The following is a 113,577-nucleotide window of genomic DNA, read 5'->3' as shown; positions in this document are numbered from 1 at the left end:
ATGCCCGCCGCCTCGTCCCGCGTCATCCGCGCGTCGACCCCGAAGCTCGTCACGAACGTCCGCTCGCCGCCCCCGTCGACCAGCGCCACACAGAACCCCGTGTCACCGTCGGTACGTACCGGAAGCAGCGCCTCGACACCCTCCGCGGAGAGCGAGGCCCGCACCAGTTCCCCGTAGGGGCCGGTGCCGTGCAGCCCCGCGTACACGGCCCGCGCGCCGAGGCGCCGCGCCGCCGTCAGGGTGTTGAAGCCGCCGCCCGCGTACAGCGCGGTGCGGGTACCGATGACGTCGCCGCCGCGCTCCGGCAACGTAGGCACGTCGATGACCAGGTCGGCGATGACGTTCCCTGCGAGCACGACACGGGAGTCGGCGGTCATCGGGTGGCCTCCTCAAGGGCGACGGAATCAGTGTCGGGGGAGTCGAGGGTCACTGGAGTGCGGCGCCCGAGCAGCGCGTACACCGCACCGCCCACGACGATGGCGACGAGCCAGCCGAGACCGTTCTCGCCGAACCACGAGTCGGCGAGCGGCCCCTTGAACCACACGTCCTCCGCGCTCGTCGACGCCGTCGTGAACAGCAGCCCGGCCACGATCGCCGCCACCCACGCGAGGACGGCGGGCAGATGGAAACCGCCGCGGTACCAGTACCGGCTGCCGCGCCCGGTGTCCATCACCGCCGCCGGGTCGTACTGACGGCCGCGCAGCATGTCGACGGCGATCACACCGATCCACGCCGAGATCGGCACGGCGAGCAGCGTCAGGAACGTGCTGAACGGGCCGTAGAAGTCGTCCGCGATCAGCATGAAGTAGACGCCGCCGAGGAACATCAGGACGACGTCCACGATGACCGCCCAGGCGCGCGGCACCCGCAGGCCGAGCGTGATCATGGTCAGCCCTGCCGAGTACGTGGACAGGTGGTTGGACATGAGCAGTCCGCCGAACGCCGCGATCAGATACGGCACGGCCATCCAGGACGGCAGCATCGCGTTGATCGCGGCGACCGGGTCCGCCGACGTGGCGAGCGACGGGTCGCCCGCCGTGAGCAGCGAGCCGAGCGAGATCAGCAGCACCAGCGGGATGCCCGCGCCGAACGCGGAGGCCCGTACGAGCCGTCCGCCCGGGATCGCGCGCGGCAGGTAACGGGCGTAGTCGGCGCCGGCGTTGGCCCAGCCGATGCCGGTGCCCGCCGCGATGAAGCCGATCCCCGCGACGACACCGCTGACCGGTCCGGCCGGGGTGTCCAGGACCTTCGACCAGTCGACCGTCGCGACGAGGAAGCCCATCACGATCAGGTTCAGGACGCCGAAGAGGACCGTCGCCCACTTGTTGATCCACATGATCGTGGCGTGCCCGAGCCCGCTGATCAGCAGGGTGCAGACGATGAAGACGAGCAGGCAGACCAGCGTCAGCACGGTGCCCTTGCCGACACCGAAGAGCGTGTTGAGCAGGGCGAGCAGCGCGTACGCCGCCGTGGTCGTGGTGATCGTCTCCCAGCCGACCCGGCTGAGCCAGGACACCAGCGTCGGCCCGTGGTTGCCGCGCTGCCCGAACACCGCACGGGACAGCGTCAGGGCGGGCGCGCCGCCCTTCTTGCCCGCCAGGCTGAGCGCGCCGACCAGCGCGAACGAGCCCACCGCGCCGACGACCGCGACGAGCACGGCCTGCCAGATGTTCAGGCCGCGGAAGGCGACCAGCGTCGCACCGAGCGGCAGCCCGAGGATCGAGATGTTGGCGGCGAACCACGTCCAGAACATCTGGCTCGCGTGGCCGTGCCGCTCACTGTCGGGGACCGGTTCGATCCCTCGGGTCTCCACGGTGCCGACGCGGTCGTTCTTCGTTGAAGCGGCCATGGCGGAACCTCCTTGCTCTAGCTCGGTACAGATGAAGGTGAGGACGGGGAAGGGTGCTCAGGCGGCGGTGCGGAACGTGAGCAACTGCCTTGTCAGCGGCTCCAGTTCGAGCCCGTTGACCTCGCGCAGGATGCGTACGGCGTCGGCGGGCAGAGCGCCCAGGCCGCGGATGGAACCGGCGATGGCGCCCGCGATGGCGCCGATCGTGTCGCTGTCGCCGCCGAGGTTCGCCGCGAGGAGCGCCGACCGCCACGGGTCGCCGCCGGTCAGCGCGAGGACCGCGAAGGCCGCGGGGACGGACTCCTGGCTGGCCACGCTGGTGCCGATGAGCGCGTTGATACGGTCCAGGGCCGCGGCCTCGTCGAGGCCCGCGACCAGTTCGCGCGCCCAGCCGATGCGTGCCGGGATGCTGGCGCCCGCGATCCAGTGGCCGCGCCGCGCGCCGGCCTCGGACGCGGCGATCGCCGCGTCGAAGACGTCGTCGAGCGAGCCGCCCGCGACACCGGTGGAGACGGCGGCGGCGACGGCTGCCGCGCCCGCGATGCCGATGTTCGTGTCATGCGTGACCTGGCAGGACTCGACGACCCGGTCGAGGAAGGTCTCGGTGTCGTCGGAGGTGCGGGCGGCGGCGCAGGGGAAGGCGATGCCGACCGGGGTGACGCGCATGGCGGACCCGTTCGTGGTGCCGTACTTGCCGGCCTCCTTCGGATCGGTGCCCCGGGCCACGGCGTCGAGCGCCGCCTTCGTCGACGGGCCGAGCAGGTCGAAGGAGCCCTTGGCCTTCATCTCCCGCTCCCAGGACAGGAGTTCCTCGGCGAAGCGCAGCGGGTCGACATGTCCGCCGCCCTCCACGATCAGCCGGGCCACGATGACCGCCTGGTCGGTGTCGTCGGTGACGGACCCGGCGGGCATCCCGGCGGCGACGGGGTTGTCGGGCCGCGCGGGCTCGAAGCCGCTCAGCGTGCCGTAGACGCGGACGACCTCCTCGCGCGACATGACCTGCGTCGGCATGCCGAGGGCGTCGCCGAGCGCGAGTCCGTAGAAGGCGCCGGCCGCACGGTCGAAGAGGTCGGATTCAGGGGTGACGCTCACAGGTGGCCTCCTCGGCCGGTACGTACGTGCAATTGGAAACGGGACGGGTCCAGCAGGCTCGTCACCTGCTCGACCACGCCCCCGTCCGCGTCGCGGAACACCTGGGCGACGCGGAGGAAGGACTCGCCGGGGGCGCGTCGCAGGGTCGCGGCATGGGCCGCGTCGAGTCCGGCGACGGCGATGTGCGCCTCGCCGGACTCGCGGACCCGGCCGGCCGCGGCGAGCGTCCGGTTCAGGGAGCCGCCGTCGAGGCCGCGCTCGACCAGGTCGGCCAGCGGCCCGACAGCGGGCACCCGGCTGAACTCCAGCGAGACACCGTGCCCGTCGGGCAGTCGGCGGACGCGGTCGAGCGCGATGAACTCGGGGCTTTCCAGGCCGAGTTCGGCGGCGAGCGCCGCATCCTGTATCCGCTCGAACCGCAGGGTCCCGGTCGTCAGCTCGGTGCCCTGCTCGGCGAGCGCGCGGGTCCAGCCAAGACGCTGGTCGAGCGGGGCGCCGTCGAAGGTGACGATCGAGCCGATCCCGGCGTGTGTCTCGATGAGCCCCTGCTCGCCGAGGACGCCGAGGGCCTGCCGTACGGTCGTCCGGCTGACCCCGAACCGCTCCCGCAGCGCGTGCTCGCCGGGCAGCCTGCTGCCGTCGGCGTGCACGCCCGTGCGGATCTCCTCCGCCAGTACATGGGCGACGCGATGATGCTTATGAACCTGTCCAGGCATGTCTAGACCGTAGACACGAAGAAGCCGACCTGTCTACACCTGTCCAGTGTCGACTTGGTCGGCTTCTTCTCTCTCGGAGTGACTCAGGCTTCGCCGGCGGCCTTCTCCGCGGCCCGGGCCCGGTACGACATCCACGCTGCCACCAGCGCGCCCGACACGTTGTGCCACACCGAGAACACGGCGGCGGGCAGCGCGGCCAGCGGGCTGAAGTGGGCCGTGGCCAAGGAGGCGGCCAGGCCGGAGTTCTGCATGCCGACCTCGAACGCCATCGCGCGCGACGCCGGCGGCCCGAGCCGGGCGACCTTTCCGGCGCCGTAGCCGAGGGCGAGCCCGAGCCCGTTGTGCAGGACGACGGCCAGCAGCACCAGGGCGGCCGCCGACTTGATGGCCTCGGCGCTGCCCGCCACCACCACCGCCACGATCACGGCGATGGTCAGCGCGGAGAGCCACGGCAGCACGCCGAGCACCCGGTGCACATAACGGCCGAACACCAGCCGCACGACCAGGCCCGCCACGACCGGCAGCAGCACGGTCTTGAGGATGTCCGTCATCATCGACCCCGCGTCCACCGGCAGGTACGCGCCCGCGAGCAGCAGCGTCAGCGGCGGAGTGATCAGGGGCGCGAGCACGGTGGAGACCGTGGCGACGGAGACCGACAGGGCGACGTCGCCACGGGCGAGGAAGGTCACGACATTGGACGCGGTGCCGCTCGGCGCGCAACCGACGAGGATGACGCCGGCCGCCAGCTGCGGGGAGAGCCCGAGGGCGTGGGCGATGACCCAGCCGAGCCCCGGCATGATCACGTAGTGCGCGACGAGCCCGAGCCCGACGGCCCACGGGCGCTGTGCGACGCCCTTGAAGTCGCCGAGGGTCATGGTCAGACCCATGCAGAACATCACGACGCCCAGCAGGTAGGGCACGTTCGGGCCCCAGCCGGCGAAGGTGCCCGGGGTGGCGAGTCCCAGCGCGCCCGCGACGAGCACGAGTACGGGGAACACCGTGACCGCGAGCCGGGCCGCCCGGTCGGCGGAGCCGCTCGCCCCTGGCGGTGGCGTCTCGGGGGAACTGGGGATCGTCTGTTCGGTTTCGCTGCGCACCGGGCGATGCAACGCCGTCGCCGTACGCGGACGCAAGCGCGTCTCGATATGTGGTCGCTACATGCGTATCGGGGCCCGGTTCACCGCCGGATTCGGTACTGGTTTCAGGGCCGGGTCCGGTACCGGTCCACTGCCGGGTTCAATAGCGAGTGAGCGCCGTGGCCCCGCCCGACGTCCCGATCGCCATGTGCGGGGACCGCCCCGGCCGCACCCACGCCAGGATCCGCCGCATGTCCGCCTTCGGCACGGACACACAGCCGGCCGTCGCCGCGCGCCCGTTCACATGCAGGAAGATCCCGGCGCCGCGGCCGCGCACCGGCCGGTGGTAGTTAAAGCCGATCACCAGCGCGTGCGCGTACTGCGTCCCGTAGTCGGCGAGGCGCTCGGACTCGGTGGCGCGGCAGTCGCGCGGTCGCGGCTCGGTCCAGCGGTTGTAGGAGCGCGAGCCGTTGTCCTCGCACCACCAGGAGGCGCCGCGCACTCGGCGGTACGGCACGGAGGTACCACCGGGCGCCGCCGCGTTGCCGAACGCGAACGGCAGGTCGTACAGGCCGGTGGGCGTCGTGTTCGTGCCCTGTTTGCGCCGGACTCCCTCGACGAGGCCCTTCGCGCCGAACCGCGCGGGCGCCGAACCTGCCTTGGTCCAGCGGCCGTCGGCCCGCCGGTCCCACCAGGTGACGGTGCCGCTCGTCGAGGACGTCCGCGGCGCCTCGGCGGTGATCAGCTGGCTGCCACCCCCCGTGTCCGCCATGCGGGCGGGCAGCGGGGCGGCGGCAGAGGCGGAGGGTGCGACGCCGAGCACGGCGCAGACCACGACCGCGCCGGCAATACCTGCTCGTAAGGGGCGCATGGATCAGAACGTAGCGGGAGGCAGCGGCAATGGCAGCCCCGGTAGTCCGTCCAGGCTGAACTCGACGTGTTCCTTCTTATGGAAGTAGGCGTCGAGCGAGGCGTCGTCCTCGCGCGCGAACCGCTTGGCGTGCAGGTCGCGATCTTCGTCGTACGTCATGAACGGCACCGCGTAACCGCAGGTGTCGCGGATCAGTTCGGCCCGTACGACGATGACGGCGCGCAGGCCGTGCCGGGTCGGGTCGATGGCCGGGAAGTGGCCGAGCAGTTCGGTGAAGCGCGGGTCGTCGCGGAAGACGGGCTCGCCGCGGCCGTGTACCCGGACGATGTTGGGCGGCCCGTCGAAGGCGCACCACATGAGCGTGATCCGGCCGTTCTCGCGGAGGTGGGCGATGGTCTCCGCGTTCGACCCCGCGAAGTCCAGGTAGGCGACGGTCAGTTCGTCGAGCACGGCGAAGGAGCCCTTGAGGCCTTTGGGGGAGAGGTTCACCGTGCCGTCGCCGTCGAGCGGTGCGGTGGCGGTGAAGAAGACCGGCTGTGACTCGATGAAGGCGCGCAGACGACCGTCGATGCGCTCGTGGCTTTTACCCATGCCGGGATTATGGACCCCGCGGCCGACGGGATTGACGATTCATGCGGAAGTCTGCATAATCATGCATAGCGATACTGTGGTCCGCGAACGTGATCAGCGCATGTGACCCGTGCGTGCGACCAGTGCGTGCGACCAGTGCGTGTGGTCGCGCATCAACCGGCTTGAGGAGCAGAGCACGTGAGCAGCAACACCGGCGATGTCCGCCTCTGGGGCGGCCGGTTCGCCGACGGCCCCGCCGAGGCCCTGGCGAAACTCTCCGCCTCCGTCCACTTCGACTGGCGCCTTGCCCCGTACGACATCGCGGGCTCCCGGGCCCACGCGCGCGTGCTCCACAAGGCCGGCCTGCTCACCCAGGACGAGCTCACCCGCATGATCGACGGCCTGGACCGGCTCGAGGCCGATGTCGCGGACGGCTCGTTCGTCGGCACCATCGCCGACGAGGACGTCCACACCGCCCTGGAGCGTGGCCTCCTCGAGCGCCTCGGCCCTGACCTGGGCGGCAAGCTGCGCGCGGGCCGCTCGCGCAACGACCAGGTGGCGACGCTCTTCCGGATGTACCTGCGCGACCACGCCCGCGTCATCGGCGGCCTGATCGCGGACCTCCAGGAGGCCCTCGTCGGCCTCGCCGAGGCGCACCCGGACGTCGCGATGCCGGGCCGCACCCACCTCCAGCACGCCCAGCCGGTGCTCTTCGCACACCACGTCCTGGCGCACGTCCAGTCCCTGTCCCGGGACGCCGAGCGGCTGCGGCAGTGGGACGAGCGGACGGCGGTCTCGCCGTACGGCTCGGGTGCGCTCGCCGGCTCCTCGCTGGGCCTCGACCCCGAGGCGGTCGCGGCGGACCTCGGCTTCGAGCACGGTTCCGTCGCCAACTCCATCGACGGCACGGCCTCCCGTGACTTCGTCGCCGAGTTCGCCTTCATCACGGCGATGACCGGCGTCAACCTCTCGCGGATCGCGGAGGAGGTCATCATCTGGAACACGAAGGAGTTCTCCTTCGTCACGCTCCACGACGCCTTCTCCACCGGCTCGTCGATCATGCCGCAGAAGAAGAACCCGGACATCGCCGAGCTGGCGCGTGGCAAGTCGGGCCGTCTCATCGGCAACCTGACGGGCCTGATGGCGACCCTCAAGGCCCTGCCGCTCGCGTACAACCGTGACCTTCAGGAGGACAAGGAGCCGGTCTTCGACTCCTGCGACCAGCTCGAAGTACTGCTCCCGGCGTTCACCGGCATGATGGCCACGCTCACGGTCAACAGGGAGCGCATGGAAGAGCTGGCCCCGGCCGGCTTCTCGCTCGCCACGGACATCGCCGAGTGGCTGGTGAAGCAGGGCGTGCCGTTCCGCGTCGCGCACGAGGTGGCGGGCGAGTGCGTCAAGGAGTGCGAGCAGCAGGGCATCGAGCTCGACGAGCTCACCGACGAGCAGTTCGCGAAGATCTCCGAGCACCTCACGCCCGAGGTCCGCACGGTCCTGAACGTGCCGGGGGCCCTCGCCTCCCGCTCCGGCCGCGGCGGCACGGCGCCGAGCGCGGTCGCCGTCCAGCTCGCCGAGGTCAAGCGGGACCTGACGGTGCAGCGGGAATGGGCCGACGCGAAGAAGCAATAACCGCCATCCTGCCGAAGGGCCCGGTTCGTCCGTACGTGGACGAACCGGGCCCTTCGGTGTGCCTGGTGCGGCGGGCGGGACTCAGCGGCGGGACCGCGCCCCGCCCCCGTAGCTCGACAGGTCGAGCAGCACCCCGCACAGCACCACGATCCAGCCGATGCCGTGCACCCCGGCGACGGGGGCGTACGCGACGACGTACCCCAGGGTCGTCCACGGCAGGAAGACAAGCCCGAGCAGCGGCAGCAGTACGCCGTTGAAGGCGCGGTCCACGAGGCTCGTGAACAGCCAGGTGAGGACGAGCGCGACCCGCGGCCCGATCGCCGCCATCGCCGCGAAGATGCAGCACCCCATGCCCGTACCTCCCGAAGCCGTGAACCTACCGACAGTCGTAGCACCGGGTGAGCGGTCGAGCTACTGGAGTGATGGACCTGGACGGCGATATTCGGCTGAGTCCCGAATGAGACATTCATGTCTCACTTGGGTTATCGTTGTCTCATGTCTGTCGATCGCGAACAGGTGCTGCGCAGCGCCGCCGCCCTGCTCACCCGCAAGTCCACGGCCACGATGGACGAGGTCGCGCGGGCCGCGGGCATCAGCCGCGCCACCCTGCACCGCCAGTTCGCGGGCCGCGACGCCCTCGTCCGCGCCCTGGAGGACCTCGGCATCCGCGAGTGCGAGGCGGCTCTCGACCGGGCCCGCCTCGACGAGGGCCGGGCCGAGGACGCGCTGCGCAGGCTCATCGGCGAGATAGAGCACGCGGCCCCGCTGCTCGCCCTCCTCGTCACCGAGAACCAGCTCTTCGAGGGCGAGGGCCAGAACGTGGGCTGGGCCCGCCTGGACACCCGGATCGCGGCGCTGTTCCGGCGCGGCCAGGAAACCGGCGAGTTCCGGATCGATCTGACACCCGCATGGCTGACCGAGGCGCTCTACGGCCTCATCGGCAGCGGCGCCTGGGCCGTACAGGACGGCCGGGTGGCGGCCAAGGACTTCTCATTCATGATCGCCGAGTTGCTGCTCGGCGGCGCACGACGGAGCGTGGAACCATGATCAGCACCAAGCGGCACACCCCTGACGCGGAGGTGGTGTCGCGCCCCGGACGGTGGCTCGCCCTCTGCGTCCTCGTGCTCGCGGTGCTGCTCGTCGCCGTGGACGCGACCGTCCTCGGCCTCGCGACCCCGTACATCAGCGAGGACCTGAAGCCCTCCGGCACCCAGCTCCTGTGGATCGGCGACGTCTACTCCTTCGTCATCGCCGGACTCCTCGTCTCCATGGGCAGCCTCGGCGACCGCATCGGCCGCAAGAAGCTGCTGCTTGTGGGCGCCGTCGCGTTCGGCGCGGTCTCGGTCCTCAACGCGTACGCCACGACACCGGAGCTGATGATCCTGGCGCGCGCCCTGCTGGGCGTGGCGGGCGCGACACTCATGCCGTCGACCCTGGCCCTGATCCGCAACATCTTCCACGATCCGCGCGAGCGTTCCCTGGCCGTCGGCATCTGGGGCGCGATGGCCTCGGCGGGCGCGGCGGTCGGCCCGGTGGTCGGCGGATTCCTGCTCGAACACTTCTGGTGGGGCTCGGTCTTCCTCATCAACCTGCCCGTGATGGCGATCCTGGTCGTGGTCGGCGTGAAGCTCATCCCCGAGTCGAAGAACCCGGTCCCTGGCCCCTGGGACCTGATCAGCGTCGGCCTCTCGCTGATCGGCATGATCGGCATCGTCTACGCCGTGAAGGAAGCGGCGGCGCACGGCTTCCACTGGGAGGTGGCCGCCACCGCGGTCATCGGCGTGGCAGCGCTGACCTGGTTCGTCCGCCGCCAACTCACGCTCGACTCACCCCTGCTGGACATGCGCCTGTTCCGCAACCGCGGCTTCTCCGGAGCGGTCCTGGCCGACCTCCTGACCATCCTCGGTCTGTCCGGGCTCGTCTTCTTCCTGTCCCAGTTCCTTCAACTGGTGCAGGGGCGGCGCCCGTTCGAGGCGGGCCTTGCCGAACTGCCCGCCGCCGTGGGCGCGGTGGTGGCCGGTCTGATCGCGGGTGTGGTGGCGCGCCGCTTCTCGGTGCGTGCCGTCGTCGCGGGCGGCCTCGCGGCCATCGGCCTCGCCCTGGCCTCGCTCACGACACTGAGTCAGAGCACGGGCTACCCCTTGCTCGGCGCGGTGCTCCTGATCGTCGGTGTCGGCGCCGGCTTCGCGTTCACGGTCACCGCCGACGTGATCCTCTCCAGCGTGCCCAAGGAGCAGGCGGGCGCGGCGTCTGCCGTCTCCGAAACGGCGTACGAACTCGGCGCGGCCCTCGGCATCGCCCTGCTCGGCTCGATCGTCACGGGCGTCTACGCGGGCTTCACCGCGCCTCCCGGCACCCCCGCGGACGTGGCGTCGGCCGCCCATGAATCACTGGGCGGCGCGGTCGAATCGGCCGCGTCCCTCCCGGCCGCGCAGGCCCAAGAACTGCTGACGGCCGCGCAGACGGCCTTCGTCGACGGCCTTCAGGTGGCGGCGGGCATCGGCGCGGCGGTCCTGCTGGCGACGGCGGTCGCGGCGTGGTTCCTGCTCAAGGGCCAGCACCTGGAGAAGTAGCGGCCGCGCACACACCTGGGCCCCGGTCACCGGAGAATTCCGGTGACCGGGGCCCAGGCCGATACGCCAGTGTGCCTACGCGGCCTTCGCCTTGGTGGCGTACATGTCCACGTACTCCTGCCCCGACAGCCGCATGACCTCCGCCATCACGGAGTCGGTCACGGCTCGCAGGACGTAGCGGTCGCGGCCCATGCCGTCGTAGCGGGAGAACTCCATCGGCTCACCGAACCGGATGGTCACCCGCCCGGGACGCGGCATGCCCGAGCCGCCCGGCTGCAGCTTGTCGGTGCCGATCATCGCGAACGGGACGACGGGCGCGCCCGTCATGAGAGTGAGGCGCGCGATGCCGGTGCGGCCGCGGTACAGCCGGCCGTCGGGGGAGCGCGTGCCCTCCGGGTAGATCCCGAAGATGTTGCCGTCCTCCAGGATCCGACGGCCGGTCATCAGCGCGGCCACGCCGCCGTTGGCACCGTCCCGGTCGACCGGGACCATGCCGACGCCCGTGAAGAACCAGGCCATGAGGCGGCCCTTGAAGCTCTTGCCGGTGACGTACTCGTCCTTGCCGATGAAGCACACCTGCCGGTCGCAGACCAGCGGCATGATCATCGAGTCGATGAACGTCAGATGGTTGCCCGCCAGAATGACGGGGCCGGTACCCGGAATGTTCTCGGCGCCTTCCACACGCGTGCGGAACATCAGGCGCATGATCGGTCCGAGCACTGCCTTGATGAACGCGAAGCGGGACAACGGGCCCTCCGGTGTCAAGGAATGGATGATGGGGTCTGTGCAGGTGAGGACGATACTCGCGGGCGGGTACCCCGTGCACATCGGGTTCACCGACTCGATACGCAGAGTTGACGTGAGTTTGCGCCCTGTTGATGTCCGGAAGGCGCTCAGGAGTCATCCCGCGTCACCCTGACGTTCTGTCCGAGGTCTCCCACTCGTCACTCCCGCGCACCTACGATCGGTTCCGCTTTGACAGGTGCAAGGCGGGACTTGTGGGAGGAGTGCTTCATGGGGAACGAGAAGTCACAGAGGGCGCAGGACGCTCAGGAGCCGCGGGCCGAGGGGGCGGTGGGCCGCCGCTCCCTGCTGGGCGCCGCGGTGCTGAGCGCGGGCGCCGCCGCCCTCGCCGCGCCCGGAGTCGCCAGAGCGGCCGACCGTGACAGTGGCACGAATCACTCCGGCCGGGGCTACAAGAGCCTGCCCGTGCCGACGATCGTCGCGCACCGCGGCACCAGTGGCTACCGCCCCGAGCACACCCTGGGTTCGTACCAGTTGGCGCTCGACATGGGCGCGCACGTCATCGAGGCGGGTGACATCGTCCCGACGAAGGACGGCCACCTTGTATGCCGTCACGAACCGGAAATCGGCGGCACCACGGACGTATCGGCGCACCCCGAGTTCGCCTCCCGCAAGACCACGAAGATCATCGACGGCGTCTCCACGACCGGCTGGTTCACCGAGGACTTCACACTGGCCGAGCTGAAGACGCTGCGCGCCAAGGAGCGCATCCCGGGCACCCGCCAGCACAACACCCTCTACGACGGCCGCTGGGAGATCCCCACCTTCGAAGAGGTCCTCAAGTGGCGCGCGGCGCAGAGCAGGAAGCGCGGCCGCGAGGTGTGGATCCACGTCGAGACCAAGCACCCCACCTACTTCCGGGGGCTCGGCCTGGGCCTGGAGGAGCGGCTCGCCAAGCTGCTGCGCGCGTACAAGCTCGACAAGAAGAACTCGCCCGCCTTCCTGCAGTCCTTCGAGCCGACGAGCATCCAGCGGCTGAACAAGCTGGTCGGCAACCCGCTGGTCGTCCTGCTCTCCACGGCGAACTCGCGCCCGGCGGACTTCGTCGACATCGGCGACCCGCGCACCGTCGCCGACCTGATCACGCCCAAGGGGCTCCGGGAGATCGCGACGTACGCGCAGGGCATCGGCCCGACCTTGGACCTCGTCATCCCGAAGGACGCGGCCGGCAAGCTCCTGCAGCCGACCACCCTCGTCAAGGACGCGCACGCGGCCGGGCTGATCCTGCACCCGTACACGATGCGCAACGAGAACACCTTCCTGCCCGCCGACTTCAAGAAGGGCACGGACCCGAACGCCTACGGTGACGCGTTCGGTGCCTTCAAGGCGTACTTCGCCACGGGCATCGACGGTCTCTTCTCGGACAACTGTGACACCGCCCTCCTCGCCCGCGAGGACTTCGTCAACGGCTGACCCGCAGAAGCCGGTTGGAGTGAGCCGCGGCCGTTCCGGCAACCGGGTGCCGGAACGGCCGCGTCCCGCCGGGCATGACGTACGACACGGTGATCGAGACCCTGCGGCCCCTGCTGGCGGCCGAGGTGCGCGCCGAACTCCCCGGCTCCGCCGAGCCCCGCGACCTCGAACAGGCCGTCTGGGTCCGCCTGTTGGAGCACCTCGACGCCCAGGGCCCGCCCCGGGACCCGGCGGCCTGGCTCACGGCGACGGTCCGCGCGGAGGCGAGCCGCCAGCGCGGCACGGAGCTGCGCGAGACGTCGTATGTCACCGAACCCGCCGCCGAACCGGACGGGTCGGACCCCGAACACCAGGCGCTGAACCGGGAACGGGCGGGCGCCCTGCATGCCGCCGTGCGCCGGCTCCCCGGCCGCTGCCCCCGTCTCATCGGTGCGCTGCTGTCCCCGGAAGACCTCACTTACCGCGAGATCGCGGGCGAGTTGGGTATCTCACAAGGCAGCCTTGGGCCGGAACGTTCCAGATGTCTGGGATGCCTGCGCAGAATCCTCGTATCCGAGGTTGCGCCCGCGGCCGGTAGGGGAAAAGGGTGAAGGACAACCGGCGGACAGGTGAGCGGGAGGCATGCACACATGGGCATGAGCGTGACCATCTCTGCGGCGACCGAAGCGGACACCGAGCAGATTCTCAAACTGCAGTACCTCTGCTATCAGAGCGAGGCTCAGCTCTACGGGGACTACTCGATCGAGCCGCTCACCCAGTCCCTCGACTCGGTGAGGGCAGAACTGACGGGCGGCACCGTCCTGGTGGCCCGCCTCGGCGACGAAGTGGTGGCGTCGGTGCGCGGCACGCTCGGCGCGGACGGCACCGCCCGGATCGACAAACTCATCGTGCACCCGCGCATGCAGCGGCACGGTCTGGGCGGCCGCCTGCTGTGCGCCGTCGAATCCGCGCTGGGCACCGCGGGCACGGCCAAGCGCTTCGAACTCTTCTCGGGCCACCGCAGCGAACACAATCTGCGGCTGTACCGCAAGCACGGCTACACGCCGGTGGCGACGAAGCGGGTCGACGACCGGCTGACCGTGGTGACGCTGGCGAAGGATGCCGAGGCCGGCGCGCTGGCGACTAGCGTGTAGCGGCGGCCCGCGCCCGGCGCAGCCAGAACAGTGCGGAGACGGGCAGGAGTACCGGAATGAACAGGTACTCCATCCCGTAGTCGGACCAGACGGTGGAGTCCGCGAACGCCGAGGGCTCCACCAGCGTCCAGGTCCCCACCGCCAGCACGCCCACGAGTTCGGCGGCGCAGCACACCACCGCCGCCCTGCGGGCCGTTTCGCCGCCCCGCACGAGCGAATACGTGATGAAGCCGTAGACGACGCCCGCGACGGCGGAGAGCGTGTACGCGAGCGGAGCCCTGCCGAAGTCCGTCGCGATCTGGAAGACCGAGCGCGACACGGCGCCCACGACCATCACGCCGTACAGCCACACGAGCAGCGTGCCGGGACCACTCGTCAGCCGCCGGGACGCGTTCGCGGAACTCACGGTCTTCCCGGTGTCCTCGGTGTTCTCGGTGTTCTCGACGTTCTCGGTGTCTTCTGAAGTCACAGCCACCTCATCCTCCCCAGATGTCATAGAGCCGTACTTCGAGAACGGCGAGCACCACGCCGCCCGCGGCGACCGTGACCGAACCCCAGCGCGTGCGCTCGGTCAGCGACATGAACCCCGCCGCCGGAACGCAGGCGAACGCCCCGATCAGATACGCGACGAAGATCGTCGTGCCCTGCTCCGGCTTCTCGCCCCGCGCCAGCTGCACGATCCCGATCACCAGCTGCGCCAGCGCGAGAACCGAGACCACGGCCATGCCGATGAAGTGCCAGTCCTTGGTCGGCTGGTCGCGGTAGGCGGCGAAACCGCACCACGCGGCGAGCGCGAGCGCGGCGAGACCCGTCACCAGGGTCAGGGCAGCAAGCATGGGCAGACCCTATTACGGGCCAAAAGACCTGATGCGCGCGCCCCCGGGGTGCCCCGTAGCCTTGGGAGACATGAAGATCACCGCTGACGCCCTGCTGTTCGACAACGACGGAACCCTGCTCTCGTCCATGGAGTCGGTGTACCGCTGCTGGACCCGTTGGGCGCAGGAGTACGGGATCACCGCGGAGGAGTTCGCCGCCGTCGAGCTGCACGGCCGCCCCGCCGCCGAGATCGCCGCCGACCTGCTGCCCGCCGAGAAGGTCGCAGGGGCCGTGGCCCGCATCGAGCAGCTGGAGGTCGAGGACGTGCCGAACGGTGGCACCCACGTCCTGCCCGGCACCAAGGAACTGCTCGCCTCGCTCCCCGACGGCCGCTGGGCCGTCGTCACCTCCGCCACCCGCCGCCTCGCCGAGGCCCGGCTCGCGGCCGTCGGCATCGACCCGCCGCTGCTCATCGCCGCCGACGACATCACGCGCGGCAAGCCCGACCCGGAGCCGTTCCTGCTCGCCGCCGAGAAGCTGGGCATGGACCCGGCGCGCTGCGTCGTTTTCGAGGACGCCCCTGCCGGTCTCACGGCGGGCCGCGCGGGCGGCATGGCCACCGTGGCGTTGGCCACAACGCACGAGGCGCACGAGCTCTCCGCGGACGTCGTGGTGAAGGACCTGTCGGCCGTGGCGGCACTGGTCACCGAGGCGGGCGTAGAGATCACCGCGATCACCGCCGCCGCCTGAGCGCCCGTACGCACCCGTCCAGCACTGTCCGCTATTCGGACAGCGCGGGCGGGTCGCGTCCTCACGTCTGCTTTACTTGCCCGCATGACCACGACGAGCAGCCGCACCCTTGCGACCGAGGCGACGATGACGCCCGGTGCTCGTTGTATGTGTCGAATGTGCGCCTTCTGAGGGCCCCCGCCTGTTCTCGCGCCCCGAAGCGAGTACCCGCGTGCCCTGTCCGTAGGGAGTGACTCCGCAGGGAGAAGCAGTTCACCTACGTGACCGGGCCTGCCCCGCGCACGGATTCTCCGTACTGATGCCAGTACCGCTCCCTGTCCGGAGCGAGAACCTGCCGCGCCCGGAAACTTCCTCAAGTTCCGCAATGTATGCCCCGTGCCCGGCGCCACCCGTGCCGCGCACTCGACAGTGACGGAAACCCACGTGATCACCACTCAGGGCCTCACCAAGGTCTACCGCTCGCGCGGCCGCGAGATCACCGCCCTCGACGGCGTCGATCTGCACGTGCGCGAAGGTGAGGTGTACGGCGTCATCGGCCAGTCCGGCGCCGGCAAGTCCTCGCTGATCCGCTGCGTCAACCTCCTGGAACGTCCCACCTCGGGCACCGTGACCGTCGCGGGCCGGGACCTCACCGACCTCGCCGGACGCGGACCGCGCGCCGGCCGGGAACTCCGTGAGGCGCGCAGCCGAATCGGCATGGTCTTCCAGCACTTCAACCTGCTCTCCTCGCGCACCGTCCAGGACAACATCGAGCTACCGCTCGAAATCCTCGGCAAGTCAGGGAAGGAACGTTCCACCAAGGCGCTGGAACTGCTCGACCTCGTCGGCCTCGCCGACAAGGCGAAGTCCTACCCCGCCCAGCTCTCCGGCGGCCAGAAGCAGCGCGTCGGCATCGCCCGCGCCCTCGCCGGCGACCCGAAGGTGCTGCTCTCCGACGAGGCGACCAGCGCCCTCGACCCGGAGACCACCCGCTCCATCCTCCACCTGCTGCGCGACCTCAACCGGCAGCTCGGTCTGACCGTCCTGCTCATCACCCACGAGATGGACGTCGTCAAGACCGTCTGCGACTCCGCCGCGCTCATGCAGCAGGGGCAGATCGTCGAGTCCGGCACCGTCGGCGAACTCCTCGCGACGCCCGGCTCGGAGCTCGCCGCCGCGCTCTTCCCGGTCAGCGGCGACGCCTCCGGCGACGACCGCACCGTCATCGACGTCACCTTCCACGGGGAGTCGACGACCCAGCCGGTCATCTCGCAGCTGGCACGCACGTACAACATCGACATCTCGATCCTCGGCGCCGCGATGGACACCGTCGCGGGCAAGCAGGTCGGCCGCATGCGCATCGAACTGCCCGGCCGCTACGAGGAGAACGTCGTCCCGATCGGATTCCTGCGGGAGCAGGGCCTCCAGGTCGAGCTGGTCACAAGCACGGCTCACGAGGACCGCGCGTCCGTACTGCTGAAGGAAGGTGTCACCAAGTGACCTGGTCGGAGATTCAGCCCCTGCTGTCCCAGGCATGTTGGGACACCTTCTACATGGTCGGCTGGTCCACGTTGATCGCCGTCGTCGTGGGCCTGCCGCTCGGCATCCTGCTCGTCCTCACCGACCGCGGCGGCCTGCTGCAGAACGTCGTGGCGAACAAGGTCATCGGGCAGATCGTGAACATCGTCCGCTCGATGCCCTTCATCATCCTGATGGTCGCCCTCATGACCTTCACGCGCTGGATCGTCGGCACCACCATCGGCCGCGAGGCCGCCATCGTGCCGCTCGCCGTCGGCGCCATCCCGTTCTTCGCGCGGCTCGTCGAGACGTCCGTACGCGAGGTCGACGGCGGGCTCGTCGAGGCCGTGCAGTCGATGGGCGGCAACACCTGGACCGTCGTCCGCAAGGCCCTCGTACCCGAGTCGCTGCCGTCGCTCATCTCGGCGACCACCACGACGATCGTCGCCATCATCGGCTACTCCGCCATGGCCGGCACGGTCGGCGCCGGCGGCCTCGGCGACCTCGCGATCCGCTACGGCTACCAGCGGTTCGAGACCGAGATGATGTGGATCATCGTGGCGGTACTCGCCGTCGTCATCGCCCTCATCCAGTTCGCGGGCGACAGCGGCGCCCGCGTCCTGCACCGCCGCGCGGGCAAGGGCGGCGAACCGCTCCGCTTCCGCGTGCTCGGCGGCTTCCTGCCCGGCGGCCCGGCCGGCGCGAAGACCGCTCCCGCCAAAACCCGCTGACCCGCAGATTTCCTGTCCGCCCGCCTCACCCCGGCGGGTCGCACCACCCATGGAGAAAGGCACTTTTCGTGCGTAACACCACCAAGATCACCGCAGCTGTCCTCGCCACCGGCGCCCTCACCCTGGGCCTGACCGCCTGCGGCTCCGACAAGGGCGACACCAAGGCCGGTCCCCACGACAAGCTGGTCGTCGCGGCGACCCCCGTCCCGCACGCCGAGATCCTCGAGTACATCAAGAAGAACCTGGCGAAGAAGGCGGGCCTCAACCTCGAGGTCAAGGAGTTCACCGACTACGTCACGCCGAACACGGCGACCGAGGACGGGTCCGTGGACGCCAACTACTTCCAGACCACGCCGTACCTGAAGGACTTCAACAAGAAGCAGGGCACCCACCTCACGTCGGTCGCCACCGTCCACCTGGAGCCGCTCGGCCTCTACTCCAAGAAGGCCACGAAGCTCGACGGCCTCAAGAAGGGCGGCACCATCGCCCTTCCGAACGACGCCGACAACGAGAGCCGCGCCCTGCGCTTCCTCGCCGCCAACGGGCTCATCACCCTCAAGAGCGGCTCCGAGGCCACCGCGACGCCGCAGGACATCGCGAAGAACCCGAAGGACCTGGAGTTCAAGGAGGTCGAGGCGGCCCAGACGCCGCGCTCCCTCAAGGACGTCGACGCCGCGGTCATCAACGGCAACTACGCCATCGGGGCCGGTCTCAAGCCCGCCAAGGACGCCCTCGCCCTGGAATCCACCAAGAACAACGCGTACAACAACGTGCTCGCCGTGAAGGAGGGCAACGAGGACGACCCGCGCGTGAAGAAGCTCGCCAAGCTCCTGACGTCGCCCGAGGTGAAGAAGTTCATCGAGGACAAGTACAAGGGTTCGGTGCTCCCCTCCTTCTGATGCGTACGTACACGATTCCCGCCGCCGTGATCGCCGGGGCACTCGCTCTCGGCCTCACGGCCTGCGGCTCCGACAAGGCCGACGGCGCGAACGGCACGCTCGTCGTCGGCGCCACCCCGACCCCGGCCGGCGAAGTCCTCACGTACGTACAGCAGAACCTGGCGAAGAAGGCCGGACTCGACCTGCGGATCAAGGAGTTCACGGACTACGTCCTGCCGAACACCGCGCTCCAGCAGGGCGAACTCGACGCCAACCTGTACCAGCACACGCCGTACCTGAAGGACTTCAACCGGTCCAAGGGCACGACGCTGACCGCTGTCACGCAGGTCTATCTGCCGCCGCTCGGCTTCTACTCCAAGAAGACCGACGACGTCACCGCACTGCGCGAAGGGGCGACCGTCGCGCTGCCCAACGACGCGACCAACGAGGCGAGGGCGCTCGAACTCCTCGCCTCCCAGGGCGTGATCGAGCTCAAGAAGGGCGCCGGTGTGAACGCGACTCCCAAGGATGTCGTGAAGAACCCGAAGCACCTCACCTTCAAGGAGCTCGAAGCGGCGCAGCTGCCCCGCTCGTTGGACGACGTCGACGTGGCCGCCGTCAACAACAACTTCGCACTCGACGCGGGCCTGAGCCCCAAGAAGGACGCCATCCTTCTGGAGAGCGCGAAGGACAACCCGTACAACAACGTCCTCGCCGTCAAAAAGGGCAACGAGGACGATCCGCGCGTCAAGAAGCTGGCGAAACTGCTGACGTCGCCCGAGGTGAAGAAGTTCATCGAGGACAAGTACAAGGGCTCCGTGCTCCCGGTCACCGGCGCCTGACCGACACCCCTCGCACGGGGGCCGCTCCTGGCAACAGGCGCGGCCCCCATGTGCAGTTACGTGCCTGCATGCTGCATGCTGGGCACTTCACCCGGCCGACACGATGCTTTGAAGCGGCCACGAGGGTTACGGAGTGCCGCATGACGAACACCTTCCCCGAGATCTCCATCAGCACGGAGCGCTTGGTGCTGCGCCCGCTCGACGAGGACGATGTCCCGGCTCTGGCCGAGATGATGAACGACGAGCTGATCGCCGCGTGGACGTCCGTGCCGCAGCCCTTCGACGAGGACGGCGCGCGTGACTGGATCACCGACTACGCGCCCAAGGAGCGCGCCGCCGGAACCGGACTCGACCTCGCCGTCACGGAGTTCCTCACCCAGCGTCTGGTCGGCGTCATCCAGCTGACGAAGACCAACTGGCACGTACGAGCGACCGAGTTGTCCTACATCGTCGCCCCTTGGGCCCGCGGCGAGGGCTACGCGTCCGAGGCCGCGCTCGCCATGGCCCAGTGGCTCTTCCGCGACCAGGGGATCGAGCGCATCGAGCTGCGCACCGCCGCCGACAACACCGCATCCCAACAGGTCGCCCAGAAGATCGGCTGCATCAGCGAGGGCGTCCTGCGCAACGCCTGCATAGCGCGTACCCGCACCGAGGACGGCACCTGGGCCGAGGTCCGCACCGACTTCATCGTGTGGAGCCTGCTGCCCGAGGACATCGAGGGCGTCACCGAGCAGCTCGCCGAGGCCGGAGGTTTCACGGCCTTCTCGGACTGGAACTGACACCTCGGGCCCTTCTGACGGATCTCCGCAGGAGAAGGGCCCAGGGCAGCCGCCGGACCCAGCAGGTACGCTCTCGGTGCCCCGCCCGGCCTCCTGTCGCCCGGCGGTTTCCCCTGATCCGCGTACGCATGCGACCCGCGTACGCGCCCGAGCACACCCTGGAGCTGACGAGGATGGCCGACCGGGTCACGGTGATCGGCTGGGACGGCTCTCCGCCGACCGCGGCGGCCCGCTCCGCACTCGCCGCCGCCACCCTCGTGGCCGGCGCCGCCCACCACCTGGCGCTGCCCGAGGTGCCCGAGCGCGCCGAGCGGATCCGGCTGGGCAGCGTGGCGCTCGCCGCCCGCCGCATCGCGGGACACCGTGGCACCGCCGTGGTCCTCGCCGACGGCGACCCCGGCTTCTTCGGCGTCGTGCGCACCCTGCGCGCCCCGCAGTACGGCCTCGAGGTCGAGGTCGTGCCCGCCGTCTCCTCGGTCGCCCAGGCCTTCGCCCGCGCCGGCATGCCCTGGGACGACGCCCAGGTGGTCGTCGCCCACAGCCGCACCCTGCGACGCGCGGTGAATGTGTGCCGCGCCCACACCAAAGTCGCCGTCCTCACCTCACCCGGCGCGGGCCCCGCCGAACTCGGGCTCCTCCTCGAAGGCGTCCACCGCACCTTCGTCATCTGCGAGGAACTCGGCACCGACCGCGAGCAGGTCACCGTCGTCACCTCCGACAGGGCCGCCGACCACGCCTGGCGCGATCCGAACGTCGTCATCGTCATCGGCGGACCGGTCACCGTCGCAGCGCCGGAGAACGGCGGGTGGCTGGCCGGCGGCGACCCCGACGGCGTGCCCCGCGGCTGGGCGCTGCCCGCCGCCGAGTACGAGGGCCCCTTCGCGGAGGGCGAGAGCGAGCAATTGCGCGCGGCCCAACTCGCCCGCCTGGGGCCGCGGCCCGGCGACCTCGTGTGGGACATCGGCTGCGGCAGCGGCGCGTTCACGGCGGAGGCCGGCCGCTTCGGCGCCGCCGTCATCGCCGTCGACCGCGACCCCGACGCCTGCGCCCGCACGCTCGCCACGGCCCGCCGCTTCGGCGTCCAGACCCAGATCGTGCACGGCACCGCTCCGCACGTCCTGGAGGATCTGCCCGAGCCCGATGTCGTACGGGTGGGGGGCGGGGGAGCGGCGGTCGTCTCGGCCGTCGCCGACCGGCGGCCCGCGCGCATCGTCACGCACGCCGCGACACGCGACGCCGCCGAACTCGTCGGAAGAGACCTGACGGAGCACGGATACGACGTCGAGTGCGCCCTCCTGCAATCCGTCGAGCTGGACACTCGTGTCTGGACGGAGAAGGAGCGGACCGTGGGGTTCCTGCTCTCCGGACGTCTGCAGGACCGCCACCCGTGACCCTGACGGCCCAACGCGCGCGGTAGGCTGGCCGATCGTTGTACCGCACCGGGACATGCGTCGGTTCGTCGGCCAATGTCCGGGAAACGCACCACTTTTGGAGTGCGTGTGGTACAGCGGTGACCGGGGGAAGCGCAACGTGGCGCAGTCCACAGCAGGCCGTGGCCGATCCAGGTGCCGTGGCCGCGATCCGGCCGGGACAATGCCTGTTGTCCGGGACGGTTCGTGCCGCGCGGCGCGCGTGCTCGTTATTTCTGCGGGCGGACGCCGTGCCGCTCCGGTCTGCGGCTCGGAAGGGGCTCGCATCTCCGGCGATCGGCCGGGAGCGGCCGAGAAGTTCTCATCGATGGGCGAGGGGTAGGCATGACCGACACCGGTCAAGTTCCGGGCGAAGGGCTGCCGGAGAACGCAGGTGCGGTGGGACAGCCGGGCGCTCCGGGTGCATACACCTACCTCGATCCCGCCGACGCCACCGTCGAGGACGACGAGATGCTCCTCATGCCGGGCTCCCAGGGGGCCTGGGGCGAGCCCCCGGCCGCGATGCCCGCGCAGCAGCAGTACCCGCAGGAGTATCCGCAGGTGCAGGCCGTGCACGAGCCCGGCCCGCACGAGATGGCGGGCCGCGACAGCGGGCACCACGACCTTGGCCCGATGCAGACCCCGGCTCAGGCGGGAACCGGCCAGAGCGCCGGACGCCGCCCGCTGCACATGGGCCCGCCCACGCCGGAGACCGGCGGCAGCCCGGTGCGCTCGCTCGCCGACCGTGGCCCCGCGCAGCAGACCCCGCCCCACCAGATGCCGATGCGCCAGGCGGGCCCGCCCACCACCGGCCCGGAGTACCTCGACATCCCGCCGCAGGGCGCCGCCCCGTGGCAGTCCCCGGAGGCCGCGCAGCCGCAGCCCGCGTCGGCGATGCCGTCAGCGCCCGCGGAAGCACCCGCTGAAGCACCCGTGCCGGACCCCTCGGCGGCCTTCTACGCCGACCCGGCCCCGCACTTCCCGCACGCGCAGCCCTCCGCCGCCCCGGGGTTCGCCCCCGCCGCCGAGCCGACGCCGGCCGCGGCGTACGCGGGCCAGGGCGAGCAGTCGGGTCAGTACGCCGCCGCGCACGAGCCGCTGCCGTACGACTTCCCGCAGGAGCCCGCGCCGGAGCCGCCCCTCGGCCAGTTCGTGCCCGTCGAGGGCAGCGTGCCCACGACGCCGCATCTGGCGCCGACGCCGCCGCAGGCCATGGTCGTCCCGCCGCTGCCCGAGCCGGCGCCGGAGGCCCCCGGGTTCCCCGAGAGCGCCGAACTCCCCGAGGCTCAGCAGGAGCCGGTCGCCGTCGCCGAGCAGCCGCCCGTCGCGGAACCCGTCGCGGAGCCGGTGACCGAGCAACCGGCGGAGCAGCAGCACGTCGAGCCGGTCGCGGAGCCTCTGCCGCCCCAGGTCGTCGAGGCCGCGCCCGTGGTCAACGAGCCCGTCGCGACCTCGCCCGTAGACGTAGACGCAGTAGATGTAGATGTAGATGTAGACGTAGACGTAGAGGCCGTGCCCGTCGAGGGATCGGCGCAGGAGATCCCGCCCGTCGAGATCCCGCCGGTCGAGTTCCCGTCCGTCGAAGTCCCGGTCGCCGAGGTCCCGTCCGTCGAGACGCCCGCCGGGCCGCCGGTCGAGGCCGAGGCGGAGGCGGAGGCCCAGGGACTGGCCGCCGTGCCCGCACCCCGTGACGGCGGCCCCGCCGCGCCGCTCGCCGCCGAGCCCGTCGAGGCGTTCGACGCCGAGGAACCCGACCTGATCGAGGTCGCCCCGGTGCCCGGGACCCGGCCCGTACCCGCCGCCGACGAGCAGCCCGTGGCCGAGCCCGTCGCCGGGCCCGAACCGCTGCCCCTGGACCTCGAGCCGGGCGCCGCGGCCGTCTCCGGGTACGACGACGCCGAGCGCGAGGCCGTCCTGCGCGTCATGCGCGAGCGCCGCGACATCCGCAACGGCTTCCGCAGCGACCCCATCCCGCACGAGGTCCTGCTCCGCGTGCTGGAAGCGGCCCACACGGCCCCCTCCGTGGGCCACTCGCAGCCCTGGGACTTCGTCGTCATCCGCTCCGCGGAGACCCGCCGCACCATGCACGAACTGGCCATGCGCCAGAAGGACGCGTACGCCAAGTCCCTCCCGAAGGGCCGCGCGAAGCAGTTCAAGGAACTGAAGATCGAGGCCATCCTCGACACCCCGGTGAACATCGTGGTCACCGCCGACCCGACCCGCGGCGGCCGCCACACCCTGGGCCGGCACACCCAGCCGCAGATGGCCCCGTACTCCTCCGCCCTCGCGGTGGAGAACCTGTGGCTCGCCGCCCGCGCCGAGGGCCTCGGCGTCGGCTGGGTCAGTTTCTTCGACGAGCGCGAGATGGTCCGCACGCTGGGCCTGCCCGACCACCTCGAAGTCGTCGCATACCTGTGTGTGGGGTACGTCGACGAGTTCCCCGAGGAGCCCGAGCTGATGCAGGCGGGCTGGTCCAAGCGCCGCCCGCTGTCCTGGGTCGTGCACGAGGAGACCTACGGGCGTCGCGCGCTGCCCGGCGAAGACCCGCACGACCTGCTCGCCGAGACCGTCTCCAACATCCGCCCGCTGGACGCCAAGGCGCTCGGCGAGGCGTGGGAGCGGCAGAAGCGGATGACCAAGCCCGCGGGCGCGCTCGGCATGCTGGAGATCATCTCCGCGCAGCTGTCCGGCCTGTCCCGGATGTGCCCGCCGCCGATCCCGGAGCCCGCCGCCGTCGCGATCTTCGCCGGTGACCACGGCGTGCACGCCCAGGGCGTCACCCCTTGGCCGCAGGAGGTCACCGGCCAGATGGTCGCGAACTTCCTGGGCGGCGGCGCGGTCTGCAACGCGTTCGCGAACCAGGTCGGCGCCGAGGTCTGCGTCATCGACGTGGGTGTGGCGAGTGAACTCCCGGCCACGCCCGGCCTGTTGCCCCGCAAGATCCGCGCGGGCACGGCCGACATGACGACCGGTCCCGCCCTGACCCGCGAAGAGGTCAAGGCAGCCATCGAGGTCGGCATCGAGACGGCCCGCGACCTGGTGGCGGCCGGTAACAAGGCACTGCTCACCGGCGAGATGGGCATCGCGAACACCACGGCGTCGGCTGCCCTGATCTCCGTCTACACCGAGGTCGACCCCGCCGACGTCACAGGCCGCGGCACCGGCATCAACGACGAGACGCACGCCCGCAAGGTGGAGGTCGTCCGCCGCGCCCTCGACGTGCACCAGCCCGACCCGGCCGACCCGATCGGCGTCCTCGCGGCGGTCGGCGGCCTGGAGCACGCGGCCCTGGTCGGCCTGCTCCTGGGCGGCGCCTCGCTGCGTACGCCGGTCATCCTCGACGGTGTCAGCGCCGGCGCCGCCGCTCTGGTCGCCCGCGCCATCGCCCCCGAGGTGCTGGCCGCCTGCATCGCGGGCCACCGCAGCGCCGAGCCCGGTCACGTCGCCGCGCTCAACAAGCTGGGCCTGCGCCCCCTCGTCGACCTGGACCTGCGCCTCGGCGAGGGCACCGGAGCCCTGCTCGCCCTGCCGATCGTGCAGAGCGCGGCGCGCGCGATGCACGAGGTCGCCACGTTCGACTCGGCAGGCGTCACCGAGAAGTAGCCGGTTTCCGGCATGTGGACGTGGGGGCGCCGACGGGAGGCGCCCCCACGTAGTCTGACCTGCACATAGCCGGGAGCTCCGGAGCCGTAGCCCCCTCACCGCCCGCCCGAGGAGCAGCGCCCCATGCCCGCCGCACAGCACCCCGCCTACCCGGTAGGACTCCGCCTCACCTCCCGCAAGACCGTCGTCATCGGCGGCGGCCAGGTCGCCCAGCGCCGCCTGCCGGCTCTCATAGCGGCCGGCGCGGACCTCACCCTGATCTCCCCCTCGGCCACCCCCTCCGTGGAGGCCATGGCGGACGCGGGCGAACTCACCTGGGTCAGGCGCCGCTACGAGCGGGGCGACCTCGAAGGTGCCTGGTACGTGCTCATCGCCACCGGCGACCGCACCGCGAACGAGCAGGCCTCCGCAGAGGCGGAAGAGGCCCGCGTCTGGTGCGTGCGCTCCGACGACGCCGAGGCGGCCACCGCCTGGACCCCGGCCACCGGCCGCACCGAGGGCGTGACGATCGCCGTCCTGTCCACCGAGGCCGCCGACCGCGATCCGCGCCGCACCGCCGCCGTCCGCGACGCCCTCGTGGAGGCCCTGCGCGACGGCACCGTCACCGCCGAGCGGACCCGCACCCCGGGCGTCGCCCTGGTCGGCGGCGGCCCCGGCGACCCGGACCTGATCACCGTGCGCGGCCGTCGCCTGCTCGCCGAGGCCGACGTCGTCATCGCCGACCGCCTCGGCCCGCGCGACCTGCTCGACGAACTCCCGCCGCATGTCGAGGTGATCGACGCCGCGAAGATCCCGTACGGCCGTTTCATGGCTCAAGAGGCGATCAACAACGCGCTGATCGAGCACGCCAAGCAGGGCAAGGCCGTGGTCCGGCTCAAGGGCGGCGACCCGTTCGTCTTCGGCCGTGGCATGGAGGAGGCCCAGGCGCTGGCCGCCGAGGGCATCCCGGTCACCGTCGTCCCCGGCATCTCCAGCTCCATCTCGGTCCCCGGCGCGGCCGGTATCCCGGTCACCCACCGCGGCGTCGCCCACGAGTTCACCGTGGTCAGCGGCCATGTGGCGCCGGACGACGAGCGCTCCCTCGTCGACTGGGCCGCACTCGCCAAGCTGACCGGCACCCTCGTGATCCTCATGGGCGTCGACAAGATCGGGAAGATCGCCCAGGCCCTGATCGCGCACGGCAAGGCCCCCGACACCGCCGTCGCGCTGGTCCAGGAGGGCACCACCGCCGCCCAGCGCCGGGTCGACGCGACGCTCGCGACGGTCGGCGAGAAGGCGGTCGCCGCGGGCGTGAAGCCCCCGGCCGTCATCGTCATCGGCCCCGTGGTGCACGAGAGCCCCACACGTAACCAGCGGTAACAAGAGCAGCGCTCAACCGTTGGCACCACTCCCAGGACAAGGCAGTATCGACCCGTGGCTGAACCTCAAGGTCTCATCACCATCGAAGACCCCGACGACCCGCGCCTGCGCGACTACACGGGCCTGACCGACGTCGAACTGCGCCGAAAGCGGGAACCGGCCGAGGGTCTGTTCATCGCCGAGGGCGAGAAGGTGATCCGGCGCGCCAAGCTGGCGGGCTACGAGATGCGCTCGATGCTGCTCTCCGCGAAGTGGGTCGACGTCATGCGCGACGTCATCGACGAGGTCCCGGCCCCGGTCTACGCCGTCGCCCCCGACCTCGCCGAACAGGTCACGGGCTACCACGTGCACCGCGGCGCCCTCGCCTCCATGCAGCGCAAGCCGCTGCCCACGGCCGATGACCTCCTCACGACGGCCCGCCGCATCGTGGTCATGGAGTCGGTCAACGACCACACCAACATCGGCGCGATCTTCCGCTCGGCCGCCGCCCTCGGCATGGACGCCGTCCTGCTCTCGCCCGACTGCGCGGACCCGCTCTACCGCCGCTCGGTGAAGGTCTCCATGGGCGCCGTCTTCTCCGTCCCGTACGCCCGCCTGGAGTCCTGGCCGAAATCCCTGCAGACCGTCCGCGAGGCAGGCTTCAACCTGCTCGCGCTCACCCCTGCCGAGAAGGCCAAGTCCCTGGACGAGGTGGCCCCGCACCGCATGGACCGCGTCGCGCTCATGCTCGGCGCCGAGGGCGAGGGCCTGTCGACCAAGGCCCTCATGGCGGCCGATGAATGGGTCCGCATCCCGATGGCCCATGGAGTCGACTCGCTCAACGTGGGAGCGGCGGCCGCCGTCGCCTTCTACGCGGTGGCCACCGGCCGGCCCGAACTCTGAACCCGGCCCGCCGAGAGACGGGTCACAGGCTCTGGGCCACCGCGATGGCCAGCGCCACGAACAGCGTGACCACCACGAACACGAACAGCCGCTGACGCAGCAGCCGCGGATTGGCGGGCCGCAGCTTCTTGCCGGGACCCGTGCCGTTCGTACGAGGAGCGGGGCGCCCGGCGCCACTGCGCGGAGCGGGCCTGCTGCCGGCCCGTGACGTCGTGGAGCGCGGCCCTGAACCGCCGCCCGTCCGCCCGCTGCCGGTCCGCCCGTTGTCGGTCCGCCCGTTGTCGGTCCGCGGCGCGGGCGTGCCCGGCTGCGTACGCCGCTGGGTGCGCTGCTCCAGGTAACTGTCCGCGAGCCGCCCCGTCGGCCGGTCCATGTCGGAGCGCGGCGCCGGCGCCCGCACCTCTCCCAGGCCCTGGGCCTCGCGGGCCGCGATCTCCTTGAGCCGCAGCGACAGTTGGAGCGTGCTGGGCCGCTCCTCCGGGTCCTTGGCGAGACACGCGCGCAGCAGCGGCGCGAGCGCGTCCGGCACCCCCTGCAGCTGCGCCTCCTCGTGCACCACGCGGTAGAGCATGACCTCGGAACTGCCGTGCCCGAAAGGCGAGTCGCCCGTGGCCGTGTACGCGAGGGTGGCCCCGAGGGAGAACACGTCGGTGGCCGGGGTGACGGTCGCACCGCGCACCTGCTCCGGCGCGAGGAACCCGGGGGAGCCCACCGCGGTGCCGACATGGGTCAGCGTCGAGGCGCCGGTGGCCCACGCGATACCGAAGTCGATGATCCGCGGCCCCTTCGGCGACAGCAGGATGTTCGACGGCTTGAGGTCGCGGTGGACGACCCCGGCCTCGTGCACGGCGACGAGCCCCTCCGACAGCGCGGCACCGACGGCCGCCACGTCGGATGCGGCCAGCGGACCCTCCTCCGCGACCTTGTCGTGCAGCGAGGGGCCGGGCACGTACTGCGTGGCGAACCACGGACGCTCCGCCTCCAGATCGGCGGCGACGAGCCGCGCGGTGCACCCGCCGCGGATCCGGCGCGCGGCGGAGACCTCGCGCGCGAAGCGCGAGCGGAACTCCTGGTCCTCCGCCAGGTCCGGCCTGATCACCTTGAGCGCGACCCGCTGCCCACGCCGGTCGGAACCGAGGTAGACCACGCCCATCCCGCCGGCCCCGAGCCGTCTGTGAAGCCTGAACGAGCCGACGACGCGCGGGTCCTCGCGCCTGAGGCGCATCATCGCCATGTTCATCCCCGCTGCTGCCCGGTCTCGTCTGACGAGCCACAGCTTACGTTTACGCGGCCGACTGTGTGCTCAGGCCGCGCCCTCACGCCGAATTGGATTGTCAGTGCCGGGTGGGAAACTTGAAGGGTGGTCAGGGAGCGCGGGAACAGGGCGGCTTGCGGCTGCTCGGGCTGCCAACCACCCGTCGCAGAAGGGGGATTGCGCCCATGAAGGGTGATCGGGTCGAGATAGTCGTGGATGCCGGGGACACGACGCGCACGTACGAGGTGGTGGCCAGTCGCGCGGGCCGCAGAGTGGAGACCGCGGTGCGCAGAGGGGTCGTGGAAGTGAGCGAAGTCACCCGCTCCGGATCCGTGGTGCGCACCGCGCGCTTCATGGCGACGCGGGTTCTCGCACTGGTCGAGCAGCCGGTGCCGCGGGAGGACGCGGCGGAGAAGGCGGCCCGTACGAGCCGCCCTGTGGGGGAAGACCCCGAGACCGAGTAGGAGATCGGGCGCCGGCTCTCCACCCAGGGGAGTACGTGGGGCGGGAGCGGTCATCCTCCGGGAGGCCCGGCAATCGGTACGAGGGCATGACGTCCCCGGTGGCCGCCGCCCATAGATTTGAGGTCAAGCGGCGGGTGCAGCAGCACTCGTCCCCCGAGGCCAGGTACCCGCCGCTGCACACAACTCAAGATCCTGCAGGACCAGTCCGGCAGGACCCGAAACTCGACCGGGAGAGGACCATGGCGCACACGACACCGCGGACGACAGCGTTCCGCAGCACGTGGGCCCGCAGGGCTGTGTCTTTCAACAGCCCCGCGAGCGGCCGCCGTCACCCGCTGGTGGCCACGGCCATGGTTCTCCCTCTCGCGGCCCTGCTCGTCGTCGTTTTCGGCGGCTGGGACGCGATGGTCACACAAGCGTCGTCCGTGGGCGTGATGCTGGGGCGCTGAGCGGCGCCTCCAGGCCCGGAAGAGCGGTCCGGGCGGGGACATCCGACTATGAAACCCCGTGGGGACGGGGGTGCGGCGGACGGCACAAATGCCGCGTGCAGCTGGGGAGCTGCACGCGGCATTGCTTTGCCCGGCTGCTTTCCGGTGACGGGTCTTCGGTGCAAGGAGCCGCCGGCGGCCCCTGACCGGGTCCGCGCATGCCCGTCGTAGGCTCAAAGCCGTGACCACGCCCCTCGCGCCCGCGCTCCAGGCCACGGCCCACGGCACCTTCCACCAGGGCCCGGCCTCCTGCGTCTGCGGAGCGGCGACCCTCACCGACCGACCCGACGGCACCGTCGTCCGGCACGGCGACGCGGTCGCCAAGGCCCACGCTCCCGACACGGACCCCGCCGCACTGCGGCTGCGCCTCGCGGTGGCCGCCCACCCCGCACTCTCCGGCGTCCTCCTGCCGCCCCTGCGCGAGGCGGCGGAACCCTTGCACGACCGCCTTGTCACGTTCTGGCCGTACGGCACTCCCGTCGACCCGGACCACCCGGAACACGCACCCTGGGAGGCGGCCGCCACCCTGCTGGCCCGCCTGCACGCCACGCCCCTCCGCCAACTCCCGCAGGCGCTCCCGCCGATGAGGGGGCCGGTCAAAGCGGCCCGCGCCCTGGCCAGACTGAGCGCCACGGCCCCCGACCACCCCGCGGCCCGCCCCATCCGCAGTGCCTGGAGCACGCTCCCGCCATGGGCCCGCGCCGAGGTGCCGTACGAGCACGCCCGCGCGCTCTGCCACGGCGACCTCCACCTCGGCCAGCTGGTCCGCCACCCGGCCGGGTCGGGGCCCTGGCTCCTCATCGACGTGGACGATCTCGGAATCGGTGACCCCGCCTGGGACTTGGCCCGCCCGGCGGCCTGGTTCGCGTGCGGCCTGCTGCCCGCCGACGACTGGGCGCGCTTCCTCACGGCGTACCGGCGGGCGGGCGGCGCACCGGAACTCGGCGCCGCCGACCCGTGGCCCGCCCTTGACGTCCCGGCCCGCGCCCTGACCGTGCAGACGGCGGCCCTCGCCGTGACGAAGGCCGCCGACGCCGGCCGCCCGCTGGACGAGGTGGAGGTGGCGGTGGTCGACGCCTGTGACCGAATGATGCGCGTACCGCCCCAGTTGGGGCGGGATCCAGCCAAGTAGGGTGCACAGGACGGAAGCCGGGAAGTGTTCCGGCGAAGCAATGCCGAACGGCGAGGAGTTGACCCGTCCATGCAGTGTCCCAAGTGTCACGCACCGATGCACACGTACAACCGCAATGGCGTCCAGATCGAGCAGTGCAGCGGTTGCCGCGGGATATTCCTCGACTACGGCGAGCTGGAGTCGCTGACCCGTCTCGAGTCGCAGTGGCAGCAGCAGGCCCCGCCCGCGCCACAGGCGTATCCGTCCGCCCCGGCCCCGGCGTGGGGAGCGCCGCACCACGGCGGACATCACGGCGGTCACCACGGCCACCACAAGGGCGGCTTCGGCCGGATGCTCTTCTCGTCCTGAGCCCTTGGCGGCCTGAGCACGAAGAAGCCCCCGGTCCGAGGACCGGGGGCTTCTTGCTGGTGCGCGATACTGGGATTGAACCAGTGACCTCTTCCGTGTCAGGGAAGCGCTCTCCCGCTGAGCTAATCGCGCGGGACGGGCCAGACTCTACCAGGCTCCGTGAGGGGTGCTGCGTGCGCGATACTGGGATTGAACCAGTGACCTCTTCCGTGTCAGGGAAGCGCTCTCCCGCTGAGCTAATCGCGCGGGACGGATCGACGACGAACCGGAGTCCGAAGATCCAGTGCGCGATACTGGGATTGAACCAGTGACCTCTTCCGTGTCAGGGAAGCGCTCTCCCGCTGAGCTAATCGCGCATGGAGGTGGAGACGGGATTTGAACCCGTGTAGACGGCTTTGCAGGCCGTTGCCTCGCCTCTCGGCCACTCCACCAGGAGCGTAGGGGTCGGGAAGATCCCCCACATCGAGCGAACGACCGGGTTCGAACCGGCGACCTCAACCTTGGCAAGGTTGCGCTCTACCAACTGAGCTACGTTCGCGTGTCATTCCGATCGGCTTGCGCGTCCCGGCGACGTGTTGAACTCTAGCGGATTCCTGGGCCAGCACAAAAACGCGTTTGCTGTGGTGAGGGCAGCGTGCCGGGGGGCGAGCCGGGCATGCCCCGGGCGGAGCCCGCCGAGCACCTGCCCGCCCGAATCGGTCGCGCCGCGCCCTTGACGTCCGGCGAAGGCTGCGCAGGGTGACGGGCGAGCGCGGACGGTGAGCGGAGCAGCCCCGCGCCCGCCCCAGGTCACCCTCCCCACGACCCGCCTAAACTCGATGTCGTGATCGACGTCCCTCCCCTTGCCCGATTCGGCGAACTCCTCGCGACCGGTCTGCGCGACGTGACCAGCGACCCCGCGGCCCTGGATGCCACCGGCTTCTGGGCGGTGGCCGCCGACTTCGAGGGGCGCCTGGTCTGCGCCCGCTTCGCGGACGTACGCACGGAGCCGGTGCCCGCCCCGCGCCCCCGCGCGTGGCACGGCCCCGGGCCGGCCCGGTGGACGTCCTCGCTCGACCACGCCGCATACACCGAAGGGGTGCGACGGATACGCGCCCACATCGCGCTGGGCGAGGTCTATCAGGCCAACCTCTGCCGGGTCCTGTCCGCGCCGATCTCCGCCGACGCGGACGTCGACGCGCTCACCGCCCTCCTCGCCCGCGGGAACCCGGCCCCCTACGCGGGCGCGATCCGCCTCCCCGGCCACGGCGTGGAGATCGCGACGGCCTCACCGGAACTGTTCCTGCGCCGCCGGGGCCCGATCGTCGAATCGGGGCCCATCAAGGGCACCGGGCGGACCGAGGCGGACCTCCTGGAGAAGGACCACACCGAGAACGTCATGATCGTGGACCTGGTCCGCAACGACCTGGGCCGCGTCTGCGCGCCCGGCACCGTGACCGTCCCCGACCTGTGCGTCGTCGAGAAGCACCCCGGGCTCGTGCACCTGGTGTCGCAGGTCCGCGGCGAACTGCGCGAAGGCACCGGCTGGGCCGAACTGCTCGCCGCGACCTTCCCGCCCGGTTCCGTGACCGGCGCGCCCAAGTCCAGCGCGCTGCGCATCATCGACGCCCTGGAGACCGCGCCGCGCGGCCCGTACTGCGGCGGCATCGGCTGGGTCGACGCGGACCGCGGCACCGGGGAACTGGCCGTCGGAATCCGCACGTTCTGGATCGACCGGGGCGACGCGGGGGCCGTGCTGAGGTTCGGTACAGGCGCCGGGATCACCTGGGGCTCCGACCCGGAGGGGGAGTGGCGGGAGACCGAGCTGAAGGCGGCGCGGCTGCTCGCGGTAGCGTCGGAGGGGTACGACGGGCAAGCGAGCGGTTCGTAGTCCGGGCAAGGCCCGGGGAAGGCAGAGGGACCTGACGTGAAGATCTGGCTCGACGGCCGGCTGCAGGACACGGAGGAGGCGCGCGTCTCCGTCTTCGACCACGGGCTCACCGTGGGCGACGGCATCTTCGAGACCGTGAAGGCGGTCGGCGGCAAGCCGTTCGCGCTCACCCGGCACCTCGACCGGCTGACCCGCTCGGCGCGCGGCCTCGGCCTGCCCGAGCCGGACCTGGACGAGGTGCGCCGCGCCTGCGCCGCCGTCGTCGAGGCCAATCCGATGACGCTCGGCCGCCTGCGCATCACGTACACCGGCGGCGTCTCCCCGCTCGGCTCCGACCGCGGCGACGCGGGCACCACGCTCGTCGTCGCCCTCGGCGAGGTCACCCGGCGCCCCGACACCACCGCGGCGATCACCGTGCCGTGGACCAGGAACGAGCGCGGCGCCCTCGCCGGCCTGAAGACCACGTCGTACGCGGAGAACGTCGTCGCGCTGGCCCGCGCCCGTGAACTCGGCGCGTCCGAGGCCCTGTTCGCGAACACGCTGGGCCGCCTCTGCGAGGGCACCGGCTCGAATGTCTTCGTCGTCCTGGACGGGGAGATCCACACCCCGCCGGTCGCCTCCGGCTGCCTGGCGGGCATCACCCGCGCCCTCGCCGTCGAATGGACCGGCGCCAAGGAGACGGACCTGCCGCTGTCGGTGCTCGCCCAGGCCGACGAGGTGTTCCTGACCTCGACGCTGCGCGACATCCAGGCCGTGCACCGCGTCGACGACCGTGACCTGCCGGGCGCGCCAGGACCGGTCACGGCGAAGGCGATGCGCGTCTGGGACGAGCGGGCAGCGGACCACCTGGACCCGTAAACCTCCACAGACGGTGGACCACCTGGACCCGTAAACCTCCGCAGACGGTGGACCACCTGGACCCGCAAACCTCCGCAGACAGTGGACCACCTGGACCCGCGAACCTCCGCAGACGGTGGACCACCTGGACCCGCGAACCTCCGCAGACAGTGGACCACCTGGACCGCGAGCCCACAGACCGTCGGTCACCTTGATCCGCGGACGCGCGGGCAGCAGACCGCCCGAACCCGTAAATCCGCTGTCGTCCGCGGCGTACGGGCGGGTAGAACTCCCGTGATGACCACGACTCTGCGGCCGACCGAGCCGCTCCAGCGCACGGCCGACGGGTCGAGTTCGCGCCGCTACGCGGTGTGCGTGAACAGTCGCCCCGTCGGCACGCTCCACCTCGCCACGCACCCCGTGTTCGGCCCGCGGGTCGCCCGGGTCCTCGATCTGCGGATCGACGAGCCTGACCGGGGGCGCGGCCGCGCCACGGTCGCCGCGCTCGCCGCCGAGGAGGTGGCCCGCTCCTGGAACTGCCGTCGGCTCGAGGCGTCGGTGCCCGCGGACCAGGGCGGGTTGCTGCGGCTCGCGGGCGCGCTCGGCTATGTGGAGCGCAATCGGAACATGTCGAAGACGCTGCCCGAGCGGCCGCCGGCCCTTCCCGCGGGCAGCACCGGGCGCCGCATGGCGGAAGCCGAGTTCGGGCGGTGGCTGGCGCCGGCCAAGGAGCGGTACGCGCGCACCGTGGTCGAGCGCGGGGCCACGGAGGAAGAGGCCAGGGAGAAGGCCGAACGCGATCACGCGGCCCTGCTGCCCGAGGGCGTCGCGACCCCGGACGTCCTGATCAGCGTGCTGGAGCACGGCGGTGCGACGGTCGGCACCCTATGGCTGGCCCAGCGCGCCGACGGAGCGTACGTGTACGACGTGGAGGTCGTGCCCGACCAGCGGGGCCGGGGCCACGGTCGCTCCCTGATGCTGCTGGCCGAGGCCGACTCGATCGCGGCGGGCGCCACCCGCATCGGCCTCAACGTGTTCGCGGGCAACACCCCCGCGCTGCGCCTGTACGCATCGCTCGACTACGTGCCGACCCAGCACCACCTGTACAAGCAACTGCTCTGACCGGCGCCGCTACGGCTGCTCGGCGAGGAGCCGGTCGGCGATCTCCTCGATGCGCTCGCGCAGCCCTTGCTGGCTCTTGCCGCCGTCGAGGCGCTCGCCCCCGATGACGTACGTGGGCGTGCCGGTCACACCGATCGCCTTGCCCTCGGCCTGGTCGGCGTCGACGATCAGGATGTGCCGCCCGTCGATCAGCGCGGTGTCGACCTCATCGGCGTCCAGGCCGAGTTCACCCGCGACCTCGACGAGGAACGGCTCGCCCGCGCGGTCGAACTCCTCGACGCGGCCCAGCACCTCCTCCACGTAGGCCCATCCCTTGCCCTGCTCGAACGCCTCCTCGGCGGCCTGCGCACCGGCGAAGGAGTGCTTGTGCTTCTCCAGCGGGAAGTGCCGCAGCCGCAGCTCCAGCCGGTCGCCGTAGCGCTCGCGCAGCGCGCGGACGTCATCCAGGGCCGAGCGGCAGTCGGGGCACTGCAGCTCGCACCACACGTCAAGAATCGGGTTCGGGGCGTTCATGGCGTCAGTCTCCCAGGCCAGGTCGCCGCCCCCCAACCTGGACCTGCGGAGGAGAGGCGACCCCGAGATGTCCCTGAGGTCCGTCGCCGCCGTGGCCCGGGGCCATCCCGACGGTGCAGGATGGAAGGGGACGGAACGCCCCGCCCGTGACCGAAGCGACCGAGCCCTGGAGGACCGGATGATTGCCGAGACCGTCTGCTCCGCCGTGTCAGTGGCGGGCCTGGGCATCGCCGCGGTCACCGCCTACCGCAAGCGGTTCCTCGCGGCCGCCCGTACCGCCGCGTACTCCCTGGTCCCGTTGGGCCTGGTGATGACCGGCGCGGTCGGCTGGATCGCCGACACCGCGTTCAGCCCGACCGCGTGGGCCGGGTTCGGGGTGCTGGGGGTGGCCTGGCTGACGTTCATGGGGACCCGCGCGGTCGAGCGGCGCGGCGGCGGCACCCGCAAGGAACGCAAGGCGGCGGCGAAGGCCGCGCGCCGCGAGGCGGTGGCCCCTGCGGCGTCGGCGCCCTCGCTCGGCCAGAGCACGCGCCCCGCATCCGCCGCCAAGGCCGAGCCGAAGTCCGGAGCGGGCGAGGATTTCAGCGACATCGAGGCGATCCTGAAGAAGCACGGCATCTGAGCAAGGGCCGTTCAGGTCAACCGGGTTGACCCGCCTGGGTGGGCCGCGCTTCGAACGGCCTCCGGGCACCCGAAAGCCAACTCGCCTGCGGCGATGGGCTCGTAGGACTGGACGCACGTACGACAAGTACCGGATTTATCGCGCAAGTGCCCGGGTGCAGGGTCACGGAATCCGGCTAACTCCCGCCCCGATCGGGCGTGTTGGCAACCGGCGCCCTCGAGCTGCGACATCATCACGAAGAGATGCTGGACACACCGCAGCTGGCCGACCAGCTGGACGCCGACCAGGGGCAGGCGCCGCACGAAGAGCCCGCGCCGCCGCCCACACCCGCACCCCCCGACACCCGGCGAGGCTGCCTCTTCGCGCTCTCCCAGCCACCACTGATGATCTTCCTCGGGGTGATCGGCTGTCTGCTCCTGACGGCCGCACTGCACGACCTGCTGCTGCTGTGAGGGCCCTCAGCCCGCGGCCTCTTTGCGGCGCGCCCGATAGGCGGCCACATGCAGCCGGTTCCCGCAGGTGCGGCTGTCGCAGTAGCGGCGGGAGCGGTTGCGGGACAGGTCCACGAACGCGAACCGGCAGTCCGGCGCCTCGCAGCGCCGCAGCCGCTCCTGCTCCCCGGCGACGACGAAGAACGCCAGGGCCATCCCGCAGTCGGCGGCCAGGTGGTCCGCGACGGACGCGCCGGGCGCGAAGTAGTGCACGTGCCAGTCGTAGCCGTCGTGGTCGGTCAGCCGGGGTGTGGTGCCGGCCGCCGCGACCAGATCGTTGATCACCGTCGCCGCGCTGTGCGGATCCGATGCGGCGAACACTTGTGCGAATTTGGTCCGGATCGCACGGACCGTGGCGAGGTCACGCTCCGCGAGCAGGCCGACATCGCTGATCTCGTGCTTTCCTACGAAATCTGCGAGATCCGACAGCGTCGCGAGACCGTCGGAGTCCACGGAGCCGGTATCGCCGTCCGGTGCGGTGTTCACCAGATCGACCACGGCGTCGAGCGAGCACCGGGTGTCGTGGGTGATCAGCACGATTCGCTCCCTGGCCTGGGGGGTCGGGCCCATGCCCGCCGATGTCGGCCGAGCCCGGGCCCCTGCTGACGGATCTCCGCGGCGTCGCGACGCTCGGCACACACCCTCGCCGCTCCTTGTCCCACGGAGATTCGTCAGCAGGACCCTAGCGCCCTTCCGCAGCGGGGGGAGTCGCGCGCACGCAACGGCGCCACCCCCGTGGAAGCTCCCACGGCGGCGGCGCCGGTGTGTCTGCCCTATGCGGTTGTCCTGCACTTGCTGGATCGCGCCGTCTCCCCGAGTCGACGGCGCGAAGGCGCTCTCGCTCCGCTCACGCCGGCTGGCTGCCGGCGCGGGCCGCCCACGCGGCTAGCTTTCCGCGAGGATGTGCGAGAGCTCCTGATCGAGATCGAAGTGGCGATGCTCCGTGCCGGGTGGCACGGCGGCATCGGTCCGCTTCAGGAAGGACTCGAGGGCCCGCGCCGGGGCCTCGAGCAGAGCCTCGCCCTCTGGGGAGCTCAGGGCGATGCAGACGACGCCCTGACCATGGCTGCGGGACGGCCAGACTCGGACGTCTCCGGTGCCGGTCGGCCGGTGAAGGCCTTCGGCGAGGAGATCGCGGGCGAAAACCCACTCGACCGTCTCCTCGGCTCCGGTGTGGAAGGTGGCGTGCACGGCATACGGATCGGCCGTGTCATACCGCAGTCCTGCGGGTACAGGCAGTGAGGACTCGCTCGACACAACGAGGCGCAGGTGCAGCTCGCAGCTGACCGTGGTGTTCATAAGCGCCAGGGCCTTTCGCTCAGTGTGCGCTCGGGGATTCGCACGTCGGCGAAATCGACATGCCACCTACGGTGCCGTTGTAAACCCCTCTGAGTGTTTTGGGCGCCTTTACGTAGCTCGTACGGCCGAGTCTTATCCGGTCGGGAACGGCCATTCCGGTGACGCGAATGTGTCCGGTAGGTTTGGTGCCATGAATACGGGGAGTGACGAGGCGGCCGACCCGGCCGCCGGTGTCGAGGAGGACGCGTCCGGAGCGAAGCCGCTGGGCTCGCGGGCGCCGGGTTTCATCCAGGAGCGCAGGGCGCTCCATCTGAGCTGGCAGGTCGGCGTCTTCGTCGTCGGGCTCGCGGTCGTGGGCGCGGGCATCGTCATGCTGCCGCTGCCGGGCCCCGGCTGGCTGGTGATCTTCGGCGGTATGGCGATCTGGGCGACCGAGTTCGTCTGGGCCCAGCTGGTGCTGCGCTGGACGAAGCGCAAGGTCACGGAGGCCACGCAGCGGGCTCTCGACCCCAGGGTGCGACGGCGGAACATCATCCTGACCACGGTCGGGCTGGTGATCATCGCGGTGCTGGTCGCGGTCTACGTATGGAAGTTCGGGCTCGAGATGCCATGGAAGATCAAGCAGTGAGCGAGGGGCGCGGGGTGGTCTCAGGAACCCCCTGACATGGGGTAATGTTCTTCCTGCGCCCGGGCGATTAGCTCAGTGGGAGAGCGCTTCGTTCACACCGAAGAGGTCACTGGTTCGAACCCAGTATCGCCCACCCGGACCGAAGGCCCCGGAGACATCACGTCTCCGGGGCCTTCGTCGTTCCCGCGTATCCGTGCAGCGGTTCAGCCGGCGCTGTGAGCTGCGTATTCGAAGCGCTTCGACGCAATTCTTGCCTGAACCGTTGACGCGCTCCCGACACATCCCTACCTTTGCCCGGCAAGCGCTTTCCTAAAACGATTCAATGCGCAGGGTGGAGGGGCGAACTGTGCCTACGAACTGGGATCTCGACCGGCGTGGCCTGCTGAAGGTCACGGGAGGGTCGATCGCGGCGCTCGGTCTGACGGCGGCCGGCTGTGGCGGCGGGAGCGGCTCGGGCGACGGTCCGGTGACCCTTCGGTACGCGTGGTGGGGCGGGGAGCCGCGGGCCGTCGCGATCAAGAAGACGATCGCGCTCTTCGAGAAGAAGTATCCGAAGATCAAGATCAAGCCCGAATTCACCGACTACGAGGCGTTCTGGGAGAAGTTCCAGACGCAGGCCTCCGGCGGCAATCCGCCGGACGTTTTCCAGAATTCGGTCGCCTTTCTGCGCAAGTACGACAAGCGCGGTGTTCTGATGGATCTCAAGTCCCAGTCGGATGCGGGAAATCTGAGTCTGGAGAACTTCCGGAACGGAGTGTTGACGTCCGGTCAGGTGGATGGCGGCAAGCAGGTCGGAATACCCGTCGGTGCCAACACCATGGCACTCGTCATCGACCTCAACGTCTTCAAAAAGGCGGGCATAGAACCGAAGTTCGGGTGGACCTGGGACGAGTACTGGAAAGCGCTGCAGAAGATTCAGGACACCCAGAAGGTCGCGGGTGACACCGGCTACTTCGGCGTGATGTACATGTACGACCTGTTCCTCCGTCAGCACGGCAAGGCCTTCTTCACCGAGACCGGACTCGGCTTCACCGAGGCGGATCTGACGCAGTGGTGGAAGGACGGCTATACGCGGGTCAAGGCCGGACTCGTCGCCGACCCGAACAAGATCGATCAGGCGAAGCCCGCGTCCGGGCTCTCCAAGGGACTCGCCGCGGCCGAGTTCACCTGGGACAACTTCTCCGTCCGGTACGAGGGCGAGGGCGACTCCGATTACGGGCTCGTGTCGATCCCCACCACGGACGGCAAGCAGACAGGGCAGTACCTGTCCTCCCTGATGCTCAGCGCTTTCACCGGGACCAAACACCCCAAGGAAGTGGCCCAGTTCATCGACTTCATGGTCCACGACCCGGAGGTCGGCAAGATCATGGGCTACGACCGCGGCATCCTCGCGACCACCGAGCAGTACGACGCGTACCAGCCGACGGACAAGACCAACAAGGCCGTCGCCGCCTACGAGGCCGAGGTCTCCAAGGCCGGAGTACTCGGCAAGATGACCCCTCAGCCGTCCGGCACCGATGTCGTCGAGGCGGCGTTCCTGCGCATCGGTGGCGAGGTCGCCCACGGCAAGACCAAGCCGGCCGCTGCCGCCAAGCAGTTCTTCGGCGAGGCGAAGGCCGCGTTCGCGGGCTGAGGGGACATACGGCCATGACGCTACTCAAGGAAGCGCCCGCGCACCCGGCAGGGACGCGGTCCGCCGTGCCCCTCGCCGGGCGGCGCGGGCGGCGCCGCGAGAACCTCGCCGGCTATCTCTTCATGTCGCCGTGGATCGCGGGGTTCGTCCTGCTCACCGCGGGGCCGATGATCGCCTCGCTGTACTACGCGTTCACCAGCTACAACCTGTTCACCCCGCCCCAGTGGGTCGGCCTGGACAACTTCACGACGATGTTCCAGGACCCACGCTGGCAGAAGTCCGTGCAGGTCACCCTGAAGTACGTCGTGGTGGCCACGCCCCTGAAACTGCTGCTCGCACTCGGCGTGGCGATGCTGCTCGCGCAGAAGCGGCGCGGACAGGGCCTGTACCGGGCCGCGTTCTACCTCCCGTCACTCATCGGCGCCAGCGTCTCCGTCGGCTTCGTGTGGCGGGCGCTCTTCTCCGACAACGCCGTCGTGGACCGTACGCAGCGGATCTTCGGGCTCGATGTGGGTGGCTGGATCGGCAATCCCGACTACGTCATCTACGCCCTGGTCGCCCTGAGCATCTGGCAGTTCGGCGCGCCCATGGTCATTTTCCTTGCCGGGCTCAAGCAGGTGCCGCAGGAGCTGTACGAGGCCGCAGAGATGGACGGGGCGGGGCCACTGCGCCGGTTCTGGAACATCACCCTCCCGATGATTTCCCCGGTGCTGTTCTTCAACGTGCTGCTGGAGTCGATCCACGCGTTCCAGGTGTTCGGGTCGGCCTACGTGGTCTCCAACACGCAGTGCGGGCCGGCCGACGCCACCCTCGTCTACACCTGTTACCTCTACCAAAAGGGTTTCAAGGAGTCCCAGATGGGCTTCGCCTCCGCGATGGCCTGGACGCTCGTGATCGCGGTGGCACTCGTCACGGCCGTCCTGTTCTGGTCGCAGAAGAAGTGGGTGTACTACGCCAACAGCGCTGACAGCACGGAGGCCGCCAAGTGACCAGCGCCACCAGCCCCGTTGTGGCCCCCGCGAGCGAGCGGCGGCGTACCGGATCCCTCGTCTGGCACGTGGGCGCGCTCGTCGTCCTCGGGGTCATCCTCTACCCCGTGATCTGGGTGCTCGGCGCGTCCTTCAAGCCGAGCAAGGACATCGTCGGCAGCCTCGACCTGTTCCCCGGCAGCCCGGTCCTCGCGAACTTCTCCGGGCTCGCCGACGGCATCTCCGGCATCTCCATCAGCAGCTTCTTCGTCAACTCGCTGACCTATGCGGGCCTCGCCGTGATCGGCGTCGTCCTCTCCAGTTCGCTGACCGCCTACGCCTTCGCCAAGATCCGCTTCGCCGGACGGAACCTGCTGTTCACGCTGATGATCGGCACACTGCTGCTGCCCTACCACGTGCTGCTCATCCCGCAGTACGTGCTGTTCCGCAAGCTCGGCTACATCGACACCTTCGTGCCGCTCGTCGCCGGCAAGTTCCTGGCCACTGAGGCGTTCTTCGTCTTCCTGATGGTGCAGTTCATGCGCGGTCTGCCCAAGGAGCTCGACGAGGCCGCCAGGCTCGACGGCTGCGGGCACCTGCGGACCTACTGGTCCATCGTGCTGCCGCTGAGCCGGCCCGCGATCATCACCAGCGCCATCTTCACCTTCATCAATGCGTGGAACGACTTCATGGGGCCGCTGATCTACCTCAACAGCCCCGACAAGTACACCGTCTCACTCGGCCTGATGATGTTCCGGGACCAGGAAGGCATCTCCAACTACGGCGGTCAGATCGCCATGTCACTGGTGGCGCTGATCCCCGTCATCGCGTTCTTCGCCGCGTTCCAGCGCTACCTGATCGACGGCATGGCGACTTCGGGGCTCAAGTGACGAGCCGCCCAGGATCGGCCATGGTCGAGTCCCGGCGCCGCGTCGGGTTCGGCATCTTCGCCGAGTGCCTGCTGACCGGCGTGTGGATCGCGCTCGCGTCCCTGCCCGTCGTCACCGCCCCGGCCGCCTTCGCGGCAGGAGCCCGGCATCTGCGCCGGCATCTGGGCCAACGCATCGGCGGCCGACGGGAGTTCATCGCCGACTTCCGGCTCGCGGTCCGGCGCGGCTGGCTCGTCGGACTCGCCGGGACCGGGGCCTGCGCGGCCGTCTGGATCGATCTGCGCGTCGCGCGCTCCGGACTCCCCGGCGGCCGACTCGCCGCAGCCGTCGGCATCTTCGCGCTGCTCGGCGCCGCCGTCACCGTGCTGCGGGCCGCCGCCGTCTGGGAACCCGGAGCGCGCTGGCGGCCGCTGCTCGGCGCCGCTGCCCGGCGCACCGTCCGCGCCCCCGCCGGATCGCTGCTGCTCGTGTGCGGAATCGCCGTCGTGATCCTGTGCGCCGAATTCCTCGCACCGCTCGCCGTGCCCGTGCTCGGCGTCCTCGCCGCGGCGGCCGTCGCCGTGGAGGAGCGCGGCCGGACCCGCTGAAACCACCCCTCACTCCAACCCCCTTCTCGTACAGCACCTTTGGCATGCACGGAAAGGAACGACGATGTCCGCTGTATCTCCCGGTCTGCCCCGCAGGTCCCTCCTCAAGGCCGCCGCGGTCGCTGGTGCCGCCGCCCAGTTCAGCTGGGCCCTCGGCAGCAAGGCCGCGCAGGCCGCGCCGAGCGCCGAAACCGCTGAGGCCGAGCCCGTCACGCTCGGCTGGCTGGAGGGCGGCGGACTCGGCGCCGCCCCCGGCTCCACCGTCGGCGTGCCCTGGCCGAAGGGCGCGTACGAGAAGAGTCAGGAGTTCGCGCTCACCACCGCGGACGGTGCCCAAGTACCCGTACAGAGCTGGCCGTTGGCGCAGTGGCCGGACGGATCGCTGAAGTGGACCGCGCACGCCGTCGGCCCCGGCGCCGGTGACGGGAAGCTCACGCTGACGGCCGGGAACGCCGCCGCGCCCGCGAAGAAGGTCACCGTCGCCACGAACGGCGGCACCGTCACCGTCGACACCGGCGTCATCGTCGCCAAGCTGGGCAAGAGCGGATCGGCCCTCGTCAAGACCGTCACCCGCGGCTCCACCGAGATCGCCAAGGACGGCCGGCTCGTGCTGCTGCGCCAGGGCGAGATCGAGGACGGCGACCAGGGCACGGCGGAGTACGAGCGGTTCGAGAGCGTCATCGAGGAGACCAAGGTCGAACAGGACGGGCCCGTCCGCGCCGTCGTCCGCATCGACGGCAAACACCGTAAGGGGAAGCGCAGTTGGCTGCCCTTCTCGATCCGGTTCTACTTCTACGCGGGCGCCGACTCGTTCCGCATGGTGCACACGATCACCTTCGACGGGACGCAGGAACCCGGCAAGGCTTCCGGTGACTTCATCCGCGGGCTCGGCGTCCGCTTCACCGTCCCGATGCGCGACGCCGCGTACGACCGGCACATCCGCATCGGCGGCGAGTCCACCGGCATGATCCGGGAGGCCGTCCAGGGCATCACCGGGCTGCGCCGCGATCCCGGCGCGGCCGTGCAGGCGGCGCAGTTCGCGGGCGAGAAGCTGCCCGACCCCGCGACCTGGGACCAGCGCGTCACGACGCGGCTGCAGTACATCCCCGAGTGGGGCGACTACACCCTGTCCCAGCTGTCGGCCGACGGCTTCACCCTGCGCAAGCGCACGAAGAAGGGGCACGGCTGGATCGGCGCGGGCGGCGGCCGCCGGGCGAGCGGCTTCGGCTACCTCGGCGGCCCGAGCGGCGGCTTCTCCTTCGGCATCCGCGACTTCTGGGAGAAGCACCCGGCCGGCCTCGACATCCGTCACGCGGGGACCGACGAGGCCGAGGTCACGCTCTGGCTCTGGTCGCCGGAAGCGCAGCCGATGGACCTGCGCTTCTACCACGACGGCATGGGCCAGGACACGTACGCGGAACAGCTCGAAGGCCTCAACATCACCTACGAGGACTACGAGCCCGAGTTCGGCACGCCGTACGGGATCGCGCGCACCAGCGAGCTGCTGTTCTGGGCCAACGACGCCACTCCGAAACCCGAGGTCCTCGCCCAGCAGGTCGAGGCCGTACGCGTGCTGCCGCAGCTCACCGCACCGCCCAGGCAGCTCATCAAGGCGCAGGTCTTCGGACCCGGCCTCTACTCCGAGCCGGACCGCTCCACCCCCGCCAAGGCCAAGATCGAGGACCACCTCGACTTCCTCTTCACCTACTACAAGGACCAGGTGGAGATGCGGCGCTGGTACGGCTTCTGGGACTACGGGGACGTGATGCACTCCTACGACCCCGTGCGCCACCAGTGGCGCTACGACATCGGCGGCTATGCCTGGGACAACTCCGAGCTCTCGCCCGACCTCTGGCTCTGGTTCGCGTATCTGCGCAGCGGCCGCGCCGACATCTTCCGCTTCGCCGAGGCCATGACCCGGCACACCGGCGAGGTCGACGTCTACCACCTCGGAAAATGGGCCGGGCTCGGCACCCGCCACGGCGTCCAGCACTACGCCGACTCCGCGAAGCAGCAGCGCATCGCCAACACCACGTACCGCCGCTACTACTACTTCCTCACCGGCGACGAACGCGTCGGCGACCTCATGCACGCCAACGTCGACTCCGACGAGACGTTCCTCGTCCTCGACCCGCAGCGCAAGGTCCGCCCCGACCCCGACTACAAGCCCGACCGCAACGCCCTGTCCATCGGCTTCGGCACCGACTGGAGCGGCCTCGTCTCCGCCTGGCTCACCGAATGGGAGCGGCGCGGGCCCACGTGGGAGAAGGCCAGGGACCGGGTCCTGTCGACGATGGAGACCATCGCCGCGCAGCCCAACGGTTTCGTCCAGGGCAGCGGGCTCTACGACCTCGACACCGGCAGGTTCGCCATCGACGACAAGGCGGTGGTCGGTGTCTCCCACCTGTCGGCCGTCTTCGGTCTCAACGAACTCTGCGCCGAGCTGATCGACCTCGTCGACATGCCGGAGTTCGAGAAGGCGTACTACGACTACTGCCGCTACTTCAACGCCACCAAGGCCGAGCAGAAAGCGCGGTACGGAAGCGACTTCGGGTCCCTGCTGCTCTTCCAGGGGCACTCCCGGCTCGACGCGTACGCAGCCGTCCGCACCGGCGACGCCAAGCTCGCGGCGCGCGCCTGGGAGAAGTTCTACAAGAGCGACGGCTACACCGAGTCCTCGCCGTGGAAGACCGAGAAGGTCGACGGCCCGGTCACGCTCGTCGCGGGCACCGAGGCGAACTGGGTCTACACCAACGACACCGCCCTGTACGGCCTCGCCGCCATCGAGAATCTGGCGCTGGTGGGGGACAAGATGCCGTGACCCACTGTCCCGACCTCGGCAAGATGCCCCGAAGGAGTCGCTCTGCCGTACCCGGGAAGGGGATGTTCCGCGGCAGACTCGTGCCATGGACCGCAACGCCCTGAGCCGCTACCGCTTCCGCAGCGTATGGGAGCTGCCCGCGCCACCGGCCGCCGTGTACGCGGTCCTGGACCGGGCCGACGAGTACCCGCGGTGGTGGCCGCAGGTGCGCTCGGTGACGTCGCTGGACGAGATCAGCGGCGTCGCCGTCTTCCGGTCCTTCCTGCCCTACGAGCTCACGGTCACGGCCCGGGAGCGACGCCGCGACCCGGCCGCCGGGGTCCTGGAGATCGCCATGAGCGGGGACCTCGACGGGTGGGCGCGATGGACACTGACCGCACGCGGCGGCGGCACCCGCGCGGTCTACGACCAGGAGGTCGAGGTACGCAACGCCCTGATGCGCCGCTTCGCCCTCCTGGGCAGGCCCGCGTTCCTCGCCAACCACGCGTGGATGATGCGCGGCGGGCGGCGGGGTCTCCTCGCCCATCTGCGACCGGTTTGAACACAGGCCGCCGCGCCCTGTATTGTTCAACCCGTTCCCGGGCGATTAGCTCAGTGGGAGAGCGCTTCGTTCACACCGAAGAGGTCACTGGTTCGAACCCAGTATCGCCCACCCGGAAATGGCCGGTCCGTCGAGAGACGGGCCGGTTTTTCGTTTCTGCTTGTCGGGCCCCCAGCAGGGGAACGGTCAAGCCGCCGCCGGAAGTTCCGGCCGCAGCGGCCACGCCGGATCGACCACCTCAGGGGTACCGCTGCGCGCGAACCACGCCTGCAGGCCGCGGGCCTGTGCCGCGTGCCAGACCGCCTGGAGGGTGTGGAGCTCGGCGGCGGAGAGGCGTTCCAGGCGACTCGCGAAGCGGCGGCCCACCGCGCGGACCACGTCGAGTGCCGCCTGCGCGTCCGCGGCCGCGTCGTGCGCCTCCGCCAGCTCCACCTCGTAGTGCGCGCACAGGTCCGTCAGCGTGCGGCGGCCCTTGCGGTAGCGGTCCAGGTGCTTGTCGAGGACCCGCGGATCCAGCACGCAGAGCGGGTAGCTCTCCAGATAACGGCCCAGCGACGAAGCGCGGTGCCGCTTCAACTCCCGGTCCAGCATGGTCAGATCGAAGGGGGCGTTCATGATCACCAGCGGCCGTCCGGCCGCCGCCTGCTCGGCCAGCTCGCGGCCTATCTCCTCCATTGCGGGCGCCGGCCAGCGGCCGTTGCGCTGCAGATGCACGTCGGTCAGACCGTGTATCTCCGTCGCTCCGGCCGGCACCGGCACACCCGGATTGACCAGCCAGCGCCGCACCCGCGGCCGCGTTCCCGGTGCGTCCTGCACCACGATCGCCGCCGACACGATGCGGTCGGTCTCCACGTCCACCCCGGTCGTCTCCGTGTCGAAGGCGGCAAGGGGGCCTTCGTACCAGCACGTCATGGCAATGCAACTCCCTGTTCATGAGAGGCAGATGACATCCCGTCGGTTTCGCGTGCCCTGCCCGATTCGGTGATACCCGGGCCGTTTGCGTCGTACGCGGAGCGGTGACAACACAGATACGAGTCATGGCAGTTCAGCGGGGTGCCATTGACCCGGCTTTGATCAAACGCTTGATCTCCGCGGGGATTCACCACTCCGAAAGGCCAGTTGGACCATGGCGCTCGCGCAGCCCGAACAGGGCGGGCTGCTGCCCGAGCGGACCGCACCGTCGCGCGGCACACTCGCCACCACCGCCTGCATGGAAACGCTCCAGGTGGGCTATCTGCACGCAGTGGCCGCGGCCGCCGGATGCTCGCTCTCGCAGCCCTTTCCCGACAACGGCATCGACTGGCACGTCAGCCACAGCGCCCCCGGGCACACGGTCGACGACGAGGTCACCATCAAGGTGCAGCTGAAAGCGACCTACCAGATCGCGCCGAACCCGCCAGGACCGTCCTTCTCCTTCACGCTCGACAACCCCCACCTGGAGAAGCTCGCCCGGACCCCGGTGTCGGTGCACAAGATCCTCGTCGTGATGCTCGTGCCGCGCTCCCAGGACGACTGGCTGCGCGCCGGCCACGACCGGCTCGACCTGCGGCACTGCTGCTACTGGACCAACCTCGCCGGCCAGCCGGTCACCGGCCGGCGCAGGACCACCGTGCGCGTCCCGACCTCGCGGATCTTCGACGACCGCGCGCTGTGCGAGATCATGACCCGCGTCGGGACGGGCGGGCGGCCCTGACCGGTCGCAGGCACCCGGTCGACTCGGCGGGCCCGGAAGGGAGTTACGAGATGCAGCACCGCTCGACCGACGAGCCCGTACGGTCCCTCGGCGCGGCCCGCGCCCACCCCGTCGACCTCCCGGGACCCGAGCCGGGGCAGATCGACCCGGCCGTCCTCGGCGCCCTGCTCGCCCGGCACGGCTGGCGGCGGCGCGGCGGCGCCGCGGGACAGTACGCGCGCTGGACACCGCCCGGCCCGGGCACCGGGACCAGCCTGCTCGTGCCGGAGAGCCGGTCCTTCCCGGACAGTGCGGAACTGCTCGGCGAGGCACTGATCGCGCTGGAGCGCAGCGGCACACCGTCCGCCCGCGAAGTGCTCGTCGCGCTCGCCGTGCCGAGCGACGAGATCCGCTGGTGGCGGGATGTCCCCGAAGGACCGTCCGGCGCCGCCACCTGGACCGCGGAGGAGCAGCTCCGCTCCGCGGCGCGGCGGATGCTGCTCGCCGGGGCCCTCGCCGCGCGCGGACGCGCCGGGTACTACGGGGCCCGGCACCGGCGGCCCGCCGCCGCGGCCCTGGAGAACGTGCTGGTCCAGACGGCACCCGGCGGCCACCGGCTCACCGCCTTCGTCCCGGTCGGCGCGGGCCGCTCGCTCGCCGTCCGGCTGCACCAGGCGCTCTACGCGGTGCGCGAAGCCATCGACTACCGGCGGGCCACCGGCGGCATGGACGCCTTCGACGGCGCGATCGAGGCGGGCGTCAGCCACGAGCTGACCGAAGCGCTCGTCGCGCTGGTGCGCGGCACCGAGGGCGCGCGGGTCGGCGTCGCCTGGGCGCCCGCCGCCGGGGTGCCCGAGGAGTGCACGGACGGGGACGCGCCCGTCGAGTTCTCACCCGGCGACCTGGACGTGCTGCGCGCGGCCGGCGCCCGCTACCAGCACACCGAGCCCGCCGTCTCCGTCCGCGTCACCGGCACGGTCGTGCGGATGCGCAGGACAGGACCGGGCGGCGCGGGGACGGTGCGGCTGCATGTCATCGCGGGCGCCGAGGTCCCGTACGTCCGGATGACGCTCGATGAGGACGCGTACCGGACGGCGGGCCACGCCCACCTCGTCGGCTTGCCGATCCGGGTGCACGGGCGGCTGGAGAGCCGAGGCGGTTTCCGGCGTCTCACCGGCGCGTCCGACGTCGTACCCGTACAGGTGGAGGAGGCCGAGCGGGACCGTCTGATGAAGTCGCTGCAGGAGAATCTGGACTTCTTCGAGGAGGCGTGCGCGGGGGAGGAGTAGCCGGCCGCGGCCGGGCTCCGGAGAACCGCTTCGCGAGCGACCCCTACGACTCGGTACGATCGCCAAGGCGCGCGTCACAGGTAATGGCGTGGCGTTCCACCTTCAGGCAGGAGAGACCGGTGTCAGACGTCCGTGTAGTCATCCAACGCGATTCCGAGCGGGACGAGCGCGTGGTGACGACGGGCACTACGGCCGCCGAGCTCTTCGCCGGAGAGCGCAGCATCGTCGCGGCCCGTGTGGGCGGTGAGCTGAAGGACCTCGCGTATGCGGTGGCCGACGGCGAGACCGTCGAACCCGTCGAGATCTCCTCCGAGGACGGTCTCAGCATCCTGCGGCACTCGACCGCGCACGTGATGGCGCAGGCCGTCCAGGAGCTGTTCCCCGACGCGAAGCTCGGTATCGGCCCGCCCATCAAGGACGGCTTCTACTACGACTTCGACGTCAAGGAGCCGTTCACCCCCGAGGACGTCAAGCGCATCGAGAAGAAGATGCAGGAGATCCAGAAGCGGGGGCAGCGCTTCTCGCGCCGCCTGACCACCGACGACGACGCCCGCGTCGAGCTCGCCGACGAGCCCTACAAGCTGGAGCTCATCGGCCTCAAGGGCAACGCGGCACAGGCCGCCGACGGCGCCGACGCCGAGGTGGGCGGCGGCGAGCTGACCATCTACGACAACCTCGACGCCAAGACCGGCGAGCTGTGCTGGAAGGACCTCTGCCGCGGCCCCCACCTGCCCACCACCCGGAACATCCCGGCGTTCAAGCTGATGCGCTCGGCCGCCGCGTACTGGCGGGGCAGCGAGAAGAACCCGCAGCTCCAGCGGATCTACGGCACCGCGTGGCCGTCGAAGGACGAGCTCAAGGCGTACCTCGACTTCCTCGCCGAGGCCGAGAAGCGCGACCACCGCAAGCTGGGCGCCGAGCTCGACCTGTTCTCCTTTCCGGAGGAGCTGGGCCCGGGCCTCGCGGTGTTCCACCCCAAGGGCGGCGTGGTCCGCAAGGTCATGGAGGACTACTCGCGGCGCCGCCACGAGGTCTCCGGCTACGAATTCGTGAACACCCCGCACATCTCGAAGGAGCACCTCTTCGAGACGTCGGGCCACCTGCCGCACTACGCGGAGGGCATGTTCCCGCCCATCCAGTTCGACGAGCAGAACTACCGCCTCAAGGCGATGAACTGCCCGATGCACAACCTGATCTTCAAGTCCCGCGGGCGTTCCTACCGTGAACTGCCGCTGCGGCTCTTCGAGTTCGGCACGGTCTACCGGTACGAGAAGTCGGGTGTGGTCCATGGGCTGACCCGCTCGCGCGGCTTCACCCAGGACGACTCGCACATCTACTGCACCAAGGAGCAGATGCCGCAGGAGCTCGACACGCTCCTGACCTTCGTGCTCGACCTGCTGCGCGACTACGGCCTGAGCGAGTTCGAACTGGAGCTGTCCACCCGCGACGACTCCGACAAGTTCATCGGCACGGACGAGGACTGGGCGGAGGCGACCGAGGCGCTCCGTCTGGCCGCCGAGAAGCAGGGCCTGCCGCTCGTGCCCGACCCGGGCGGCGCCGCCTACTACGGCCCGAAGATCTCCGTCCAGGCCAAGGACGCCATCGGCCGGTCCTGGCAGATGTCGACCCTCCAGGTCGACTTCAACCAGCCCAAGCGCTTCGGCCTGGAGTACACGGCGGCGGACGGCTCGCGCCAGCAGCCCGTCATGCTGCACCGTGCCCTGTTCGGCTCCATCGAGCGGTTCTTCGGTGTGCTGCTCGAGCACTACGCGGGTGCCTTCCCGGCATGGCTCGCGCCGGTGCAGGCCGTAGGCATCCCGATCGGCGACGGGCACGTGACGTACCTGGAGGAGTTCGCCGAGAAGGCGCGCGCCCAGGGCCTGCGCGTCGAGGTCGACTCGTCCTCGGACCGCATGCAGAAGAAGATCCGCAACCAGCAGAAGGCCAAGGTGCCCTTCATGGTCATCGCGGGCGACGAGGACATGAACGCCGGTTCGGTGTCCTTCCGCTACCGCGACGGCTCGCAGGAGAACGGCATCCCCGTCGACGAGGCCATCGCGAAGATCGCCAAGGTCGTCGAGGAGCGGGCGCAGGTCTGACGTCGTCAGTCGTCCTTGCGAGAGGCCCCCGGAGATTTCTCCGGGGGCCTCTCCCCTTCCCGCGAGAAGACCTGCAGCAGCCACGACGAGAACGTGCCCGTGACCGCGCCGAGCAGGGCCAGGCCGCAGGCCATCACACCCACCGCCACGAGCCGGCCCAGCGGGGTCACCGGCGCCAGATCGCCGTAGCCCACGGTGGACAGGGTCGTGCAGGTGAACCACACCGAGTCGCCGTACGTGACGATGTCCGCGCCCGGCGCCGCGTGCTCCTGCTGATACAGGGCGAGCGAGCCGGCGAAGCCGAGCAGCGTCACCGAGATACCCGCGTAGGTGATCACCCGGGCGTGCAGCGCGAGCCGCGGCCGGTCCTGATGGCTCTGCACCGTCTGGTAGGCCTGCACGATCCGGACCGGGCGCAGCAGTGGCAGCAGCAGGACCACGGTGTCCAGCCAGTGGGTGCGCAGGAAGCGCGGCAGACGCAGCCCGCTCAGCCGCAGCCGCACCACGTAGTCCACGAGGAACACGGCCCAGGCCGCGAGCGTCACCGTCAGGCACAGATTCCGTACCGCGGCGGGCAGGTCGTGGCCCAGGACCCTGACCGCGTACGAGGCGAGGTAGAGCAGGGAAGCCACCGCGAGGACGGCGCCGTTGCGCCGCTCCCAGCGGGCGAGGGGGCTGTCGGTCATCCGGACAGCATCGCCCCTGCCGGGCGGGCGCGGCACCCGCCGACACGCCCTGCCGAGGTGACGCCATATGCTGAACTTCATGACGAGTGAGCCGGAGCAGCAGATGGGTCCTGTGGGTGAACCGGACGGGTTCGGGCGTCTGTGGACCCCGCACCGGATCGCGTACATCCAGGGCGAGGGCAAGCCGACGGGCCCCGGCGCCGACGACGGCTGTCCCTTCTGCGCGGCTCCCGGCAAGTCCGACGAGGACGCCCTGATCGTGGCGCGCGGCGAGCACGTCTTCGCGATCCTCAACCTGTACCCGTACAACGGCGGGCACATGATGGTGATGCCCTACCGGCACGTCGCCGACTACACGGACCTCGACGAGGCGGAGACCGCCGAGTTGGCCGTCTTCACCAAGCGCGCCATGACCGCGCTGCGCTCCGCGTCCGGCGCGCACGGCTTCAACATCGGCATGAACCAGGGCGCCGTCGCCGGCGCCGGCATCGCCGCCCATCTGCACCAGCACATCGTCCCGAGGTGGGGCGGCGACACGAACTTCATGCCGGTCGTCGGCCACACGAAGGTGCTGCCGCAGCTGCTCGGTGACACGCGCACGGCCCTGGCCAAGGTGTGGCCGAGCGCCTGACGAGCTCCTCGGTGCACCGGGCCGGGTCAGGCGATCCAGCGCGGCCGCGCCCCTGAGGCGGCGGGCCGGAGCTCCTCGGCCTCTGCGCGCGCCATCCGCTGCACCGCCTCGCCCAGCGTCTCCTCGGGCAGCGTGAACGGAATGCGCAGGCGGTGCTCGAACAGGCCGGGGTCCGTCGCGAAGCAGGCGCCGCTCTCGATGCGTACGCGGTGGGCGAGCGCGCGCTCGGCGAGGTCCGAGGCGACGGGCGCCCCCAGATCGACCCAGAGGGACAGGCCGCCGGGCGGGACCCGCCACGTCCAGTGCGGGACGTACTGGCTCAACGCCTCGGTGAGCGCGGCGCGTTGGGCCCGCAGCAGGGTGAGGCGGTCGGCCAGGTGATCGTCCGCCCCGGCCAGCAGCGTGAGCGCGAGGAGCTGGTCCACCACCGAACCGCCCATGTCGTTCGCCACCCGCTGCGCCGCGAGCTCCGTGACGAGTCTCGCCGGGGCGCGCAGCCAGCCGATGCGCAGGCCCGCCCAGTGCGTCTTGCTCATCGAGCCGACCGTGATGACCTGATCGGACGGGCCGTGCGTGGCGAAGGGGCGCGGGGGAGCGGTGTCCAGGGCGAGATCGGTGAGGGTCTCGTCGACGACCAGCCAGGTGCCGGAGCGGCGCGCCGCGCGCAGCACCCCGGCCCGCTCGTCCGCCGACATCACGCACCCTGTCGGATTGTGGAAGTCCGGGATCAGGTAAGCGAGCCGGGGCACCGAGTGGCGCAGCGTGGACTCCATGATCCCGAGATCCCAGCCGGTGTCGTCCGTCACCGGCACGGACACCGGGCGCAGCCGGGCGCGGCGCATCGCCTCCAGGGCGTTCGGATACGACGGATTCTCGACCATGATCCGGTCGCCCGGCCGGGAGAGCAGGCCGAGAACGAGGCTGAGCGCGTGTTGCGCACCGGCGGTCACCAGGATCTGCTCGGGCGTCGTGGCGAGGCCGCGGGCCGTGCAGCGGGCGGCGAGCACCGACCTCAACTCCGGTAGCCCGTACGGGTAATAGCCCGGAGCGCCCGCGTGTTCGGCCAGCCGTGGCGCGACCTCGGCGAGGGCGTCCGTGAGGGTCTCCGCGGGCGGCGCGGGCGCGGCGCGGGCCAGATCGATCGCGGCGTCCCCGGCGGCGAGCAGTCGGCTGACGCCCTTGGCGGCGCGGCCCGGCGGCAGCGACGTCCAGGTTCCGGAGCCCTGGCGGCTGTGCGCGAACCCGTTCTCCCGCAGCAGGTCGTACAGCGCGGTGACCGTCGTCCGGCTGGTGCCGAGCGCGGCGGCCAGCTCCCGCTCGGCGGGCAGCCGGACGTGCAGGGCGAGGCGCCCGTCCAGGATCAACTCGCCGACGGCGTGGGCCAGATGACGGTAGGCGGGACGCGCCTGCGCGGGATCGGGGAGCAGCGCGGCGAGCTGTCGGCCGCCCACGGTGCGAGGCGTCCGGTCGGGGTGACCGGCGGCGGCCTTCACCTTCACAGAACCACTCTCCCCGCGAATCCCGCCGAGCAGAACGGCTCCCCGGCGAACAGAACCATTCTCCGGTAATTGGCTGTGCAACTCGGGCCGATCACTCTACAGAGTGACGGGATTGGCCTTGAAGGTGCCTCCGACGCGGGGTGCTTTCCCCCCCGAATCCCCCGGAGCCATCCCTTATGCCGCTCACGTACGTCCCTCTGCGCGAACGCCCCGCGCGCCGCCTCCCGCAGCTCTTCACCGGTCTGACCCTGTACGGATTCAGCCTCGCCCTGATGGTCCGCTCGGACCTCGGGCTCAGCCCGTGGAACGTCCTCAACGCAGGCCTGGCCCGGCACACTTCACTCAGCTTCGGCACCCTCACCACACTGGTCGGCGCGGCCGTCCTGCTGCTGTGGATCCCGCTGCGCCAGCGGCCGACCCTGGGCACGTTCGCCAACATCCTCACGGTCGGCTGTTCCTCGGACCTCGGCCTGTGGCTGCTCCCCGGCCACCCCGCGCTCCCGGCCCGCGGCGCCCTGCTCGCCACCGGCATCCTCCTCAACGGCCTCTCGATCGCCGTCTATGTGGGCGCCCGCTGCGGCCCCGGGCCCCGCGACGGCCTGATGACCGGACTCGCCGCCGCCACGGGCCGCTCCCTGCGCCTCGTGCGCACCGCCATCGAGGTCGTCGTCCTGGCGGCGGGCTGGCTTCTGGGCGGAGCCGTGGGCCCCGGCACGGTGCTGTACGCCGTGACGGTCGGCTCCGTCACGCAGTACTGCCTCCCGCGGTGCGCCTACCGGGCGGACCGGGACCCCGCTGTCCGGGACCTGGCAACCACGTCTACGCGTCGTACACGTCGGCCTTCCGCGGCGCCGGATCCTGGACCAGGCCGCTGAGCACGCCCGACCGGTTGCCGAACTTCTCGGTGTTCACGCCGTGGTCCTCCAGGACCTTGATCGCCGCGGCATGCACCACGCGCAGCACCGGTGTCGCCGTGCGCAGCGCGTCGTCGGCCATGAACCGGTGCCGCCAGGGCTGGTCCGCCCAGGCATGACGCAGCCCGAACGGCTCGGGCAGGACGAGCTTGCCGCCCAGGTGGTCGAGGAGCGGCGGATACCAGGTGAAGGGGGCGCGGACCGCGACCCGGACGGCTTCGTCCGCGTCGATGAGCGGGAGCGTCTTCTCCGTGGTCTCCCAGAACCGGACCGACTTGGCGACTTCCATGGTCTTCGGCTCGGGTTTCGTCGTGAACAGGGAGTTGACCGGGCCGAGGGCGTGGCCCGTCACCTCGATGCGCAGCGTCTCGTGCAGCACGGTCACGGTGATCAGCATGGTGATCACCAACTGGCCGTCCCAGAGCGTGAACTGCACGCCCAGGTAGTGGCGGTCGCCGCTGCCGAACTGCTGCTCGTTGCAGATCCGCTGTATCTCGTGCTGCTTGATCTGGAACGCGTCGACGTCCTCGCCCGAAGGGCGGGCCACCGCCTTCGCGTTCTCCCCGACCGGCGTGACGATCCAGTCCTTCACCGACGGGGTCGGGAACCCGCCCGTGTGCAGCGGGCCGCGCTGCAGAAGCTGAAGCTGGTCCCGGATCGCGCGGATGACGTCCCAGCTGCGGAACGGATGGATCTCCTTGCCCGGTTCCTCCGACACCAGGTCCTCGGCGAGCTGCCAGCTGCCCCAGCGGGTGCCCATGCCCAGGATGCCCTTGGGACCCGCGTAGAAGACCGAGTTCGACTGCTGCTCCGCGGTGAGCTTGGCCAGGCTCTGGCGCAGCTGCTCGGCCGCCGTCTCGCCCGGGCTGCCGGGCACCGCCTCCGGGATCTTCGGGCCGACGCCGCCGCCGGACAGCAGCGCGTCCCACTGGTCGCGCAGCTCCTTCGCGGTGCGCTCGCAGATCCGCCGGGCCCAGAAGGCACCGATGACCGGAGCTACGAACGAGGCCCGTAGGTACCAGGCCCAGAATCCGTGGAACGGGAGCTTGATGAGCAGGATCACGATGCCGATTCCTATGACAGCCATGATCGTCGTCGCCACGGCGGCCCGGCCACGCGCCGCCCGCTCCTTCTTCCTCGCCTCGTTCTTCACCGCGGTGGACTTGCCCTCGGCCTCCTTGACGATCTTCTCCGCCGTGTCGACCCGCGCGTTGTTCGAACGGCGGACCTGGAACGCGGCCAGCCACACGAGGAACCCGGGCAGGAAGAGAAAGCCGAACACCACCGTCACGATGGTCAGCAGTCGGTCGCGCTCCCGCCGGATCCGGTTGGCGGCCAGACAGTGCTCGACGACGACCTGCGGCTCGGTGCCGAACGACTGGATGAGCGGCTTGCGCCCGCCGCCCAGCATCCGCACCTGTACCGCGCGGGAGAAGGCCTCACCGAGATTGGGTGCGAACAGGGACCACCTGCCTGCCTTCGCCTCGGTCTTGTGCCACTCGTTGTTGGCGTCCTCGATCTTCGAGGCCCTGTCGTCGCGGTACGCGGCAGACGCGATGGCGAAGGTCGCGGCGGTCTGCCCCGCCGATCCATGCAGCGGGACCTGCGCCCCGGGCCTGAAATCGAATACATCGTCCGCCACTGCCGCCCCCATCACCGCACCTAATCGCTGCTGCGGCTTTTCCCGACTTCCGCGCCCCGCACACCTGTTGATCAGTTGATCGTCCTGTTCCACCCGATCGTGGTCCAGCGTAACGGCCGCCACCGACATCCGCCCTGACAAGGCGGATGTCGTCTCCCCGGGAGACGGCCCGGGGAGACGACGGTGGGCAACTACGGCGTGTTCTGCGCCTGTTCACGAATCCTCTCGCTCAGTTGCGGCGGCATCGGCTCGTGCCGCGCGTAGCCGCGGTCGAAGCGCGCCGTGCCGTGCGACAGCGACCGAAGATCGACCGCGTACCGTCCGATCTCGATCTCCGGCACCTCGGCCCGTACGAGGGTGCGGCCGCCCGGCGCCTGTTCGGTGCCGACGACGCGCCCGCGGCGCCCGGACAGATCGCTCATCACGGCGCCCACATAGTCGTCCCCGACCAGCACCTGCACTTCGGCCACCGGTTCGAGGAGATGGATCGTGGCGCCGGCCGCCGCCTCGCGCAGCGCGAGCGCGCCGGCCGTCTGGAACGCCGCGTCGGAGCTGTCCACCGAGTGCGCCTTGCCGTCGAGCAGCGTCACCCGCACGTCGATCAGCGGATACCCGGCCGCGACCCCCCGCGCCGCCTGCGTCCGTACGCCCTTCTCCACGGACGGGATGAACTGGCGCGGCACCGCGCCGCCGACGACCTTGTCCACGAACTCGATGCCGGACCCGCCGGGCAGCGGCTCCACCTCGATCTCGCAGATCGCGAACTGCCCGTGGCCGCCGGACTGTTTCACATGCCGTCCGCGCCCGCCGGACTTCCCCGCGAACGTCTCGCGCAGGGACACCTTGTGGTCGATCACATCGACCTGCACCCCGTAGCGGCTGCGCAGCCGGTCGAGGGCCACGTCCGCGTGCGCCTCGCCCAGACACCACAACACCACTTGATGCGTGTCCTGGTTCTGTTCCAGCCGCATCGTCGGGTCCTCCGCGACGAGCCGCGCAAGCCCCTGCGACAACTTGTCCTCGTCGGCCTTGCTGTGCGCCTGGATGGCGAGCGGCAGGAGCGGGTCGGGCATCTCCCAGGGCGCCATCAGGAGCGGATCGTCCTTCGCGGAGAGGGTGTCGCCCGTCTCCGCCCGGTTCAGCTTCGCCACACACGCCAGATCGCCGGCGATGCAGTGCGTGAGCGTGCGCTGCTGTTTGCCGAACGGCGCCGACAGCGCGCCGATCCGCTCGTCCGACTCGTGCAGGGCGCGGCCGTCGGGCCCGCGGTCGCCGAGCCCGTGCCCGGACACGTGCACCGTCTCCTCGGGACGCAGAGTGCCCGAGAAGACCCGTACGAGGGAGACGCGGCCCACATACGGATCGGAGGCGGTCTTCACGACCTCCGCCACCAACGGGCCGTCCGGATCACAGGCCTTGACCGCCCGCGCCTGCCCGCCGGGCGTGCTCACCGTCGGCGCCTCGCGCTCCAGCGGCGTCGGGAAACCGCCCGTGATCAGCTCCAGGAGCTCGACCGTGCCGATGCCCTGCCGGGCGCCCTCGGCGGCCGGTGCCGCAGCGAGGACCGGGTGGAAGACACCGCGCGCGACGCCCCGCTCCAGATCCTCGACGAGCGTCTTGGAGTCGAGGTCCTCGCCGCCCAGATAGCGGTCCATGAGGGTCTCGTCCTCGCTCTCCGCGATGATCCCCTCGATGAGCCGGTTGCGGGCCGCCTCGATCGTCGGCAGCTGGTCCTCGCCGGGCTCGGACTCCTTGCGTTCGCCCGACGCGTAGTCGAACAGACGCTGCGAGAGCAGCCCGATCAGGCCCGTCACGGGCGCGTGCCCGTCCGACGCCTGCGCGCCGTGCAGCGGCAGGTACAGGGGGAGTACGGCATCGGGGTCGTCGCCCCCGAAGACCCGCGCGCAGGTCCGCGTCATCTCCGCGAAGTCGGACCGGGCCGCCTCCAGGTGCGTGATGACGATCGCCCGCGGCATACCGACGGCCGCGCACTCCTCCCACACCATGCGCGTCGCGCCCGCCATGGTTTCCGGCCCCTCCGCCGCAGAGACGACGAAAAGGGCCGCGTCCGCCGCTCGCAGACCGGCCCTCAACTCCCCGACGAAATCGGCGTAGCCGGGGGTGTCCAGCAGATTTATCTTGCAGCCGCCCCATTCCACCGGGACGAGCGAGAGCTGGACCGAGCGCTGTTGCCGGTGCTCGATCTCGTCGTAGTCGGAGACGCTGGTGCCGTCCTCGACCCGGCCCGCCCGGTTCACCGCCCCCGCGGTCAGCGCGAGGGCCTCCACCAGAGTCGTCTTGCCCGATCCGCTGTGGCCGACCAGCACCACATTCCGTACGGACGCGGGATGGTCGGCCGTCGCTGCCCTGCCGGCGGCTCCGGGGTGTCCGTTCGCCTTGTCGCCCATGCCTTGCCTCCCGGTTGTTGCACGGTGAGGTGGTCCCTGTGGGACGTAAACGGCGCGGACACGCGAATCCGCGTGCGGAGGCGGCTTCGGCGACGCCCGCGGTGTCACCGAGCTTTCCACTCCGGTCACTGTGCGTCCATACGTCGTGCGCGACCACCACGCGCGCGTGGTGGCCCGGCGGCCGTTCCGGTGCGCGCGTGACTACGATGGGCCAGCCGGTGGCCAGAGGGGCCGCACGGCACCGACCCTCGGGAAGGCCATGCTGAACAAGTACGCGCGTGCATTCTTCACGCGTGTCCTCACACCGTTCGCCGCGTTTCTCATCCGTCGCGGGGTCAGCCCGGACACGGTCACACTCCTCGGCACCGCCGGAGTGATGGCGGGAGCGCTGGTCTTTTACCCGCGCGGAGAGTTCTTCTGGGGCACGGTCGTCATCACGCTGTTCGTCTTCTCGGACCTCGTGGACGGCAATATGGCGCGCCAGCTCGGGCGCACCAGCCGCTGGGGCGCGTTCCTCGACTCCACGCTCGACCGGGTCGCGGACAGCGCCATCTTCGGCGGCCTGGCTCTCTGGTACGCGGGCTCGGGGAACGACAACGTCCTGTGCGCGGTTTCGATCTTCTGTCTCGCCAGTGGCCAGGTCGTCTCCTACACGAAGGCCCGCGGCGAGGCGATCGGCCTGCCCGTCGCGGTCAACGGCCTGGTGGAGCGCGCCGAGCGCCTCGTCATCACGCTGGTCGCCGCCGGCTTCGCGGGGCTGCACAAGTTCGGCGTACCCGGCATTCAGTACCTGCTGCCCGTCGCGCTGTGGATCGTCGCCGTGGGCAGTCTCGTCACGCTGATCCAGCGTGTGGTGACCGTCCGCCGCGAATCCGCCGAGGCCGACGCGGCGGCCGCGGCCGCCGCCCAGGAGGAGACCGCCTCGTGAGCGGGGCGCAGGAGCGGGTGACGGACACCCTGTACGGGCTCGGCTGGGCCATGGTGAAGAAGCTCCCGGAACCGGCCGCGAAGCGGCTGGGCAGGACCATCGCCGACGCCGTGTGGAAGAAGCGCGGCAAGGGCGTGCTCCGCCTGGAGGCGAATCTCGCCCGGGTGGTTCCGGACGCGACGCCGCACAGGCTCCGCGAGCTCTCCAAGGCGGGCATGCGCTCGTACCTGCGCTACTGGATGGAGTCCTTCCGGCTCCCGGCGTGGAGCAAGGACCGCATCAGGGAAGGCTTCTCGGGCAAGGACCTGCACTACCTCACCGAGGGCCTGGACTCCGGTAAGGGCGTCATCCTCGCTCTGCCCCACATGGGCAACTACGACCTCGCAGGTGCCTGGGTCACCACCAAGCTGGAGACCCCGTTCACGACGGTCGCCGAGCGCCTCAAGCCGGAGACCCTGTACGACCGTTTCGTCGCGTACCGCGAGGGCCTCGGGATGGAGGTGCTGCCGCACACCGGCGGCTCCGCCTTCGGGACGCTGGCCCGCCGGCTGCGCGCGGGCGGTCTCGTCTGCCTGGTCGCCGACCGCGATCTGTCGTCCTCGGGCGTCGAGGTGAAATTCTTCGGCGAGACGACGCGGATGCCCGCCGGACCTGCGATGCTCGCCCAGCAGACGGGCGCGCTGCTCCTGCCGGTGACCCTCTGGTACGACTCCTCGCCGATCATGCGAGGTCGTGTCCACCCGCCCATCGACGTACCGGAGACAGGTACGCGCGCCGAGAAGACGTCTGTCATGACGCAGGCGCTGGCCGATGCCTTCGCCACGGGGATCGCGGACCATCCGGAGGACTGGCACATGCTGCAACGTTTGTGGCTCGCTGACCTGGAGCACTTTGAGGAGCGGTCCGCGTGAGGATCGGAATCGTCTGCCCGTACTCATGGGACGTGCCGGGCGGCGTCCAGTTCCATATCCGCGATCTGGCGGAGCACCTCATCGCCCTGGGGCACGAGGTATCCGTCCTCGCCCCGGCCGACGACGAGACCCCGCTGCCGCCGTACGTCGTGTCGGCGGGCCGCGCGGTCCCGGTGCCGTACAACGGCTCGGTCGCGCGCCTCAACTTCGGCTTCCTGAGCGCGGCGCGCGTCCGGCGCTGGCTGAACGACGGCACGTTCGACGTCGTCCACATCCACGAACCGGCGTCGCCGTCGCTCGGCCTGCTGACGTGCTGGGCGGCGCAGGGCCCCATCGTCGCTACCTTCCACACCTCCAACCCCCGCTCGCGCGCGATGATCGCCGCGTACCCGATCCTGCAGCCCGCCCTGGAGAAGATCAGCGCGCGCATCGCGGTGAGCGAGTACGCGCGCCGCACGCTCGTGGAACACCTGGGCGGTGACGCGGTGGTCATCCCGAACGGGGTCGACGTCGACTTCTTCGCACGGGCCGAGCCCAGGGCCGAGTGGCAATCAGGAGGGGCGCGCAGCTCGGTTGAGGGTGGCGGCGGGGGACGGGAGGGCGGGACCATCGGATTCATCGGGCGGATCGACGAGCCCCGCAAGGGCCTGCCGGTCCTGATGAGGGCGTTGCCGAAGATCCTCGCGGAGCGTCCGGACACGCGGCTGCTGGTGGCCGGTCGCGGCGACGAGGAAGAGGCCGTCGAGTCGCTTCCCCAGGAGATGCGCGAGCGCGTCGAGTTCCTCGGCATGGTCAGCGACGAGGACAAGGCGCGGCTGCTGCGCAGCGTCGATCTGTACGTCGCCCCGAACACCGGCGGCGAGAGCTTCGGGATCATCCTGGTCGAGGCGATGTCGGCGGGTGCCCCGGTGCTCGCCGCCGACCTGGACGCCTTCGCCCAGGTCCTCGACCAGGGCTCGGCGGGCGAACTCTTCACGAACGAGGACGCGGACGCACTCGCCGGAGTCGCGCTGCGGCTCCTCGCCGACCCCGTGCGCCGCGCCGAACTCCGCGAGCGCGGCAGCAAGCACGTGCGCCGCTTCGACTGGTCGACCGTCGGGGCCGACATCCTCTCGGTCTACGAGACGGTGACGCACGGGGCGACGACGGTGGCGGCCGACGAGCGGACCGGGTTCCGGGCGCGGTTCGGCCTCGCCAGGGACTGAGCGGGCAGCTGATACAGCGGGCAGAGCAGGCATGGGGGCACAGGGGCCGCGCTCCGCCACCGGTAGCCTTTGCGCCCGTGACCGTCACCTTGATCTGGATCGCTGTAGCCCTCTTCGCGATCGGCCTCTACCTGAGCTGGACCGCGGGGCGCCTCGACCGGCTGCACGCCCGCATCGACGCGGCGCGCGCCGCCCTCGACGCGCAACTCCTGCGCCGCGCCTCCGTCGCCCAGGAGCTGGCCACGTCCGGGGTCCTGGACCCGGCCGCGTCGATCGTGCTCTACGAGGCCGCGCACGCCGCGCGGCAGGCCGAGGAGGAGCACCGGGAGGTCGCCGAGAGCGAGCTCAGCCAGGCGCTCAGAGCGGTCTTCGGCGAAGCCGACCAGGTCGAGGCCGTCCGGGAGGCCCCCGGGGGCGAGGACGCCGCCGAGGAGCTGGCGCAGGCGGTGCGCCGCGTTCCCATGGCCCGCCGTTTCCACAACGACTCCGTCCGCGCGGCCCGCGCGCTGCGCCGGCACCGCAAGGTCCGCTGGTTCCGGCTGGCGGGGCACGCCCCGTTCCCGCTGGCTTTCGAGATGGACGACGAGCCTCCGGCGGCGCTCGCCGACCGCGCCACTACGTAGGGCCCGGAACGACTTAAGGCCCGGAACTACGGAGGGCCCGGACAGACGTCGCGGCAAAAGGAGCCACCGGCTACCCATTGGCCCTTGTAGTGGCCTGGTCCTCAGGGGTTTCCTCGGTGCTGCAGCAAGCCTTCGTCTTCGAATGAGGTCCCCGTGTCCATCAGCACCCCGCAGTCCGCCGCCTCCGTAGAGACCCCCGCCACCGGCACCGCCCGCGTCAAGCGCGGCATGGCCGAGCAGCTCAAGGGCGGCGTCATCATGGACGTGGTCAACGCCGAGCAGGCGAAGATCGCCGAGGACGCGGGCGCCGTCGCCGTCATGGCCCTGGAGCGGGTCCCCGCCGACATCCGCAAGGACGGCGGCGTGGCCCGGATGTCCGACCCGAACATGATCGAAGAGATCATCGGCGCGGTCTCCATCCCCGTCATGGCCAAGTCGCGGATCGGCCACTTCGTAGAGGCTCAGGTCCTGCAGTCCCTCGGCGTCGACTACATCGACGAGTCCGAGGTCCTGACCCCGGCCGACGAGGTCAACCACAGCGACAAGTTCGCCTTCACCACCCCGTTCGTCTGTGGCGCCACCAACCTGGGCGAGGCCCTGCGCCGCATCGTCGAGGGCGCCGCCATGATCCGCTCCAAGGGCGAGGCCGGCACCGGCAACGTCGTGGAGGCCGTCCGCCACCTGCGCCAGATCAAGAACGAGATCGCCCGGCTGCGCGGCTTCGACAACAACGAGCTGTACGCCGCCGCCAAGGACCTGCGCGCCCCGTACGAGCTGGTCAAGGAGGTCTCCGAGCTCGGAAGGCTGCCTGTGGTCCTCTTCTCCGCCGGTGGCGTCGCCACCCCGGCCGACGCCGCGCTCATGCGCCAGCTCGGTGCGGAGGGCGTCTTCGTCGGCTCCGGCATCTTCAAGTCGGGCGATCCGGCGGCGCGCGCCGCAGCCATCGTGAAGGCGACCACCTTCTACGACGACCCCAAGATCATCGCGGACGCGTCCCGCAACCTCGGCGAGGCCATGGTCGGCATCAACTGCGACACCCTGCCCGAGACCGAGCGCTACGCGAACCGGGGCTGGTAAGCCCCATGAGCACCCCCGTCATCGGCGTCCTGGCTCTCCAGGGCGACGTACGGGAGCACCTCATCGCCCTGGCCACGGCCGACGCCGTGGCCAGGCCGGTGCGGCGCCCCGAAGAACTGGCCGAGGTCGACGGCCTCGTCATCCCCGGTGGTGAGTCGACCACCATCTCCAAACTGGCCGAGCTCTTCGGTCTGATGGGGCCCCTTCGCGCGCGCGTGCGCGCCGGTCTGCCCGTCTACGGGACCTGCGCTGGAATGATCATGCTCGCCGACAAGATCCTCGACCCGCGCTCGGGCCAGGAGACCATCGGCGGCATCGACATGATCGTGCGCCGTAACGCCTTCGGGCGACAGAACGAGTCCTTCGAAGCGGCGGTCGACGTACAGGGCATCGAGGGCGATCCTGTGGAGGGCGTCTTCATCCGCGCCCCCTGGGTGGAGTCCGTGGGCGCCTCTGTAGAGGTGCTCGCCGAGCACGAAGGGCACATGGTCGCCGTCCGTCAGGGCAGCGCGCTCGCGACGTCCTTCCACCCCGAGCTCACCGGGGACCACCGGATGCACGGTCTGTTCGTGGAGATGGTGCGGGCGAAGGGCGCCCAGGGTTCCTTGTAGGATCTGTGCGTTCGTACTGAGGTTGGTTACGCGAAGGAGACAGGCAGATGTCCGGCCACTCTAAATGGGCTACGACGAAGCACAAGAAGGCCGTGGTCGACGCCAAGCGCGGCAAGCTCTTCGCGAAGATGATCAAGAACATCGAGGTCGCGGCCCGCACGGGCGGCGCCGACGTGTCGGGTAACCCGACCCTCTTCGACGCCATCCAGAAGGCCAAGAAGAGCTCGGTCCCGAACAAGAACATCGACTCCGCGGTCAAGCGCGGCGCCGGTCTCGAAGCCGGTGGCGCCGAGTACGAGACGATCATGTACGAGGGCTACGGTCCCAACGGTGTCGCGGTGCTCATCGAGTGCCTCACCGACAACCGCAACCGCGCCGCCTCCGACGTGCGCGTCGCCATGACCCGCAACGGCGGCAACATGGCCGACCCGGGCTCCGTGTCGTACCTGTTCCACCGCAAGGGCGTCGTGGTGGTCCCCAAGGCCGAGCTGTCCGAGGACGACGTGCTGGGCGCCGTGCTCGACGCGGGCGCCGAAGAGGTCAACGACCTGGGTGAGGCCTTCGAGGTGCTCTCCGAGGCCACCGACCTGGTCGCGGTCCGCACCGCCCTCCAGGAAGCCGGCATCGACTACGACTCCGCCGACGCCAACTTCGTCCCGACCATGCAGGTCGAGCTGGACGAGGACGGCGCGCGCAAGATCTTCAAGCTGATCGACGCGCTCGAGGACAGCGACGACGTCCAGAACGTCTTCGCCAACTTCGACATCTCCGACGAGGTCATGGAGAAGGTCGACGCCTGACGCGACATCAGCGGCGGGCCGACGGGACACACCCCGTCGGCCCGCCGCTTTGTCAGTGGCAGCCGATAGCCTGCGGGAACAGGCAATCGAAGGTGGGGGAGCGGTGTGCGCGTTCTGGGCGTGGACCCGGGGCTGACCCGGTGCGGAGTCGGCGTGGTCGAGGGGATCGCGGGCCGGCCCCTGACGATGCGCGGTGTCGGTGTCGTACGGACGCCCCCGGACGCCGAGTTGGGCCGGCGCCTGGTCGCCATCGAGCAGGGCATCGAGCAGTGGCTCGACGAGTACGAGCCCGAAGTCCTCGCCGTGGAGCGGGTGTTCAGCCAGCACAATGTGCGCACCGTCATGGGCACCGCCCAGGCCAGTGCCGTCGCCATGCTGTGCGCCTCGCGCCGCGGCCTGCCCGTCGCCCTGCACACCCCCAGCGAGGTCAAGGCCGCCGTCACCGGCAGCGGCCGCGCCGACAAGGCCCAGGTGGGAGCCATGGTGACCCGGCTGCTCCGGCTCGACGCGCCGCCCAAGCCGGCCGACGCCGCCGACGCGCTCGCCCTCGCCATCTGCCACATCTGGCGCGCCCCCGCGCAGAACAGACTCCAGCAAGCCGTAGCGCTGCACGCGGCTCACGCGTCCAAAGCGTCCAACGCGTCCAAAGCATCCAACGCGTCCAAAGCACTGAAAGGCCGTACCGCATGATCGCCTTCGTCAGCGGCTCCATCGCCGCCCTCGCCCCCGACGCCGCGGTGGTCGAGGTCGGCGGTGTCGGCATGGCCGTCCAGTGCACGCCGAACACGCTGTCCACGCTCCGCCTCGGACAGCAGGCCAAGCTCGCCACCTCCCTCGTCGTCCGCGAGGACTCGCTCACCCTGTACGGCTTCGCCGACGACGACGAGAAGCAGACGTTCGAGCTGCTGCAGACCGCCAGCGGCGTCGGCCCGCGCCTGGCCCAGGCCATGCTCGCCGTGCACAGCCCCGACACCCTGCGCCGCGCCGTCTCCACCGGTGACGAGAAGACGCTCACCGCCGTCCCCGGCATCGGCAAGAAGGGCGCCCAGAAGCTGCTCCTGGAGCTGAAGGACCGGCTGGGCGAGCCGCTGGGCACGGGCGGCCCCGCCATCGGCACCGCCGTCACCAGTGGCTGGCGCGACCAGCTGCACGCCGCGCTCATCGGCCTCGGCTACGCGACCCGTGAGGCGGACGAGGCGGTCACGGCGGTCGCCCCGCAGGCCGAGGCGGCCGAAGGCACCCCCCAGGTGGGACAGCTTCTCAAGGCGGCCCTGCAGACCCTGAACCGCACCCGCTAGCCGACCGCCCCCGAACCGCAACGCGAGGCACACGTAATGAACTGGGACGACCCGACCGACGCGGCGCCGGACCCCGAGCGGCTCGTGGGCTCCGTCGCCGACCGCGAGGACCAGGCCGTCGAGGCGGCCCTGCGCCCCAAGGACCTCGGCGAGTTCATCGGCCAGGAGAAGGTCAGGGAACAGCTCGATCTGGTGCTGCGCGCCGCCCGCGCACGCGGCGCCACCGCCGACCACGTCCTGCTCTCCGGCGCCCCGGGCCTCGGCAAGACCACCCTCTCCATGATCATCGCCGCGGAGATGGGTGCCCCGATCCGCATCACGTCGGGCCCCGCCATCCAGCACGCGGGCGATCTCGCCGCGATCCTCTCCTCCCTCCAGGAGGGCGAGGTCCTCTTCCTCGACGAGATCCACCGCATGTCCCGGCCCGCCGAAGAGATGCTCTACATGGCGATGGAGGACTTCCGCGTCGACGTCATCGTCGGCAAGGGCCCCGGCGCCACCGCCATCCCGCTCGAACTGCCCCCGTTCACCCTGGTCGGCGCCACCACGCGCGCGGGGCTGCTGCCGCCCCCGCTGCGCGACCGCTTCGGCTTCACCGCGCACATGGAGTTCTACGAGCCGCACGAGCTGGAGCGCGTCATCCACCGCTCCGCGAACCTCCTCGACGTGGAGATCGACACCGCGGGGGCCGTCGAGATCTCCGGCCGGTCCCGCGGCACCCCGCGCATCGCCAACCGGCTGCTGCGCCGCGTCCGCGACTACGCCCAGGTCAAGGCCGACGGCCACATCACCCAGGACATCGCCGCCGCCGCGCTCGCCGTGTACGAGGTGGACGGCCGGGGCCTCGACCGCCTCGACCGCGGTGTGCTGGAGGCCCTCCTCAAGCTGTTCGGCGGCGGACCCGTCGGCCTGTCGACGCTCGCCGTCGCGGTGGGGGAGGAGCGCGAGACGGTCGAGGAGGTCGCCGAGCCCTTCCTCGTACGCGAGGGGCTGCTGGCACGGACGCCCCGGGGCCGGGTCGCCACACCCGCCGCATGGGCGCACCTGGGCCTCACCCCGCCCCAGGGAAGAACGGGCGGAAGCGGACAAGGGGACCTGTTCGGGGCGTGACGGCGCGGGTGGTGGCCGGGCCAGGAACCCCGGTGCCATGCTGAGCGTTGTTACCACAGTGCGGACTCGCTTAGACTCCGCCGACGGTCGCCTTAATGGCGACGGTGCACCCCCAAACCCAACAAGGCCGCTTTCCGACGCGGTCGCCTGAAGGAAGTTCCCACCCGTGAGTCTCGTGACCCTCCTCCCGTTCATCGTGCTCATCGGGGCCATGTTCCTGATGACCCGGTCTGCCAAGAAGAAGCAGCAGGCCGCCGCATCGATGCGCAATGACATGCAGCCCGGTTCCGGCGTCCGCACGATCGGGGGCATCTACGCCACGGTCAAGGAAGTCAACGAGGACACGGTCCTCCTGGACGCCGGCCCCGGCATCCACCTCCTGTTCGCGAAGAACGCGATCGGCGCCGTGCTCTCCGACGACGAGTACAACCGCATCGTCCACGGCGTGGAGGCTTCCGAGGACGACGAGCTGACCGACGCCACCGTCGTACCGGACGACGCGTCCTCCCTCACCGGGACCGACGAGACCGCCGCCGCTGACGTCTCGCGTATCGACCTCGGCAAGAAGGACGGGGCCGACGAGACCGCCGAGCCCGCCGCCGAGGCCGACGTGGCCGCCGACGCCGACAAGGCCGCCGACGCCGAGCCGAAGAAGACCGACGGCGAGTCCGACGCGAAGTAGTCACGACCGGAGCCGCGGGGCGACCGCTTGCGTCGCCGCGGTTCCCGTTCGTGCGTGACCCGCGTGGATTCTCGACCATTTCATGGCCGCTTGTGCAGGTCGGGGTATGAATCCCCGATGCCGGGCGGATGGAGAGGGAGTACGAGAAGGTGGCCACACCTACAAAGAGCCGAGGGGCAGGTTCCCAGAGCAAGCCCGGGCGTGCTCTGAGCCTGATCGTGATCATCATGGTGGCGCTCGTCGGGGGGATGTTCCTCTCCGGTACGTTTACGCCACGTCTCGGCATCGACCTCGCGGGCGGCACCAGCATCACGCTGGAGGCCAAGAACGAGCCGGGCCAGCCCAACGCGATCAACAAGACCAACATGGACACCGCGGCGGACATCATCAACCGCCGTGTCAACGGCATGGGTGTCTCCGAGGCCGAGGTCCAGACGCAGGGCAACAACAACATCATCGTCAACATCCCGCGGGGTACGGACCAGAAGCAGGCGCGTGAGCAGGTCGGTACGACCGCTCAGCTCTACTTCCGTCCCGTGCTGACGGCGGCCGCGGGCGCGCCCACGGGCAGCCCGTCGACGAGCCCGTCCCCCAGCGCCTCGACCGGCGACAAGGCGACGGACAAGGCGACTGACAAGGCCACGGACAAGGCGACCGACAAGGCCACGGACAAGGACTCGACCGAGCCGTCCGCCACGGCCACCTCGCAGGGCCGCGCCGTCACCGACAGCCTGAAGGCCGACTCCACGCCGAGCGCCTCGTCGACCGGCAAGGCCGACGACAAGGCCTCGCCGACGCCCTCCGCCGACCCGGCGACCGCAGCGCTGCAGAAGAAGTTCACGGACCTCGACTGCACCGACAACGCGGCCCGTACGAAGGTCAACGAGGGCGCCAAGGCGACCGACACCATCGTCGCCTGCGGCAAGGACTCGCAGGGCCAGTGGGAGAAGTACGTTCTCGGCCCGTCCGAGGTGAACGGCAAGGACGTCAAGAAGGCCCAGGCGACCATCAGCCAGCAGTCCGGCCAGTGGGTCGTCAACATGGACTTCACGGGCGGCGGCTCGAAGAAGTTCGCGGCGACGACCAGCAAGCTCAAGGACCAGCAGTCCCCGATGAACCAGTTCGCCATCGTGCTCGACGGCGACGTGGTCTCCGCCCCCAGCGTCAGCTCGACGCTGAGCGCCAACGCCGAGATCAGCGGCAGCTTCACCCAGGAGTCCGCCCAGGACCTGGCGAACGTGCTGTCGTACGGCGCCCTGCCGCTCACCTTCCACGAGCAGAGCGTCACCACGGTGACCGCGGCCCTCGGCGGTGAGCAGCTGCACGCCGGTCTGATCGCGGGCGCCATCGGCCTCGCCCTGGTCGTCATCTACCTGGTGGTCTACTACCGCGGTCTGTCGGTCGTCGCCCTCGCCTCGCTGGTCGCCTCCGGCATCCTCACGTACACGCTCATGACACTGCTCGGCCCGGCCATCGGCTTCGCGCTGAACCTGCCGGCCGTCTGTGGTGCCATCGTGGCCATCGGTATCACCGCGGACTCGTTCATCGTGTTCTTCGAACGAATCCGGGACGAGATCCGCGAGGGCCGTTCCGTGCGGCCCGCCGTCGAGCGTGCCTGGCCGCGCGCCCGGCGCACGATCCTCGTCTCCGACTTCGTGTCGTTCCTCGCGGCCGCGGTGCTCTACATCGTGACCGTCGGCAAGGTGCAGGGCTTCGCGTTCACGCTCGGCCTGACCACCCTGCTCGACGTGGTCGTCGTCTTCCTCTTCACGAAGCCGCTGATGACGATCCTGGCCCGCAAGAAGTTCTTCTCGAGCGGACACAAGTGGTCGGGCCTCGACGCGAAGCGTCTGGGTGTCCAGCCTCCGGTGCGTCGGCGCTCCACCCGTCGTGCCACCGCTTCCGCCGCCGGCCCTGTCGACCCGAAGGAGGCGTGAGATGTCGAAGCTCGGCAATCTCGGCGCCAGGCTCTACCGCGGTGAGGTCGGCTACGACTTCATCGGCAAGCGCAAGATCTGGTACGGCGTCTCGATCCTGATCACCATCACGGCCATCCTGGGCCTCGCGGTCCGCGGCCTGAACATGGGCATCGACTTCGAGGGCGGCGCCGTCTTCACGACGCCCAAGACCAGCGTCTCGGCCGAGAAGGCGGAGGAGTACGCGACCACGGCCTCCGGCCACGACGCGATCGTGCAGGAGCTCGGCACGGGCGGCCTGCGCATCCAGATCGCGGGCGTCGACACGAGCAAGTCGGACCAGATCGCGGCCGAGCTGTCCAAGGACCTGGGCATCGACGCCGACAAGATCAACGCCGACCTGGTGGGCCCCAGTTGGGGTGAGACGATCGCCAACAAGGCCTGGCAGGGCCTGGCCATCTTCATGGTCCTCGTCGTGATCTATCTGGCGATCGCCTTCGAGTGGCGGATGGCGCTCGCCGCACTCGTCGCCCTCATCCACGACATCACCATCACCGTCGGGATCTACGCCCTGGTGGGCTTCGAGGTCACGCCGGGCACGGTGATCGGTCTGCTCACGATCCTCGGTTACTCGCTCTACGACACGGTCGTCGTCTTCGACTCCCTCAAGGAGCAGACGAAGGGCATCGAGAAGCAGACCCGCTGGACCTACAGCGACATCGCGAACCGCTCGATCAACAGCACCCTGGTGCGCTCGATCAACACCACGATCGTGGCGCTCCTGCCCGTCGCGGGCCTGCTGTTCATCGGCGGCGGCTTCCTCGGCGCCGGCATGCTGAACGACATCTCGTTGTCGCTCTTCGTCGGTCTGGCCGCCGGTGCGTACTCGTCGATCTTCATCGCCACTCCGCTGGTCGCCGACCTCAAGGAGCGCGAGCCGAAGATGAAGGCCCTCAAGAAGCGGGTCCTCGCCAAGCGGGCCTCCGCCGCGGCGGAGCCCGATGCCGCCGCGGTCGTGGGCCACCAGGCGGAGAGCCGGCCGGAGAGCGAGCCGGAGGACGCCGCCCCGGCAGGTGCGGGGCCGCGCAACCAGCCGCCCCGCAACCGCGGCCGCGGCCGTCCCTCGGGCAAGCGCCGCTGACCCGGACACCGCATCGCGCACACGGGCGCCAGGAGCCGTCGAGGCCCTGGCGCCCGCGTCGTTCCCCACCGGGGCGGCTGCTAGGGTTTCGACCGCGCAAACCCGTTGAAAACTTACTGAGAAACCCTCACATACACGCCCTGAGGTGCAGAAATGACCGACATCAAGGAACTGCTCCTCAGCCGTATCCGTGACGTTCCCGACTACCCGGAGCCCGGCGTGATGTTCAAGGACATCACCCCGCTCCTCGCGGATCCGGCGGCGTTCACGGCCCTCACCGACGCCCTCGCCGAGCTGTGTGTGCGCCACGGCGCCACGAAGGTCGTCGGTCTGGAGGCGCGCGGCTTCATCCTGGGCGCCCCCGTCGCCGTCCGCGCGGGCCTCGGCTTCATCCCCGTACGCAAGGCGGGCAAGCTTCCCGGCGCCACGCTCTCGCAGTCGTACGACCTCGAGTACGGGTCCGCGGAGATCGAGGTGCACGCCGAGGACCTGTCGGCCGACGACCGGGTCATGGTCATCGACGACGTGCTGGCCACCGGCGGCACCGCGGAGGCCGCCCTGCACCTGATCCGCCGGGCGGGCGCCGGGGTCGCCGGCGTCGCGGTCCTCATGGAACTGGGTTTCCTGCCCGGCCGCGCACGCGTGGAACCCGCGCTTCAGGGCGCCCCGCTCGATGCCCTGCTGCTGGTGTAAAGCCCCAGCTCACAGCCGTATGGGCGGGCCCGGAGGAATCCGGCGCCCGCCTCTGGTGTTCCGGTAGTGCGAGGGCGTACCACTGGCCGAATACGTGTGGTGGGCGCCGGATCGATACCATGGGCTCTCCGGGACCCGAACGGGGAACCGTCGCGCACGAGGAGCGCCGTTGCCAGACGAGGCCAAGCCACTCACTGCCGCCAAGCCCGACCAGCAGGCCGACAAGGACGCGGCTTCTTCCGGCACGCCCGCGAACGCTTCGTCCGGCACGCCCGCGAGCAACGGGCAGAGCCCCACGAAGTCCACCGGCACCCCGGGCGGCACGGCGGCCGGGCAGCCACGGTCCAAGCCCGCGGCCGAGCAGACGCGCGCCACGCCGCCCCCCGTGATCCGCGCGGGCGCGAACCAGCCCGCGGCCCGCGCCGGCTCCTCCAACCGTGTCAGGGCCCGTCTGGCGCGCCTCGGCGTGCAGCGCTCGAACCCCTACAATCCGGTCCTGGAGCCGTTGCTGCGGATAGTGCGCAGCAACGACCAGAAGATCGAGACGTCGACGCTCCGCCAGATCGAGCGGGCCTACCAGGTCGCCGAGCGCTGGCATCGCGGTCAGAAGCGCAAGAGCGGCGACCCGTACATCACGCACCCGCTCGCCGTGACGACGATCCTCGCCGAGCTCGGCATGGACCCGGCCACCCTCATGGCGGGCCTGCTGCACGACACCGTCGAGGACACCGAGTACGGCCTCGACACCCTCAGGCGCGACTTCGGCGACCAGGTCGCCCTCCTCGTCGACGGCGTCACCAAGCTGGACAAGGTCAAGTTCGGCGAGGCCGCGCAGGCCGAGACCGTCCGCAAGATGGTCGTCGCCATGGCCAAGGACCCGCGCGTCCTGGTCATCAAGCTCGCCGACCGCCTGCACAACATGCGCACCATGCGCTACCTCAAGCGCGAGAAGCAGGAGAAGAAGGCGCGCGAGACCCTGGAGATCTACGCGCCGCTCGCCCACCGCCTGGGCATGAACACCATCAAGTGGGAGCTGGAGGACCTCGCGTTCGCGATCCTCTACCCCAAGATGTACGACGAGATCGTGCGGCTCGTGGCCGAGCGCGCGCCCAAGCGCGACGAGTACCTGGCCATAGTGACCGACGAGGTGCAGAGCGACCTGCGCGCGGCCCGTATCAAGGCCACCGTCACAGGCCGCCCGAAGCACTACTACAGCGTCTACCAGAAGATGATCGTCCGCGGCCGTGACTTCGCGGAGATCTACGACCTGGTGGGTATTCGTGTCCTTGTCGACACGGTGAGGGACTGTTACGCCGCTCTCGGCACCGTCCACGCGCGATGGAACCCGGTCCCCGGCCGGTTCAAGGACTACATCGCGATGCCCAAGTTCAACATGTACCAGTCGCTGCACACGACGGTGATCGGCCCCAACGGCAAGCCCGTCGAACTGCAGATCCGTACGTTCGACATGCACCGCCGCGCCGAGTACGGCATCGCCGCGCACTGGAAGTACAAGCAGGAGGCCGTCGCCGGCGCCTCCAAGGTGCGCTCCGACCAGCCGAGGACCACCGGCAAGGACGACCACCTCAACGACATGGCGTGGCTGCGTCAGCTGCTCGACTGGCAGAAGGAGACGGAGGACCCCGGCGAGTTCCTGGAGTCCCTGCGCTTCGACCTGTCGCGCAACGAGGTGTTCGTCTTCACGCCGAAGGGTGACGTCATAGCGCTCCCCGCGGGCGCCACCCCCGTCGACTTCTCCTACGCGGTCCACACGGAGGTCGGCCACCGGACCATAGGAGCACGGGTCAACGGGCGGCTCGTCCCGCTCGAATCGACCCTGGACAACGGCGACCTGGTGGAGGTCTTCACCTCCAAGGCGGCCGGCGCAGGGCCTTCACGGGACTGGCTGGGCTTCGTCAAGTCGCCCCGCGCCCGCAACAAGATCCGTGCCTGGTTCTCCAAGGAGCGCCGCGACGAGGCGATCGAGCAGGGCAAGGACGCCATCGCGCGGGCCATGCGCAAGCAGAACCTGCCGATCCAGCGGATCCTCACAGGCGACTCCCTGGTCACGCTCGCGCACGAGATGCGCTATCCCGACATCTCGTCGCTGTACGCCGCCATCGGCGAGGGCCACGTCACGGCACAGTCCGTCGTACAGAAGCTGGTCCAGGCGCTCGGCGGCGAGGAAGCGGCCAACGAGGACATCGCCGAGAGCGCACCGCCCTCGCGCGGCCGCTCCAAGCGTCGTGCGAACGCCGATCCGGGCGTCGTGGTCAAGGGAGTCGACGACGTCTGGGTGAAGCTGGCGCGCTGCTGCACGCCGGTCCCCGGCGACCCCATCATCGGCTTCGTCACGCGCGGCAGCGGCGTCTCGGTCCACCGCAGCGACTGCGTCAACGTGGACTCCCTGTCCCGTGAGCCCGAGCGCATTCTCGAGGTCGAATGGGCACCCACCCAGTCCTCGGTCTTCCTGGTCGCCATCCAGGTCGAGGCGCTCGACCGCTCGCGACTGCTGTCCGACGTGACCCGCGTCCTCTCGGACCAGCACGTGAACATCCTGTCCGCGGCCGTACAGACCTCCCGCGACCGGGTGGCGACGTCCCGCTTCACGTTCGAGATGGGCGACCCGAAGCACCTGGGCCACGTCCTCAAGGCCGTCAGGGGCGTAGAGGGCGTCTACGACGTGTACCGCGTCACATCGGCCCGCCGCCCGTAACTTCCGGTCGGCAGACGCACGACGGGCGGAACAGCAGACGCCGAGGCGTAAAGGAGCGGGCCCGGGCTTTCAGAAGCCCGGGCCCGCTCCTTTACGGCTACCTTCAGCCGCCGAACTCGTGAAGCCCCTTCAGCGCCTGATCCAGCAGCGCCTGACGCCCATCGAGCTCGCGCTGCAACTTGTCGGCCTTCGAAGAGTTGCCCTGCGCACGGGCCTGCTCGATCTGCCCCGTCAACTTGTCGACCGCCGCCTGCAGTTGACCCGTCAGACCCGCGGCACGCGCGCGTGCCTCCGGGTTCGTCCGGCGCCACTCGGTCTCCTCGGACTCCTGGAGCGCGCGCTCCACCGCGTGCATCCGGCCCTCGACCTTCGGGCGGGCGTCGCGCGGCACGTGGCCGATGGCCTCCCAGCGCTCGTTGAGCGAGCGGAACGCGGCACGGGCCGCCTTCAGATCGCCGACCGGCAGGAGCTTCTCGGCCTCGTCGGCCAGCTCCTCCTTGAGCTTGAGGTTCTCGCCCTGCTCGGCGTCCCGCTCGGCGAAGACCGAACTGCGCGCCGCGAAGAACACGTCCTGGGCGCCGCGAAAGCGGTTCCACAGATCGTCCTCGTGCTCACGCTGAGCCCGGCCCGCCGCCTTCCAGTCCGTCATCAACTCGCGGTACCGGGCCGCCGTGGCGCCCCAGTCCTGCGAGTTCGACAGTGCCTCGGCCTCGGTGACCAACTGCTCCTTGGCCTTGCGGGCGTCCTCGCGCTGCGCGTCCAGGGACGCGAAGTGCGCCTTGCGGCGCTTGGAGAACGCCGACCGGGCGTGCGAGAAGCGGTGCCACAGCTCGTCGTCCGACTTGCGGTCGAGACGCGGCAGACCCTTCCAGGTGTCCACCAGGGCCCGCAGCCGCTCACCGGCCGCCCGCCACTGCTCGGACTGGGCCAGCTCCTCCGCCTCGACGACCAGCGCCTCCTTGGAGTGCCGCGCCTCGTCGGACTGCTTGGCCTTCTGGACCTTGCGCTCCTCGCGGCGCGACTCGACCGACTCCACGAGCTTGTCGAGCCGCTTGCCGAGGGCGTCCAGGTCGCCGATCGCATGCGCGTCCGTGACCTGCTCCCGCAGGTGCTCGATCGCGGTCGAGGCGTCCTTCGCCGACAGGTCGGTCGTCTGCACCCGGCGCTCGAGGAGCCCGATCTCGACGACCAGACCGTCGTACTTGCGCTTGAAGTAGGCCAGGGCCTCATCAGGCGATCCCGCCTGCCACGAACCGACCTCACGCTCAGTGCCGTCGGCCGAACGCACGTACACGGTCCCCGCCTCGTCGACGCGGCCCCACGGGTCGCTGCTCACAGCGCCTCCTCCACATGATGCCTGCGGGGGACTCGTGGGCCCCCGGGCATCGTCCACAGTTTCGTCACCGCCAACATAGGCGACCGGCGGGGCGGCTGTCCGCATCCCGCGCGACCGAAGTTTGGCAGCTGGCAGGTCAGGACTTGGTCACAGTCCCCTTGTTGATCACCACGGTCGCGTTCGGCGCGGTGTTGCCGGTCGTCTGGTCCGCAGCTTGTGCACCAGCCTTGGCAATCTTGTTCAAAACCTTCATTCCGGAGTCGGAAATGGTCCCGAACGGGGTGTACGTGGCCGGGAGCTTGCTGTCCTTGTAGACGAGGAAGAACTGGCTTCCGCCCGTGTGCTTCTGCCCGGTGTTCGCCATGGCGATGGTGCCCGCCGGATACGTGTACAGCTGCGTGCCCTGAGACTTCTCCGCCTTCTTCAGGGAGGAGTCCTTCAGGTTCTCGTCCGGGATGGTGTACCCCGGGCCGCCCTGGCCGGTGCCCGTCGGGTCACCGCACTGCAGCACGTAGATGCCCTCGGTGGTGAGCCGGTGGCACTTGGTGTGGTCGAGGAAGCCCTTGCTCGCCAGGTAGTTGAACGAGTTGACCGTGTGCGGGGCGGCCGACGCCTTCAGGTCGATGCCGATGTCACCGCACGTCGTGGCGAGCTTCATCGAGTAGTCCGCGGACTTGTCGATGCTCACCGCCGGCTCCTTCTTCCAGGTAGCCGTCTTCGCCTTCCCCTCGGCGGGCTTCGCGCACGGGTCCGGCGCCTTCGACGGCGACGGGCTCGCGCTCGGCTCGGAGCCGGCGGTCGCCTTCTTGTCGTCGCTCTTGAAGGCGCCGGCGGCGTACGCGCCACCCGTGCCGAGCACGGCCACAGCGAGCACCGCGGCGATCACTGTGTTGCGGGTGCGCGCCTTGCGTCGCGCGGACTCGCGCCGCTGCTGCTGGCGCAAGAACTTCTCCCGGGCGAGCTGACGCTGCCGCTGATCCTTGGTGACCACCGGGTGTTCTCCTCGTACGTCTCGTGACCTCTGGTGCGGGCCGTCGGCTGGTGCCCCGTACCGTATATGGGTTCGCTGTGGAATCGGCAGCGCCGGTAGGCTGTGATCTGCCGCATTCCGTTGTCGCGACGGCACCCCGCTGAGACACAGCCGTACAGCCGTACCGACATACCGACGACATACGAAGGACGATCGTGCTGATTGCCGGGTTCCCGGCCGGAGCCTGGGGCACCAACTGTTATCTGGTCGCCCCCGCCGCCGGTGAGGAGTGCGTGATCATCGACCCGGGCCACCAGGCCGCCGAGGGAGTCGAGGAAGCGCTCGAGAAGCACCGGCTCAAGCCGGTCGCGGTCGTCCTCACGCACGGGCACATCGACCATGTCGCCTCGGTCGTCCCGGTCTGCGGGGCGCACGACGTTCCGGCGTGGATCCACCCCGCCGACCGCTACATGATGAGCGACCCGGAGAAGGGCATCGGCCGCTCCATCGGCATGCCGCTGATGGGCGAGCTCACCGTGGGGGAGCCCGACGACGTGCGGGAGCTGTCCGACGGCGCGGCCCTGAAGCTCGCCGGGCTCGACTTCACCGTCGCGCACGCGCCCGGCCATACCAAGGGGTCGGTGGCGTTCCGGATGCCCGAGACCGCGGAGATTCCGCAGGTGTTCTTCTCGGGCGACCTGCTCTTCGCCGGCTCCATCGGACGCACCGACATGCCCGGTGGCTCCATGGACGACATGCTCGAATCGCTGGCCCGTGTGTGCCTGCCGCTCGACGACTCGACCGTGGTCCTCTCCGGGCACGGCTCCCAGACGACCATCGGCCAGGAGCGCGCCACCAACCCGTATCTGCGGCAGGTGGCCGCCGGCCAGGGACCCTCGACCGAGGCTCCCCGACGAGGAATGTGACGAAGACTTCCCGTGAGCACCTTTCAGGCCCCCAAGGGCACGTACGACCTGATTCCGCCGGACTCCGCGAAGTTCCTCGCCGTGCGCGAGGCGATCTCCGGCCCGCTGCGCAACTCCGGCTACGGCTACATCGAGACGCCCGGCTTTGAAAACGTCGAGCTGTTCGCGCGCGGTGTCGGTGAGTCCACCGACATCGTCACCAAGGAGATGTACGCCTTCGAGACCAAGGGCGGCGACAAGCTCGCGCTGCGCCCCGAGGGCACCGCCTCCGTACTGCGCGCGGCCCTGGAGGCGAACCTGCACAAGGCGGGCAACCTCCCGGTCAAGCTCTGGTACTCGGGCTCGTACTACCGCTACGAGCGCCCCCAGAAGGGCCGTTACCGTCACTTCTCCCAGGTCGGTGCCGAGGCGATCGGTGCCGAGGACCCGGCTCTGGACGCCGAGTTGATCATCCTGGCCGACCAGGCGTACCGCTCGCTCGGCCTGCGCGACTTCCGCATCCTGCTCAACTCGCTGGGCGACAAGGAGTGCCGTCCCGTCTACCGGGCCGCCCTCCAGGACTTCCTGCGCGGCCTCGACCTCGACGAGGAGACGCTGCGCCGTGCCGACATCAACCCGCTGCGCGTCCTCGACGACAAGCGGGCCGACGTACAGAAGCAGCTCGTGGGCGCGCCCTCGCTGCGCGACTACCTGTGCGACGCGTGCAAGGCCTACCACGAGCAGGTGCGTGAGCTGCTCATTGCCGAGGGGGTCCCCTTCGAGGACGACGAGAAGCTCGTGCGCGGCCTCGACTACTACACCCGTACGACCTTCGAGTTCGTCCACGACGGTCTCGGCTCGCAGTCCGCGGTGGGCGGCGGCGGCCGCTACGACGGTCTGTCCGAGATGATCGGCGGCCCGTCGCTGCCGTCCGTCGGCTGGGCCCTCGGTGTCGACCGCACGGTCCTCGCCCTGGAGGCGGAGGGCGTAGAGCTCGAACTGCCCTCCACCACCAGCGTGTTCGCGGTGCCGCTCGGTGACGAGGCACGCCGCGTCCTGTTCACCAAGGTGACGGAGTTGCGCCGGGCCGGGGTCTCCGCGGACTTCTCGTTCGGGGGCAAGGGCCTCAAGGGCGCCATGAAGAACGCCAACCGCTCGGGCGCCCGGTACACGATCGTCGCCGGTGAGCGGGACCTCGCCGAGGGTGTCGTGCAGCTCAAGGACATGGAGTCCGGCGAACAGGCCGCTGTCGCGGTGGACGAGATCGTGGCTGTCCTGAAGAGCAAGCTCGGCTGATCCCGGGCACGTCCGGCGTCCCGCCGGGTCAGGAGCGGGGTCCGGGGTCGCACCCCGCGACCCCGCTCCTTATGTGCATCGAACGGTGCGCAGCGGTGCCCGTACGGCACAATGACCCTGCCCGCAGGCCCCACTACCCACCCACGGATCGGCGTGATGAGCAAGACGACGAACACCGCGACAGCAAGCGACAGCGTCTCCCGCGACACCGGCGCCGGAAGCGGGACGCGTTCCGTCGGCGGCAGCCGCGCGTTCGCGCTGCTCCTGGTGATCACCGGAGCGGCGGGCGTACTCGCCGCGTGGGTCATCACGCTCGACAAGTTCAAGCTCCTGGAAGACCCGAGCTTCACGCCGGGCTGCTCCATCAACCCGGTCATCTCCTGCGGCAACATCATGAAGAGCGACCAGGCGTCGGTCTTCGGCTTCCCGAACCCGATGCTCGGCCTCGTCGCGTACGGCATCGTGATCTGCGTCGGCATGAGCCTGCTCGCGCGGGCGAGCTTCCCGCGCTGGTACTGGCTCGTCTTCAACGCGGGCTGCCTCTTCGGCGTCGGATTCGTCACCTGGCTGCAGTTCCAGTCGCTGTACCGGATCAACGCGCTGTGCCTGTGGTGCTCCCTCGCCTGGGTCGCCACGATCCTGATGTTCTGGTACGTCACGTCGTTCAACATCCGCAACGACTTCCTGCCGGCCCCGCGCTGGCTCAAGACCTTCTTCGCGGACTTCACCTGGGCGCTGCCGGTCGTGCACGTCGGCATCATCGCCGTGCTGATCTTCACGCGCTGGGGCGACAAGCTCTGGGCCTGACCGCCCGAGAAGCCGCCGCCCGCGGCGTTGTCACTGCCGTGACATAGGGTTTTGTCCGTGGAGCCCGACCTGTTCACCGCCGCAGCCGAAGACCGCCAGGAGAAGGACCCGTCCGCGAGCCCCCTGGCCGTCCGGATGCGCCCGCGCACCCTCGACGAAGTCGTCGGCCAGCAGCACCTGCTCAAGCAGGGCTCGCCGCTGCGCCGCCTGGTCGGCGACGGCGGGTCGGGCCCGGCCGGGGTGTCGTCGGTGATCCTCTGGGGTCCGCCGGGCACCGGCAAGACCACCTTGGCGTACGTCGTCTCGAAGGCCACGAACAAGCGGTTCGTGGAGCTGTCCGCGATCACCGCGGGCGTCAAGGAGGTCCGTGCCGTCATCGAGGGCGCCCGGCGCGCGATGGGCGGTCACGGCAAGGAGACCGTCCTCTTCCTCGACGAGATCCACCGCTTCAGCAAGGCCCAGCAGGACTCGCTGCTGCCCGCCGTCGAGAACCGCTGGGTGACGCTGATCGCGGCGACCACGGAGAACCCGTACTTCTCGGTGATCTCCCCGCTGCTCTCCCGCTCCCTCCTGCTCACCCTCGAACCGCTCACCGACGACGACCTGCGCGGCCTGCTGGCCCGGGCGCTGGCCGGCGAGCGGGGCCTCGGCGGCGCCCTGGCGCTCGACGAGGACGCCGAGGAGCACCTGCTGCGGGTCGCGGGCGGTGACGCGCGCCGCGCGCTGACGGCCCTCGAAGCGGCCGCAGGGGCGGCTCTCGACAAGGGTGAGGCGTCCATCACCCTGGAGAGCGTCGAGGAGACGGTCAACCGCGCGGCGGTGAAGTACGACCGGGACGGCGACCAGCACTACGACGTGGCGAGCGCCCTGATCAAGTCGATCCGCGGCTCGGACGTGGACGCGGCCCTGCACTACCTGGCCCGCATGATCGAGGCCGGCGAGGACCCGCGCTTCATCGCGCGCCGGCTCATGATCTCGGCCAGCGAGGACATCGGCCTCGCCGATCCGACGGCGCTGCCCACCGCGGTCGCCGCGGCCCAGGCCGTCGCGATGATCGGCTTCCCAGAGGCCGCCCTCACCCTGAGCCACGCGACGATCGCCCTGGCCCTGGCCCCGAAGTCGAACGCGGCGACGACCGCCATCGGCGCCGCCATGGAGGACGTACGCAAGGGTCTTGCGGGTCCGGTTCCGCCGCACCTGCGCGACGGCCACTACAAGGGCGCCGCCAAGCTCGGGCACGCGCAGGGGTACGTGTATCCGCACGATGTGCCGGGCGGCATCGCGGCGCAGCAGTACGCGCCGGACGCGATCGCCGGGCGGCGGTATTACGAGCCGACGCGGTACGGGGCCGAGGCGCGGTACGCGGATGTGGTGGAGCGGGTCCGGGAGCGGCTGCGGGGCGAATCGGGCGGCTGAGCGGCTGCCCGGTGATCTGCCCCGAGCACATCCGGTAGACTCCTTCGAAGTGCTGCGTCCCGCGCCCGGTGTCCCGAAAGGGAGACCGGCATCACCAGAGCGGGACATTCAGCCGGATCCCCCACACCGTAAGGCAAGGGGATCCAGGAGCGTCGCGCACCTTCGAAGGTGTCGCGGGCAGCCCACCACCCTCCCGGTTGTACGGGAACAGGTCGGTGGGCCACTCGCGTGCTGCACGTATGTGCCCAGATTCGGGAGCGGCTGCCCTGCGCGTCCTTGTGACGTGAGGGGTTTCCCGAGCTGCGGATGCGACCTCCCCAAACCCTGGTGAAGCCGTATTCGCATCGAAAACATGAGGTGTTTGGTTCATGACGAACCAGTCCCGCCCCAAGGTCAAGAAGTCGCGTGCCCTCGGCATCGCGCTGACCCCGAAGGCCGTCAAGTACTTCGAGGCCCGCCCCTACCCGCCGGGCGAGCACGGCCGTGGCCGCAAGCAGAACTCGGACTACAAGGTCCGTCTGCTCGAGAAGCAGCGTCTGCGCGCGCAGTACGACATCAGCGAGAAGCAGATGGCCCGCGCCTACGACCGCGCCAAGAAGGCCGAAGGCAAGACCGGCGAGGCCCTGGTCATCGAGCTCGAGCGTCGTCTTGACGCGCTCCTGCTGCGTTCGGGCATCGCCCGCACGATCTACCAGGCCCGCCAGATGGTCGTCCACGGCCACATCGAGGTCAACGGTGGCAAGGTCGACAAGCCGTCGTTCCGTGTCCGTCCCGACGACGTCGTGATGGTCCGCGAGCGCAGCCGCGAGAAGCCGCTGTTCCAGGTCGCGCGTGAGGGTGGCTTCGCCCCCGACGGCGAGACCCCGCGTTACCTCCAGGTGAACCTGAAGGCCCTGGCCTTCCGCCTGGACCGTGACCCGAACCGCAAGGAGATCCCCGTGATCTGCGACGAGCAGCTCGTCGTCGAGTACTACGCCCGCTGATCGACCGGCGGACGTAGCTCACCCTGCGTTTCAACCCGTCGTCTCCCCGCCGTTCGCGGTGGGGGAGGCGGCGGGTTCGCGCTTTTCCGGGGTGCTCCGACGCGCGGTGCGCACCGCCGCCGTCGCGGGCTTGTGCCCCCCTCGGCCGAGCGCCCGGGCCACGGCCTCGTCGTGCGCCAACCGCTCGCCCGTACGCGCCAGTTCGTCGAACCGGGCGTCGCCCAGGTCCGCGCGGGCGCGCGTCTCGCAGAGCTGGTGCGGCTCGTTGTAGTGGCCCGAACCGAACAGCGGCAGCCCGACCGACGGCCAGATCCCGCCCGCCGCGCCCTGCAGCACCGCGGCCTCCGCCGCGTCCCCTTCCGTCAGCGTGATCAGCGCGAGCAGTTCCATCGCCAGCACCGAGCCGAGCAGATCGTGGAACTCGTGGTCGATGGCCAGGCACTCCTCGAGGAGCCGCCGGGCCCGCAGCAGATCGCCCTTGTGCCAGGCCGCGTAGGCCAGGACATAGAGCGCGTACGCCATGGTCCAGCGCTCGCCGTGGTCCTCGCACACCTGCCGCACGTCCTCGCACAGCGACACGGCCTCCGCCAGATCCCCCTGGAACGCCACCGCCATCGCCAGCTCGACCTGCCCCATCAGCACATTGCTGTTGAGCTCGCCGATCTCGCGGTAGCTGGTGAGCGCCGCCCGCAGCAGCCGCTCGGCGCGCGGCATGTCGTCCGTGACCAGGGCCAGGCAGCCGGTGCGGTGCACCGCGTAGGCGAGCGCCGTCGCGTCGCCGCCGCGCTCCGCCTCGTCGTGGCACTCCTGCAGCGCCGCCAGGGCGGGCACGGTGTCGCCCTGCAGGATCGCCACGTACCCGAGCACCCACAGGGCCTTGAGACGGGAGGCGCCGTAGTCCAGGGCCCCGTCGGCCTCGTTCTCGTCGGCGGGATCGGCCAGGTCGACACTGCGCTCCAGCCAGTGCCGGCCCTCCGTGAGCCGCCCGCAGCCCGCCCAGTAGAACCAGAGCGTGCCCGCCAGATACTGGCCCAGATGCGTCTCGCCCGGTTCGGTGAGGCAGAACTCGAGCGCCGCCCGCAGATTCGGCAGCTCCGCGTCGATCCGCGCCGCCACCTCGTTCTGCCGTGGCGAGAACCAGTCCAGCTCGCACCAGGTCGCCAGGCCCATGTACCAGTCGCGGTGCCTGCGCCGCATCCGGCAGCTGTCGCCGGTCTGGACCAGCCACTCGGCGCCGTACGCCCGCACCGTGTCCAGCATCCGGTAGCGCACCCCGGCCGGCGATTCCTCCCGGATGACCACGGACTGGGTGAGCAGCTCGTGCAGCACGTCCAGGACGGCGTCCGCGTGCAGCCCCTCGCCGCTGCAGATGTACTCGGCCGCCTCCAGGTCGAACTGCTCGGCGAACACGGAGAGCCGCGCCCACAGCAGCCGTTCCTGCGCCGTGCACAGCTCGTGGCTCCAGCCGATCGTCGTACGCAGCGTCTGGTGGCGTGGCAGCGCGTCCCGGCAGCCTCCGGTCAGCAGCCGGAACCGGTCGTCCAGGCGCTCCATCAGCTGGGTCGGCGACAGGGCCCGCAGCCGTCCCGCGGCCAGCTCCACCGCCAGCGGCAGACAGTCCAGGCGCCGGCACACCTCCAGGACGTCGACCAGGTGCCCGTCGTCCAGGCTGAAGCCGGGGAGCTGCGCCGTCGCCCGGTCCGCGAACAACTCCGTGGCGTCCTCAGGTGTCAGCGGCGCCAGCGGGAACAGGTGCTCGCCCTCCAAGGAAAGCGGCCTGCGGCCCACCGCGACGACCCGCAGCCCCGGCGCGGCCCGCAGCAAGTCGCGTACGAGCGAGGCGCACGCGTCCACGAGATGCTCGAACCCGTCGACGACGAGCACGAGTTGCCGCTCGGCGAGATGGTCGACAAGCACCCGGCGCGGCGGGCGCGTGGTGTGATCGGTCAGCCCGAGCGCTTCGAGGACGGTGTATTCGACGAGCTCCGGCTGCCGCACCGAGGCCAGTTCCACCCGCCACACGCCGTCCCGGCGCAGCCGCTCGGGGGCGCGGGCGGCGACATGCGCGGCGAACCGCGACTTGCCGACACCACCGGCGCCGGTGACCGTCACCAGCCGCGCGGACTCCAACGTCCTTTGCAGGGCGCCGAGTTCGGCCGCGCGGCCGACGAAACGATTCATTTCGTGCGGAAGGTTGCCGGGACGCGGAGGTGTGGTGAGGGGGCCATCGGGGCGCGGAGAACGTCGCATCAGGAACGGAGCGTACTCATCCGTACGCACTCCGTACAATCTCTCCGGTCGAAATGACCCCGCGCGGGGCCGGGATGCGGTAGGGAGTGCGGGGCGGGGCGCGATAGGCTCGGGGGACGACTTTTCGATGTCCGGGTTCGATGTCCAGGTTCGATCGCAGGCAAGCTAGGGAGCGGTGCCAAGTGTCCGGTGGAGAGGTGGCCGGGATCCTCGTGGCCGTCTTCTGGGCGATCCTCGTCTCCTTCCTCGCGGTGGCGCTCGCGAGGCTGGCCCAGACGCTCAGGGCGACCACGAAGCTGGTCGCGGACGTGACCGATCAGGCCGTCCCGCTGCTCGCCGACGCCTCCGACGCGGTGCGCTCCGCGCAGACCCAGATCGACCGGGTCGACGCCATCGCCTCGGACGTCCAGGAAGTCACGTCGAACGCATCGGCGCTCTCCTCCACCGTGGCCTCCACCTTCGGCGGCCCGCTGGTCAAGGTGGCCGCGTTCGGTTACGGGGTGCGCCGGGCCATCTCGGGCCGCACCAAGGACGCGCCCGCCAAGCAGACCCGCCGCACCGTGATCGTGGGGCGCCAGGTGCCGCAGGCGCGCCGGACCAAGCGGGCCAACCGGAATAAGAGGGACTGAACCAGCGATGTTCCGCCGTACGTTCTGGTTCACCGCGGGCGCCGCCGCCGGCGTGTGGGCCACCACCAAGGTCAACCGCAAGCTCAAGCAGCTGACGCCCGAGAACCTCGCCGTCCAGGCCGCCAACAAGGCGGTCGAGGCAGGCCACAGGCTCAAGGACTTCGCTCTCGACGTCCGCGACAACATGGCCGACCGCGAGGCCGAACTCGGCGACGCGCTGGGCCTCACCGGCCCGGTGGATCCCGAGCTGCCCGTGCGGCGCTTCGCGGTCGTCGAGAACCACGCCGCACCACCCCCCAAGTACATCGAGACGCACCCGTACAACAATCGGAATGAGGACCACTGATGGAGTCGGCTGAAATCCGTCGCCGCTGGCTGAGCTTCTTCGAGGAGCGTGGTCACAAGGTCGTGCCCTCGGCGTCGCTCATCGCCGACGACCCGACTCTGCTGCTCGTGCCGGCGGGCATGGTCCCGTTCAAGCCCTACTTCCTGGGCGAGGTCAAGCCGCCCGCGCCGCGCGTCACCAGCGTGCAGAAGTGCGTGCGTACGCCGGACATCGAAGAGGTCGGCAAGACGACCCGCCACGGCACGTTCTTCCAGATGTGTGGCAACTTCTCGTTCGGCGACTACTTCAAGGAAGGCGCCATCAAGTACGCCTGGGAGCTGCTCACGTCGCCCCAGGACAAGGGCGGTTACGGCCTGGAGCCGGAGAAGCTCTGGATCACCGTGTACTTGGACGACGACGAGGCCGAGCGCATCTGGCACGAGGTCGTCGGCGTGCCGAAGGAGCGCATCCAGCGTCTGGGCAAGAAGGACAACTTCTGGTCCATGGGCGTCCCCGGACCGTGCGGCCCCTGCTCCGAGATCAACTACGACCGCGGCCCCGAGTTCGGCGAAGAGGGTGGGCCGATCGTCAACGACGAGCGGTACGTGGAGATCTGGAACCTGGTCTTCATGCAGTACGAGCGCGGCCAGGGCATCGGCAAGGAGGACTTCGAGATCCTCGGCGACCTGCCGTCGAAGAACATCGACACGGGTCTCGGCCTCGAGCGTCTCGCCATGATCCTGCAGGGCGTACAGAACATGTACGAGACGGACACCCTCCGCGTCGTCATGGACAAGGCCACCGAGCTGACCGGTGTGCGCTACGGCGCCAAGCACGACTCGGACGTCTCGCTGCGCGTGGTCGCCGACCACATCCGCACCTCTGCCATGCTCATCGGCGACGGCGTGACCCCCGGTAACGAGGGCCGCGGTTATGTGCTGCGCCGCATCATGCGCCGCGCCATCCGCAACATGCGCATCCTGGGCGCCACGGGCCAGGTCGTGAACGACCTGATCGGCGTCGTCATCGACACGATGGGCGAGCAGTACCCGGAGCTGATCTCCGACCGCAAGCGCATCGAGACCGTCGCCCTCGCCGAGGAGGCCGCGTTCCTCAAGGCCCTCAAGGGCGGCACGAACATCCTCGACACCGCCGTCACCGAGACCAAGGCCGCAGGCCAGAAGGTCCTCGCCGGCGACAAGGCGTTCCTGCTGCACGACACCTGGGGCTTCCCGATCGACCTCACCCTGGAGATGGCCGCAGAACAGGGCCTCTCCGTGGACGAGGACGGTTTCCGGCGTCTGATGAAGGAGCAGCGCGAGCGGGCCAAGGCCGACGCGCAGGCCAAGAAGACCGGCCACGCCGACATGGGCGCCTACCGCGAGATCGCGGACGCCGCCGGCGCCACCGACTTCATCGGCTACTCCTCGACCGTGGGCGAGTCCACCATTGTCGGCCTGCTGGTGAACGGCGCCTCGTCGCCCGCCGCCACCGAGGGCGACGAGGTCGAGGTCGTCCTCGACCGCACCCCGTTCTACGCCGAGGGCGGCGGCCAGATCGGCGACACCGGCCGCATCAAGCTGGACAACGGCGCGGTGATCGAGATCCGCGACTGTCAGAAGCCGGTCCCGGGCGTGTACGTCCACAAGGGCGTCGTGCAGGTCGGCGAGGTGACCGTCGGCGCCCCGGCCCAGGCCGTCATCGACGTGTCCCGCCGCCGGGCCATCGCCCGCGCCCACTCCGCTACGCACCTCACGCACCAGGCGCTGCGCGACGCACTCGGCCCGACGGCCGCCCAGGCCGGTTCGGAGAACCAGCCGGGCCGCTTCCGCTTCGACTTCGGTTCGCCGTCCGCCGTGCCCACGGCCGTGATGACGGATGTCGAGCAGAAGATCAACGAGGTGCTGACCCGCGAGCTCGACGTGCAGGCCGAGGTCATGTCGATCGACGACGCCAAGAAGCAGGGCGCCATCGCCGAGTTCGGCGAGAAGTACGGCGAGCGCGTCCGCGTCGTCACCATCGGCGACTTCTCCAAGGAGCTGTGCGGCGGCACGCACGTGCACAACACCGCCCAGCTCGGCCTGGTGAAGCTGCTCGGTGAATCGTCCATCGGCTCCGGTGTGCGCCGCATCGAGGCCCTGGTCGGCGTCGACGCGTACAACTTCCTCGCCAAGGAGCACACGGTCGTCGCCCAGCTCCAGGAGCTGGTCAAGGGCCGCGCCGACGAGCTGCCCGAGAAGATCTCCGCGATGCTCGGCAAGCTCAAGGACGCCGAGAAGGAGATCGAGAAGTTCCGCGCGGAGAAGGTCCTCCAGGCCGCCGGCGGTCTCGTCGACTCCGCCAAGGACGTCCGCGGTGTCGCGCTCGTCACCGGCCAGGTCCCGGACGGCACGTCCGCCGACGACCTGCGCAAGCTGGTCCTCGACGTGCGGGGCCGCATCCAGGGCGGCCGCGCCGCGGTCGTCGCCCTCTTCACCACGGTCAACGGCAAGCCGCTCACGGTCATCGCGACGAACGACGCGGCCCGTGACCGCAAGCTCAAGGCCGGCGACCTGGTCCGCACCGCGGCCAAGACCCTCGGCGGCGGTGGCGGCGGCAAGCCGGACGTCGCCCAGGGCGGCGGCCAGAACCCGGCCGCCATCGGCGACGCCATCGACGCCGTCGAGCGCCTCGTCGCGGAGACGGCCGGCTGATGCGCAGAGGCCGCCGGCTGGCGATCGACGTGGGGGACGCCCGGATCGGGGTCGCGTCCTGCGACCCCGACGGGATCCTCGCCACTCCTGTCGAGACGGTGCCGGGACGTGATGTCCCGGCCGCCCACCGACGGCTGAAGCAGCTGGTCGAGGAGTACGAGCCGATCGAGGTCGTCGTCGGACTCCCGCGCTCCCTCAAGGGGGGCGAGGGCCCGGCGGCCGTCAAGGTCCGCGCCTTCGCGACGGAGCTGGCGAAGGGCATCGCTCCCGTTCCGGTACGACTGCTGGACGAGAGGATGACCACAGTGACGGCCAGTCAGGGGCTGCGCGCTTCGGGCGTCAAGTCCAAAAAGGGCCGCTCTGTCATCGATCAGGCGGCGGCCATCGTCATCCTCCAGCAGGCACTGGAGTCCGAACGGGCGTCAGGTAGTACCCCGGGCGAGGGCGTCGAAGTGGTCATCTGATCGCGATACGGTAACGTTCCGCGCGATCGGCGGCGTTCGAACAGTCGCCGCACAGCATCAAGAGGCGGAACGGTTGCCCTCGTGACCGGACCGGACATGGGTTCCTCCCCGCCTCGCGGCTTGTAGGGGATCGATGACTGAGTATGGCCGGGGCCAAGGCTCCGAACCGTGGCACCCTGAGGATCCCCTGTACGGGGACCAGGGGTGGGGGCAGCAGGCCGGACACGGCCAGCCTGCCTACGGCGGCCAGGGGCAGTACGACCCTCAGCAGCCGCATCAGCAGCAGCCGCAGCAGGCATACGAAGGCGACTGGGGGACGGGACACCAGTCCGGGTACGGGCAGGGCCCGGGATACGGCCAGGATCCGAACTACGGTCAGGACCCGCAGTATGGCCAGGACCCGAACTACGGGCAGAACCCGGGGTACGGGCAGCAGTCTTACGGGGGGCAGCAGGGGCAGGGCGGCTGGGACGCCGGCGGCCGGCACGGTCAGGTCCCGTACGGCTCCGACCCCATGGACCCGTACAACACCGGTCACTCCGCGGCGTACAACGGTGAACAGCCGGACTACTACAACACCCCCGGCGCCTACCCGCCGCCCGAGCCGCCGGGCCGTCGCCGCGCGCCCGAGCCCGAGCCCGAGCAGACCGAGTGGGACGCGGGCCCCGACCAGGGTGAACACGCGTTCTTCAGCGGCGGCGATGACGACGAGGACGACGACGAGCGGGAGAGCCGTGGCAACCGTCGCGGACGCGGCGGCAAGAAACCGAAGAAGCGCCGCAGCGGCTGCGCCTGCCTGGTCCTGACCGTGGTCTTCGCGGGCGGCATCGGGGGCGTCGGCTATTTCGGCTACCAGTTCTACCAGGACCGGTTCGGCTCGGCGCCCGACTTCTCGGGCGGGGGGAACGGTGAGAACGTCACCGTCGTCATCCAGAAGGGCTGGGGCGGCTACGACATCGGGCGCGCGCTCAAGGAGGCGGGCGTCGTCCAGAGCGTCGACGCCTTCGTGGCGGCGCAGTCGGCGGACCCCAAGGGCAAGTCGATCCAGGCCGGCGCCTATGTGCTGCAGAAACAGATGTCGGCCGCGAGCACGGTCGATCTGCTCCTCAGCCCGAAGGCCCGCGCCAACCTGACGATTCCCGAGGGTATGCGCAACGCCACGGTCTACGCGAAGATCGACGACAGGCTCGGGGTGGCCAAGGGCACGACGGCGGGGGTCGCGAAGAGCGACTACAAGAGCCTCGGTCTGCCCGACTGGGCGATGAACCACGCCAACCTGAAGGATCCGCTCGAGGGTTTCCTCTTCCCGTCCAGCTACGCGGCCGCCAAGGGCATGAAGCCCGAGGACGTCCTGAAGGACATGGTCTCGCGGGCCAACGACAAGTACAGCGAGCTCGGTCTGGAGAGCAAGGCCAAGAGCCTCGGCCTCGAGAGTCCTTGGCAGGTGCTCACCGTGGCCAGCCTCGTCCAGGCCGAGGGCAAGACCCACGAGGACTTCCAGCGGATGGCGGAGGTGGTCTACAACCGCCTCAAGCCGTCGAACACGGAGACCAACCAGCTCCTGCAGTTCGACTCGACCTTCAACTACCTCAAGGGTCAGAGCAAGATCAACATCGGCGAGTCCGAGATCAACAGCAACAGGGACCTGTACAACACCTATACGCGCAAGGGTCTCCCGCCCGGGCCGATCGACAACCCCGGCGACGAGGCGTTCGCGGCGACGCTCAAACCGACGACCGACGGCTGGATGTATTTCGTGGCCACGGACGGCATGGACAAGACGGAGTTCGCGAAGACCCACGCCGAATTCGAGAGGCTGAGGGACAAGTTCAATGCCAGCCAGGGCGACTGACGCGCGCAGGGCGGCCGTACTCGGCTCGCCCATCGCGCACTCCCTCTCCCCACAGCTGCACACCGCGGCGTACACGGCACTGGGCCTGGACGACTGGGCGTACGGCCGGTTCGAGGTCGACGAGGCGGCCCTTCCGGGGTTCCTCTCGGAGCTCGGGCCCGAGTGGGCCGGACTCTCCCTGACCATGCCGCTCAAGCGGGCCGTCATTCCGCTGCTCGACGGGATCACCGACGCGGCCGCGTCCGTGGAGGCCGTGAACACCGTGGTGTTCCATGCCGACGGGCGCAGGACCGGCGACAACACCGACATCCCCGGGCTCGTGGCCGCGCTGCACGAACGCGGCGTCGACAAGGTCGAGTCGGCCGCGATCCTAGGCGCCGGCGCCACCGCCTCGTCGGCGCTCGCCGCGCTCTCCCGCATCTGCCCGGGCGAGGTCGTCGCCTACGTACGCAGCGCACAGCGGGCCGAGGAGATGAGCGGCTGGGGCGAGCGGCTCGGGGTCGCGGTGCGCACCGCCGACTGGTCGGACGCGGCGCGGGCTTTCGAGGCACCGCTGGTGATCTCCACGACACCCAAGGGCGGCACGGACCATCTGACGGGCGACCTGCCCGAGCGGGTGGGAACGCTGTTCGACGTGGTGTACGACCCCTGGCCGACGGCGCTCGCGGCGGCCTGGCAGGACCGGGGAGGCCCGGTCCTCAGCGGTCTCGATCTCCTGGTGCACCAGGCCGTCTTCCAGTTCGAGCAGTTCACGGGTGAGATGCGGCCGGTGCTCGACGCGATGCGCGAGGCGGCGCTGCGGGCGCTCGGCTGACGCGAGCACGCCTCGTCCGGAGGGCGGACAGGGCGACAGCCCGCCTGCGGGGCATGGGAGGATCGGGGGCACACGGTGGAGGCCGGGCTGCGCACCCGGTGCCGTCCGTGGAGCCGTAACGCAGAGCGCGAGCATGAGGAGCACCGTTGAGCAGGTTGCGCTGGCTGACCGCGGGGGAGTCGCACGGACCCGCACTTGTCGCGACGCTGGAGGGGCTTCCCGCCGGCGTTCCGATCACCACGGAGTTGGTGGCGGACCACCTGGCCAGGCGGCGTCTCGGGTATGGGCGCGGAGCCCGGATGAAGTTCGAGCAGGACGAGATCACGTTCCTGGGCGGTGTCCGGCACGGCCTGTCGCTCGGTTCCCCGGTCGCGGTGATGGTGGGCAACACCGAGTGGCCCAAGTGGGACCAGGTCATGGCGGCCGACCCCGTCGACCCGGAGATCCTCAAGGACCTCGCGCGCAACGCGCCGCTGACCCGGCCGCGGCCCGGTCACGCGGATCTCGCGGGCATGCAGAAGTACGGGTTCGACGAGGCGCGGCCGATCCTGGAGCGGGCCTCGGCGCGGGAGACCGCGGCGCGGGTGGCGCTGGGTGCGATCGCGCGGTCGTACCTGAAGGAGACGGCCGGGATCGAGATCGTCAGCCACGTCGTCGAGCTGTGCTCCGTCAAGGCGCCGCAAGGTGTCTACCCGACCCCCGCCGACGTGGCGAAGCTGGACGCCGACCCGCTGCGCTGCCTGGACGCGGACGCGTCGAAGGCGATGGTGGCGGAGGTCGACCAGGCCCACAAGGACGGCGACACCCTGGGCGGCGTCGTCGAGGTGCTGGCCTACGGCGTGCCGGTCGGCCTCGGCTCGCACGTGCACTGGGACCGCAAGCTGGACGCCCGTCTCGCCGGTGCCCTCATGGGCATCCAGGCCATCAAGGGCGTCGAGATCGGTGACGGCTTCGAGCTGGCCCGCGTGCCCGGCTCCCAGGCGCACGACGAGATCGTCAACACCCCCGAGGGCATCCGCCGGGTCTCCGGACACGCCGGCGGCACCGAAGGCGGCCTCTCCACCGGAGAGCTGCTGCGGGTCCGCGCCGCGATGAAGCCGATCGCGACCGTGCCGCGCGCCCTGAAGACGGTCGACGTCGCCACCGGCGAGGCCACGCAGGCGCACCACCAGCGTTCCGACGTCTCCGCGGTACCCGCGGCCGGGATCGTCGCGGAGGCGATGGTCGCCCTGGTCCTCGCGGACGCGGTCGCGGAGAAGTTCGGCGGCGACAGCGTGCCCGAGACGCGGCGCAACGTGACCTCGTACCTCGACAACCTGCAGATCCGGTGAGCGGGCCGAAGGTCGTCCTCGTCGGTCCGATGGGTGTCGGCAAGTCGACCGTGGGCGACATGCTCGCGGAGCGCCTCGACACCGTCTTCCGGGACACCGACGACGACATCGTGGGCGCGCAGGGCCGCACCATCGCGGAGATCTTCGTCGACGACGGCGAGGCACGCTTCCGCGCCCTGGAGAAGGCCGCCGTGGCGACGGCGCTCGCCGAGCACGACGGGGTCCTCGCCCTGGGCGGCGGCGCGATCCTCGACGCCGAGACCCGCGCGCTGCTCGCCGGGCACCACGTCGTCTATCTCTCGATGGACGTCGACGAAGCGGCCAAGCGGACCGGTCTGAACGTGGCCCGGCCGCTGCTCGCCGTCAACCCGCGCAAGCAGTGGCGGGAGCTGATGGAGGCGCGACGGCATCTGTACACAGAGGTGGCCGCGGTGGTCGTGGCCACCGACGGTCGTGGTCCCGACGAGGTGGCGCAGGCCGTCCTCGACGCACTGGAGTTGAAGCAGGCATGAGCGAGCAGTCGGAAGTGGCCGAGCAGATCACCCGGATCCAGGTCGGCGGCACCGCCGGCACCGATCCGTACGAGGTACTGGTGGGCCGCCAACTCCTGGGCGAGCTCGGCTCGTTGATCGGCGACCGGGTCAAGCGGGTCGCGATCGTGCACCCCGAGGCGCTGGGCGAGACCGGGGAGGCGCTCCGCGGCGACCTGGCCGAGCAGGGCTTCGAGGCCGTCGCCATCCAGGTGCCCAACGCCGAGGAGGCCAAGACCGCCGAGGTCGCCGCGTACTGCTGGAAGGCCCTCGGGCAGTCCAACTTCACCCGTAGCGACGTCATCGTGGGCGTCGGCGGCGGTGCCACCACGGACCTCGCCGGGTTCGTCGCGGCGACCTGGCTGCGCGGCGTGCGCTGGATCGCCGTGCCGACGACCGTGCTCGCCATGGTCGACGCCGCGGTCGGCGGCAAGACCGGCATCAACACCGCCGAGGGCAAGAATCTGGTGGGCGCCTTCCACCCGCCGGTCGGCGTGCTGTGCGACCTCGCCGCCCTCGACTCCCTTCCGGTCAACGACTTCGTGTCGGGCCTCGCCGAGATCATCAAGGCCGGATTCATCGCCGACGAGCGGATCCTGGAGCTCATCGAGGAGGACCCGCAGGCGGCTCGGACCCCGGCGGGCCCGCACACCGCCGAGCTCATCGAGCGGTCCATCAAGGTCAAGGCCGAGGTGGTCTCCGGCGACCTGAAGGAGGCGGGCCTGCGCGAGATCCTCAACTACGGGCACACCCTCGCGCACGCCATCGAGAAGAACGAGCGCTACAAGTGGCGCCACGGCGCGGCCGTCTCGGTGGGCATGCACTTCGCCGCCGAACTCGGCCGCCTGGCCGGCCGCCTGGACGACGCGACCGCCGACCGGCACCGCACCGTCCTGGACTCCGTCGGCCTGCCGCTGAGCTACCGCCACGACCAGTGGCCCAAGCTCCTGGAGAACATGAAGGTCGACAAGAAGTCCCGCGGTGACCTGCTGCGCTTCATCGTCCTCGACGGCCTGGGCAAGCCCACCGTCCTGGAGGGCCCCGACCCCGCCGTCCTCCTCGCCGCCTATGGCGAAGTGGCCGAATAGCTCCGCTTGTTCAGCTACGGGCACTTTGTGACCACCCCGGCCGTTCACACAACGGCGGCCGGGGGCGGTACCGTTCGGTAGCGCCCCTGATCGCCGGCGCCCCCTTGACGGTTGTACGAGACGGAGTGGCACCGGATGCAGCACGCAGTGGGGTCTCCGCTGCCACCGCCCCATCGGCCGGGGCACGGGCCGGCCGGCCCCTGGCCCGGGGGGCCGCAGGCGCAGCAGCCCCCCGGTGCGCCCGGCTTCACCGGTGCCTCGCACCCGCCGCCGGTCCCGCCGCATCCCCAGCCGCCCCAGGCCCCTCTCCCGGCGGCCGCACCGCAGCGCGACACCACCGGGCATGTGCAGCTCCCGCCCGGCGCCCCCGTCGCCGTGCCGAGCCCGCCGCCCGCGCAGGCCCCCGCCGATCCGGCCGGGACCATCCTCGCCGTGCTGCTCATCGGCCCCGCAGGGGCGGGCAAGACCAGCGTCGCCAAGCACTGGGCGGAGAGCCGCCGCGTCCCGACGGCCCACATCAGCCTCGACGACGTGCGTGAATGGGTGCGCTCCGGATTCGCCGACCCGCAGACCGGGTGGAACGACAACAGTGAGGCGCAGTACCGCCTCGCCCGGCGCACCTGCGGCTTCGCCGCGCGCAATTTCCTGGCGAACGGGATCTCCTGCGTCCTCGACGACGCCGTCTTCCCCGACCGGCCGGTCGTCGGCCTCGGCGGCTGGAAGCGGCACGTCGGCCCCGGTCTTTTGCCGGTCGTCCTGCTGCCGGGCCTGGAGATCGTCCTGGAGCGCAACGCGCAGCGCAGTGGAAACCGCCGCCTGACCGACGAGGAAGTCGCCCGCATCCACGGCCGCATGGCGGGCTGGTACGGCTCAGGACTGCCGATCATCGACAATTCGCAGCTCGACGTGGCCGCCACCGCGCAGGTCCTGGACGAGGTGCTCGCCCGCGCCATCGCGAGCCCGCCCCAGTGGTGACCGCGCCCCGGTCGGCGGGGCCCCGCCGCCCGTCCGGACGCGCTGAACCGGCCGCTCGGCGGACCCGCTCGTACGCTCGGCCTCATGGCAGAGGTGTACGCGGCCCGACGGGACCGGCTCAGAGAGCACGCGACGGCGGGCGGCAGCGCGGCCGCGCTCGTGTCGCGCCCCGCCAATGTCCGCTACCTCACCGGAGCGGCGCCGCCCGGCGCCGTCCTGCTGGTGGGCAGGGAATCCGGCGGTGGCGGTGACGTCCTGCTCTGTGCCCGGCCGCCCAGCGGGCAGACCGGCGAGGGGCGGGCCGACGAGGAGCTGCGGGTGCAGGTGCTGGCCGCGTCCGCCGGGGACCCGGCCGTCGCCGCCGCCGATGCGGCGACCGCGCAGGGCGCCGACTCGCTCGCCGTCGAGGAGCACCATCTGACGATCGCCCGGCACCGCGCGCTCGGCTCGGTCGCGCCCGGGCTGCGCCTGCGCGATCTGAACAAGGCCGTGGAGCAACTGCGCCTGGTCAAGGACGAGGACGAGATCTCCTGCCTGCGCATCGCCGCCGAGATCGCCGACCAGGCGCTGGGCGAGCTGCTGGAATCGATCCTCGTCGGCCGCACCGAGCGCCACCTCGCCCTGGAACTGGAACGTCGACTTGTCGATCACGGTGCCGACGGGCCTGCCTTCCCGACCTGTGTGGGCACGGGACCGAACTCGGGTCGGGGCGGCCACCGGCCGAGCGATCGCCGGGTCGAAGAAGGTGACTTTCTCTCTGTGTGTCTGGGTGCCACCTACCGCGGATACCGCTGCGAGATCGGCCGGACCTTCGTCATCGGGACCTCGCCCGCCGACTGGCAGATCGAGCTGTACGACGTCGTTTTCGCCGCTCAGCGGGCCGGCCGGGAGAGTCTGGTGCCCGGTGCCGAGTGCCGTGAGGTGGACCGGGCCGCCCGTCACGTACTGGACGCGGCGGGGTATGGTGACGGGCTCGCGCAGCTGACCGGACACGGGGTGGGACTCGAAATCGACGAGGACCCGCAGTTGGCCCCCGCCGCCATGGGTAAACTTGACGCTTGTGTGCCGGTCACCGTCGAACCGGGAGTCCACCTCCCGGGCCGGGGCGGCGTCCGGATCGATGACACGCTCGTCGTCCGCCCCGAGGCGGACGGCGGACCCGAGCTACTCACCATCACGACCAAGGAGCTGCTCGCGCTCTAGCCGGAGAAATCCGGCCAGGGGCCGAGCTCGTGCCCCGAGGTCGTCCACGTCAGTCCAGGAGATTCCGCAACCGTGGCTTCCACGAACGACCTCAAGAACGGCCTGGTGCTCAAGCTCGACGGGGGCCAGCTCTGGTCCGTCGTCGAGTTCCAGCACGTCAAGCCCGGCAAGGGCCCGGCCTTCGTGCGCACCAAGCTCAAGAACGTGCTCTCCGGCAAGGTCGTCGACAAGACGTTCAACGCCGGCGTCAAGGTCGAGACGGCCACGATCGACAAGCGCGACATGCAGTTCTCGTACATGGACGGCGACTACTTCGTCTTCATGGACAACGAGACGTACGACCAGCTGCACGTCGACCGCAAGTCCGTCGGCGACGCCGCCAACTTCCTGATCGAGGGCTTCACCGCCTCCGTCGCGCAGCACGAGGGCGAGGTGCTCTTCGTCGAGCTGCCGGCCGCCGTCGAGCTCGTCATCAAGGAGACCGAGCCCGGCGTCCAGGGCGACCGCTCCACCGGTGGCACCAAGCCCGCCATCCTGGAGACCGGCCACCAGATCGCGGTGCCGCTCTTCATCACCACGGGTGAGAAGATCAAGGTCGACACCCGTGACAGCGGCTACCTCGGCCGGGTGAACAGCTAACCGTGGCTGCCCGTAATACGGCCCGCAAGCGCGCCTTCCAGATCCTCTTCGAGGCAGACCAGCGCGGCGCCGATCCCCTGACGGTCCTCGCGGACTGGATCCGGCACTCCCGCAGCGACACGCGGCAGCCGCCCGTCAGCGAGTACACGATGGAGCTGGTCGAGGGGTACGTCGAGCAGGCGGCCCGGATCGACGAGCTCATTTCGCAGTACGCCGTCGGGTGGACCCTGGACCGCATGCCGGTCGTCGACCGCAACATCCTGCGGATCGGCGCCTACGAGCTGGTCTGGGTCGACGGGACCCCGGACGCCGTGGTGCTCGACGAGGCGGTGTCGCTCGCCAAGGAGTTCTCCACCGACGAGTCACCGGCGTTCATCAACGGACTTCTGGGCCGCTTCAAGGACCTGAAGTCCACGCTCCGCCGCGATCAGGCGTAACGCCGCAGAGCGCACCGCATCTCCGCAGGCCCGAAGCAGAACTTGAACAATGTTCTGCTTCGGGCCTGGTGCGTTCCCCCAGGACGTCACTAGGTTCTGGTCATGCCCGCAACAGGCCCGAGTCCTCTCAGCGCCAGGGTGCGCGTCGGCTACGGCCTCGGCTCCTTCGCCACGGGCACCTTCGGCACCGTCCCCGGCCTTCTCCTGCTCTACTACCTGACCGACGTCCTCGGCGTCGGCGCGGGAGTGGCGGGACTGCTCGTCTTCCTGCCCAAGGCATGGGACGTCCTGCTCAACCCCTGGATAGGCAGCCTCTCCGACCGCAGTACCCGGGCCCGCCTCGGCCCGCGCCGCTCCTGGATGCTGCTCGGCGCGCTCACCATGCCGCTCTGCTTCGCGGCCATGTTCGCCGCGCCGGGCCTCGACGGCGGCCCCGCGGCCGCGTATGTCGCCGTCCTGTTCCTGCTCACCGCCTCCGCGTACGCCTGCTTCCAGGTCCCCTATGTCGCGCTGCCCGCGGAACTCACGGCAGACCCGGACGAGCGCACCCGCGTCATGTCCTGGCGCGTGGCGTTCCTGGCCGTCGCGATCCTGCTGTCCGGCGCCGTCGCCCCGCTGCTCGCCGGGGCCACCGCCGACGACCGGGGCAGCGCGGGCGGCTACCGGCTGATGGGGGTGGTGATCGGCGCGCTCCTCGCCGTCGGCATGCTCGCCGCCGTGGCCGCGACGGCAGGGACCCGGAGCGTCATCCCCGCGACGAGCGAACCCGGCCTGCGCGCCCAACTCCGCGCGGCCCGGGGCAACGCGCCGTTCGCCTGGCTGCTCGGCGCCTTCGTCACCCAGGCCGCGGCGACCGGCCTGATGCTGGCGGGCACCCAGTACTTCGCGACGTACATCCTCGACCGCCCCGGCGCCACGACGCTGCTCTTCGCCTGCCTCATCGTCCCCTCGCTGCTCGCGATGCCGCTGTGGCTGGCTGTCGGACGGCGCACCGGCAAGCGGAACGCGGCGGTCGGCGCCTCCCTCTGCTTCCTGCTGGGCGCCCTGGGCGCGGCGGCCGGTCGTGAGCTCCCGACCGCCCTGATCTACGGCGCCGTGGCCGCGGCCGGCGTCGGCTACGCCGGTATGCAGATGCTGCCGATGGCGATGCTCGGTGACGCGATCGCCGCCGACGCGTACACCAGTGGCCGACGCAGGGCCGGGGTCTTCACCGGGCTGTGGACCGCGGGCGAGACGCTCGGGCTCGCGCTGGGGCCCGGCCTCTTCGGGCTCGTCCTGGCGCTCGGCGACTTCGCCTCGTCCGACGCCGACCACCGCGTGGCCCAGCCCGGCTCCGCGCTCACCGCGATCGTCGTCGGCTTCGGCGCCCTGCCCGCCGCACTGCTCCTGCTCAGCCTTCCGCTGCTGGCCCGCTACCGCCTGACCGAGGCCGAACTGACCCGGCTGCGCCACGAGCGCACCGAGCGAGACGAGGAGTCCGTATGACGACCGACGACCCCATCCTGGCGCGTCTGACCGCGCTGCGCGCAGCCGATCTTCCCGTACGCGGAGGGCGCACGATGGCGTACGTCTACGACTCCGGACGCGAGGGTCTCGAGGAGCTGGCGAGCGCGGCCGCCGCCGCCTTCGCCGGGGTCAACGGCCTGGACATGACCGCGTTCCCGAGCGTCGTGGAGCTGGAGAACGACCTCGTGCGGCGGGCCACCGCGCTGCTCGGCGGGCGGGCCGGCACGTTCACCAGCGGCGGCACCGAGAGCTGCCTCCTCGCCGTCCTGACCGCACGGCAGCACGCGCGTCGGGTGCGGGGTGTGACCGATCCCGAGCTGGTGCTCCCGGAGACCGCGCACGCCGCGTTCCACAAGGCCGCCGAACTCTTCGGCCTCACCGTGGTCACCGTCCCCGTCGACCCCGGCACCTTCAAGGTCCGTCCCGCCGATGTCGCCGGGGCCCTCACCGACCGCACCGCGCTGGTCGTGGTCTCCGCACCCTCGTACGCCCACGGCGTGATCGACCCGGTCGCCGAGGTGGCGGCCGAGGCGGCCCGGCGCGACGTGCTCTGCCATGTCGACGCGTGCATCGGGGGGTGGTACCTCGGGCATCTGCGGGTGGCCGTGCGGGAAGGCCACTTTGCCCAGGACGCGCCGGAAATTCCGGAGTTCGACCTGTCCGTCCCGGGGGTGACCTCCCTCTCGGTGGACCTCCACAAGTACGCCTACACGGCGAAGGGCGCCTCGCTCCTCCTCTTCCGTGATGCCGAACTGCGCCGCCATGGCTGGTTCGCGCACGCCTCCTGGCCGGGCTACCCCGTCGTCAACGCCACCCTTCAGGGCACCAAGTCGGCGGGGCCGCTCGCGGCGGCCTGGGCGGTGACGGAGCGGGTGGGCGCCGAGGGTTACACCGCGTTGTCGACGCGCGTCCACCGAGCTACCCGGGCGCTCGCCGACGGGATCGGGCGGATCGAGGGCCTGCGCCTGCTCGCCCCGCCCGAAGCGTCCTTGCTCGCCGTCGCCTCCGACGACCCGGACGTCGATCCCTTCGTGGTGGCGGACGAGATCCGGGGGAGCGGCTGGTATCTGCAGCCGCAGCCCGCGTTCGGGGCCTCCCCGGCCACTCTGCATCTGACGGTGACCGCGGCGGCGGCGGGCGAGGAGACCGTACGCCTGCTCCTCGCCGAGCTGGAGAAGGCGGTGGGCCGGGCGCGGGAAGTTGGGCCCGTGCGGGTGGACCCGGCGATCGTCGAGGCCGCCGCCTCGCTCGACCCGGAGGCGCTGGGCCCGGAGGAGGTCGACATGGCGCTCGCCCTCGCGGGCGTGGGGGAGGGGGGCCGGCTGCCCGAGCGGATGGCGCCGGTGCTCGCCGTGCTGCAGGCGCTGCCGCCGCGGCTGAGCGAGCGGCTCCTGCCCGAGGCCATCGGGCGGCTGTACCAGGTCTGAACGGGTGACGGGGCCGAGCGCACCGAGGGGCGGAGCCGGTCGGCTCCGCCCCTCGGGATGTGACGTTTCTGCGGCGCGGGCCTCGGTCAGGCCTCCTCGTGCGCCACCGCACGGCGCGCGTCCGCGTCGAGGACGCCCCAGCTGATCAGCTGCTCGGTCAGGACCGAGGGCGACTGGTCGTAGATGACCGCCAGCGTGCGCAGGTCGTCCTGGCGGATCGAGAGCACCTTGCCGTTGTAGTCACCACGCTGCGACTGGATCGTGGCGGCGTACCGCTGCAGCGGACCCGCCTTCTCCGGCGGCACGTGGGCCAGGCGCTCCAGGTCCAGGACGAGCTTCGGCGGGGGCTCGGCCGCGCCGCCGGGGGTGGTGCCCGGAAGCAGCTCCTGCACCGGAACCCCGTAGAAGTCCGCCAGCTCGGCAAGGCGCTGCACGGTCACGGCACGGTCACCGCGCTCGTACGAGCCCACCACGACCGCCTTCCAGCGTCCCTGGGACTTCTCCTCGACACCGTGGAGGGAAAGGCCCTGCTGGGTACGGATCGCACGGAGCTTGGCCCCGAGCTGCTTGGCGTATTCGCTGGACATATAGCTCCCCGGACACTGCATCACTGTGCGGCTGCGCCGCGTGGCTGGTAACTCACTGTGAGGTTACGCAGCGTTACTTGGCCGCGTCAAGCCGAATGGTCCGTACCGACCTTCCCCCAAAACGGGCGATCTCGCACCTCCAGGGTGGTGATCAGCGATGTTGAAGGACTGGTAGCCTGGGTGGCGCAAATCCGACGTCCTTTAAGATCCGTCCCGTGAGGCGGAGAAGGGGGTCCGTTTCGTATGGACACGCAGAATTCCGACGCCAGGTCCGTTCTCGAAGGCCCTGACATCGCGCGGGCACTGACCCGTATCGCCCACGAGATCGTCGAGCGCGCCAGGGGCGCCGAGGACGTGGTCCTCCTGGGCATTCCCACGCGCGGCGTCTTCCTCGCCCGCAGGCTGGCCGAGAAGCTCGAAGAGATCACCGGCCGCACCGTCCCCGTCGGCTCCCTCGACATCACGATGTACCGGGACGACCTGCGCATGCACCCGCCGCGCGCGCTCGCCCGCACCGAGATCCCCGGTGACGGCATCGACGGCCGCCTCGTGATCCTCGCCGACGACGTGCTGTTCTCCGGCCGCACCATCCGCGCCGCCCTCGACGCCCTGAACGACATCGGGCGCCCGCGTGCCGTGCAGCTCGCGGTCCTCGTCGACCGCGGCCACCGCGAACTCCCGATCCGCGCCGACTACGTCGGCAAGAACCTCCCCACGTCGCTGCGGGAGACGGTCAAGGTCCAGCTCGCCGAGGAGGACGGCCGCGACGCCGTGCTGCTCGGTGCCAAGCGGGACTCCAAGGCGGCCGAGCAGTAGCCACCCGCGCGCGTGCGTCCTTGCCGGGCCGTGCGCCATGACAGGTGTGCCCTCTCGCGCCCGTATGCCCCAAATCTCCTGAACCTTCCTCTGGAGCACCCCCGATGATGCGACACCTCATCTCGGCCGCCGACCTCACCCGCGACGACGCCGTACTCATCCTCGACACCACCGAGGAGATGGTCCGGGTCGCCGACCGGCCCATCAAGAAGCTGCCCGCGCTGCGCGGGCGGACCGTCTGCAACCTGTTCTTCGAGGACTCGACCCGGACCCGGATCTCCTTCGAGGCCGCCGAGAAGCGCCTCTCCGCCGACGTCATCAACTTCGCCGCCAAGGGCTCCAGCGTCTCCAAGGGCGAGTCCCTGAAGGACACCGCGCAGACCCTGGAGGCGATGGGCGTCGACGCCGTCGTCATCCGGCACGGCGCGTCCGGCGCCCCGTACCGGCTCGCCACCTCCGGCTGGATCGACGCCCCCGTCATCAACGCGGGCGACGGCACCCACCAGCACCCCACCCAGGCACTCCTGGACGCCTTCACGATGCGCCGCCGCCTGGTCGGCGCCGACGCCGGGCTCGGTCAGGGCCTCGACGGCAAGCGCGTCACGCTCGTCGGCGACGTCCTGCACAGCAGGGTCGCCCGCTCGAACGTCGACCTGCTGCACACCCTGGGCGCCGACGTCACCCTCGTCGCACCGCCCACCCTGCTGCCCGTCGGCGTCGAGACCTGGCCCTGCGAGGTCTCCTACGACCTCGACTCCACGCTCCCCAAGTCCGACGCCGTGATGATGCTGCGGGTCCAGCGCGAGCGGATGAACGCGGCGTTCTTCCCGACCGAGCGCGAGTACTCGCGCCGCTACGGCCTCGACGGCGACCGCATGGCGAAGATGCCGGAGCACGCCATCGTGATGCACCCCGGTCCGATGGTCCGCGGCATGGAGATCACCGCCGAGGTCGCGGACTCCGACCGCTGCACGGCCATCGAACAGGTCGCCAACGGTGTGCACACCCGGATGGCCGTCCTTTACCTGCTGCTCGGCGGCAACGAGCCCGCAGTCACCCACTCTCGTACCGAGGAGAAGCAAGCATGAGCGAGCCGCAGAAGACGCCGCAGAAGACACTGATCCGTGGTGCGAAGGTGCTCGGCGGCGAGCCGCAGGACGTCCTGATCGACGGCGCCGTCATCGCCGAGATCGGCAGCGGGCTCAGCGCCGACGGCGTCGACGTGGTCGTCGAGGCCGAGGGCAAGGTGCTGCTGCCGGGCCTCGTGGACCTCCACACGCACCTGCGCGAGCCGGGCCGCGAGGACTCCGAGACCGTTCTGACCGGCACCAAGGCCGCCGCCTCCGGTGGCTACACCGCCGTGTTCGCCATGGCCAACACCTTCCCCGTCGCCGACACCGCCGGCGTCGTCGAGCAGGTCTACCGGCTCGGCCAGGAACACGGCTACTGCGACGTGCAGCCCATCGGCGCCGTCACCGTGGGCCTGGAGGGCAGCAAGCTCGCCGAGCTGGGCGCCATGCACGAGTCCGCCGCCGGTGTCACCGTCTTCTCCGACGACGGCAAGTGCGTCCACGACGCCGTGATCATGCGCCGCGCCCTGGAGTACGTGAAGGCCTTCGGCGGCGTCGTCGCGCAGCACGCGCAGGAGCCCCGGCTCACCGAGGGCGCCCAGATGAACGAGGGCACCGTCTCCGCCGAGCTGGGCCTGGGCGGCTGGCCGGCCGTCGCCGAGGAGTCGATCATCGCCCGCGACGTGCTGCTCGCCGAGCACGTCGGCTCGCGGGTGCACATCTGCCACCTGTCGACCGCCGGTTCGGTGGAGATCGTGCGCTGGGCCAAGTCCCGCGGCATCGACGTGACCGCCGAGGTCACCCCGCACCACCTGCTGCTCACCGACGAGCTCGTGCGCTCGTACAACCCGGTGTACAAGGTCAACCCGCCGCTGCGCACCGAGAAGGACGTCATGGCGCTGCGCGAAGCGCTCGCCGACGGCACGATCGACATCGTCGCCACCGACCACGCCCCGCACCCGCACGAGGACAAGGACTGCGAGTGGGCCGCCGCCGCCATGGGCATGGTGGGCCTGGAGACCGCGCTGAGCGTGGTGCAGCAGACGATGGTCGAGACGGGCCTGATGAACTGGGCGGGCGTCGCCGAGCGGATGTCCGTCAAGCCCGCCGAGATCGGACAGGCCAAGGGCCACGGACGTCCCGTCTCGGCAGGTGAGCCCGCCAACCTCGTTCTCGTCGACGCCGACTACCGTGGAGCCGTTGACCCCGCGGGCTTCGCCTCCCGCAGCCGCAACACCCCGTACGAGGGCCGTGAGCTGCCGGGGCGCGTCACCCACACCTGGCTGCGGGGCAAGGCCACCCTCGCCGACGGGAAGCTCGCGTGACACCTCTGCACCCCCTGGCCCACACCGCCCGCCTGGCCGCCGAACAGAAGTCGGCGGACGTGACCGACTGGGGCGACCGGATCGGCTGGATCGTCGGACTGCTGCTCTTCATCACACTCGTCTACTGGCTGATGCGCCAGGGCTGGAAGTGGCGCGGCACCCTGCAGGGCGGCCTGCCCCCGCTGCCGCAGTCGCCCGAATCGCCGGGCGAGCCGAAAATGACCCTGAGCGGCCGGTACCACGGCTCCACCACCGCCGGGCAGTGGCTCGACCGCATCGTGGCGCACGGCCTCGGTACCCGCAGCCGTGTCGAGCTGACCCTGACGGACGCCGGACTCGACGTCGTACGTCCCGGAGCGAGCGACTTCTTCGTCCCGGCGGACGCGCTGCGCGAGGCCCGGCTCGACAAGGGGATCGCCGGCAAGGTCCTCACGGAGGGCGGTCTGCTGATCGTCACCTGGGCGCACGGCGACAAGCTGATCGACTCCGGGTTCCGCTCGGACCACGCGGCCGAGCAGGCCGCATGGGTCACCACATTGAACGACATGGTCAAGACGAACGACATGGCCAAGACGACCATCACGACGGAAGGCACCGCACGATGACCACCTCCACCAGGGGAGCCGCAAAGGTTCCCGCCGTTCTCGTCCTGGAGGACGGCCGGGTGTTCCGCGGCCGTGCCTATGGGGCCGTGGGGGAGACCTTCGGTGAGGCCGTGTTCTCCACCGGCATGACCGGCTACCAGGAGACGCTCACCGACCCGTCGTACGCCCACCAGATCGTGGTCGCCACCGCCCCGCAGATCGGCAACACGGGCTGGAACGACGAGGACGACGAGTCGCGTCGCATCTGGGTCTCGGGGTACGTCGTCCGCGACCCCGCGCGCGTGCCGTCCAACTGGCGCGCGAAGCGTTCGCTCGACGACGAGCTGGTCGCCCAGGACATCGTCGGGATCAGCGGGATCGACACCCGCGCGCTCACCCGCCACCTGCGTGAGCGCGGCTCCATGCGCTCCGGGATCTTCTCCGGCGAGACGCTGCCCGCCGACGCCGAGCTGGTCTCCCGTGTCCAGGCGCAGCCCGCCATGAAGGGCCTGAGCCTGTACGAGGAGGTCGCCACCAAGGAGGCCTACGTCGTCCCCGCGGTCGGCGAGAAGAAGTTCACCGTCGTCGCTGTCGACCTCGGCATCAAGGGCATGACCCCGCACCGCATGGCGGAGCGCGGCATCGAGGTGCACGTGGTCCCGGCCACGGCCACCGAGGAGGAGGTGTACGCGGCCGCCCCCGACGGCGTGTTCTTCTCCAACGGCCCGGGTGACCCGGCGAGCGCCGAAGGACCGGTCGCGCTGATGACCGCCGTCCTCGCCCGCAGGACGCCGCTGTTCGGCATCTGCTTCGGCAACCAGATCCTCGGCCGCGCCCTCGGCTTCGGCACGTACAAGCTGAAGTACGGCCACCGCGGCATCAACCAGCCGGTGCAGGACCGCACCACCGGCAAGGTCGAGGTCACCGCGCACAACCACGGCTTCGCCGTGGACGCCCCGCTCGACAAGGTCAGCGAGACGCCCTTCGGCCGCGCCGAGGTCTCCCACGTCTGCCTGAACGACCAGGTCGTCGAAGGCCTCCAGCTGCTCGACCAGCCGGCCTTCTCCGTCCAGTACCACCCCGAGGCGGCCGCAGGCCCGCACGACGCCGCGTACCTCTTCGACCGTTTCGTTGCTCTGATGGCAGCAGAAGGAGCCCAGCGTGCCTAAGCGCTCCGACATCCAGTCCGTCCTGGTCATCGGCTCCGGCCCGATCGTCATCGGCCAGGCCGCCGAGTTCGACTACTCCGGCACCCAGGCGTGCCGCATCCTGCGGGCCGAGGGCCTGCGGGTGATCCTCGTGAACTCCAACCCCGCGACGATCATGACCGACCCGGAGATCGCCGACGCCACGTACGTCGAGCCGATCACCCCCGAGTTCGTCGAGAAGATCATCGCGAAGGAGCGCCCCGACGCGCTCCTGCCCACCCTCGGTGGTCAGACCGCGCTCAACACCGCGATCTCCATGCACGAGCAGGGTGTGCTGGAGAAGTACGGCGTCGAGCTCATCGGCGCCAACGTCGAGGCGATCAACAAGGGCGAGGACCGCGACCTCTTCAAGGGCGTCGTGGAAGAGGTCCGCAAGAAGATCGGGCACGGCGAGTCCGCCCGCTCCGTGATCTGCCACACCATGGACGACGTGCTGGGGGGCGTCGACACCCTCGGCGGCTACCCCGTCGTCGTCCGCCCCTCCTTCACCATGGGCGGCGCCGGTTCCGGCTTCGCCCACGACGAGGAGGAGCTGCGCCGTATCGCCGGCCAGGGCCTGACCCTGTCTCCCACCACCGAGGTGCTCCTGGAGGAGTCCATCCTCGGTTGGAAGGAGTACGAGCTGGAGCTGATGCGCGACAAGAACGACAACGTCGTGGTCGTCTGCTCCATCGAGAACTTCGACCCGATGGGCGTGCACACCGGCGACTCGATCACGGTCGCGCCCTCGATGACGCTCACCGACCGCGAGTACCAGCGGCTGCGCGACATCGGCATCGCGATCATCCGCGAGGTCGGCGTCGACACCGGCGGCTGCAACATCCAGTTCGCGATCAACCCCGAAGACGGCCGCGTCATCGTCATCGAGATGAACCCGCGCGTCTCCCGCTCCTCGGCCCTCGCGTCGAAGGCCACGGGCTTCCCGATCGCGAAGATCGCCGCGAAGCTGGCCGTCGGCTACACGCTCGACGAGATCCCGAACGACATCACCGAGAAGACCCCGGCCTCCTTCGAGCCGACGCTCGACTACGTGGTCGTGAAGGCCCCGCGGTTCGCCTTCGAGAAGTTCCCCAGCGCCGACTCCACCCTCACCACGACCATGAAGTCGGTCGGTGAGGCCATGGCGATCGGCCGTAACTTCACCGAGGCGTTCCAGAAGGCGCTGCGCTCCCTGGAGAAGAAGGGCTCGCAGTTCACCTTCGTAGGGGAGACCGGCGAGAAGACCGCTCTCCTCGAAGAGGCGGTGCGTCCGACCGACGGCCGGATCAACACCGTCATGGAGGCGATCCGGGCCGGCGCCACCCCCCAGGAGGTCTTCGACTACACGAAGATCGACCCCTGGTTCGTGGACCAGCTGTTCCTGATCAAGGAGGTCGCGGACGAGCTCGCCGCCGCCGAGCGCCTCGACGCGGAGCTGCTCGCAGAGGCCAAGCGCCACGGCTTCTCCGACCAGCAGATCGCCGAGATCCGCGGCCTGCGCGAGGACGTCGTCCGCGAGGTCAGGCACGCGCTCGGCGTCCGCCCGGTCTACAAGACGGTCGACACCTGCGCCGCCGAGTTCGCCGCGAAGACGCCGTACTTCTACTCCTCCTACGACGAGGAGAGCGAGGTCGCGCCGCGCACCAAGCCCGCGGTGATCATCCTCGGCTCGGGTCCGAACCGCATCGGGCAGGGCATCGAGTTCGACTACTCCTGCGTCCACGCCTCCTTCGCGCTCAGCGACGCGGGCTACGAGACCGTGATGGTCAACTGCAACCCGGAGACGGTCTCCACGGACTACGACACCTCCGACCGCCTGTACTTCGAGCCGCTGACGCTCGAAGACGTGCTGGAGATCGTGCACGCCGAGTCCCTCGCGGGTCCGATCGCGGGCGTCGTCGTCCAGCTCGGCGGCCAGACCCCGCTGGGCCTGGCCCAGGCGCTCAAGGACAACGGCGTGCCGGTCGTCGGTACGCCCCCGGAGGCGATCCACGCCGCCGAGGACCGCGGCGCGTTCGGCCGGGTGCTCGCGGAGGCCGGTCTCCCGGCGCCCAAGCACGGCACCGCCACCACGTTCGCGGGAGCGAAGGCGATCGCCGACGAGATCGGCTACCCGGTCCTCGTCCGCCCGTCCTACGTCCTCGGCGGCCGCGGTATGGAGATCGTCTACGACGAGACCCGCCTGTCCTCCTACATCGCGGAGTCGACCGAGATCAGCCCGTCGCGGCCGGTCCTCGTGGACCGCTTCCTCGACGACGCCATCGAGATCGACGTCGACGCCCTGTACGACGGCGAGGAGCTCTACCTCGGTGGCGTCATGGAGCACATCGAGGAGGCCGGCATCCACTCCGGCGACTCGGCGTGCGCGCTGCCCCCCATCACGCTCGGCGGCTTCGACATCAAGCGCCTGCGCGCCTCCACCGAAGCCATCGCCAAGGGCGTCGGCGTGCGCGGGCTCATCAACATCCAGTTCGCCCTTGCCGGGGACATCCTCTACGTCCTGGAGGCCAACCCGCGCGCCTCCCGCACCGTCCCCTTCACATCGAAGGCGACCGCGGTGCCGCTCGCGAAGGCCGCCGCCCGCATCTCGCTGGGCGCCACCGTCGCCGAGCTGCGCGCGGAGGGACTCCTGCCGAAGAACGGTGACGGCGGCACGCTCCCGCTCGACGCGCCGATCTCCGTCAAGGAGGCCGTCATGCCGTGGTCGCGCTTCCGCGACATCCACGGCCGCGGCGTCGACACGGTCCTCGGCCCGGAGATGCGCTCCACCGGCGAGGTCATGGGCATCGACACCGTCTTCGGCACGGCGTACGCCAAGTCGCAGGCGGGCGCCTACGGGCCGCTGCCCACGAAGGGCCGGGCGTTCATCTCCGTCGCCAACCGCGACAAGCGCTCGATGATCTTCCCGGCGCGCGAGTTGGTCGCCCACGGCTTCGAGCTGCTGGCCACGTCCGGCACGGCCGAGGTCCTCAAGCGCAACGGCATCAACGCCACCATCGTGCGCAAGCAGTCCGAGGGCGAGGGCCCGAACGGCGAGAAGACCATCGTCCAGCTGATCCACGCGGGCGACGTCGACCTCATCGTCAACACCCCGTACGGCACCGGCGGCCGCCTCGACGGCTACGAGATCCGCACGGCGGCCGTGGCCCGCTCCGTGCCGTGCCTGACGACGGTCCAGGCGCTCGCCGCCGCCGTCCAGGGCATCGACGCCCTCAACCACGGAGACGTGGGCGTCCGTTCGCTGCAGGAACACGCGGAACACCTGACCGCGGCCCGCGACTAGCAGCCCACGAGGGGGACACCGGAAACGGTGTCCCCCTCTTCATGAGGCCCGTCACTTCATGAGGCTCACCAAGAGGACACCACCATGTACAAGCTGTTCTTCCATCTCGTCTTCCAGCGGATGGACCCCGAGAAGGCCCACTACCTGGCCTTCCGCTGGATCCGCCGCGCGGCCCGCACTCCGGTACTGCGCACCTTCGTAGCGGCCGCCCTCGCGCCGCGCTACAAAGAGCTGCGCACGGAAGCCCTCGGTCTCCGTATGCACGGTCCTTTCGGGCTCGCCGCCGGCTTCGACAAGAACGCCATCGCTGTCGACGGCATGGCGATGCTCGGCTTCGACCACGTCGAGATCGGCACCGTCACCGGGGAGGCGCAGCCCGGCAACCCCAAGAAGCGCCTCTTCCGGCTCGTGAAGGACCGCGCGCTCATCAACCGCATGGGCTTCAACAACGAGGGTTCGCTGGCCGTCGCCGCCCGCCTGGCCTCCCGCAACCCGGTGTTCAAGACCACGGTCGGCGTGAACATCGGCAAGACCAAGGTCGTCCCGGAGGCCGAGGCCGCCGCCGACTACGTGAAGTCGACCGAGCGCCTCGCCGCCTTCGCCGACTACCTCGTCGTGAACGTCTCCTCGCCCAACACCCCGGGCCTGCGCAACCTCCAGGCCACGGAGGCACTGCGCCCGCTGCTCACCGCCGTACGCGAGGCCGCTGACCGTGTCGTGCGCTCGCGCCGTGTGCCACTCCTCGTGAAGATCGCGCCCGACCTCGCCGACGAGGACATCGACGCGGTCGCCGACCTCGCCGTCGAACTCGGCCTGGACGGCATCATCGCCACGAACACCACCATCTCCCGCTCCGGCCTCGCCACCACGGGCGAGATCGTGAACGAGACCGGCGGCCTGTCGGGGGCGCCGCTCAAGGAACGCTCCCTGGAGGTCCTCAGGCGCCTCTACGCGCGCGTGGGGGACCGGGTCACCCTCGTGGGCGTCGGCGGCATCGAGAACGCCGAGGACGCCTGGCAGCGCATTCTCGCCGGTGCCACGCTCGTCCAGGGCTACTCGGCCTTCATCTACGAGGGCCCGTTCTACGCCCGCGCGATCCACAAGGGGCTGGCCGCGCGGCTCGGCAACTCCCCGTACGCCACGCTCGCCGACGCGATCGGCGCCGATGTGAAGAAGACCGGTGTGAAGACGACCGATGTGAAGAAGGCGGAATCCGCATGACCGCGCAGGAACCCTTCGGCGCCCGCCTGCGCCGCGTCATGGACGAGCGCGGCCCGCTCTGCGTCGGCATCGACCCGCACGCCGCCCTGCTGTCCTCCTGGGGTCTGAACGACGACATCGCGGGCCTGGAGTCCTTCACCCGTACGACGGTCGACGCGCTGGCCGGCACCGTCGCCGTGGTGAAGCCGCAGTCGGCGTTCTTCGAGCGGTTCGGCTCGCGTGGCATCGCTGTCCTGGAGCGCGCGGTCGCCGATCTGCGCGCCGCGGGCACCCTCGTCGTGATGGACGCCAAGCGCGGCGACATCGGCTCCACGATGGCCGCCTACGCGGAGACCTTCCTGCACAAGGACTCCCCGCTGTTCTCGGACGCGCTGACGGTGTCGCCGTACCTCGGCTACGGGTCCCTGAAGCCCGCCGTCGACCTCGCACGCGAGTCCGGCGCGGGCCTCTTCGTCCTCGCCCTCACCTCCAACCCGGAGGGCGGCGAGGTCCAGCACGCGGTACGGGCCGACGGCCGCACCGTGGCCGCGACGATGCTCGCGCACCTCGCCGAGGAGAACGCGGCGGAGCGCCCCCTGGGCTCCTTCGGCGCGGTCGTCGGCGCGACCCTCGGAGACCTGTCCTCCTACGGACTGGACATCAACGGTCCGCTCCTCGCCCCCGGCATCGGCGCGCAGGGCGCCACGGCCGCCGATCTCCCGACGGTGTTCGGCGCGGCCGTGCGCAATGTCGTCCCGAGTGTGAGCCGTGGGGTCCTCAAGGCGGGGCCGTCCGTGACCGCGCTGCGGGACGCGGCCGTGCGGTTCGCCGATGAGGTGCGTGAGGCGGTCGGGAGGGCGTGACGAGGGCCGCCCCGGGGTGGCACTCCGTGCCGACCTTGGGCCCCGCGTCCGAATCCTGACCGATTTACAGGTCGTTTTGTCTGAAATGCATGGCTCGGCAGAGGCTGACCAGGACTTTTCGTCTGTTCTCGCTGACTCAGACGGCCGCGGCCGCTAGTCTCCGTCGAGGAGAACAGGCAAGCACGTTGCTCGTTGCTCCCCTGGTGTGGGGCGATTAGGTTCCTCACCGGTCCGTATCCGATTTTTCGACATCCGAGGTGACGTAGGCGTGGCTCTTCCGCCCCTTACCCCTGAACAGCGCGCAGCCGCGCTCGAAAAGGCCGCCGCGGCTCGCCGGGAGCGGGCCGAGGTCAAGAATCGACTCAAGCACTCCGGCGCTTCCCTGCACGAGGTCATCAAGCAGGGCCAGGAGAACGACGTCGTCGGCAAGATGAAGGTCTCCGCCCTTCTGGAGTCCCTGCCGGGCGTGGGCAAGGTCCGCGCCAAGCAGATCATGGAGCGGCTCGGGATCTCCGAATCCCGCCGGGTGCGCGGTCTCGGTTCCAACCAGATCGCCTCCCTGGAGCGCGAGTTCGGCAGCACCGGAGCCTGAGCGTCACCGGCCGGCCCGAGGGCTGGTCCGGGGCACTCCGGAACAACTGGAATAATCGCTGCATGAGTGAACGTCCGCGGCTGACCGTGCTCTCCGGCCCCTCCGGGGTCGGCAAGAGCACGGTCGTCGCTCATATGCGCAAGGAACACCCCGAGGTCTGGCTCTCGGTGTCGGCGACGACCCGCAAGCCGCGCCCCGGCGAGCAGCACGGAGTCCACTATTTCTTCGTCACCGACGAGGAAATGGACAAGCTGATCGCCAACGGCGAGCTCCTTGAGTGGGCCGAGTTCGCGGGAAACCGCTACGGCACACCGCGCCGCGCCGTCCTCGACCACTTGGAGGCGGGCGAACCGGTCCTCCTCGAGATCGACCTCCAGGGCGCACGCCTGGTCCGGGAGTCGATGGCCGAGGCGCAACTGGTCTTCCTCGCCCCGCCGAGCTGGGACGAGCTGGTCCGCCGGCTCACCGGGCGCGGTACCGAGGCGCCGGAGGTCATCGAGCGCCGACTGGTGGCCGCCAAGATCGAACTGGCCGCCGAGGCGGAGTTCCACACCACCCTGGTCAACACCTCCGTCGAGGACGTGGCGCGTGAGCTGCTAGCCTTGATGAAAGTTGTTTGATCTTCACCGTATTTCTCACCCCGGTTTTACCCATCGGAAGGCAGAGCGTGTCCTCTTCCATCACCGCGCCCGAGGGCATCATCAACCCGCCGATTGATGAGCTCCTTGAGGCAACCGACTCGAAGTACAGCCTGGTCATCTACGCCGCCAAGCGCGCGCGTCAGATCAACGCGTACTACTCGCAGCTCGGCGAGGGCCTCCTCGAGTACGTCGGCCCGCTGGTGGACACGCACGTCCACGAGAAGCCGCTCTCGATCGCCCTTCGTGAGATCAACGCGGGTCTGCTGACGTCCGAGGCCATCGAGGGCCCCGCGCAGTAGTACTCGTTCTCGACGTCACCACAGGCCCGGCAGTGCTCCTGCCGGGCCTGTGGTGTGTCATGGAGTCGTACGTAGTCGAGTGCGGGGAGGCGCGAGCAGTGGAAACGGTCGACAAGCCCAAGGTCGTTCTGGGGGTCACGGGCGGAATCGCCGCCTACAAGGCGTGTGAACTGCTGCGGCGACTGACCGAGTCGGGACACGACGTACGCGTCGTCCCCACGGACTCGGCGCTGCACTTCGTCGGCGCCGCGACCTGGTCCGCCCTCTCCGGCAACCCGGTCTCCACCGAGGTCTGGGACTCCGTCCACGAGGTCCCGCACGTGCGGATCGGCCAGCACGCGGACCTGGTGGTCGTCGCCCCGGCCACCGCCGACATGATCGCCAAGGCGGCCCACGGCCTCGCCGACGACCTCCTCACGAACACCCTGCTCACGGCCCGCTGTCCGGTCGTCTTCGCGCCCGCCATGCACACCGAGATGTGGGAGCACCCGGCCACTCAGGAGAACGTGGCCACGCTGCGCCGCCGCGGCGCCCTCGTCATCGAGCCCGCGGTCGGGCGGCTGACCGGCGTCGACACCGGCAAGGGCCGCTTCCCCGACCCGGTGGAGGTCTTCGAGTACGTACGCCGGGTGCTGGCGCGCGGCGCCGCTGCCGCCGTCTCCGACCTGGCCGGGAAGCACGTCGTCGTCAGCGCCGGCGGCACCCGCGAGCCCCTCGACCCGGTCCGCTTCCTCGGCAACCGCTCCTCCGGCAAGCAGGGTTACGCGCTGGCCCGTACGGCGGCCGCCCGCGGCGCCCGGGTCACCCTGCTCTCCGCGAACGCGGCGCTGCCCGACCCGGCGGGCGTCGACGTCGTCCACGTGGGCACGGCCGTGCAGCTGCGCGAGGCCGTCCTCAAGGCGGCCCCCGACGCCGACGTGGT

At 70.4% G+C, this 113,577-nt stretch carries 108 protein-coding genes and 7 tRNA genes (2 of these 115 cut by a window edge); 86 read left to right on the top strand and 29 right to left on the bottom strand.

Annotated features, from left to right (window positions below):
• From ACIREE_RS09490 to ACIREE_RS09460, 7 genes are all read right to left on the bottom strand, one after another.
• Positions 1-377: the start of a PfkB family carbohydrate kinase gene (locus tag ACIREE_RS09490; protein ID WP_404148674.1), read on the bottom strand. Its footprint begins 589 nt before the window's first position; the window shows 377 of its 966 coding nt (coding positions 1-377); it begins with the start codon at positions 375-377; its stop codon lies beyond the left edge, outside the window.
• A complete protein-coding gene (locus ACIREE_RS09485) occupies positions 374-1,849 on the bottom strand; it encodes a purine-cytosine permease family protein (RefSeq protein WP_404148671.1) in 1,476 nt (491 codons plus the stop codon). Before ACIREE_RS09485 ends, ACIREE_RS09490 begins: the two co-directional genes overlap by 4 nt.
• A gap of 57 nt (positions 1,850-1,906) precedes the next feature.
• The gene (locus ACIREE_RS09480; RefSeq protein ID WP_404148669.1) at positions 1,907-2,941 is read right to left on the bottom strand and encodes an ADP-ribosylglycohydrolase family protein; all 1,035 of its coding nucleotides are present in this window, start codon (positions 2,939-2,941) and stop codon (positions 1,907-1,909) included.
• Positions 2,938-3,657: a GntR family transcriptional regulator gene (locus ACIREE_RS09475; protein ID WP_404148666.1), complete on the bottom strand. Its 720-nt coding sequence runs from the start codon at positions 3,655-3,657 to the stop codon at positions 2,938-2,940. The genes ACIREE_RS09480 and ACIREE_RS09475 overlap by 4 nt, the downstream gene beginning before the upstream one ends.
• Positions 3,658-3,740: 83 nt before the next feature.
• Positions 3,741-4,754, bottom strand: a complete 1,014-nt coding sequence (locus tag ACIREE_RS09470; protein ID WP_404148663.1) for a bile acid:sodium symporter family protein — start codon at positions 4,752-4,754, stop codon at positions 3,741-3,743.
• Between the two features lie 139 nt (positions 4,755-4,893).
• Complete coding sequence (locus ACIREE_RS09465) at positions 4,894-5,604, bottom strand: L,D-transpeptidase (protein ID WP_404148661.1); 711 nt, start codon at positions 5,602-5,604, stop codon at positions 4,894-4,896.
• Positions 5,605-5,607: 3 nt separating this feature from the next.
• Positions 5,608-6,195: a pyridoxamine 5'-phosphate oxidase family protein gene (locus tag ACIREE_RS09460; RefSeq protein ID WP_404148659.1), complete on the bottom strand. Its 588-nt coding sequence runs from the start codon at positions 6,193-6,195 to the stop codon at positions 5,608-5,610.
• 177 nt (positions 6,196-6,372) lie between these two features.
• Here ACIREE_RS09460 and argH point away from each other — a divergent pair, with 177 nt between their 5' ends.
• On the top strand, positions 6,373-7,803 hold the full coding sequence (argH, locus tag ACIREE_RS09455; RefSeq protein WP_404148656.1) for an argininosuccinate lyase: 1,431 nt from the start codon (positions 6,373-6,375) through the stop codon (positions 7,801-7,803).
• 81 nt (positions 7,804-7,884) lie between these two features.
• Here argH and ACIREE_RS09450 read toward each other — a convergent pair whose 3' ends face one another.
• On the bottom strand, positions 7,885-8,154 hold the full coding sequence (locus ACIREE_RS09450; RefSeq protein WP_404148653.1) for a hypothetical protein: 270 nt from the start codon (positions 8,152-8,154) through the stop codon (positions 7,885-7,887).
• Between the two features lie 144 nt (positions 8,155-8,298).
• Between ACIREE_RS09450 and ACIREE_RS09445 the strand changes: the two genes are divergently transcribed.
• Together ACIREE_RS09445 and ACIREE_RS09440 are read left to right on the top strand one after the other, a co-directional pair.
• On the top strand, positions 8,299-8,850 hold the full coding sequence (locus tag ACIREE_RS09445) for a TetR/AcrR family transcriptional regulator (RefSeq protein WP_404148650.1): 552 nt from the start codon (positions 8,299-8,301) through the stop codon (positions 8,848-8,850).
• Positions 8,847-10,376, top strand: a complete 1,530-nt coding sequence (locus ACIREE_RS09440) for an MFS transporter (RefSeq protein ID WP_404148647.1) — start codon at positions 8,847-8,849, stop codon at positions 10,374-10,376. The genes ACIREE_RS09445 and ACIREE_RS09440 overlap by 4 nt, the downstream gene beginning before the upstream one ends.
• Before the next feature lie 75 nt (positions 10,377-10,451).
• Here the strand turns inward: ACIREE_RS09440 and ACIREE_RS09435 are convergent, their stop codons facing one another.
• On the bottom strand, positions 10,452-11,204 hold the full coding sequence (locus tag ACIREE_RS09435) for a lysophospholipid acyltransferase family protein (RefSeq protein WP_404148644.1): 753 nt from the start codon (positions 11,202-11,204) through the stop codon (positions 10,452-10,454).
• A 186-nt stretch (positions 11,205-11,390) separates the two neighbouring features.
• Between ACIREE_RS09435 and ACIREE_RS09430 the strand changes: the two genes are divergently transcribed.
• From ACIREE_RS09430 to ACIREE_RS09420, 3 genes are all read left to right on the top strand, one after another.
• Entirely contained in the window at positions 11,391-12,593 is a 1,203-nt protein-coding gene (locus tag ACIREE_RS09430; RefSeq protein ID WP_404148640.1) for a glycerophosphodiester phosphodiesterase, read from the top strand.
• A gap of 74 nt (positions 12,594-12,667) precedes the next feature.
• Positions 12,668-13,183, top strand: a complete 516-nt coding sequence (locus ACIREE_RS09425; RefSeq protein WP_404148637.1) for a sigma-70 family RNA polymerase sigma factor — start codon at positions 12,668-12,670, stop codon at positions 13,181-13,183.
• 39 nt (positions 13,184-13,222) lie between these two features.
• On the top strand, positions 13,223-13,726 hold the full coding sequence (locus ACIREE_RS09420; protein WP_404148634.1) for a GNAT family N-acetyltransferase: 504 nt from the start codon (positions 13,223-13,225) through the stop codon (positions 13,724-13,726).
• Here the strand turns inward: ACIREE_RS09420 and ACIREE_RS09415 are convergent.
• Positions 13,716-14,222 carry a hypothetical protein gene (locus ACIREE_RS09415; RefSeq protein WP_404148632.1) on the bottom strand — a complete coding sequence of 169 codons (507 nt, stop codon included), beginning with the start codon at positions 14,220-14,222 and terminating at the stop codon, positions 13,716-13,718. The genes ACIREE_RS09420 and ACIREE_RS09415 overlap by 11 nt on opposite strands.
• Positions 14,203-14,562 (bottom strand): hypothetical protein, encoded by a 360-nt coding sequence (locus ACIREE_RS09410; RefSeq protein WP_404148630.1) that lies wholly within the window; start codon positions 14,560-14,562, stop codon positions 14,203-14,205. The genes ACIREE_RS09415 and ACIREE_RS09410 overlap by 20 nt, the downstream gene beginning before the upstream one ends.
• A gap of 70 nt (positions 14,563-14,632) precedes the next feature.
• Here ACIREE_RS09410 and ACIREE_RS09405 point away from each other — a divergent pair, with 70 nt between their 5' ends.
• The 10 genes from ACIREE_RS09405 (at position 14,633) to ACIREE_RS09360 (ending at position 27,272) form a co-directional block, all read left to right on the top strand.
• Complete coding sequence (locus ACIREE_RS09405; protein ID WP_404148627.1) at positions 14,633-15,292, top strand: HAD-IA family hydrolase; 660 nt, start codon at positions 14,633-14,635, stop codon at positions 15,290-15,292.
• 423 nt (positions 15,293-15,715) lie between these two features.
• On the top strand, positions 15,716-16,771 hold the full coding sequence (locus tag ACIREE_RS09400) for a methionine ABC transporter ATP-binding protein (protein WP_404148624.1): 1,056 nt from the start codon (positions 15,716-15,718) through the stop codon (positions 16,769-16,771).
• Positions 16,768-17,520: a methionine ABC transporter permease gene (locus ACIREE_RS09395; RefSeq protein ID WP_404148622.1), complete on the top strand. Its 753-nt coding sequence runs from the start codon at positions 16,768-16,770 to the stop codon at positions 17,518-17,520. The genes ACIREE_RS09400 and ACIREE_RS09395 overlap by 4 nt, the downstream gene beginning before the upstream one ends.
• 68 nt (positions 17,521-17,588) lie before the next feature.
• Positions 17,589-18,419, top strand: a complete 831-nt coding sequence (locus tag ACIREE_RS09390) for a MetQ/NlpA family ABC transporter substrate-binding protein (protein ID WP_404148619.1) — start codon at positions 17,589-17,591, stop codon at positions 18,417-18,419.
• Positions 18,419-19,240: a MetQ/NlpA family ABC transporter substrate-binding protein gene (locus ACIREE_RS09385; protein ID WP_404148616.1), complete on the top strand. Its 822-nt coding sequence runs from the start codon at positions 18,419-18,421 to the stop codon at positions 19,238-19,240. Before ACIREE_RS09390 ends, ACIREE_RS09385 begins: the two co-directional genes overlap by 1 nt.
• 140 nt (positions 19,241-19,380) lie before the next feature.
• On the top strand, positions 19,381-20,019 hold the full coding sequence (locus ACIREE_RS09380) for a GNAT family N-acetyltransferase (protein WP_404148613.1): 639 nt from the start codon (positions 19,381-19,383) through the stop codon (positions 20,017-20,019).
• A 173-nt stretch (positions 20,020-20,192) separates the two neighbouring features.
• Positions 20,193-21,410, top strand: coding sequence for a precorrin-6y C5,15-methyltransferase (decarboxylating) subunit CbiE (cbiE, locus tag ACIREE_RS09375; protein WP_404149379.1), 1,218 nt, complete (start codon positions 20,193-20,195; stop codon positions 21,408-21,410).
• Between the two features lie 363 nt (positions 21,411-21,773).
• Entirely contained in the window at positions 21,774-25,031 is a 3,258-nt protein-coding gene (gene cobT / locus ACIREE_RS09370; RefSeq protein WP_404148610.1) for a nicotinate-nucleotide--dimethylbenzimidazole phosphoribosyltransferase, read from the top strand.
• Positions 25,032-25,154: 123 nt separating this feature from the next.
• Positions 25,155-26,390, top strand: coding sequence for a uroporphyrinogen-III C-methyltransferase (gene cobA / locus ACIREE_RS09365; RefSeq protein WP_404148608.1), 1,236 nt, complete (start codon positions 25,155-25,157; stop codon positions 26,388-26,390).
• Between the two features lie 54 nt (positions 26,391-26,444).
• Positions 26,445-27,272: a TrmH family RNA methyltransferase gene (locus tag ACIREE_RS09360; protein WP_404148605.1), complete on the top strand. Its 828-nt coding sequence runs from the start codon at positions 26,445-26,447 to the stop codon at positions 27,270-27,272.
• Between the two features lie 22 nt (positions 27,273-27,294).
• Here ACIREE_RS09360 and ACIREE_RS09355 read toward each other — a convergent pair whose 3' ends face one another.
• Positions 27,295-28,512, bottom strand: a complete 1,218-nt coding sequence (locus tag ACIREE_RS09355; RefSeq protein ID WP_404148603.1) for a serine/threonine-protein kinase — start codon at positions 28,510-28,512, stop codon at positions 27,295-27,297.
• A gap of 200 nt (positions 28,513-28,712) precedes the next feature.
• Here ACIREE_RS09355 and ACIREE_RS09350 point away from each other — a divergent pair, with 200 nt between their 5' ends.
• The 4 genes from ACIREE_RS09350 (at position 28,713) to ACIREE_RS09335 (ending at position 30,959) form a co-directional block, all read left to right on the top strand.
• On the top strand, positions 28,713-28,991 hold the full coding sequence (locus ACIREE_RS09350) for a hypothetical protein (RefSeq protein WP_404148601.1): 279 nt from the start codon (positions 28,713-28,715) through the stop codon (positions 28,989-28,991).
• Positions 28,992-29,230: 239 nt separating this feature from the next.
• Complete coding sequence (locus ACIREE_RS09345) at positions 29,231-29,440, top strand: hypothetical protein (protein ID WP_404148598.1); 210 nt, start codon at positions 29,231-29,233, stop codon at positions 29,438-29,440.
• 220 nt (positions 29,441-29,660) lie between these two features.
• The gene (locus ACIREE_RS09340) at positions 29,661-30,611 is read left to right on the top strand and encodes a phosphotransferase family protein (protein ID WP_404148596.1); all 951 of its coding nucleotides are present in this window, start codon (positions 29,661-29,663) and stop codon (positions 30,609-30,611) included.
• Positions 30,612-30,680: 69 nt separating this feature from the next.
• Positions 30,681-30,959 (top strand): zf-TFIIB domain-containing protein, encoded by a 279-nt coding sequence (locus ACIREE_RS09335; protein WP_363194890.1) that lies wholly within the window; start codon positions 30,681-30,683, stop codon positions 30,957-30,959.
• 57 nt (positions 30,960-31,016) lie between these two features.
• Here the strand turns inward: ACIREE_RS09335 and ACIREE_RS09330 are convergent.
• From ACIREE_RS09330 to ACIREE_RS09310, 5 genes are all read right to left on the bottom strand, one after another.
• Positions 31,017-31,091, bottom strand: a tRNA-Val gene (locus ACIREE_RS09330).
• A 42-nt stretch (positions 31,092-31,133) separates the two neighbouring features.
• Positions 31,134-31,205, bottom strand: a tRNA-Val gene (locus tag ACIREE_RS09325).
• 38 nt (positions 31,206-31,243) lie between these two features.
• Positions 31,244-31,315, bottom strand: a tRNA-Val gene (locus ACIREE_RS09320).
• Position 31,316: 1 nt separating this feature from the next.
• Positions 31,317-31,390 (bottom strand) — tRNA-Cys (locus ACIREE_RS09315).
• Between the two features lie 34 nt (positions 31,391-31,424).
• Positions 31,425-31,497: transfer RNA gene (locus ACIREE_RS09310), tRNA-Gly, on the bottom strand.
• A 285-nt stretch (positions 31,498-31,782) separates the two neighbouring features.
• On the opposite strand from ACIREE_RS09310, the gene ACIREE_RS09305 reads away from it, so the two are divergent.
• The 3 genes from ACIREE_RS09305 to ACIREE_RS09295 all read left to right on the top strand — a co-directional run bounded on the left by ACIREE_RS09305 (position 31,783) and on the right by ACIREE_RS09295 (position 34,788).
• Entirely contained in the window at positions 31,783-32,829 is a 1,047-nt protein-coding gene (locus ACIREE_RS09305; RefSeq protein WP_404148593.1) for a chorismate-binding protein, read from the top strand.
• A gap of 36 nt (positions 32,830-32,865) precedes the next feature.
• Positions 32,866-33,687: an aminotransferase class IV gene (locus ACIREE_RS09300; protein ID WP_404148590.1), complete on the top strand. Its 822-nt coding sequence runs from the start codon at positions 32,866-32,868 to the stop codon at positions 33,685-33,687.
• Positions 33,688-33,963: 276 nt separating this feature from the next.
• Positions 33,964-34,788 (top strand): GNAT family N-acetyltransferase, encoded by an 825-nt coding sequence (locus tag ACIREE_RS09295; protein ID WP_404148587.1) that lies wholly within the window; start codon positions 33,964-33,966, stop codon positions 34,786-34,788.
• A 9-nt stretch (positions 34,789-34,797) separates the two neighbouring features.
• On the opposite strand, the gene ACIREE_RS09290 is transcribed toward ACIREE_RS09295, so the two are convergent.
• Entirely contained in the window at positions 34,798-35,301 is a 504-nt protein-coding gene (locus ACIREE_RS09290) for a DsbA family protein (protein ID WP_404148584.1), read from the bottom strand.
• 178 nt (positions 35,302-35,479) lie between these two features.
• Here ACIREE_RS09290 and ACIREE_RS09285 point away from each other — a divergent pair, with 178 nt between their 5' ends.
• Positions 35,480-35,923, top strand: coding sequence for a hypothetical protein (locus ACIREE_RS09285; protein ID WP_404148581.1), 444 nt, complete (start codon positions 35,480-35,482; stop codon positions 35,921-35,923).
• 242 nt (positions 35,924-36,165) lie between these two features.
• Complete coding sequence (locus ACIREE_RS09280) at positions 36,166-36,375, top strand: hypothetical protein (protein WP_404148579.1); 210 nt, start codon at positions 36,166-36,168, stop codon at positions 36,373-36,375.
• Positions 36,376-36,381: 6 nt separating this feature from the next.
• Here ACIREE_RS09280 and ACIREE_RS09275 read toward each other — a convergent pair whose 3' ends face one another.
• Both ACIREE_RS09275 and ACIREE_RS09270 read right to left on the bottom strand, forming a co-directional pair.
• The gene (locus ACIREE_RS09275) at positions 36,382-36,951 is read right to left on the bottom strand and encodes a CGNR zinc finger domain-containing protein (RefSeq protein ID WP_404148576.1); all 570 of its coding nucleotides are present in this window, start codon (positions 36,949-36,951) and stop codon (positions 36,382-36,384) included.
• Between the two features lie 348 nt (positions 36,952-37,299).
• A complete protein-coding gene (locus ACIREE_RS09270) occupies positions 37,300-37,713 on the bottom strand; it encodes an SsgA family sporulation/cell division regulator (protein ID WP_004002642.1) in 414 nt (137 codons plus the stop codon).
• A 190-nt stretch (positions 37,714-37,903) separates the two neighbouring features.
• Between ACIREE_RS09270 and ACIREE_RS09265 the strand changes: the two genes are divergently transcribed.
• From ACIREE_RS09265 to ACIREE_RS09225, 9 genes are all read left to right on the top strand, one after another.
• A complete protein-coding gene (locus ACIREE_RS09265) occupies positions 37,904-38,341 on the top strand; it encodes a TIGR02611 family protein (RefSeq protein WP_404148573.1) in 438 nt (145 codons plus the stop codon).
• Between the two features lie 61 nt (positions 38,342-38,402).
• Positions 38,403-38,474, top strand: a tRNA-Val gene (locus ACIREE_RS09260).
• A gap of 213 nt (positions 38,475-38,687) precedes the next feature.
• Positions 38,688-39,974: an ABC transporter substrate-binding protein gene (locus ACIREE_RS09255; RefSeq protein WP_404148570.1), complete on the top strand. Its 1,287-nt coding sequence runs from the start codon at positions 38,688-38,690 to the stop codon at positions 39,972-39,974.
• 14 nt (positions 39,975-39,988) lie between these two features.
• Complete coding sequence (locus ACIREE_RS09250) at positions 39,989-40,963, top strand: carbohydrate ABC transporter permease (RefSeq protein ID WP_404148567.1); 975 nt, start codon at positions 39,989-39,991, stop codon at positions 40,961-40,963.
• Positions 40,960-41,832, top strand: coding sequence for a carbohydrate ABC transporter permease (locus ACIREE_RS09245; protein WP_404148564.1), 873 nt, complete (start codon positions 40,960-40,962; stop codon positions 41,830-41,832). Before ACIREE_RS09250 ends, ACIREE_RS09245 begins: the two co-directional genes overlap by 4 nt.
• A 20-nt stretch (positions 41,833-41,852) precedes the next feature.
• Positions 41,853-42,419, top strand: coding sequence for a hypothetical protein (locus ACIREE_RS09240; RefSeq protein ID WP_404148561.1), 567 nt, complete (start codon positions 41,853-41,855; stop codon positions 42,417-42,419).
• 64 nt (positions 42,420-42,483) lie between these two features.
• A complete protein-coding gene (locus ACIREE_RS09235) occupies positions 42,484-45,240 on the top strand; it encodes a Tat pathway signal sequence domain protein (RefSeq protein WP_404148558.1) in 2,757 nt (918 codons plus the stop codon).
• Positions 45,241-45,325: 85 nt separating this feature from the next.
• Positions 45,326-45,781, top strand: coding sequence for an SRPBCC family protein (locus ACIREE_RS09230; protein ID WP_404148555.1), 456 nt, complete (start codon positions 45,326-45,328; stop codon positions 45,779-45,781).
• 39 nt (positions 45,782-45,820) lie between these two features.
• Positions 45,821-45,892 (top strand) — tRNA-Val (locus ACIREE_RS09225).
• 75 nt (positions 45,893-45,967) lie between these two features.
• Here the strand turns inward: ACIREE_RS09225 and ACIREE_RS09220 are convergent.
• Positions 45,968-46,693, bottom strand: coding sequence for a 3'-5' exonuclease (locus ACIREE_RS09220; RefSeq protein ID WP_404148552.1), 726 nt, complete (start codon positions 46,691-46,693; stop codon positions 45,968-45,970).
• 214 nt (positions 46,694-46,907) lie between these two features.
• Between ACIREE_RS09220 and ACIREE_RS09215 the strand changes: the two genes are divergently transcribed.
• The 3 genes from ACIREE_RS09215 to thrS all read left to right on the top strand — a co-directional run bounded on the left by ACIREE_RS09215 (position 46,908) and on the right by thrS (position 50,841).
• The gene (locus ACIREE_RS09215) at positions 46,908-47,474 is read left to right on the top strand and encodes a DUF4365 domain-containing protein (protein ID WP_404148549.1); all 567 of its coding nucleotides are present in this window, start codon (positions 46,908-46,910) and stop codon (positions 47,472-47,474) included.
• Between the two features lie 50 nt (positions 47,475-47,524).
• Positions 47,525-48,742 (top strand): hypothetical protein, encoded by a 1,218-nt coding sequence (locus ACIREE_RS09210; RefSeq protein ID WP_404148547.1) that lies wholly within the window; start codon positions 47,525-47,527, stop codon positions 48,740-48,742.
• A 119-nt stretch (positions 48,743-48,861) separates the two neighbouring features.
• The gene (gene thrS, locus ACIREE_RS09205) at positions 48,862-50,841 is read left to right on the top strand and encodes a threonine--tRNA ligase (RefSeq protein WP_404148545.1); all 1,980 of its coding nucleotides are present in this window, start codon (positions 48,862-48,864) and stop codon (positions 50,839-50,841) included.
• 5 nt (positions 50,842-50,846) lie between these two features.
• On the opposite strand, the gene ACIREE_RS09200 is transcribed toward thrS, so the two are convergent.
• Positions 50,847-51,527: a potassium channel family protein gene (locus tag ACIREE_RS09200; RefSeq protein ID WP_404148542.1), complete on the bottom strand. Its 681-nt coding sequence runs from the start codon at positions 51,525-51,527 to the stop codon at positions 50,847-50,849.
• Positions 51,528-51,594: 67 nt separating this feature from the next.
• Here ACIREE_RS09200 and ACIREE_RS09195 point away from each other — a divergent pair, with 67 nt between their 5' ends.
• Entirely contained in the window at positions 51,595-52,158 is a 564-nt protein-coding gene (locus tag ACIREE_RS09195) for an HIT family protein (RefSeq protein WP_404148539.1), read from the top strand.
• A 26-nt stretch (positions 52,159-52,184) separates the two neighbouring features.
• Here the strand turns inward: ACIREE_RS09195 and ACIREE_RS09190 are convergent, their stop codons facing one another.
• The gene (locus ACIREE_RS09190) at positions 52,185-53,657 is read right to left on the bottom strand and encodes a PLP-dependent aminotransferase family protein (RefSeq protein ID WP_404148536.1); all 1,473 of its coding nucleotides are present in this window, start codon (positions 53,655-53,657) and stop codon (positions 52,185-52,187) included.
• Between the two features lie 176 nt (positions 53,658-53,833).
• Between ACIREE_RS09190 and ACIREE_RS09185 the strand changes: the two genes are divergently transcribed.
• Positions 53,834-54,532: a YitT family protein gene (locus ACIREE_RS09185; RefSeq protein ID WP_404148533.1), complete on the top strand. Its 699-nt coding sequence runs from the start codon at positions 53,834-53,836 to the stop codon at positions 54,530-54,532.
• Here ACIREE_RS09185 and ACIREE_RS09180 read toward each other — a convergent pair.
• Positions 54,477-56,225 carry a hypothetical protein gene (locus ACIREE_RS09180; protein WP_404148531.1) on the bottom strand — a complete coding sequence of 583 codons (1,749 nt, stop codon included), beginning with the start codon at positions 56,223-56,225 and terminating at the stop codon, positions 54,477-54,479. The genes ACIREE_RS09185 and ACIREE_RS09180 overlap by 56 nt on opposite strands.
• A 179-nt stretch (positions 56,226-56,404) precedes the next feature.
• Positions 56,405-58,621, bottom strand: a complete 2,217-nt coding sequence (locus ACIREE_RS09175) for an elongation factor G-like protein EF-G2 (protein WP_404148528.1) — start codon at positions 58,619-58,621, stop codon at positions 56,405-56,407.
• Positions 58,622-58,880: 259 nt separating this feature from the next.
• Between ACIREE_RS09175 and pgsA the strand changes: the two genes are divergently transcribed.
• The 15 genes from pgsA to ACIREE_RS09100 all read left to right on the top strand — a co-directional run bounded on the left by pgsA (position 58,881) and on the right by ACIREE_RS09100 (position 74,332).
• Positions 58,881-59,549: a phosphatidylinositol phosphate synthase gene (gene pgsA / locus ACIREE_RS09170; RefSeq protein ID WP_404148525.1), complete on the top strand. Its 669-nt coding sequence runs from the start codon at positions 58,881-58,883 to the stop codon at positions 59,547-59,549.
• Positions 59,546-60,460: a phosphatidylinositol mannoside acyltransferase gene (locus tag ACIREE_RS09165; RefSeq protein ID WP_404148522.1), complete on the top strand. Its 915-nt coding sequence runs from the start codon at positions 59,546-59,548 to the stop codon at positions 60,458-60,460. Before pgsA ends, ACIREE_RS09165 begins: the two co-directional genes overlap by 4 nt.
• The gene (locus ACIREE_RS09160) at positions 60,457-61,665 is read left to right on the top strand and encodes a glycosyltransferase family 4 protein (protein WP_404148519.1); all 1,209 of its coding nucleotides are present in this window, start codon (positions 60,457-60,459) and stop codon (positions 61,663-61,665) included. Before ACIREE_RS09165 ends, ACIREE_RS09160 begins: the two co-directional genes overlap by 4 nt.
• A gap of 77 nt (positions 61,666-61,742) precedes the next feature.
• Positions 61,743-62,288, top strand: coding sequence for a hypothetical protein (locus ACIREE_RS09155; protein WP_404148517.1), 546 nt, complete (start codon positions 61,743-61,745; stop codon positions 62,286-62,288).
• Positions 62,289-62,441: 153 nt separating this feature from the next.
• Positions 62,442-63,365: a pyridoxal 5'-phosphate synthase lyase subunit PdxS gene (pdxS, locus tag ACIREE_RS09150; protein ID WP_404148514.1), complete on the top strand. Its 924-nt coding sequence runs from the start codon at positions 62,442-62,444 to the stop codon at positions 63,363-63,365.
• Positions 63,366-63,370: 5 nt separating this feature from the next.
• Positions 63,371-63,976 carry a pyridoxal 5'-phosphate synthase glutaminase subunit PdxT gene (gene pdxT, locus ACIREE_RS09145; RefSeq protein ID WP_404148512.1) on the top strand — a complete coding sequence of 202 codons (606 nt, stop codon included), beginning with the start codon at positions 63,371-63,373 and terminating at the stop codon, positions 63,974-63,976.
• 47 nt (positions 63,977-64,023) lie between these two features.
• Entirely contained in the window at positions 64,024-64,776 is a 753-nt protein-coding gene (locus tag ACIREE_RS09140) for a YebC/PmpR family DNA-binding transcriptional regulator (RefSeq protein ID WP_404148510.1), read from the top strand.
• A gap of 105 nt (positions 64,777-64,881) precedes the next feature.
• A complete protein-coding gene (gene ruvC, locus ACIREE_RS09135; protein ID WP_404148507.1) occupies positions 64,882-65,466 on the top strand; it encodes a crossover junction endodeoxyribonuclease RuvC in 585 nt (194 codons plus the stop codon).
• On the top strand, positions 65,463-66,074 hold the full coding sequence (ruvA, locus tag ACIREE_RS09130) for a Holliday junction branch migration protein RuvA (protein WP_404148504.1): 612 nt from the start codon (positions 65,463-65,465) through the stop codon (positions 66,072-66,074). The genes ruvC and ruvA overlap by 4 nt, the downstream gene beginning before the upstream one ends.
• 36 nt (positions 66,075-66,110) lie before the next feature.
• Positions 66,111-67,184, top strand: a complete 1,074-nt coding sequence (gene ruvB, locus ACIREE_RS09125; RefSeq protein ID WP_404148501.1) for a Holliday junction branch migration DNA helicase RuvB — start codon at positions 66,111-66,113, stop codon at positions 67,182-67,184.
• 166 nt (positions 67,185-67,350) lie between these two features.
• Positions 67,351-67,866: a preprotein translocase subunit YajC gene (gene yajC, locus ACIREE_RS09120; RefSeq protein WP_404148498.1), complete on the top strand. Its 516-nt coding sequence runs from the start codon at positions 67,351-67,353 to the stop codon at positions 67,864-67,866.
• Between the two features lie 149 nt (positions 67,867-68,015).
• Positions 68,016-69,803 carry a protein translocase subunit SecD gene (gene secD / locus ACIREE_RS09115; protein ID WP_404148495.1) on the top strand — a complete coding sequence of 596 codons (1,788 nt, stop codon included), beginning with the start codon at positions 68,016-68,018 and terminating at the stop codon, positions 69,801-69,803.
• A gap of 1 nt (position 69,804) precedes the next feature.
• Positions 69,805-70,923, top strand: coding sequence for a protein translocase subunit SecF (gene secF / locus ACIREE_RS09110; protein WP_404148493.1), 1,119 nt, complete (start codon positions 69,805-69,807; stop codon positions 70,921-70,923).
• Positions 70,924-71,076: 153 nt separating this feature from the next.
• Positions 71,077-71,616, top strand: a complete 540-nt coding sequence (locus ACIREE_RS09105; RefSeq protein WP_404148490.1) for an adenine phosphoribosyltransferase — start codon at positions 71,077-71,079, stop codon at positions 71,614-71,616.
• 169 nt (positions 71,617-71,785) lie between these two features.
• The gene (locus ACIREE_RS09100) at positions 71,786-74,332 is read left to right on the top strand and encodes a RelA/SpoT family protein (protein ID WP_404148487.1); all 2,547 of its coding nucleotides are present in this window, start codon (positions 71,786-71,788) and stop codon (positions 74,330-74,332) included.
• A 103-nt stretch (positions 74,333-74,435) separates the two neighbouring features.
• Here the strand turns inward: ACIREE_RS09100 and ACIREE_RS09095 are convergent, their stop codons facing one another.
• Together ACIREE_RS09095 and ACIREE_RS09090 are read right to left on the bottom strand one after the other, a co-directional pair.
• Complete coding sequence (locus ACIREE_RS09095; RefSeq protein ID WP_404148484.1) at positions 74,436-75,668, bottom strand: DUF349 domain-containing protein; 1,233 nt, start codon at positions 75,666-75,668, stop codon at positions 74,436-74,438.
• Between the two features lie 136 nt (positions 75,669-75,804).
• Positions 75,805-76,659, bottom strand: a complete 855-nt coding sequence (locus ACIREE_RS09090; protein ID WP_404148481.1) for a peptidylprolyl isomerase — start codon at positions 76,657-76,659, stop codon at positions 75,805-75,807.
• Between the two features lie 194 nt (positions 76,660-76,853).
• Here ACIREE_RS09090 and ACIREE_RS09085 point away from each other — a divergent pair, with 194 nt between their 5' ends.
• The 5 genes from ACIREE_RS09085 (at position 76,854) to rpsD (ending at position 82,045) form a co-directional block, all read left to right on the top strand.
• On the top strand, positions 76,854-77,564 hold the full coding sequence (locus tag ACIREE_RS09085) for an MBL fold metallo-hydrolase (protein ID WP_404148478.1): 711 nt from the start codon (positions 76,854-76,856) through the stop codon (positions 77,562-77,564).
• A gap of 12 nt (positions 77,565-77,576) precedes the next feature.
• Positions 77,577-78,839 carry a histidine--tRNA ligase gene (gene hisS / locus ACIREE_RS09080; protein ID WP_404148476.1) on the top strand — a complete coding sequence of 421 codons (1,263 nt, stop codon included), beginning with the start codon at positions 77,577-77,579 and terminating at the stop codon, positions 78,837-78,839.
• A gap of 156 nt (positions 78,840-78,995) precedes the next feature.
• The gene (locus ACIREE_RS09075) at positions 78,996-79,646 is read left to right on the top strand and encodes a vitamin K epoxide reductase family protein (RefSeq protein WP_404148473.1); all 651 of its coding nucleotides are present in this window, start codon (positions 78,996-78,998) and stop codon (positions 79,644-79,646) included.
• A gap of 57 nt (positions 79,647-79,703) precedes the next feature.
• Positions 79,704-81,062: a replication-associated recombination protein A gene (locus tag ACIREE_RS09070; protein WP_404148470.1), complete on the top strand. Its 1,359-nt coding sequence runs from the start codon at positions 79,704-79,706 to the stop codon at positions 81,060-81,062.
• A 368-nt stretch (positions 81,063-81,430) separates the two neighbouring features.
• Entirely contained in the window at positions 81,431-82,045 is a 615-nt protein-coding gene (rpsD, locus tag ACIREE_RS09065; RefSeq protein ID WP_356495324.1) for a 30S ribosomal protein S4, read from the top strand.
• A 30-nt stretch (positions 82,046-82,075) separates the two neighbouring features.
• Here rpsD and ACIREE_RS09060 read toward each other — a convergent pair whose 3' ends face one another.
• On the bottom strand, positions 82,076-84,295 hold the full coding sequence (locus ACIREE_RS09060) for an ATP-binding protein (protein WP_404148467.1): 2,220 nt from the start codon (positions 84,293-84,295) through the stop codon (positions 82,076-82,078).
• Between the two features lie 182 nt (positions 84,296-84,477).
• Between ACIREE_RS09060 and ACIREE_RS09055 the strand changes: the two genes are divergently transcribed.
• From ACIREE_RS09055 to ACIREE_RS08985, 15 genes are all read left to right on the top strand, one after another.
• Entirely contained in the window at positions 84,478-84,924 is a 447-nt protein-coding gene (locus ACIREE_RS09055; protein ID WP_404148464.1) for a DUF948 domain-containing protein, read from the top strand.
• Positions 84,925-84,931: 7 nt separating this feature from the next.
• On the top strand, positions 84,932-85,270 hold the full coding sequence (locus ACIREE_RS09050; RefSeq protein ID WP_404148463.1) for a DUF6167 family protein: 339 nt from the start codon (positions 84,932-84,934) through the stop codon (positions 85,268-85,270).
• Positions 85,270-87,942 carry an alanine--tRNA ligase gene (alaS, locus tag ACIREE_RS09045; RefSeq protein WP_404148460.1) on the top strand — a complete coding sequence of 891 codons (2,673 nt, stop codon included), beginning with the start codon at positions 85,270-85,272 and terminating at the stop codon, positions 87,940-87,942. The genes ACIREE_RS09050 and alaS overlap by 1 nt, the downstream gene beginning before the upstream one ends.
• On the top strand, positions 87,942-88,406 hold the full coding sequence (gene ruvX / locus ACIREE_RS09040; protein ID WP_404148457.1) for a Holliday junction resolvase RuvX: 465 nt from the start codon (positions 87,942-87,944) through the stop codon (positions 88,404-88,406). Before alaS ends, ruvX begins: the two co-directional genes overlap by 1 nt.
• Positions 88,407-88,539: 133 nt before the next feature.
• Positions 88,540-90,258: an endolytic transglycosylase MltG gene (gene mltG, locus ACIREE_RS09035; RefSeq protein WP_404148454.1), complete on the top strand. Its 1,719-nt coding sequence runs from the start codon at positions 88,540-88,542 to the stop codon at positions 90,256-90,258.
• Complete coding sequence (locus tag ACIREE_RS09030; RefSeq protein ID WP_404148452.1) at positions 90,239-91,072, top strand: shikimate dehydrogenase; 834 nt, start codon at positions 90,239-90,241, stop codon at positions 91,070-91,072. Before mltG ends, ACIREE_RS09030 begins: the two co-directional genes overlap by 20 nt.
• Before the next feature lie 146 nt (positions 91,073-91,218).
• Positions 91,219-92,403: a chorismate synthase gene (aroC, locus tag ACIREE_RS09025; RefSeq protein WP_404148449.1), complete on the top strand. Its 1,185-nt coding sequence runs from the start codon at positions 91,219-91,221 to the stop codon at positions 92,401-92,403.
• Positions 92,400-92,915: a shikimate kinase gene (locus ACIREE_RS09020; RefSeq protein WP_404148446.1), complete on the top strand. Its 516-nt coding sequence runs from the start codon at positions 92,400-92,402 to the stop codon at positions 92,913-92,915. The genes aroC and ACIREE_RS09020 overlap by 4 nt, the downstream gene beginning before the upstream one ends.
• A 14-nt stretch (positions 92,916-92,929) precedes the next feature.
• Entirely contained in the window at positions 92,930-94,021 is a 1,092-nt protein-coding gene (gene aroB / locus ACIREE_RS09015; protein WP_404149376.1) for a 3-dehydroquinate synthase, read from the top strand.
• A gap of 135 nt (positions 94,022-94,156) precedes the next feature.
• Positions 94,157-94,996, top strand: coding sequence for a Pro-rich N-terminal domain-containing protein (locus tag ACIREE_RS09010; protein WP_404148443.1), 840 nt, complete (start codon positions 94,157-94,159; stop codon positions 94,994-94,996).
• Between the two features lie 84 nt (positions 94,997-95,080).
• Positions 95,081-96,199, top strand: a complete 1,119-nt coding sequence (locus tag ACIREE_RS09005; RefSeq protein WP_404148442.1) for an aminopeptidase P family protein — start codon at positions 95,081-95,083, stop codon at positions 96,197-96,199.
• A gap of 72 nt (positions 96,200-96,271) precedes the next feature.
• Complete coding sequence (gene efp / locus ACIREE_RS09000) at positions 96,272-96,838, top strand: elongation factor P (protein ID WP_404148439.1); 567 nt, start codon at positions 96,272-96,274, stop codon at positions 96,836-96,838.
• 2 nt (positions 96,839-96,840) lie between these two features.
• The gene (nusB, locus tag ACIREE_RS08995) at positions 96,841-97,275 is read left to right on the top strand and encodes a transcription antitermination factor NusB (protein ID WP_404148436.1); all 435 of its coding nucleotides are present in this window, start codon (positions 96,841-96,843) and stop codon (positions 97,273-97,275) included.
• A gap of 102 nt (positions 97,276-97,377) precedes the next feature.
• Positions 97,378-98,760 (top strand): MFS transporter, encoded by a 1,383-nt coding sequence (locus ACIREE_RS08990; RefSeq protein ID WP_404148434.1) that lies wholly within the window; start codon positions 97,378-97,380, stop codon positions 98,758-98,760.
• Positions 98,757-100,208 carry a pyridoxal phosphate-dependent decarboxylase family protein gene (locus ACIREE_RS08985; protein WP_404148431.1) on the top strand — a complete coding sequence of 484 codons (1,452 nt, stop codon included), beginning with the start codon at positions 98,757-98,759 and terminating at the stop codon, positions 100,206-100,208. The genes ACIREE_RS08990 and ACIREE_RS08985 overlap by 4 nt, the downstream gene beginning before the upstream one ends.
• 86 nt (positions 100,209-100,294) lie before the next feature.
• Here the strand turns inward: ACIREE_RS08985 and bldD are convergent, their stop codons facing one another.
• Positions 100,295-100,795: a transcriptional regulator BldD gene (bldD, locus tag ACIREE_RS08980; RefSeq protein ID WP_093894511.1), complete on the bottom strand. Its 501-nt coding sequence runs from the start codon at positions 100,793-100,795 to the stop codon at positions 100,295-100,297.
• Between the two features lie 243 nt (positions 100,796-101,038).
• On the opposite strand from bldD, the gene pyrR reads away from it, so the two are divergent.
• From pyrR to coaBC, 12 genes are all read left to right on the top strand, one after another.
• A complete protein-coding gene (gene pyrR, locus ACIREE_RS08975; RefSeq protein WP_404148428.1) occupies positions 101,039-101,611 on the top strand; it encodes a bifunctional pyr operon transcriptional regulator/uracil phosphoribosyltransferase PyrR in 573 nt (190 codons plus the stop codon).
• Between the two features lie 104 nt (positions 101,612-101,715).
• Positions 101,716-102,699 carry an aspartate carbamoyltransferase catalytic subunit gene (locus ACIREE_RS08970; protein ID WP_404148426.1) on the top strand — a complete coding sequence of 328 codons (984 nt, stop codon included), beginning with the start codon at positions 101,716-101,718 and terminating at the stop codon, positions 102,697-102,699.
• Positions 102,696-104,006 carry a dihydroorotase gene (locus ACIREE_RS08965; protein ID WP_404148423.1) on the top strand — a complete coding sequence of 437 codons (1,311 nt, stop codon included), beginning with the start codon at positions 102,696-102,698 and terminating at the stop codon, positions 104,004-104,006. The genes ACIREE_RS08970 and ACIREE_RS08965 overlap by 4 nt, the downstream gene beginning before the upstream one ends.
• Positions 104,003-104,611 carry a hypothetical protein gene (locus ACIREE_RS08960; RefSeq protein WP_404148421.1) on the top strand — a complete coding sequence of 203 codons (609 nt, stop codon included), beginning with the start codon at positions 104,003-104,005 and terminating at the stop codon, positions 104,609-104,611. The genes ACIREE_RS08965 and ACIREE_RS08960 overlap by 4 nt, the downstream gene beginning before the upstream one ends.
• Positions 104,608-105,759: a glutamine-hydrolyzing carbamoyl-phosphate synthase small subunit gene (gene carA, locus ACIREE_RS08955; protein WP_404148418.1), complete on the top strand. Its 1,152-nt coding sequence runs from the start codon at positions 104,608-104,610 to the stop codon at positions 105,757-105,759. Before ACIREE_RS08960 ends, carA begins: the two co-directional genes overlap by 4 nt.
• Entirely contained in the window at positions 105,752-109,060 is a 3,309-nt protein-coding gene (gene carB, locus ACIREE_RS08950) for a carbamoyl-phosphate synthase large subunit (RefSeq protein WP_404148415.1), read from the top strand. The genes carA and carB overlap by 8 nt, the downstream gene beginning before the upstream one ends.
• An 84-nt stretch (positions 109,061-109,144) precedes the next feature.
• Positions 109,145-110,281 carry a quinone-dependent dihydroorotate dehydrogenase gene (locus ACIREE_RS08945; protein ID WP_404148412.1) on the top strand — a complete coding sequence of 379 codons (1,137 nt, stop codon included), beginning with the start codon at positions 109,145-109,147 and terminating at the stop codon, positions 110,279-110,281.
• Complete coding sequence (gene pyrF / locus ACIREE_RS08940) at positions 110,278-111,123, top strand: orotidine-5'-phosphate decarboxylase (protein WP_404148409.1); 846 nt, start codon at positions 110,278-110,280, stop codon at positions 111,121-111,123. Before ACIREE_RS08945 ends, pyrF begins: the two co-directional genes overlap by 4 nt.
• A 268-nt stretch (positions 111,124-111,391) precedes the next feature.
• Complete coding sequence (locus tag ACIREE_RS08935; protein ID WP_404148406.1) at positions 111,392-111,715, top strand: integration host factor; 324 nt, start codon at positions 111,392-111,394, stop codon at positions 111,713-111,715.
• A gap of 62 nt (positions 111,716-111,777) precedes the next feature.
• Entirely contained in the window at positions 111,778-112,335 is a 558-nt protein-coding gene (gmk, locus tag ACIREE_RS08930) for a guanylate kinase (RefSeq protein WP_404148404.1), read from the top strand.
• A gap of 47 nt (positions 112,336-112,382) precedes the next feature.
• Positions 112,383-112,655: a DNA-directed RNA polymerase subunit omega gene (rpoZ, locus tag ACIREE_RS08925; protein WP_005319902.1), complete on the top strand. Its 273-nt coding sequence runs from the start codon at positions 112,383-112,385 to the stop codon at positions 112,653-112,655.
• Between the two features lie 59 nt (positions 112,656-112,714).
• Positions 112,715-113,577, top strand: the 5' portion of a protein-coding gene (coaBC, locus tag ACIREE_RS08920) for a bifunctional phosphopantothenoylcysteine decarboxylase/phosphopantothenate--cysteine ligase CoaBC (RefSeq protein ID WP_404148401.1). Its footprint extends 412 nt past the window's final position; 863 of the gene's 1,275 nt are visible here — the first part of the coding sequence; the start codon lies at positions 112,715-112,717; its stop codon lies beyond the right edge, outside the window.

This window comes from Streptomyces sp. NPDC102467 (assembly GCF_044765445.1).
Lineage (GTDB): Bacteria > Actinomycetota > Actinomycetes > Streptomycetales > Streptomycetaceae > Streptomyces.
This window is presented reverse-complemented; position numbering and strand designations above follow the sequence as displayed.

Coding starts and splice junctions, on each gene's coding strand:
- ACIREE_RS09485 (WP_404148671.1), bottom strand. CDS start 1,849: ATGGCCGCTTCAACGAAGAACGACCGCGTCGGCACCGTGGAGACCCGA.
- ACIREE_RS09475 (WP_404148666.1), bottom strand. CDS start 3,657: ATGCCTGGACAGGTTCATAAGCATCATCGCGTCGCCCATGTACTGGCG.
- ACIREE_RS09465 (WP_404148661.1), bottom strand. CDS start 5,604: ATGCGCCCCTTACGAGCAGGTATTGCCGGCGCGGTCGTGGTCTGCGCC.
- ACIREE_RS09460 (WP_404148659.1), bottom strand. CDS start 6,195: ATGGGTAAAAGCCACGAGCGCATCGACGGTCGTCTGCGCGCCTTCATC.
- ACIREE_RS09450 (WP_404148653.1), bottom strand. CDS start 8,154: ATGGGGTGCTGCATCTTCGCGGCGATGGCGGCGATCGGGCCGCGGGTC.
- ACIREE_RS09445 (WP_404148650.1), top strand. CDS start 8,299: ATGTCTGTCGATCGCGAACAGGTGCTGCGCAGCGCCGCCGCCCTGCTC.
- ACIREE_RS09440 (WP_404148647.1), top strand. CDS start 8,847: ATGATCAGCACCAAGCGGCACACCCCTGACGCGGAGGTGGTGTCGCGC.
- ACIREE_RS09435 (WP_404148644.1), bottom strand. CDS start 11,204: ATGTGCACGGGGTACCCGCCCGCGAGTATCGTCCTCACCTGCACAGAC.
- ACIREE_RS09430 (WP_404148640.1), top strand. CDS start 11,391: ATGGGGAACGAGAAGTCACAGAGGGCGCAGGACGCTCAGGAGCCGCGG.
- ACIREE_RS09425 (WP_404148637.1), top strand. CDS start 12,668: ATGACGTACGACACGGTGATCGAGACCCTGCGGCCCCTGCTGGCGGCC.
- ACIREE_RS09420 (WP_404148634.1), top strand. CDS start 13,223: ATGGGCATGAGCGTGACCATCTCTGCGGCGACCGAAGCGGACACCGAG.
- ACIREE_RS09415 (WP_404148632.1), bottom strand. CDS start 14,222: ATGACATCTGGGGAGGATGAGGTGGCTGTGACTTCAGAAGACACCGAG.
- ACIREE_RS09410 (WP_404148630.1), bottom strand. CDS start 14,562: ATGCTTGCTGCCCTGACCCTGGTGACGGGTCTCGCCGCGCTCGCGCTC.
- ACIREE_RS09405 (WP_404148627.1), top strand. CDS start 14,633: ATGAAGATCACCGCTGACGCCCTGCTGTTCGACAACGACGGAACCCTG.
- ACIREE_RS09385 (WP_404148616.1), top strand. CDS start 18,419: ATGCGTACGTACACGATTCCCGCCGCCGTGATCGCCGGGGCACTCGCT.
- ACIREE_RS09380 (WP_404148613.1), top strand. CDS start 19,381: ATGACGAACACCTTCCCCGAGATCTCCATCAGCACGGAGCGCTTGGTG.
- cbiE (WP_404149379.1), top strand. CDS start 20,193: ATGGCCGACCGGGTCACGGTGATCGGCTGGGACGGCTCTCCGCCGACC.
- cobT (WP_404148610.1), top strand. CDS start 21,774: ATGACCGACACCGGTCAAGTTCCGGGCGAAGGGCTGCCGGAGAACGCA.
- cobA (WP_404148608.1), top strand. CDS start 25,155: ATGCCCGCCGCACAGCACCCCGCCTACCCGGTAGGACTCCGCCTCACC.
- ACIREE_RS09355 (WP_404148603.1), bottom strand. CDS start 28,512: ATGAACATGGCGATGATGCGCCTCAGGCGCGAGGACCCGCGCGTCGTC.
- ACIREE_RS09350 (WP_404148601.1), top strand. CDS start 28,713: ATGAAGGGTGATCGGGTCGAGATAGTCGTGGATGCCGGGGACACGACG.
- ACIREE_RS09345 (WP_404148598.1), top strand. CDS start 29,231: ATGGCGCACACGACACCGCGGACGACAGCGTTCCGCAGCACGTGGGCC.
- ACIREE_RS09335 (WP_363194890.1), top strand. CDS start 30,681: ATGCAGTGTCCCAAGTGTCACGCACCGATGCACACGTACAACCGCAAT.
- ACIREE_RS09295 (WP_404148587.1), top strand. CDS start 33,964: ATGACCACGACTCTGCGGCCGACCGAGCCGCTCCAGCGCACGGCCGAC.
- ACIREE_RS09290 (WP_404148584.1), bottom strand. CDS start 35,301: ATGAACGCCCCGAACCCGATTCTTGACGTGTGGTGCGAGCTGCAGTGC.
- ACIREE_RS09285 (WP_404148581.1), top strand. CDS start 35,480: ATGATTGCCGAGACCGTCTGCTCCGCCGTGTCAGTGGCGGGCCTGGGC.
- ACIREE_RS09280 (WP_404148579.1), top strand. CDS start 36,166: ATGCTGGACACACCGCAGCTGGCCGACCAGCTGGACGCCGACCAGGGG.
- ACIREE_RS09270 (WP_004002642.1), bottom strand. CDS start 37,713: ATGAACACCACGGTCAGCTGCGAGCTGCACCTGCGCCTCGTTGTGTCG.
- ACIREE_RS09265 (WP_404148573.1), top strand. CDS start 37,904: ATGAATACGGGGAGTGACGAGGCGGCCGACCCGGCCGCCGGTGTCGAG.
- ACIREE_RS09250 (WP_404148567.1), top strand. CDS start 39,989: ATGACGCTACTCAAGGAAGCGCCCGCGCACCCGGCAGGGACGCGGTCC.
- ACIREE_RS09240 (WP_404148561.1), top strand. CDS start 41,853: ATGGTCGAGTCCCGGCGCCGCGTCGGGTTCGGCATCTTCGCCGAGTGC.
- ACIREE_RS09235 (WP_404148558.1), top strand. CDS start 42,484: ATGTCCGCTGTATCTCCCGGTCTGCCCCGCAGGTCCCTCCTCAAGGCC.
- ACIREE_RS09230 (WP_404148555.1), top strand. CDS start 45,326: ATGGACCGCAACGCCCTGAGCCGCTACCGCTTCCGCAGCGTATGGGAG.
- ACIREE_RS09220 (WP_404148552.1), bottom strand. CDS start 46,693: ATGACGTGCTGGTACGAAGGCCCCCTTGCCGCCTTCGACACGGAGACG.
- ACIREE_RS09215 (WP_404148549.1), top strand. CDS start 46,908: ATGGCGCTCGCGCAGCCCGAACAGGGCGGGCTGCTGCCCGAGCGGACC.
- ACIREE_RS09210 (WP_404148547.1), top strand. CDS start 47,525: ATGCAGCACCGCTCGACCGACGAGCCCGTACGGTCCCTCGGCGCGGCC.
- ACIREE_RS09200 (WP_404148542.1), bottom strand. CDS start 51,527: ATGACCGACAGCCCCCTCGCCCGCTGGGAGCGGCGCAACGGCGCCGTC.
- ACIREE_RS09195 (WP_404148539.1), top strand. CDS start 51,595: ATGCTGAACTTCATGACGAGTGAGCCGGAGCAGCAGATGGGTCCTGTG.
- ACIREE_RS09185 (WP_404148533.1), top strand. CDS start 53,834: ATGCCGCTCACGTACGTCCCTCTGCGCGAACGCCCCGCGCGCCGCCTC.
- ACIREE_RS09180 (WP_404148531.1), bottom strand. CDS start 56,225: ATGGGGGCGGCAGTGGCGGACGATGTATTCGATTTCAGGCCCGGGGCG.
- ACIREE_RS09175 (WP_404148528.1), bottom strand. CDS start 58,621: ATGGGCGACAAGGCGAACGGACACCCCGGAGCCGCCGGCAGGGCAGCG.
- pgsA (WP_404148525.1), top strand. CDS start 58,881: ATGCTGAACAAGTACGCGCGTGCATTCTTCACGCGTGTCCTCACACCG.
- pdxT (WP_404148512.1), top strand. CDS start 63,371: ATGAGCACCCCCGTCATCGGCGTCCTGGCTCTCCAGGGCGACGTACGG.
- ACIREE_RS09140 (WP_404148510.1), top strand. CDS start 64,024: ATGTCCGGCCACTCTAAATGGGCTACGACGAAGCACAAGAAGGCCGTG.
- ruvA (WP_404148504.1), top strand. CDS start 65,463: ATGATCGCCTTCGTCAGCGGCTCCATCGCCGCCCTCGCCCCCGACGCC.
- ruvB (WP_404148501.1), top strand. CDS start 66,111: ATGAACTGGGACGACCCGACCGACGCGGCGCCGGACCCCGAGCGGCTC.
- secF (WP_404148493.1), top strand. CDS start 69,805: ATGTCGAAGCTCGGCAATCTCGGCGCCAGGCTCTACCGCGGTGAGGTC.
- ACIREE_RS09105 (WP_404148490.1), top strand. CDS start 71,077: ATGACCGACATCAAGGAACTGCTCCTCAGCCGTATCCGTGACGTTCCC.
- ACIREE_RS09075 (WP_404148473.1), top strand. CDS start 78,996: ATGAGCAAGACGACGAACACCGCGACAGCAAGCGACAGCGTCTCCCGC.
- rpsD (WP_356495324.1), top strand. CDS start 81,431: ATGACGAACCAGTCCCGCCCCAAGGTCAAGAAGTCGCGTGCCCTCGGC.
- ACIREE_RS09060 (WP_404148467.1), bottom strand. CDS start 84,295: ATGCGACGTTCTCCGCGCCCCGATGGCCCCCTCACCACACCTCCGCGT.
- ACIREE_RS09050 (WP_404148463.1), top strand. CDS start 84,932: ATGTTCCGCCGTACGTTCTGGTTCACCGCGGGCGCCGCCGCCGGCGTG.
- alaS (WP_404148460.1), top strand. CDS start 85,270: ATGGAGTCGGCTGAAATCCGTCGCCGCTGGCTGAGCTTCTTCGAGGAG.
- ruvX (WP_404148457.1), top strand. CDS start 87,942: ATGCGCAGAGGCCGCCGGCTGGCGATCGACGTGGGGGACGCCCGGATC.
- mltG (WP_404148454.1), top strand. CDS start 88,540: ATGACTGAGTATGGCCGGGGCCAAGGCTCCGAACCGTGGCACCCTGAG.
- ACIREE_RS09030 (WP_404148452.1), top strand. CDS start 90,239: ATGCCAGCCAGGGCGACTGACGCGCGCAGGGCGGCCGTACTCGGCTCG.
- ACIREE_RS09010 (WP_404148443.1), top strand. CDS start 94,157: ATGCAGCACGCAGTGGGGTCTCCGCTGCCACCGCCCCATCGGCCGGGG.
- ACIREE_RS09005 (WP_404148442.1), top strand. CDS start 95,081: ATGGCAGAGGTGTACGCGGCCCGACGGGACCGGCTCAGAGAGCACGCG.
- ACIREE_RS08990 (WP_404148434.1), top strand. CDS start 97,378: ATGCCCGCAACAGGCCCGAGTCCTCTCAGCGCCAGGGTGCGCGTCGGC.
- ACIREE_RS08985 (WP_404148431.1), top strand. CDS start 98,757: ATGACGACCGACGACCCCATCCTGGCGCGTCTGACCGCGCTGCGCGCA.
- bldD (WP_093894511.1), bottom strand. CDS start 100,795: ATGTCCAGCGAATACGCCAAGCAGCTCGGGGCCAAGCTCCGTGCGATC.
- pyrR (WP_404148428.1), top strand. CDS start 101,039: ATGGACACGCAGAATTCCGACGCCAGGTCCGTTCTCGAAGGCCCTGAC.
- ACIREE_RS08970 (WP_404148426.1), top strand. CDS start 101,716: ATGATGCGACACCTCATCTCGGCCGCCGACCTCACCCGCGACGACGCC.
- ACIREE_RS08965 (WP_404148423.1), top strand. CDS start 102,696: ATGAGCGAGCCGCAGAAGACGCCGCAGAAGACACTGATCCGTGGTGCG.
- carA (WP_404148418.1), top strand. CDS start 104,608: ATGACCACCTCCACCAGGGGAGCCGCAAAGGTTCCCGCCGTTCTCGTC.
- ACIREE_RS08945 (WP_404148412.1), top strand. CDS start 109,145: ATGTACAAGCTGTTCTTCCATCTCGTCTTCCAGCGGATGGACCCCGAG.
- pyrF (WP_404148409.1), top strand. CDS start 110,278: ATGACCGCGCAGGAACCCTTCGGCGCCCGCCTGCGCCGCGTCATGGAC.
- gmk (WP_404148404.1), top strand. CDS start 111,778: ATGAGTGAACGTCCGCGGCTGACCGTGCTCTCCGGCCCCTCCGGGGTC.